The organism is Glaciecola sp. G7-5, from assembly GCF_055808975.1.
In genome coordinates, this window is record NZ_CM147892.1 from 2,479,875 (window position 1) to 2,595,217 (window position 115,343).

Genomic DNA, 115,343 nt, shown 5'->3' on the forward strand with positions numbered 1-115,343 from the left:
GTGCGGTGGCTAGGTTGGGTTTCTCAACAAATTCAGATACCTCAAAACCAGTTGCCGTTAATTCTTTCCCCGCTTTTATATAACCGTAACCGGTATGTGCTTCAGTAGGTACGACGCCAAACGTGACTAATTTCCCTGTAGAAGCGAGAGTTTGTGCGTTAGCAATGGCCTCAGCAAAGGCATGATGTTGACTAATTAAGTGATCAGCTGCAAGCACAAGCAATAGTGGGTCGTCGCCATTTTTGAGCGCAAGCATAGCAGCTACCGCTATGGCTGGAGCGGTATTTCGGCCAACAGGCTCAAGGACTATGCCCGAATGTTGGATGCCAACAGTACGTAATTGTTCTGCTGCTAAAAAACGATGATCTTCATTACATATCAGCATTGGGGCATTCATATCATCACTTGGTAAGCGCAATATAGTGTCTTGAAGCATGGTGTTTTCGCTAGTAAGCGATAAAAATTGTTTCGGTAATGCAGCTCTTGATTTTGGCCACAATCGGCTCCCTGTGCCACCTGCTAAAATAATGGGCGTTATCATAAAATCTTCTCTTTTTTTGATGGTAGTAACGACCTCATCCTTACATTTATTTGCCTGCACTTGGCTCCTGCATGTGTTAATAGGATGTGCGCTACCGTTGAAATTGAACGGTTCTTCGTTAAGTTTATCATCAAATTGTGCGAATGGGCGAGCAATGAAAATGCTTTTTGTGCGATCACGCGATACTCACCATGATGTTTAATGTTTATCGGAAAATGACATCAATTCTGTAGTACGGTTTTTTTCAAAGCATACTTAAAACACAGGTTGAACAAAAAATAGTCAACTAATGGCGTGGTTTGTCGATAGCCTTAAAGGGATTTCGATAAATACTTGTTAATATTGGACTCGCTCGAAAATCAAGAACCAACGCTTGCGAGCTTTACTGAGAAGTAAATAGTTGCGCTTACAAAACATATTGAACAAAGCTTGAATATAGAAGAAGCATTACGAGATATAGAAAAAATCAAAAAACTTCTAAATTCATAGGTTTAGCATAATATTGCTATTCATTTATGGCAATGTTACATTCCGGGCAGTACGTACTCCTGCAGTTTGTAAGAACGCGTGCGTGTGTCTTAATTACACATTGGCGTTTGGCAAAAAGAATGAATGACAGTATCAATATCCTATCACGTTGTGCAGGTCAGCTATTACGTATAAATAGAGCTCAGGCCTGTTTTGCGTATACGGTTTTTGACAGTGTCGTGAGCTTTTCGTGCGATTCAAGTACCTACGTAGAACATACAAAAGAAGAACTTCCACAATCTTTTGTTGATGAAATAGCTTCGCTACAACAACAAATCATTCAAGCCGAGTTCAATTCTCGGAACGATATTGTTATATATCCAGGTGAAGACAATCCCTTTGGTTTAGTCATCAATGGCCCTCATATCAATAATGTGCGCATAGTACCTATATCCGATCCGCTAACGGTTTACGCCATCGTTGTTGTGATTAATGCGCCAGAAAACAAACTTTCTGTTAATCGCGTTAACGTATCGCCCTTTATCACTGCTACTGCTAATTTATTTAGCATGAAACAAATACGTAACTTCTTACCCAAAACACGAGAAGAAATGACGTTAGATGGCAGTGGGGGACTAGTCAATACCTTACTATCGAATGTGTATCATCCGGTCATATTCTTTAGTCACGACATGTCTATAAATAAATATAACAAACACGGAATGTTGTTAGTGCAGCAGTCAAATATGGAGAAAGACGTCTCTATGCGAGGCTTGCTTGAGTACTTCGTGCCCTCTACTGCAGCCAACATTATTTCGCAACTCGAAAATTACAATTTTGTCGGAAAGCTGGTGACTAGCGAATGGAACGATGTTGTTTTGCAATTAAACGCCTTCCAAACCATCAATGTAGATTTAAAGATTATTCCTATTAGCCATCGTCGTACGACAGGCCACACATCTAATGCAGAGCTAGTGCAATTTGCCTTATTGATAAACGACAACAAGCGAAATGAGTTGCATAGTCTGCAGCGTTTTCAAGCGCTAACTAGTCTAATTCCTTTGGGCATATTGCAGCTAACAAGAGACTTTAAATGCACCTATGCTAATGACACTTGGTCGAGTATAAGCTCTTTAAATATAACGTCTTCATTAGTTGACGGATGGACAAAGTGCTTTGAATCTCGTGATTTGCATCGCGTATTGCCAGCAATGGAAAGCCTCAACAAACGAAACCGAGAGCATAGCGAAGAGCTACAATTAATCACTAACATGAAAACAAGTAAATGGGTCAGCCTCAAAAGTGTTGCCCTATTTAACGAACTTGGTTTATTAGATGGCTTTATCGTTACCGTTGATGACATTAGCCATGTACATGAACAAAAAGAAGCATTAGAAAATTTGGCAAATACCGACTCATTAACCGGCATAAGCAATAGAAATTGTTTTCATGACCGATTAAAAGTTGCGATTTCGCGGGTGGATAGACACGACAACGCGGCGGTTTTGTTCTTAGATTTGGACAAGTTTAAAGCGATTAACGATACTTATGGTCACAACGCGGGTGATGTTGTTATTCAAAAAACTGCGCAAAGATTGCATAAAGTTATTCGCGCCGAAGATACAATAGCGAGGCTGGGTGGCGACGAGTTTGCTATTATTGTAAGTGACGTAAGAAATCAATCTGATGTAGTTAATTTAGCAATTAAAATCATTATTGAGATTGCGCGCCCCATGCACATAGATAACAACGCATTAACCGTTCAGTGTAGTATTGGTATCGCGAATATAAGCAATAGCCGCACAACGATTAAAACGGTACTAAAACATGCTGATTTGGCCGTGTATAAAGCTAAGAGTTTAGGTCGCAACCAGTATTGTGTTTATACCGAGTCTTTAGAGCGCGAAACATTGCTCGCTAATTATCTTCGTGCAAGCCTTAAAGGTACACAAAACAACGGCTTCTTTATGGAGTATCAGCCCCAAGTTGATTCTAGTACCAACAAAATTATTGGTGTTGAAGCGTTGTCGCGTTGGCGTCACCCTAAAGACCTAGCGGTTAGCCCTCAAGAATTTATATTACAGCTTGAAACTCATGGTCTTATCAATGACTTTTTTGTTTGGCAATTAGAGGCGCTTTTACCTATTGCAAAACGATGGATTGAAGACGGTTTGATTTCAGCTGAAAGGCGTTTGTCTATAAACTTATCAGCGGTGCAACTGCATTTACCCAATTTTGCTAGGCAATTGCTCTCTACCTTCAATAAACATCAAGTAGATTGTCATTGTTTGGGCCTAGAAGTGACCGAAACAGCATTTATGCAAGACCCAATTAGTGCAGGTGAAAACCTGCGAAGTCTTCGTGCAGCAGGATTTGCTGTCGCCTTAGACGATTTTGGTACGGGTTTCTCGTCTTTAAGTTTATTGCGCAAAATGCCATTAGACAGCATAAAAATTGATAAAGAGTTTATTGCTGACATTCTTACTAATGTGACCGATGCTAAAATTGTGCAATCGATGATTACCTTGTCACGCGAACTCGATTTGACGGTAGTTGCAGAAGGCGTTGAAACCCAAGAAGTCAAAAAATGGTTAGACGACAATAAATGCCCTTTACAGCAAGGTTTTCATTTCTACAAGCCAATGGCCCATAGCCAACTTGAAAGCTGCCTATTAAAAGAAACACCGCTTCACTAAGTAATTTTATCAATCAGAAAATATCTAGCCACAAGGACTTTACGTCGGCTCAGTGAAGTCAAATAAGCTTTATTTAAATTCCTATCCAAATCATGTAGTTCTAATGTCAGCTTTCTTTACGTTTTATTAAATATTAACCATTTGTAAATCATAACAGTTTGTAAATAATCATGTTTGCCAGATTGGTAAGAAATATGCAGTACGCATTTATCGCACTTATTTGAAAGTAAGTTTGAAAGTAAGCGCTGTAAAAACGTAACACTACATTAACGCTTAATTGCCTACTTCTAGAGTGGCACTTATAGAGGATAATTCTAAGTAGTTAAATAGTTGTACACACACATAAAACCGTAGTTTTCTTAAGCAGTTAAAAAGGAAGTCTTTATGAAATTAGTTACTAGTCTTGTTTTCGCCCTTAGCGTTATGTTTGCCAATATGGCAAATGCTAATGTTATTTTATCTATCGACCCCAGTACACAAAATGCCAGCGTCGGCGATACTGTGGCCGTTACCTTATCGATAGGTGGTTTAGGGGATGGTGTGCCCTTATCATTGGCAGCATATGACATCGATGTTACTTTTGACAATAGCGTTTTGTCTTTTGCCAGCTATAGTTTATACGATGAATTAGGTGGTGCACTTGATGCTATAGATATTAGTTTTGGAGAATATAGTCCTGGTGTAGTCAATGTTGCCGAACTCAGCCTTCTTTTTGCCTTTGATCTTTGGGACTTCCAACCCGCTAGCTTCGCATTAGCCGAGCTACTATTTATGGTTGACTCTGCTGGTAGTAGTGCTCTAGATATAGTCTTCGCTGACCTCGACGATGTTAACGGGGATCTTATCAATATTGTTGGTGTAAATAGCGCTTCTGTTACAGCTACAGCTGTTTCTGCACCCGCTTCTTTGTCTATATTTGGCTTAGCATTGCTTGCTACATTTGCTAGACACAAACGTTTTTCAGTTGGAAGCAAAAAAGCATAATAAAAAAGATGGCTTAAGCTTTAATTTAAGCTTAAGCCCAATAAAAAATATATAGATCCTTAAAAATCTGTGGTGGTTGTTGAGAATATTTAGCGATTTATATATTTACATCTCAATACGAGGAAAGAAGCATGCATCATGTCAGTAAAATTACAGCAGTGTTGTGTTTGGCTTTAAATGTATCAGCGGTATACGCAGATAGCGCTAGAGGGTCTGAAAAACTCATCGTTGATACAAATGGCAGAGCACAAATAAGTGTAGATGAAAATACCGGGCTTGCTCGGTTTATTCGTATCCCCAATTCACAACTTAGCCCACTTCGATTAGGATCACCCGTTGGTAGAGTTAACACGCAGACAAGCGCAAGCCTTACTGCAGATGAACTTTCTACTACATTCTTGCGCGACTATGGTAGTGCATTCGGGATAAGTGATGTTGAAACCGAATTAACATTAGTCGGCAGCAATAAAGACAAACTAGGTTCGTCGCATAGCATATTTAAACAAAGTTATAAGGGCTTACCTGTTTTTGCTGGTGAAATAAGAACGCACTTTAATGCAAACGGACAAATGATTGCCGTAAACGGTAAATTTATCGCTGATATAAAAGTCGTTACAACGCCTGTTATTACACAAAACCAAGCCGCTGGAATAGCTTATCGTACAGTCGATAAAAACTTAGCTAAGGCTCTTACCGCCAATGGCGCTAATATTGGTAATCGCGAAGATAAAATAGGCACTCCTGAAGCCCTTTTCGCAAATGCCAGTACGTTAATGGTTTTTCGTTCAGGACTGTTACAAGGCGCCCCGGGCGTAGACCATTTGGTATATGAAATAGAAGTGTTGAATGGTTTAGGCAATGTACGTGAATTTGTCTACGTAGATGCAATAAATGGTGAAGTTGTTGAACAAATAACCGGTATACATGACGCACTTGACCGCAGAGCCTTTGACGGCGAAGGTGCAGCCCACCCGGGCCCTAATTATCCAAACTCACCATTCTGGGTTGAAGGAGATGCATTACCAACAGGCGATACTGAAGCAGATAATATGATATATGCGTCGGCTGAAACTTATGCATTTTTTGACAATGCATTTGGGCGTGATTCATTTGATGGTTTAGGTGCAACTATGGATGCCATTTTTAACCGTGGTGACAGTTGTCCAAATGCATCTTGGAATGGAACATACATTTCTTTTTGTCCAGGCTTAACTAGTGATGACGTTACCGCTCACGAATGGGCCCATGCTTATACTGAAAAGACCAATTCTTTGATATATGCATGGCAGTCAGGTGCGCTCAACGAATCTTACTCAGATATATGGGGAGAAACGCTCGATCTTATCAATAATCGTGATGATGTTAACTTCCCAGTTACCTTAAGAACAGATGGAAGTTGTTCAGTGCATGGCGCTGGTACACCAAGCCAAGACAATAGCGCCCGCTGGTTGATGGGTGAAGATACATCGGGCTTTGGTGGAGCTATCCGCGACATGTGGAATCCAACTTGTTATGGCGATCCAGGAAAAGTCTCTGATACTGAATACTTCTGCAGCTCCGCAGATCAAGGTGGCGTTCATTCTAATTCTGGTGTACCAAATCATGCTTTCGCATTAATGGTAGATGGCGGCACTTACAATGGCTTCTCAGACACCGGTTTAGGATTGACCAAGTCAGCGCATATTCACTGGGCTGCGCAAAATATGCTTACACCAGCTAGTAACTTTGCTGATCAGGCTGATGCACTTGAAACGGCATGTAGTGCATTAACGGGTCTTAATTTAAGTAGTTTGCTTGATGGTTCACCTTCAGGTGAGGTAATTAACGGAAGTGATTGCGACCAAGTTAGCGCAATTGTTGATGCTGTTGAATTTCGTACGCCACCAACGCAATGTGGCTTCGACGCGCTTCTTGCTAAAGATGCCCCAGCCCTTTGTGAAGGCAACGGCGCTGTTCAAACCTTCTTTAGTGAAAATTTTGAAGCTAATTCTTTGCCAGCAGGCTGGACAGTAAGCTCGCACGATGTAGTTAATCCTGCGACCTTCGATAGCCCTGGTTGGTCAATTAGTGATGACTTACCTGCAGGCGCAAGTGGCGCCTCCGCAGCATTTGCTCCTAACTTGGTTTTGGGTAATTGTGGAACGGATACTGAAGCCGGTGTTATTAATTTAGATAGCCCAGTAATTGCGCTACCAGCAACAGGAGCACCAAAATTAGCGTTTACTCACTGGGTCGCTACAGAAGCTGGCTGGGACGGTGGTAATCTTAAATTAAGCGTAAATGGTGGGCCGTTTGTTCTGGTACCTTCTGAAGCTTATTCATTTAACCCCTACAACAGTACTCTTAGTGTCAGCGACAATCCATTAGGCGGACAAGCTGCATTTACCGGTGGTGATGGCGGAAGCAATAGCGGAAGCTGGGGACAGTCTCAGGTCAATTTATATGGTTTAGCGTACCCTGGAGATGATGTTCAATTGCGTTTTGACTTTGGTACCGACGGCTGTAATGGCGTTATCGGTTGGTATGTCGATAGCGTAGAAGCGTATTCTTGCTCACTTGAAACATTGCCAGTTTGTGGTGATGGCCTGCTTGATATAGGTGAAATGTGTGATGATGCAAATAGTGCCGATGGCGACGGTTGTTCTAGTAGTTGTCAGGTAGAAAGTGGTTTTTCTTGTACTATCCCAACTGGACCTATAAGCAGTAGTAATATTGTTGCTGATTGGAGCTTTGAAGGTGGTGTTCCTAACGCTGATTGGTTGACGAGTTCGACGTTTACCGGTATTGAAGGCTTTCCACTTTGTGGCCCTGATAATGGCTGCCCAGCAGCAGGTTTATCAACCACTGGACAATGGCTTGTATGGATTGGTGGATTAAGTGAAGGTGTGACTAGCAGTGCGGCGCAGGATATTACCATTCCTGCTACAGCAACTGAGTTAACAGTAAATGTGTACCGTGGGCTATGTGACGCTGCAAGCGATTCTATCCAAGTCAGTATTGATGGGTCTGATATAGGAACTGTTACTTGTAATGCAACTGATAGTGACTATATTCCTTATACATTCTCTATCGCCCCCTTCAATGATGGACAGCTTCATACACTATCTATTGGAGGTACAGTAGGTGGAACGAATGGTACACACTCTAACTTTTTCGTAGATGACGTAGTTATTGAAGACAACTTAGCTAGACCCGCTATACCTAGCGTATGTACTGCATTTGCTGCCGATATAGCTTGTAATGTCCCGGCTGTTGGATTCGACAATGGCATTCCTGCTAGCTGGTCTGTTGTTGACAATGCTGGCCAAGGGATTGTTTGGTCAAGCGTAGCTGGGTCTGGAATTGGAGGAAACTTTACTGGTGGTCTAGGTGATGCGGCTTCTGTATCAAGTGATGTCACCCCTGGTGATTATGATACAGAGATACATTCTAATTCATTCAGTTTAGTCGATTGGACAGGGGCATCGTTAACGTTTCTTGCGGATTATCAGAATCTTGGATTTTTAGACTTCCTTAATTTGGATATAAGCACTGATGGCGGCAATACTTGGACCAATATGCTTAGCTGGAATGAAGATCATCCTGTTGGCGGTTTGTACACTAGTGACGGAGAGTCTGTGTCGGTTGATTTAACGCATTATGCTGGTGAAGCTGATGTTACTTTACGCTGGCATTACTTTGATCCTAACGCGTTTGACTGGAATTGGTATGCGCAAATTGATGATGTGGCTCTAACATGTGACAATGTGCCACAGGCGCTAAGATGCGACGTAAATCTAGATGGTTATGTTGACCGTGTTGATATAAGACTCATTGGCATGGCACGTGGTCAAGCGGCAGCACCAGGTGATCCTCGCGACAATGATGGAGATGGTATTATTAGCCCATCAGATGCGCGCCAATGTGTACAATTGTGTACCGAGCCTCGTTGCGCTACTCCACGATAGTAGTAAGTAACAAATAAAAACATATAAAGCTCGGTATTATCCGAGCTTTATTTTTGGGGAAGGATTATGTATAAACTAATTTTTATCTTATTGGTGTCTTTGACTGCTTGTAGCACTGAAAGCTCAGTTGAAACTAAAAAAGAAAATGCTCAAAAGGCGTCTAGCCAACTGCAAGCGCAGACACAATTACAAGAACAAAAGGTTACGGCACTTGCTAATGAAGAGTTAGGCACACTTGTAACAATAGACAGTGCACAAACCGTGGACTATCAAAACTTAACTTTGCGCTTAACCGGCGTTGAAGACTCGCGATGTGCAATTGGTGTTCAGTGCGTTTGGGCAGGCCAAATAATTGTGACACTGGATGTTTCAAATGAACGCGAAGAAAATCTAGAAGTAAAATTAATCCGCAAACGTGAGTCTAACGTCGTTAATGCTTTTGGCTATAATTTAAAGTTGATGGACGTCAGCCCGCATCCGAAAAAAGACAAAGTGATTTTACTAGAAGACCAAATCATTTCACTAAGCATTGTAAAAGCAAATTGAACAAAGCCAAAACCACTTCGTTCAAGGTAAACGCTTTTATATAGATTTTTGTATTTTTACATGCCTTAAATTAGACTTATGTATAGTTACGGAATTTTGTGCGAGAATCTTTTACGCGTTCTACTTTATAAAAAAGTGAGGGAATTTATGGCAAAGATATCAAAGCTTAGTTTGGCTGTTTTTAGCATTGTGTTTGGAAGTATTTCATATTCAGCCGCAGCGAATGACCTTCCCGATGGCGAAGGAAAAGAAGCAGTACAAGCAATCTGCTCAGCTTGTCATAACGTGAATCGCATATCGACAAGCCTTGGTTATAGTCGAGAGCACTGGTTGGATTTAACCGCGACAATGGTTGACCTTTCGGGAAGTAAATCCCAGCAAAATATGATTGCCGATTATTTAGCCACGCATTTCCCGCCTAACGATGAACGAGTTCCTACCCTTATTGATGGCGAAAATACGATTAAGTTTAAAGAGTGGGTGGTGCCAACGCTTGGTCAGCGCTCACGAGACCCAGTAGAAGCGCCAGACGGCTCCATATGGTGGGTTGGTCAATGGGGAAATTTAATGGGACGCATCGACCCTGAAACAGGAAATATGCAAGAATATCCATTACCTGCCGGCGCCATGCCGCACTCAGTCACTCCCGATAATGCTGGCTTTATGTGGTACATGGGCAATAAAAACGGCACCGTTGGACGTCTTGATCCGAAAGATGGGACAATAAAAGTATATGACATGCCAGACCCGAAAGCGCGAGATCCACATACTGGTGTGTTTGACGAAGATGGTATCCTTTGGTTTACGCTTCAGCATTCAAATAAAGTAGGGCGCTTGGACCCAAGTACTGGGAAAATTGATTTAATAACAGCGCCTACAAAAGGTTCACGACCCTATGGCATTAAGGTTGATGAATTGGGTGACATATGGGTGGCGTGCAATGGCAGTAACTGCTTATTAAAAGTTGATCATAAAAGCTTAAAAATTACAGAAATTAAATTGCCTCACCAACGCACTAAGGTGCGTCGATTAGATATCGCTGGCGACGGTATGATTTGGTACGTAAATTCAGGTCGTGGCCGCTTAGGGCAATATAATCCTAGCAACGGTGAAATTCGTGAGTGGGATTCTCCTAGTGGGCCTACGTCACACCCTTATGCGATTGAAGTGCTTGATGGGGTCGTTTGGTACAACGAATCAGGTATGCGACCTGATGCCCTCGTGCGCTTCGACCCAAAAGATGAAAGCTTCCAAAGCTGGGCAATACCCTCTGGTGATTTCTATGCGGGTATAATTCGTCATATGCGGCCTACCAGTGATGGGAATTTACTGATACACCAAAGCTCTACTAATCGCATTATTCACGTTGAAATTGGCAAGGAATGAGTGGGCTACCATTTAATGAAGGAGAAAATGGTCGTAGATAGTGGTCTTAGTGATAAGGTAAGGCTTCTTTCAAAGCAACAAGGATAGAGACAATGCAATATCTAGTATTTGGCATTTCAATTAGTGTCATATCGTGGATGGTTGGCATGATAGTCAATGCCCTAATACAAAACAGGCCTTTTTACAAAAGGCTTTCTCACTTTAATTTCATTAAAAGCCAACGTAAGAATAAGCTAATCGGTCTAGGTCCCTTTACTTGGTGCGTAAAAAACACTGTCTTTAGTTTGCTAAATCAAAAACTAAAATTAGATAGAAAACTAAGCCTCGATGAACTTTATGAATTAAGAAAAGAAATGACGATAGCAGAAATTAGCCATTTAATCGGCTTTGTATTTGTTATTTTCTTTGCGCTTTATAAAACCGCCAAATATGGTCTATTATTTGGGCTGGTCATTATGCTTTGTAATGTGTTGTTGAATCTTTACCCTTCGTTGCTGCAACAGTATAACAAGCGACGGCTCGATCGTTTGATTGCAAGAGCTGAAAGGTACTAATAATGCAGTTTCAAGCGTCCTCATCATTATCATCAAAGCCAAAGATATTTTTCTTTCAACAAAATTGCATAATACTCTAGAGTTTATGATGACGCTTTTGGATTCAGACTGATTATATTCATTGTTTTGCAAACTAGATGTAAAAATTAGTGTATTGAAAAAGTTTTGAATTCTTCAAAAGAGATTGTTTTTTAAAGGAAAAAAATGGAAAAGCTTATTTTCTATTGACATGAAAAGTTACATTCCGCGATTTAAACCACATAAACCATTGATGTTTTTAAGCGACTATATTAGTGCGACTTAACGCAATAACTTAAATCCCGGAGTTAATTATGAAAACAAACATCGTTAAAGCAGTGTTGATAACATCAATCATTAGTGCAGCTGGTTTTGCTTCTGCTAAATCTAGCCCAGTATATGTGGCGTCTGACAACGCCGTAGAATCGCAGTTGTGCGTAGTGGCGGCCACATCGAGCACTAAACGCATGAATGCGAAATTGGTAGCGTCTTTTTCTAATCAGAAATTAAGCAAAAAATACACCTTAATTGCAAATAATCTTAAATGTAATGGCGTGCCTATTGCCGACTTTGCTATGCAGGCAGGCAATGATGAAATTGCAAAAAAACTTGCATCCTACATGGACAAGAATGTGACTATTCATGATATTGCGAAGCTTGACGACGACCGTTCTGCTAGCTAGTCGCATATCAACAATTTTCGTATCTGCATTTTGGCCAAGGGCTGTAAAGATTGCCTTGGCCAATGACTTTCACCATTCACTACGACTATCTTGTTAATTTAAACGTCTGTTGCAGGCAGGAGTATATTTTAGTCTTGTTTTGTTAGCTAGATGTAAATCTTTGTGTATAGAAAAACCAGTGAAATTAACAAAAAAACCAATAAAATCAATCCGTGTTGCATAGACAAGTGATGTGTTTTATTCTTTGCGCATACCACCATACCTCATACAACTTAACTTTGGAAAACTACATGAAAAGCTATAGGCAAACCACTCTCGCGCTTGCTGTATCTTTGGCATGCGCCTTACCCGCATATGCACAAGACACTGCAAACGAAAATACCACGGCCAACGATGAAGATGGTTTAGAACGAATCGTTGTGACCGCACAAAAACGCTCTCAGAGCATTCAAGACGTTCCTATCTCTATTGCAACACTCAGTGGCGAGCAGTTTGAAAACTTGTTTTCTGGCGGCGGCGATATTCTAGAGCTAGCGGTGCGTGTGCCAGGTTTATACGCAGAGTCTTCAAATGGTCGTGTTGCACCTCGCTTTTATATGCGCGGCTTAGGCAATACTGATTTTGACCTTGCAGCATCGCAGCCAGTATCGGTCATTATGGACGACGTAGTGATGGAAAATGTGGTACTTAAGAGCTTTCCATTATTTGATATCCAACAAGTAGAGGTCATTCGTGGGCCACAAGGTACATTGTTTGGACGCAACACCACTGCCGGTATCATCAAATTTGATTCAGTCAAACCATCTGAGGACTTTGACGCATACGTAAAAGCCTCAATAGGAAGTTACAATACGCGCAATATTGAGGCCGCAGTTGGTGGCGGTTTAACTGACAACTTAGCGGGTCGTTTTTCTGTATTGTCACAAAAGCGTGATGACTACATTGACAATATCGCATCTGAAGAGGGCGATGCGATTGGTGGTTTTAACGAATTAGCTTGGCGTGCTCAACTTCTTTATACCCCTACAGATGAGTTGTCTATCCTTGCTAAAGTTCACGGTCGAGATTTAGAAGGCACAGCGTCTATCTTTAGAGCAAACGTGTTTACACCTGGTTCTAACAACTTAAATGAAAACTACCAACGCGACCAAGTTATTTACGATGGTAATTTAGAAGGGAATGGTTTTGATAACAACCCACAAGCCTATGACAGTCTTGGTGGCTCAGTAAAAATCGATTATGATTTTGGAGACTTTACCCTAACCTCAATAAGCGCTTATGAAGAGACTGAAGGCTTTAGTTTAGGCGATATTGACGGCGGCTTTGGAAGCTTAGCTCCCTTCACTCCAGACCCTCGACCAGGCATTATTCCGTTTGACGCCGTGACCAAAGATAATCTCGACAATTTAGAACAAGTCACTCAAGAACTGCGTTTTGCTAGCGACACAGATGACGCCTTGTCTTGGCAGTTAGGAGCTTTCTATTTTGATTCGTCGTTTGATGTTACCAGTACCGATGGATATTTCGGGGCTAGCACCGTATTTCATGAAAACACCACATGGGCAGTATTTGGGCAAGCCAGCTATGAAGTTTCTGATAAGCTAAGTATTACAGGCGGCGTACGTTATACTGAAGATGAAAAATCACTTGTAGTAGGCCAACAAAATGTAAACGGATTTGCCCTTGTTACCGGTGACGCTTCTATTCAAGACTATGATCCGGTTAATGTTGATGACGGACAAACCAGTTTTGAATTGAGCGCCAATTATAAATTAAGCGATGATGTATCTTTGTTTGCTCGTTTTGCCAATGGTTTTAGAGCCCAGTCGATTCAAGCAAGAGATGTTGCATTTGAAGGTAGCCCTTCAGTTGCTGAAGCTGAAACGATTAATTCAATCGAAGCCGGGGTTAAAGCAGACCTACTTAACAATAAACTAAGATTGAATGCCGCAGTATTTGCATACGAAGTTGACGATATTCAGTTGTCTGCTATTGGCGGTGCAAATAACGGTAACTCGTTGCTAAATGCTGACAAAGGCAGCGCTTACGGATTTGAAGTAGACGCTCAATACTTGGTGAACGACAATTTAGCCGTAACCGCAGGATATAGTTACAACAATACTGAACTTAAAGACGCTGATTTGTTAGTAGGCGCTTGTGGCGCAAACTGCACAGTAACTGATCCTTTACTAAATGGTTTGGCAGTGGCTGATGGAAACCCGTTTCCACAAGCTCCTGAAACCATCTTAACCTTTACTGCGCGCTATACTATACCGCTGGGCAATGACGGTGAGTTATTTGCTTACACTGATTGGTCATTCCAAGGTAAAACAAACTTGTTCTTGTATGAGTCAGTAGAGTTTCAAACAGATAATAACTTTGAAGGCGGTTTACGTATTGGTTACGAGAACTTTGCAGATGGATACTCGGTTGCCTTATTCGGTCGTAACATTACCAATGAAGACAACGTGAAAGGCGCTATCGACTTCAATAACTTAACCGGTATTGTTAACGAGCCTCGCATTTGGGGGATAGAAGGTAAGATTAGCTTCTACTAAGCGAAAGGTTAGTTAATATGACACAAGGCCGGTTTTTTAGACCGGCCTTTTTTTATTTTTACCGTCAATGCGATGGTCATCAGTAAGCCAACCAGAAAGTAAACATCAGTTCTGTTGGCTAGCTCATATTCTTGCTTTTTATCAACTTATGGACTAGCTTTAATAATATGATTTTGTAGCGAAGTTCAGACTATTGACGTAATCATCATCCCATTTTGCAAAGTTGTTTCATATGCTTTAAGAACACTACAATTTAAATTAAAGGGGTAAGTTATGGTTACGAAAATTATTGTAGGCGGAATCTTTATAATAGTGGTTGCAGGCGGAATATATTTTAGTCCAAGTTACGCTATCGCAGTAAGCCCTGCATCACTCAATCTAAAACAGTATCAAACGGGTAATGTTACCGTGAAGCTTATGTACAAGCCTTGGTTTGGAAGTTTTAAACCAATAAGCGGTACAATTAACGCAAAAATTGCCAATACAGGCGCGACGGTTTCTCCCTTAACTGCTAAAACAACTAGTGCTGGTGGTCGTACTACGGTCTTCACTGTTACGGGTATTACGCCTGATACCAAGTCAAAGCTTTTTTCAGTGGTAGCTCTCGTAAGGGAACGCATGAAGACAATCAAGTCTTGGTTATTGTAGCGCCAAATGGGTGATAGCTAGTTTTTGTGTTGAATATTAGCAAAATAAAAAAAGCAATCGGTTCGTTTGCAAAATACTCTAGCTCGATTGTTGTGATTTTTTACTAGTATCGTAATAGCATAAATAACGCTTTTCATTTAAAGGCGGGTGCGAGTCATTACTAATCGACACCGAAAGCCGGCAAAAGCCATGTAAGCTATTAGGAAAAAGCTTTTGAATTCAATATTGCGAGCGCTTTTTTTGGGTCGCCGCTTGAAGCTCTTTTTTGAAATTCATAATAAGCTTCTTGCTCACGAATCGCATTACCAACGATCACATCAATGGCTTTGTTTATGCTCATATTCTGCTTTTCAGCGAACTCTGAAAGTCTTTTTTTGTTTCATCATCTGTTCTATAGGTTATTGTTGCCATTTTTAAACCTCTCTCAAAAATTAATCTGGTGTCAAAAACACCATAAAAATTGAAGCCGGTTTGTCTTATCCCAAACAGTCTCTCACCGTTAACATCAAACAGTATATCTTCCGACGCTGCTATCTAGCCTCCCAACTCAATCCATAAAAGGTATAGTATGGTTATCTAGAATATCAGCGAATAGCGCATAATTGTACTATTCGCTGAGTGTATATTTTGAATCTTAGTCTATCGAAAACTCGTCGAATAATTGTACTTCTGAATTTAAATTTGTGGGATCAAACACATAACTTTGTACTGTGCCTGTTCCGGTATCTAAAATAGAAAATACTGACAAGGTATTGCTCGTTACAAATGGTAAATTTGGATATTCTTCGTTTTCTAAACTCATAGGACTAAACAAGTTGGGGAAACTCATAACGCGATTTTGAGGGTCGCCATTGGGTGGGTAGTCTTCAATAGACCATCGAGGATTTGCTGAATTCACATCAGCCCAAAAGTCCGCATAACTGGAACGAACATCTCTGGTATAAACACCGCTACTATCCACATAATAAGCACCGTAGGAATTACCTACGTTAGAGCTTTCTAAATAGTGCAAACCTTCAACCTGTGCACGATTCCATAAGTGTGAGTGCCCGATGTGAACTAAATCAACACCATTTTCCAAAAATAAAGGTTCAATGTCATTTAACCAGACATCTTGATCAAGTGGGTATTGATAACGCACCTCACTGACATTTGCTAGCATGGGTTCAACGTCATTGGTCCACGTATCCGCGCTCAAAGGAAAGGTGAGTTCAGTAATAGATTCATTCCCTTGGGTATCGGTTTCCACTAGTTGCATAACCGGTTGAGATAGTACTGGAACAGTATTGTCACCTAAGCCAAATACCCCTTGGTGGGCCATTACCACTTTGTATTTTGCATTTTTAAATGCATCCGTTTCCATAACTGATTCTAACCATGCATATTGGTCAGAATCTTTATCAAAGCGTTCAAATAAAAACTCACCAAACCCCCATTGAGAAGGGTCTTCTAAGGTACTTAAACCCTCAACAAATTTCGATTTACTGGCACCAGACACGCTCCATGAGCGCCATATTCTTGATACATTCATGGAAATAATAAATACGTCACCAAATGCTGTAGCGTAGTATTCTTCGCCGCCTTGACCATCATTTGGAAAAGAGAAAATATCTAAGAAGCTAGTTTGGTTATGTGATTGATCAGCAATCCATTGGGCTTTAATGTCTGCATCATCCGTTGGATTAACGTCGGCCTTAACTTTTTCGTAGGCTACCTCCGCATACCATACTGGTTGCGGATCATTGAAGCTTCCATTGAGAGAGTAATCATCTTCAGTAGGATTATATCGTCCCATAACTTCATGGTTGCCTATAGTGCCAAACAACGGTGAATGTTGTAGAATTTCACCTCCATTGTAAGGGAAGCCTGGTAAGTATTTTTGATAGTGGCCTTGCAGCGCGGGGAAGAAGCCAGGAGCGTTATTTTTGGCTTGGTCAAACCATTCTGAAGCGCGATCTGGTACATTTACAAAATCCCCAGCGAATAAAACCGCATCAGGGATTCCCACAGTTTCAACCACTTTTTGGTAATTAGCCACGACGTTCTTTTTAGACTGCAAATCAGACGTTAATAGGATTTTCAACGGTGCATCTTTTGCTGGCGCTGGCGCTAATGTAAAAGTATCACTAGCAAATACAAAACCATCTTCATCTGTACTCGATACTGAATAATCGAGCCGTACACCTTCGGTCAAGCCTTCAGCAGTCGCTTCGTGTCGATAAACCGAACGATAGCTCACTTCATCATAGGCTTTACCAAATTGTTGAGAGGAAACATCTTCCATCATGCGGCTTAACTGGGTAGTAGCAACATCAGAAGTAGCAGCGTCACCATAGGTCAATGTGTGTTCAGAACCTTCAAAATTAGTGAACCATACAACGTTGACTGAACTATCAGTTGGAATTTGTAGGAATGGGTCGGTTAACATTGCATGTTCTGCATTTACTAGTACCGGTACTTCAACTGGCACCTCAACTTCCACAGGTACTTCTACTTGTACGATTTTTTCGTCTTCACATGCACAAAGCACAGTAGTAAGGCAAATTAAGCCTAGTAAACGGGTATTTATGGATACAGCTTTCATTTTAGTTTTCCCTCACATATGAGTTTATTTTCTAAATTTAGCGCAAAGTGAATCGAGTCCAATTGGTGCTTAACCCACTTTGAGCTAACCGATACAAACCATTTAAAAACGATACAAATCATTCCTCGAAATATTGCATTTCGAGTAGAGGTTTTGTTGTTAACTTAAATGACGCGAGAAAAATTAGCAGTTCAAGAAGACATGAATGTTACAAATTAATCATGTTATAAAAAGTTCATAAAACCGAAATTGTAACTATCCCCTAAAATAATACAGAAAACGAAATGACTTCAACGGGTCGACTTCAACGGTTCAGGTTGCTTGAAATAATATTCGTGGGGATCACTCCGAACCTGACCCCTTGATTCGAAGAAAGTACTTGCCATGATTTAGCAAAAGAGTCTAATATTTATAGTGGCAATCAAAGAAGAAGGAGGCAGTAATCATGCAGTCTAAGCTTTTGGCGACGAATTTTCGATGTAAATAACGTTATGCTCAAACTGACTAAACTTCTATGCTTGTATATTGCGTTTGTTTGTTTGGCTTTTAGTCAAACTTCTTTCGCTCAGGAATATGAAACCGTTTGTGGCACGCGCCAGTGTATGAGCTGCAAAGGAACAGGCACCGCTACCTACAAAAATAGCTACCGAGACTATGAAAACCTTACCTACAAAGATACTGGCGGCTGGAATCAATCACGAGAATACTATTACACAAACTCTTCTATTAAGTCAGAGCAAGTAACTGAGACTTGCCATGTTTGTGGAGGGCACGGTCGATACAAACATTGCAGACAAGTATATCGACCGCCCGAAAACGCGCAAAGAGTGAAGCAAGCAAGTCCCAGAAACCAATCGTTTTATAAAGCACAAAGAGACTTTGCAAAAATCAAAAAAGATCTTCTAAACGGCTTTTTACTTGTAGGAGACACTAAAGGTAAATGGCATGTTATCGCGCTAGATAAAAATTCTGCTAACTATCGTTTCATTGAAAAAAACGTCATTTTCCATGATGGCGTAGTAAATAAACAAGGCACATATACTTCCCACAAGCTACATTCAAAAACAAAAGATGGCGCTAAAAAAACTAGTTTCTATGACAAAAACTTCAATTTAAAATATGTAATAAAGGGAAGTTACATAGCTCTTGGTCACAACGATCTGTTTTGGGTAGAGAGTGGAGGCTTTAATAACTATTACGCTTATGGCAAAACGCAAAAATTTCCCAAAGTAAAATTATACAATGCCAGAACCAAGACTTACTTAACGAAGAATACTTACGTTTTGGGTTTAGAACCACGAGACGATGAGCGTGTCATGATAAAAGATGGCTATATACCCGCGTTCGCAATGGTTAGAGGTATAGATGGTAAGTGGGTAAAACGGTTGGGTGTTATCGACCTAAACGATAGAGTGGTCGTACCCTTCGTAAATAAGGAAATAAGCGAATACGAATCAAGGTTGGGGTTGGTGTCGTTACTAAATGCCTTTGACACTATCGATTACTATTCTATTGAAAAGGGCCTAATAGAACCAGTTGGCGAAATAAAATACACCTGCCCAGATGGCTCGATTGTTCGAAAAGTAGAGCGCCAAGGTGTTGATCGCTTTTCCTCAAAGCTTAAAGACCGAATATTGTATAGCTTTATGGATGGCAAAACCAAAAAGTCCTTTCCTTACATATTTACATCTACGTCTTGTTATGAAGATGACAAATACCTCACAGTAAGCACCCTAGATGGTCACGAATATATGATAATGGGGAATGATAGATTTTACAAAAAAGCCAATAGTGGCTTTTTAGCAAACCACAAAAAAGAACCCATCTCAATGGAAGGCGCGAGTCCTTTTAAGCCGATTGACCTGCGATACAAAGGCAGAAGAACAATATTCAACCCTAACAACAATAAGGTTGGGCATGAATATTATCAAGATGGCGCAACTGTTTTTGATAAACTCACTCGACTAGCAGGTGGCATTTACAAAGCAGAACAAAATGGAAAAGAAGGTTTGTTAATCAAGCATGAATTCGAACGGAAAATGGTGCTATCTTTTCCAAAGGCTGAATTAGGTGATAGAGTCGTACGCAGATTAATTCCCTTCAAAGGTGACACTGGAAAGTGGGGTCTAATGGATACGCGATTAGATTTCTCGGAACAAGTTATTCTAGAGCCTAGCTATGATGAAATACGAATTTTTCTTCAATATGCGTTGGCATATAAAAACGGGCAAGAATTTTTATTTGAATTTGATTTTGATTGGCAGAAACCCTCGACAATTAAAGAAATTCAAATAGGCAATTATAAAGACAAGCGGCAAGAGTTACTCGTAGAGTATAGTAGGAAATTAAATAATATCGATTTTACCTTAAGAAACAAAGCCTACGGTCATTTGCGTGCTATGTTACCTGATGATTTTACTGTTACTGGGCAACAAGTAGTCGGGAGAGTACATCATTATCGAATAAAAGATGAAGGGTTGTTGGTGATATTTCCCGATAGCGAAGGCAATGTAGTTTCGGCATTGCTTGACGATAGAATAAAACTGTTATCTCTCCTAGAAGAAGACGCTAAGAGAGGCAATTATTTGTTACTAGCCGAATACCAATCGGGCATGAAAGGACTGTTACAAATTTCGAAAGGAAACAAGATACCAGATCAAATAGATGGGAAACCTAATGGGTTTATGGTGCAGACCTACAAATATACTGAAATTGTTGATGATACCTTTGGATTCCAGCATTACTACAATACTGCATTAAAACCTAAGCCAAGTTATATCTTTTCAAAAGCTGACAAGTTCTATGGTGTATCAAAAGATAAAGAAAAAGATATATACATTTACCACTTTACGCCATTTAAGGTACGAAGTTAGGTATTAACTAGAAAATCCCATGGGATCAAAGGGTCAGGTTCTGAGGGATCCCCTCGAATATTAAACTATGTTTGGACTTCAAGGGGGTGGGTTGCTTGAAGACTAACAACGAAAAGCACTAATTTACTAAATCCAATTTAAACGACGAACGCTGGTGCAAGTTAAACTTTTGACGGTAATAAAGTAACTATGTTGCTATGTTGCAGAAAAGATTGATGTCTTTTAAGGCAAAGCACAATACTTATTGTGCAAGCGGGTCAAAAAGGTAATTTTTCATGACTAATGTTCATCGAAAAAGTCTTTATCGCGAATATATTTGTGCATGTAATGATAGGAAATAGGCGATATTAGCCAGCGCGATATTACCCGATATAAGCGCCATAATGGTCTAGCATCTTCAAAAATACGCCCATCGTGGAGCCATAGCGAGCGACCCACATGAACAAATAGGCCTGGAAGGGGCGGCAGAAAAGTCACAATGTCTAAATCACAACACACCCGGAAGGTGCGTTTGTGTAGTAAATAGTACTTATGAAATATTCTAAAACTTGTTGAAGGCTGTCCAAAAGTGACGACCCGGCGAACGCTACGAGGAAATGACAGCTCTAAACGCTGCGCCGATAGTACTGCCATAGCACCACCTGAAGAATGACCTGTAAAGGTGATACGTTTGCCTGATGCGATAAGTGGTTCTAATATGTTTTCAATTTGCTGATATACGCTTTGACCAGCTCTTTCATACTGCGTTTGTCCACCACTTGCTGCGCAGATTGTACTTTCTTGATCGATTAAAAACTGATAACCAAAATGTACAAAGCCGTTACCCTTTCGCCCAGGTGCAAACTTTCCTTTAGCTTTTTTGGGGAAGATACAGAAATTTAGAAGCCAATCTTGCAAAGATTGCGTCCCTCTAAACAATACGATGACTTCTTTTTTCTGAGGGCGGATAAGTATTCGCGCAATGACTGCCCGATGTACGTTATAAACGGCATGATGCTGATGCTCTGAAAAACCAAGAGCCTCGTAGTCAAATTCTCTCGGATATGCCAATTTACACAATACGGCGTATCGCTCGTACTGGTAGCGCTTGAGCTTTTTCAAATGTTATCCAAAATCAAGAATCATGCAGCTTTTTTAGTGGCACCAATACGTTCAATGTCTAACTCCGATACGGTGGCTTCTTTAGTGTAGGCGACCCAATCGATGAGGTTAAGGCTGCCTTTACTGTCTTCTACCAAGGCAGAGCAATTTTCTATCCAATCGCCATCGTTAACGTAGTGGATGCCATTTACCGTGTCAGATTCTGGATGATGAATATGGCCGCAAATAACACCATCTAAGGATAAGTCTTGAGCGCGCTTTGTAGTTGCTTGTTTATAACGCTCTATCGCTTTGTTGGCTCCTTTAACTCGTTGCTTAATATAGCCAGCAAGGGACCAGTAGTGTCCATTTCGCCAACTGCGAACACGATTAAACCACCGGTTGGCAAACAGCAATACATCGTATGCTTTGTCACCTATCCATGCATGGAATTTACCTAAGGTAACGTCACCATCGCACTGATCGCCGTGTAACACTAAATAGCGTTTATTTGCGGCGGTGTGATGCACATACTGACGCTTAATCTCTATGTCGCCAAACTGCATGCCTGAATACTTTTGCAGGGGAGCATCATGATTTCCCGGCAAGAATATGACTTTGGTTTTGCCATGACTCAATGCGATAATTTTATGCATTACCTCGTTGTGAGCATCTGGCCAACGAAATTGTTTGCTCATTGACCACATATCAACAATATCACCTACAAGATAAAGTCGTTCGCAGCTCATGTTGTTCAAAAAGTGAAGCAAAAAGTCTGCTTTGCAGTCTTTGTTGCCAAGATGAGTGTCTGAAATGAATACGCTTCTAAAATGTGGGGCCTTGACCATTGTAGTTCCAAGTAAGAGCTTTACTTGGAGCGCTAGATTAATGGGGGTACTTGACGGTTAGTTGACATATTAATGAAGATACTGTGACAAATGGTGGCGTACCTAGTACTTTAATGGGTCGACTTCGAGGAAGTCGACTAGGGGGTCTATCAAGGGGTCGGTCTATCAAGGGGTCAGTTTGCTTGAGAACGACACTGGACTTCGCAGCTTTCCTTACTAAGCTTTTTGTTACAACCGAACGTTTGTGTTAATTAGCAAAGTAATTAAAGGAAAACGAATCGCACATAACAATATTTATATTGCTTCAAAGTTGCCACAATCACCATCCAGACCTAATATCCAAAATCGGCGGATTCTTAGTAATTCATCTACAAAGAATGAGAAAAATTGTGAGTAGACATAAATCAGTCTTTATTAAAGACGATATGTTGATGCGAACAATCTAGACAATTTAAAGTATAAATTTTTGCCTTTTTAGAAACTTTGGTATTTTTACTTTGGCAACATGGACAATTGCTCTTCATTGCGTTTGTTTTTTCACAGGTATTGCAAGTCACCTAATAGCCAAATCGTCCATAATGATCTACTAACTCATTTTTCTCACCACAATGTTTGCAAGTAATTACTCGTCATTAAATACATGCTTGCTACACATTATTACTTAACAAACATACTTGATATCCCAAGTTTTGACAAACTAAATGGATACACTTTGGTTTACAAAAAATAAAAATATATATAAAATGTAAACCAAATGGGAAAGGATATTATTATGTTTGCTGAACGATTAGGGCGAGCTCGAAAAGCCGCAGGGCTATCAATGAAAGCTTTGGGCTGCCAAATTGGCTTATCAGCCAATGCGATAAAAAAGTACGAGCATGGGGATGCTATGCCTTCTTCATCAAACCTATTAAAGCTTGCCAAGGCTCTTGATGTTCGCACAGAGTACTTCTTCCGTCCTACTAAGGTACAGCTCGAAGGCGTCGAGTATCGCAAACGAGCAAGCACGCCTAAGAAAACCTTAGATCGTATCAATGAAGATGTGATCGATCAGGCTGAACGTTGGCATGAGTTGTTAGATTTGTACCCTGATTCTGTCAAACCTATCCCTGCATTTTCTTTGCCTGAAGGGCTTACAAAAAAAATCGAAACTTTGGAAGAAGTAGAAGATCTTGCTATTCAGATGCGAGAACAGTGGGATCTTGGCTTAAACCCGATTCATGACATGATTGATACCCTGGAAGCCAAGGGAATCATGATCATTACGACTGACGTAGAGACGCGTAAAAAATTTGATGGTCTGGCAGGAAATATTGGTTCTACTCCGGTTGTAGTTATTTCTACAAGTCAAAGCGGAGATCGCCAGCGTTTTACTCTTGCTCATGAATTAGGTCATTTAGTCGTGCACAGCCGATTGGCCGATGATATAGATGAAGAAAAAGCGTGTAATCTTTTTGCTGGAGCATTCTTATTACCTAAACAAGCTTTAATCGAACATTTGGGTCAGAGCCGTCGCTACATTGAACCACGCGAATTATTTATGCTGAAGCACGAATATGGAATTAGCATGTTAGCTACCCTATACCGCGCAGGTCAATGCGGCATCATTTCTGAATCGGCTCAACGCGGTTTATTTATGTCTTTCAGTAAGAAAGGGTGGCGTGCTCAAGAACCTGGTCAACCATACGAACAAGAAACTACCTTTCTATTGAAACAATTGGTTTATCGAGCGCTAGGGGAAGAATACATTGGTGAATCTAAAGCTGCAGAGTTGTTAGGTGTTTCTTTATCCAGTTTTCACAAGGAACGGAAACTGGAGGTGCTAAGTGCAGCAGCTCCTAATTAGCGATGCCAATATCTTAATCGACATGGAAGAAGGCGGCCTACTAGAGGATATTTTTCAATTACCATATAATTTTGCAACACCTGATATTCTCTTTTACGAAGAGCTCGAAGATGAGCATGACTACTTGCTAGAGCTTGGTTTAACCTTAAAGGAAGTCTCATCTGACTCAATGGTATATGCAATGCAACTGACAGGGACCTATACAAAAGCGAGTCGAAATGACTGTTTTGCGTTGGCATTGGCTAAGCAAGAGCAATGCCCTTTGCTAACAGGCGATAAGGCGCTTAGAATTGCTGCTGAAAAAGAGGCGGCTATCGTACAAGGTACTATCTGGATCGTGAACCAATTAGTCATTCATCAAAGAATTAGCACGATACAAGCGCGATCCGCCTATACTAGAATGAAGGCTAATGGAAGAAGATTACCGTGGCGAGATGCCGAGGAAGCTTTGTTTCAATTTGATCAAGCAGAAAATAATTAATATGTTGTTTGGATGGGGCACATAATATCCAACTTACAAAATCCGTGATACTCCAACTAAAACAATGTATATCGAGGGGTTAGTTTGCTTGAAACGACACTGGACTTTGCAGCTTTCCTTAGTAAGCTTTTTGTTACAACCGTACGTTTGTGTTATCTAGCAAAGTAATTAACGTAAAACGAATCGCACATAACAATATTTATATTGCTTCAAAGTTGCCACAATCACCATCCAGACCCAATATCCCAAATCGGCTTCTTAGCAATTCATCTACAAAGAATGAAAAAAATAGTGAGTAGACATAAATCAGTCTTTATTAAAGACGATAGGTTGATGCGAACAATCTAGACAATTTAAAGTATAAATTTTTGCCTTTTTAGAAACTTTGGTATTTTTACTTTGGCAACATGGACAGTTGCTCTTCATTGCGGTTGTTTTTTCACAGGTATTGCAAGTCACGTAATAGCCAAATCGTCCGTAATTATCTACTAACTTATTTTTCTCACCACAATGTTTGCAAGTAAAACTATTGTTAAGTGGAATAACGACATTTAACGCTAATTTATCATCTTCAATAGTGTGCTGATCAGTTTCTATAACTTTTTTGTTTTCGCTAGCTTCAAGCAGAAATGAAGTAATCGAATTTAATTCATCTTTGCTGAAACTAGCGCGGCTATCGGTAACTGCATGAAGCATATTTTTTCGTAAATTCATCAGCGTATAGACTTCATCCTGAATAAACTCAGATTTTACTACCTTGCTAGATACTACCTCTGGCATCGTAGTTCTTTCAAGAACAGCATTGCTTGAAACAGCACACAATCCATGCCATTGCCGTCCATTCATTGTTTGTTGTATCCCCAAAAACTTTGGCAAGATTACTTCTCTATTGTGGTGTAAAAACTCTTTTAGAAGTTTTTCTTGTAGCTCAACTTGTTTAAGCGGAGACGAGATGCCTTGCCATCTATTGTTGACCGTTCTAGACCACTCACCCTTTTTATTCACTTTAACAATACCTGCAATACTTTTAGATTCAATAAGTATGAATCCGAAGGGATATATCACCAGATGGTCAATCTGTGCAGACTCGCCATTGTAACTAAAACGTAGGTCGTTAATTATATGAACCTGTTGGTTGTCTTTGAAAGCTCGCCTGAGGTAGAAAGCAACATTTAGCTCATGATTTTCTCCCGCAATGGCAGTACGCGAGACAGAATTTTGTTTTTCTTTAGTTTTCATGATCATATGAGAAAAGTATCCGATAATAGTTTGGTTAGTGCTAACTTTTATTTAAGATTACATTTTTCTTTGGTAGGTTTAAGTAGCTGCCTCATGTGTTAGATATTGTTTGTGATACGCTAACGAAGAGGCTATTAACATGGGGCGAGGGTCAATGTGGGCTAGCATTCGACTTCACACACATTCAAGAGTTTAAAGAAATTTCGATGAGGTCTATGCACTAAACAGATCACACCTGAACGGATATAAGAATAGTTAAAGCGATATACTGCCTTGGTCTTGAGAGTGTCTATGGGTTTAGAGAAAGCTCAGAGGGACTTTAAGGGTTCGGGTTCTGAGGGATCCCTACGAATATTTTAGACATTAAGTGGAGTGGCTCCTGCATCAACGATTTATCTACCAGAATATCTTTGAAAATACAAAAATTTAACTAATATTTGATCTGTTTGATGAGTCACGAATTTACCAGTGCTTTAGCACATTTTCAAAGCTCTGAGATAGTTTGGCTAAAAATCACTTTAAGTAAATCAAGGTTTAAATTGACACCTGCAATATTTGCATCAATCCAGTCTTGCTGAGAATTATTAGGCCATGTCACATCATAGCCAATGGTGTACAACATCTCTTCAAAAAAGAAACGTAATACCCTACCGTTTCCTTCACGAAACGGGTGAAGCAAATTAAGCTCACAAAATAGGTCTGCTACCTTTTCAATTAGCTCATCATGATCATGGCAATCTGCTAAGGCAGGAATAGTTCTAAATAACTTGTTTGCTTCAGGCTCGATTCGTGTCCAAGTACAAAAACGCGTGTCACCTTTGGAAATGTCTACATCCCGCGTTTTACCAGCCCATTCGTATAAATCTTGAAAAAGGTGATGATGAAGGTGCTTTAGATGTTCGAATGAAAAATCAGAAAGTGACAGTGGTGAAGATTCGTATGTTCTATAGCGTTCAGCAGTAAACTCAGCTTCCGCTTCGTCCAGTACATCTGAGTCTCGTATTTCTAAAAGGTTAATTAATACATCAGAATCAGGGTAGCAATATTTATCGTGAGCTACCCCGTATTTATCTCGCATACTTGCGCTTCAATTCATCAATACTCTTGCCTTCATTACTTTTTTTCAGTGAAAGACCTTCGTAGCTTAAACTGACCTTAAAGTTATCCATATTGGGTGTAAACTTAGTCTTGCGCTGATTGCTAGTCTTAGAAGTTGTGGTAACCATAAAGCCTCCTAGGTTACTAATTATTTTAACCTATTCAGCCATAAATTGCCATGAAACAGACTAACTGAAAATACACTTCTTGAGAATTAATTCGAGTTTAAAAGGCAACAAACTAGCTTAATGCCGATCAGTTAATAAATATTTAACGATCCATTGACCGATCTTCTGCTTAGTTTACAAAGGGCCAATTTACGCTACCGGTCTACACTGGGCGTCAAGAAGTAGCATACCAACGCAATGGTGACGGTGAAGTAAAAACCTTTAGCTACGACAGCCAAAGCAGAGTAAATAGTATTACTACGCAAATTGACGGTAACGCGTTTGTGCAGCAATTTGCATATCACGCCATATTAGGCACTGTAAAAGGGGAAAAGAGCCCCAGTGGTGAAGTGATTGGCTATACCTACAATGACTACGGTTACCTTACGAGCGAATTTCGTCATACATCGTCTGGCGATGAAGTGCTGCGGCAAATAACCGACATGGATGCACTGGGTAATATTACCAATCAACGCTTTGGCAGCAATATTTACCAAAAATTTATGCGTACCAGTACCGGCGCGGTTCAAGGGGTTTGTGCGGGCACCAACAGTAATTGTGCCAATGCGTATCAAGATATTGACTACGATTTTGATGATATGGGCAACCTACGTAAACAACACAACCTCATCACCGGCTTTGCTGAAGAATATGTCTACGATGAACTCATGCGGGTACAAGCGGCACGCGTTAAAATGGGTAACACCGTTGTGGCCAATTACGACTATGAATTTGATAGTGTGGGCAACATTACTAAAAAAAGTGATTATGCCAGTAACTTCACCTATAACACTACGCGTAGCCAAGGGGGTAACGCCGGTCCCAATGCGGTAAGGCGGATTACGCGTGGCAGTACCAACTACTATTTCACCTACGACGACAATGGAAATATGCTCACCGGTAACGGTTTAACGCAAACCGTTTACAACAAAGACAACAAGCCCACGACCCTCATTAAAAACGGCACTACATCTACGTTTAAATACGGTGCCGATGGCATGCGCTATAAACAAACGAAGACCACCGGTAACACAACCACCGTGACCTACTATGTAGGCAAAGGCTTTGAGCGCGAAGTGCAGCCGGGCAATCACATTGTCGATAAAACCTACATTGGCAACCACACCACCTTATACAAAACCGTAGCGGGAACACCCCAATATACCGCCAGCGTAGTACACAATTTAGTTGACCGCTTAGGCAGCCCCAGCACCCTAATTAAAGGCAGCACGAGCTCACCGATTGTAATACGCCACCGAGCCCATGGCATATTTGGTCGCCCTATTGACGCAGGCACCGGCTCCATCATGGCGTCGTTGAGTTCATGGGACGGCAATTACCGCGGCTATACAGGTCATGAGCAATTAGTAGAACAAGAGCTTGTGCATATGAATGGGAGAATCTATGATTATAACCTTGGGCGGTTTATGTCGGTCGACCCCTTTATTCAAATGCCTGAGAGTAGCCAGAGCATTAACCCCTATTCGTATATCATGAATAATCCGATGGCGGGGACGGATCCGACTGGGTATTTGGCCGAAGTTTCAGAATCCACCGAAGCACAAGTGGCTACTGATACGCAAAAAGCTCAGGAAGCAAATGTAACAGAAGAGCGAGAGGTAAATCGCTTTGATGGTCGGATAATGTCGAAAGAATCAGTGGTAGTTGGCACAGCGACCATAACTAACGGCGCGGTTACAAGTGTTAGGAATTTAAATGGAAAGACCATTGCAAATACTACAGGCACTCCAGAAATTGGTAAGCAAGATAGTGGTACCAATGTAGGTGGAACTGGTGATGCAGGTGGCACACCAAAACCAACAGACAGTGATGGCTGGGAATATATAGGCCAAACCAAGGGGGTTGACACCTACCAGACCACCTATACGCCCGACAATGGTGGTGATGGTGCATCAATAGGTGACGTTAATGACAATATCATCACACCAACCGGACTTGTCGCTGGTTACATTCAAAACAAGACCGAAAAAACAAAGCGGAGATGGTCAGACAAATATAAGAATCACGGAAAGGTTTGGGATAAGGCTAGGCTTATTGGGAATTATGCATTTTTAGTAGGGAGCTTAATTACGGCTGGCACCACAGTATCTGACATAGTAGACATGAGAAATAGAGGAAAATCCAATGAGGATATGGCGTTACGAGGCATTGATGGTATTGCTGATATTGCGGCAGGGGCAGCGGCTTTCGCAGGACCTATTGGCTGGGGTGTGGCCGCAGCCTATTATGGGGCGGATTACCTGTCAGGCGGTAACTTAACAAAATTCATTTATTACAAAGTTGTGGGTCGTCGTGAAGATGAGTTTCACACTCCTGTTGGGGGCAATCAATGATGAAGAGATTATTCTTTGGTTTATGTAAGTTATTTGGAAAAGAAGATAGATTGATTTGGGCTGAATCTGCTGCGATGATGGTTACCCTTTTTCTAGCAGTGGTTTTACACGCTATTTTTCTATTGTTTATTTTTGAATATGACATGACATTTTTAGTGGAAGAATACGGAACCCCGCTACTAATGGTGAGCCTTCTTGCTTTCTCTTGTTTGTATTTTTTACTTTCAAGTAAATTCAAAGCATACGCAAAAGATTAGTTCCTGATGGCGCCATTCTATTTTATAAAAGTTTGGCGCCTATCATCACCAGCCCCAGTACTAGCAATCTTCATCACCGTATAAATCTTTCTTGTTTTAGGCTATAATCTCGAAAGTTATGAAGAGCCAGATGAGTAATATCAGCAACTTAGAAGATTACAGAACCCCCACCCCAAACACCGAAAACTCGAAAGTTACCAATACCCGCAAATATAAAGATGTTCGTGAAAGCGAGTAGCTAACATCATCATAGATAGTCGCTACAAATCAGCCATAAGCACCATCCAGACCCAATATCCATAATCGGCGGGTCAGAATTAAATCATTGATTTGTATCGAAAAAATGGTGGCCCGACCCTGACTTGAACAGGGGACCTGCCGATTATGAGTCGGATGCTCTAACCAACTGAGCTATCGGGCCACATTTTGAAAGCTTGTGTTTGCTTGCTGCTTTATTTGTCGTTATGAGGAGCTTGCGCTATGCCTTAACGAACTGAGTAAGTTTGCCTTGCTCTAAAGCGGTGCGAAGTATAAATAGTTTTGAGACGAATGTCATTAGCATTTAGCCACTTTTTTACTTATTTATGGTTCAGCTTGTTGTTAGTACTAAAGTTTAGTGTAGATCTGCCGTCAAATAAGTGAATTGATTGAAAAAATTTGCTATTTTGAATAGGTGTTTGTGAATTCGGCACGCTATTCCGTAAAAGCAAAAAATTATTTATGTTAAGGGTAGCAACGAGTTATGAGAGAAGATCCGTATATTCTAAGTGGTCGCAATACAATAATACACAAAAAGCGCAAGGTTGACTTACTCATAGTGAACAGTCGCCAAGACCCTGTATTGCTTGTAATGCATAATGGACTAGAAGAATACAAAGGAAAAGTGCCAGAAAATAAGCTTGAAGCTAAGCGTATGGACGTCGCTAAGGTTGACATTTCTTCTTCTGAAAATTTCGGTGACTACAAAAACCTACTCTTTGTACAAACCCTAAATAACAAAGAATTTAAAATCGATTACTCGAAAAAAGGGACTAATTATTTCATCACCGTCCACCAAGAAAGCACCTTCTAAACTTCGCTTTGTTTCACACATAGGCCAATTTTTAGTTGGTCTTTTGTTTTTAAGTTCTTTATTCGCCAGCGCAAAATATCTGTTGACCAACCTTGGCATAAGCACGCCACCCGCCTTATTGGGCATCGCGGTGTTGTTTATAACTCTGCTTCTACTTAAATGTTTACCAACGGCAATTTCAATCGCCGCTACGCCATTACTCTCCCATATGTCATTGTTTTTTATTCCGGCCATTGTTGCGGTAGTTAACTTTATCGACCTTATTGTTGCCTATCCTTTGGCCTTATTGCTGTCTATCGTCGTCTCTACCTTACTTAGCTTGGCAATTACGGCATTAATCGCGCAGCGTCTAATGTATATGTTAAATCCACTACCCCCTGCTAATAACGAAGGGGAGAGCTAATGTATAACCTATTGTTCGACATTAATTGGGTGGCAACCATAATATGGCTTTGCGTCACTATTTTTATCTATTTTGCTGCCTTACATCTTTATAAAGTATCGTCGTCATTGTGGTTTATTCATCCTTTTCTTCATCCGCTAATTGTAAGTAGCTCGGCAATTATTTTATTGCAATACCTAAGCGATACCAGTGTTAGCGAGTATCAACGCTATACCCATTTGCTGTCGGCCTTATTAGGGCCTGCCACAGTTGCACTCGCTGTGCCTCTTTATAAGCAACTTGCGCTATTGATGAGAATGAGTTGGCGGGTATTGCTACCTATCATCATTGCCGGTACCATTGCACCTGTACTGTCGTGGACCAGCGTATATTTGCTCAATACTCCCTTAAATTTACAAATGTCTGTATTAGTAAAATCGATAACAACACCGTTGGCAATGGATGCAGCGAGCGCGATTGGGGGCATTCCTTCTTTGGCTGCAGTATTGGTTATTAGTACTGGCATTGTAGGCGCTATTTGTGGTCCGTCGCTTTTTGCACTTATAAAAGTAAACAATCATGCAGCCCAAGGCACCGCTTTAGGCGCTATATCGCACGCTATTGGCACTGCCCGAACAATTTCTATTAGTGAGCAATGTACTGCATTTGCTACGCTCGCCTTGTGCGTAAATGGCATTGTCACCTCCTTATTACTGCCTATACTGTTTGGCTAACAGCTTTTTTCTCAAGAAGAAACACACAAAGACTTAGCTCAAGTGACCTATGCTCTTGCCGATATCAATGTATCGATAAAATTTCATCACGGTTTACTATTTTATGCTCTCAGTGCTCATTTGCGACGACTCTTTAGTAGCGCGCAAACAGGTCGCCAAATGTCTCCCTCAAGATATGGAAGGAAGCGTGCATTTTGCGAAACACGGGGCAGAAGCGATAACCGCCATTCGTGATGGCAAAGGTGACTTACTCTTACTTGACTTGAACATGCCTGTGCTTGATGGTTATGGCACTTTACAGCAAATAAATGAGCTCCAGCTTGGAACCAAAACCATTGTTGTGTCGGGCGATATCCAGCCTGAAGCGAAAAAGCGAGTGGCTGACTTAGGCGCAATCGACTTTATTCAAAAACCCGTTAGTAGCGAAGAACTTTCTGCTGTGCTTACCAAGCATAAGTTTCTCCTTGCCGAAGAACCGACCAGTAAAAAGAACTTTGAATTAGACGAAGTCGTTCGCGACTGTTATCAAGAAGTGGTGAATGTGGCAATGGGGCAGGCGGGTGATCACCTTGCCAGAATAATGGGCGTGTTTGTTAAATTGCCCATTCCCAACGTTAACTTAATAGAAGTTTCTGAGCTGCATATGATGCTTAATGATGTTGAGCATGGTGAATCAACCTCAGGTGTTTGCCAAGGATTTCTGGGGGACGGTATTAGCGGTGAGGCCTTATTTATTTTAAGTGATTCTAGTTTTGGTGATGTCGCCAAAATCTTGAAAATTCCCGGTGAGATTGACGACCGACTTCAACTTGAGCTTCTTATGGATGCGGCTAGCTTGCTGATTGGCACTTGCTTATCGGGGATTGCCAAACAACTCGATATGCAATTTAGACAAGGCCACCCCGTGGTTTTAGGTCAGCACCAAAGTGTGCAAGAGCTCATTAGTGCAAATAAGAGTGCTTGGCGCAAAACCCTTGCCATAGAAGTAAGCTACGGGCTTGAAGGCTTCAATATCAATTGTGACCTTGTTCTATTGTTTACAGAAGAGTCAATGGAAATGATGAACGCTAAGCTGGCTCACCTAATTGAGGAATAATATGCACGCCATGAGTAATAATTCTGCCAGTAAAAACGAAGCCTTAGATGAGCTTCTTGAATTTCATTGGATGATGAATATGATTCAAACGGTCGATGTAGGCATTGTCGTTTTTAATCGTCAATTTGAAATTAAAGTTTGGAACGGTTTTATGGAAGCACACTCAGGGCTGTTGCCTTCGGACGTGCGTGACCAAAGCCTTTTCTCGTTGTTTCCTGATATCCAAGAAGTTTGGATGAAGTCAAAAACACGCCCTGTATTTGAGCTTAGAACGCGCGCTTTTATTACGTGGGAACAGCGCCCTTACTTATTTAAATTTAGAAATTATCGCCCCATTACTAGCAACGCTCCTTACATGTATCAAAACGTTGTGTTTTCTCCTTTGGTTTCTGCCACAGGCAGTGTAGATAATATCTGTATGATGATATATGACATGACTGATGCTGCGTCGGCTAAAAAGCAACTTTTAGCTTTGCAAGTGAGCCAAAACGAAATGTCTGAACGCACACAACAATAAACACTGCGAATTTTGCCAGCATAATTCTGGTATAGCTTTTGCTTTAACCTAATCAAGTTTAACAATGACGTGATTAAGGCATTTTGGCAAAGTGAACATTCCCTCTCGGTTTTTTACAGCATTACTTTTAGTATGTGTACTTGTTTTGAGTGCTTGCGGCGGTGGTAGTGATTCACAAACTACCGATACAGATACAACGGTAGATCCTATAAGAGTGAATGCGGGCGCTAGTTTTAGCCTAGATGAAAATCAGTCTGGCGAGTTACTTGGCGGCAGTAGTGGTGGCAACGGCGCTATTACTTATGCATGGCAAAGTGATGCGAGCGTTGTTATAACGCACCCTGATACCACTATTACCAACGCCACGGTACTTGCTCCAAATCTTACCCAGACAACTGTTTTCACGCTAACCCTAGTCGCAACCGATGCCGACGGTAGCCAACAATCAGACAGCATTGAGCTAACCGTTAACCCGGTAAATATCGCACCAACGGCGGTAATACAAGCAAACCAAATAGCAGGGTATAACGCCAATCAATTCCCGGTTAGTTCACAAATTACCTTAAATGGAAGCAGTAGTAGCGATTCCGATCCGCAAACCGCTGATGCCGCTATTGTTGCCTACAACTGGCAACAGATTGCCGGACCTGGCCTACTTGCTGGTATTGATTCGAGCCAATCTTCAATAAGCTTGATTGCACCTTTATTAGATACTGACCAACAAGCGACCTTCAGATTAACCGTTACTGACCAAGAGCAGGAAAATGCCAGCACCGATTACACCATCACACTTCTAAGCCAGCAGCAAACTATTCCAGAGCTAAGCGTTTCTGGCTTGCGCAATGTGTTTTCAGGAGAATTAGTGGCGCTGTCGGCAAGTGCATCGAGTATAGCGCCTGATGCATCGCCATTTGCAGCTAGTTGGACGCAAAATGCGAGTGGTCAAATTAGTGACGCAAGCGCGTTTGATACAGTCGCCACCAGCCCTTTAGTACTAACCGACACAACGGTTACGTATCAAATAAGCGCAACAGATAGTTTTAGAAATACCGTTAGCGCGCAAACTGCGGGCATCGTTTATGCTCCACTTACTCGACTGATTAACGACACCGGCATGACCTTATTTGCAAATGAAAGCCAGCTTAGCAACCAACATCAAAATGACTATCCGGGCCAAGATGCAAGCTATGGCGCTGATCGCCAAACGGCGTCTGGTCAAGTCATTAAAGTAGGGGAAGGTGAACAAGGTTTTGATTTTACCCGCTTAGATGACAATGGTGATGCGGTTGAAAACCCAAGCTTTGATTTTTCTTGTGTGCGTGACAACGTTAGCGGGTTAATCTGGCAAGTGAAAGAAAACCAAGACAGTAGCCAACTCAATTACGTTGAGCAAACCTTTACTTGGTACTTAGATGATGAAAACGGCAATTTCCCGGGTGAGCTGAACGCTAACGCCGGCACCTGCAACGTGCAATCTCAAAACTGTAATACACAGGCCTACATCGAGGCAATTAATAGCCAAGGCTTATGTGGCTTTTTTGATTGGCGGTTGCCAAGTCCCAACGAAATGCAGTCTATTGTCCATTACGGCAAAGCCACCCCGCCCATGGTCGACAGTACATTTTTCCCTTACTTAGGGGGAGTAACGCCACTCCCTTGTGGTATTGGACACGCCAAAGCAGTGCCGATGGTGTAAGTAACGATACGGCGAGAAACGCGTGGGCTTATGACATGAATACCGGCAATGATGGGTTTTTAGATAAAAGCAGCGCACGTTACGTTTTATTGGTGAGGGCAGGGCGATGAGTAGAATTAAAGGCACTTTTTTGCGCCAATCCAAAACAATTAAATCAATGGCTTTTATAAGCCTAGCGCTTATATCGTCATTAAGTATCGCGCAAGTTGAACAACAACAGCCTGACGCTACATGCCCTGGCGGTATTCCAGAAACCGCCAACGATGAAAGCTTTATATTGCTTACAGACGGAGAAGTGCTACATAGTGCATCTAATCTAATTTTTATGCGCTGCAGTATTGGTCAAGAATGGGACGGCACTACTTGTTTGAATGAGCCTATCGCGCTCAACTGGCAACAAGCCTTGAAGATTAGTGTTGAATCCGAGTTTAATGGCTCTAAAAACTGGCGCTTGCCCAATATTAAAGAGCTTAGTGTTATAACGGAACGAGCTTGTGTGCGCCCATCAATCAATGACGCTATATTTCCTAACACCTCACCCGATGATTATTGGACGAGCACACCTTCTATGCTTGATGCGCAAACTGCATGGTCGGTCACTTTCACAAACGCCAGTAATTCTCAGCGGTTAAAGTCGCGTAGTTTATTTGTGCGTTTAGTCAGAACGAAGTTAGCAAGCGAGTAAAGTAGGGCAGTTTTTTTTGGGGGGCTTAAACAAACTCTTCCAGTAGACTGTTTAGGTATCTTCTACCAAGTTCGGTAACTTGCCACATGCCTTTGTCAATATTCAGAAGGCCCTTATCACTGAGCTTGAGCATTATAGTTTGTTCACTTGCTAACAAGCTGCGGCCGGTGTGGCTTAAAAATGCCTCTTGTGGGCAGGCTTCAAGCAACCTAAACCTATTCATGAAAAACTCAAAGGCCAAGTCGTCATCTTCTACCTTGTGTTGCTTATATAAATAGGCTTTACTCAAATCCATATAACCTTTGGGATGTTTTACCTTCTCGGTGCGCACTATTGAATAGTCGCTTAAATTCGTTATTTTCCCATGCGCGCCGCAGCCAATTCCTAAATAATCACCAAAACGCCAGTAATTTAGGTTATGAGCACATTGGTGCCCTGGCTGAGCATAGGCCGAAATTTCATATTGCTCATAGCCTTTACTTTTGAGTAGGGCTTGGCCTTGTGTTTGTATGTCCCATAGCAAATCGTCGTTGGGTAAGGTTGGCGGCTTTGAATAAAAGAGGGTGTTGGGTTCAATTGTTAATTGATACCAAGACAAATGAAAAGGCTTGTGAGCAATGGCTTGATTAAGATCGTCTAGGGCATTTTCTAAGCTTTGCTCTGGTAAACCGTGCATTAAGTCTGTATTGAAAGATCGCAAAGGGAGCTCTTGTGCAAAACGAATTGCGTTATGTGATTGCTCGCTGTTATGAATACGACCAAGCACTTGCAAGTGCTGCTGTTGAAAGCTCTGTATACCAATGGATATGCGATTAACACCTGCTTGCGTGAAGCCTAAAAACTTGGCGGCTTCTGCCGTGCCTGGGTTTGCCTCCATGGTAATTTCAGCGTCGTCTTCAATATGAACCCTCTGCTTTACCCCTTGCAGAAGTTTTTGCATCCCTTCCACGCTAAGCAAACTAGGCGTGCCGCCACCTATAAATATACTGCTGACGCTTCGTTGCTTTTTGTTAGCAGTAATAAGCGGCAGGTCTTGGCTTAAATCATCAAGCAAATGCGCTATATATTCAGCCTCAGGAATACCGCCTTTTAGTTGATGAGAATTAAAGTCGCAGTACGGACATTTTTGAACGCACCACGGAATGTGAATATACAGAGCTAAAGGAATACTCATTTGTGTGCTTAAAGCAGCTCTTGAATTTGTAGCATGAGCTCATTTAAGGCTTTTGCTCGATGGCTTATTTCACTTTTTTCATCTTTTGATAACTGCGCTGCTGTATGTTTTAAGCTTGGCACATAAAAAAGAGGATCATAGCCAAAGCCTCCTTCACCAAACATAGAGGTCGCGATTTGTCCTTCCCATTCACCTTGGCAGATTAGGGGCGTTGGGTCTTTGGCATGGCGCATAAACACCAAAACGCATAAAAATCTAGCTTCACGATTTTGTTCACCCTCAAGCACTCGCAATAATTTTTCGCAATTGGCGCTGTCAGATTTTTCGCCGTTATTTTCATCGCTTGCATAGCGTGCTGAGTATATGCCTGGCGCGCCATTTAAGGCGTCTACAACAAGCCCACTATCGTCGGCAATAGCCGGCAAGCCTGTTATTTGGGCAGCGTGGCGAGCTTTAATTAGTGCATTTTCGACAAAGGTGGTTCCGGTTTCAGGAACATCAGGCACATCAAAGTCAGATTGAGGAACAACCTTAATACGATATTGCTGAAATAAATGAGAAAATTCGGCCACCTTACCTTTGTTGCCGGTAGCTAATACTATTTTGTTCATTGTTGTTCCTATGTGTGTCTTTAGAGCGCAACGCTCTGGGTTTAAAGCCCTGCGTTAAACGCCTTGCATTTAAAGCCCAGCAATCAAAACCCGCATTCAGCGTGCAAAGCTTCATCATGCTAAAATTACTACTGTTTAGGGCTAGCCGGGCGAGCGCCTTTGCGTTTCTTGTGTGATACTTTTTTACGCGCCGCTGCTTTTTTACTGCCTTTCTTCACTTTTGGCTTTTTCTTTTTGCTTAAAACGGGCGGTTTATTTTTAGGTTTTAGTTCGTCAATAACCCGGGGCTTAAAGGCATCTTGCGTATAGCGTGCGACTTTTCCTACCCAAATAAAATCATGGGCTTCAATTAGTGATATAGCGACACCTTTGGCACCGGCGCGTCCGGTCCTACCTATTCGATGTAAATATATATCTGCACCGCGGGGCATGTCGTAATTGATCACATGTGATACTTCTGGCACATCTAATCCGCGAGCCGCTACATCGGTTGCAATAAGAATCTTAACGTCACCATTTTTGAAGCTTGCCAGCGCCGCCATGCGCTTATCTTGAGGCATATCACCCTGCAAATAAGCAACGTTAAAATCTTTGGAAAATAACCTGTCTTTTAAAGCATGCAAGCGCTCGCGCGTCTTAACAAATACCACGCACGACTCTATTGTGTTACTTAAATGATAATCTAAGAGTGCGTCTTTGTGCGCTGGATCATCGCATAAATGATACCACTGCAAGGTTTTCGCTTTTTCTTTGCGTGAAGGGGATGCGTTGTGTTCTTTGGGTTTTTTAAGGATGTCGCGAGCAAAGTTGCGTACGCCTCTTCCCTCAAGGGTGGCTGAGAACAACATGGTTTGTTTGCGCCATCTGGCTTCTTCACAAATCTGGTTAACCACAGGGCCAAAGCCCATGTCTAGCATTCTGTCAGCTTCATCTAAAATGAGTGACTCTATGTCTCTGCAATCGAACGTTTCAGATTGAATATGTTCGAGTAAACGCCCCGGCGTAGCAACTAAAATATCGATGCGGTTTGACAGGGTGTTTTTGTCGGTACCGTAGTTAATGCCGCCGGTGATGACGCCAACCACAAGGTCAGTATTTTTACATATCAGTTCAGCATGCTCAGCAACCTGGTAGGCAAGTTCTCGCGTGGGGACGAGCACTAAAGCACGCGCAGAGTTATTATATTTGTTGGGGTAGTCGAGCAAAAATTGGCATACAGGCAATATGAAAGCGGCTGTTTTGCCGGTTCCTGTGGGCGCGCAGGCAAGAATATCAGCGCCGTCCATAGCATCTGGAATGACCGATGTTTGTATACTTGTGGGTTTGGTATATCCCATATCGTGAATGGCGCTGACTAATTCGTCGTCAAGCTCTAGGGATTCGAAGCTGCTCAATTTTGTAGACCTTTAAAATAAGATGGTAGATGACCTTGTTTGCTATACGCGTTGTTGTATAAGCACATGGGTATTGTGAAAGAACTACCTTCGCAATTCTCAATCCCATAACAACGTGCAATAATTGGCGCAAGTTTACCCTATTCTGTCGGCTTTTAATAATGCCAATATGCAATTTCGACTTTTGAAACAATGGCAAAGATAGATTATATGTGAAAAAGCCGAATCACAAATTTACCCGATACCTGAAACATGCTAATTTATAGGCATTCCTAAGCTTAACGGTATGCGTTACTTATCCTTACAATTAAGCTAATCGCTAAACAATAATTATAAGAAAAACACAGTGTATTTAAATTATTATGGATTAAACGATAATCCCTATTCAATCGCCCCAAACCCTGACTATCTGTTTATGAGCACTCGCCACAAACAAGCGCTGGCGCATTTGAGCTTTGGTTTAAATGAATCAGGCGGTTTTGTGATGCTTACTGGTGAGGTTGGGACAGGGAAAACTACGGTTTCACGCAAGCTAATGCAAGAGTTGGGTGATGATACACAAATGGCCGTTATTCTGAACCCAACGCTTTCTGCTTTAGAGTTGCTAGCAACAGTGTGCGACGAGTTAGGCATTAGCTATGATGAAAATAGCGCCACACTTAAAGTCTTTACCGACCAGATATTAGCGAAACTAGCAAGTAATCATGAGAATGGCATTAACACGGTGCTGCTTATTGATGAAGCGCAACATCTGTTACCAGAAGTACTGGAGCAATTGCGTTTGCTGACTAACCTTGAAACCAACCGAGAAAAGTTACTCAAGGTAGTGCTAATTGGGCAACCAGAACTACAACAACTGTTAAGACGAAACGAACTTCGCCAACTTGCTCAGCGCGTAACTGCTCGATATCACTTATTGCCGCTAACGCAAACTGAGGTAGGCCAATATGTTGAACACAGATGGTCAGTTGCCGGTGGCATGACGAGCTGTTTTACCAAAGCTGCATTGTTAGAGTTGTTCACAATCAGTGGCGGTATACCGCGGGTGATTAACTTGCTTTGTGACCGCGCTTTGAGTTTAGGCTACTCTTTGCAGCGTCCATTTATTGATCACCAAATAATGGTCTCGTCTAGCTTTCAAGTGTTGGGCGAGGATATTGTAATGCAGCGTCAACAAACGCATTGGAAACCGCTTTTTATTCGTGGATTCTTAATCGCACTCGTTGCTGGTTTACTAATTGGCGCAGGTTTAGGAGGCATTTATGCGTAAACCTGTAAAAGTAGCTGACTTAGTCCCCGGCATGATGGTCACGCAAGTTATTGAGCAACACGGGCCGGTTAAAATCCGTAAGGTCGGTTTTATTCGTTCAGCTGACATGATTCGTGGCCTTACCGAAATGGGAGTCACACTCGTAGAGGTAGATGTTGACCAAAGCTTAAATACCGAGCTTGATGAGGATTCTGAATCACCGGAAAATGATGCTAGTGCGTTGGCGGGTCTTAGCGAAGCAGAAATAAAACCTGCAGAAAAAAGCGCAGCAAGCCCGACAGCTACTCAGCGATTAGTTGCTTCTAACAAACAAATAGCGGATGTTGACAGACAACTTTCTCAGCAATTCCATCGCTCATTATTTTTGCCCGCGGTTGACCAAATGCCGTCTAAATGGGTGTTATATGGCAAACCTTATAGTTTACTGCTGGGCTTTATATTACTGGGCTTATGTCTGGGTATTTTTGCCAGTTACAGTATTGTATCTTGGATGAGCCCTGATAAAAGCCCACAACAAGAAGTAGCTATTCAAGAAACTGAGCCGAGTACTCAAGCACAAGAGCCTAAGACCGAACAAGCATCGAATTTACCTGGGGCTATTAAGCAAGACGCGCTAAGTTCAGATACCTCAAGTGCCGAGCCAGTCGCCTTAGCAAAAACGGCAACGCAAAACGATGCGCCAACTTCCGAAGAAGTGATCAACGCTACCGCGCAAAGCGAAAAAGAAGAGCTTAGTGAACGTTTGCCTGCTACTGCTACTGAAGCCAACTCAAGCACAACTTCACAAGCGAATTCAAACAGTGAAGTGGTAAATGGTATTCGCTTAGAAGAAGGGCAAAAAATACTTGGTTATAACAGTGGTGTTGACGATGATCCAGAGCCCGATATCCCGCTTGAGTCGACCACTAGTGAAGAAGATGCGAATAATCAGCAAGCAAGTAGACGTGACGCAGAAAATCAAAATTCGAATAATCAAACAGCGTCTACTCGAAGCTCACAAAATACTGTCAACCCTGACTTATTGCGCCGCATACAAGCGGCTGCTGAAGATGTTGATCAGCAGGCTAAAGAGCCTCCTGTCGACTTGGTAAAGGTGACTGACCTCAATGACTTACCTCGCATCGACCAGTTGTCTCCTGCCATCTTAACGCAAATGCCGGCGATGAGCTTTAGTGCACACATGTATGCCTCTAACCCTCGCGACAGGTGGGTGCGGGTCAATAGTCAGCGTTTAGGTGAAGGCGATATAATTGCCAATAACGTCATCCTCAAACGGATAGAATCAGAAAAAGTCGTATTGGAATATCAAGGTAAAGAATTTACCATGAATGCACTTTCTGATTGGTAGAATGTAGCATCAAAAAGTGTTACTGCATTTTTATTGCGTGTTTAGATTAGGAGCAAGGCACTTCGGAAAAAGCCAATAAACGCGTCACGATTGTATGCGGGTTTATTGGCTTGTGAGGCATATTTACAGCCAACTTTGCCGTTGCTTTTCGAAGTCTGTTATTTCTTTATCGAGTTCCAAGGTTTGTCCAATGGCGTCTAAGCCTTTCAGCAAATTTGTTTTGTGATGACTTGCAATTTCGAACTGAAATGTCAACTCTTCACAGCTCACGGTTTGTGATGTCAATTCCACTGTAATTTCTGTTTTTGGATTGTTTTTAACCTTGTCAAACAACTGATCTAGCTGGCTATTGTCTAGCGTTACTACCAATAGTTGGTTGTTAATACTGTTGCCATAAAATATGTCTGCAAAGCTAGTCGCAATAATACAGTCAAAACCGAAATCAGCCAGCGCCCAAGGTGCGTGTTCACGGCTAGAACCGCAACCAAAGTTTTCGCGTGTGAGCAAAATATTCGCGCCCGCATATTCTGCTTTATTAAGCGGGAAGTCAGGATCTACTTGGTCTTTTTGACCATTCACGTAGCGCCAATCATGGAAAAGATTTACACCATATCCTGCACGCGTGACCCCTGTTAAAAACTGTTTAGGGATGATTTGATCGGTATCTATATTTGCTTGATCAAGCGGTGCCGCTCTACCTGTTACTACATTGATACCCGTCATTATCTTTCTCCCATGCTGCGAACGTCTGTAAATTTACCTGTTATTGCGGCGGCTGCTGCCATTTCAGGGCTTACTAAATGTGTGCGAGCACCTCGGCCTTGACGCCCTTCAAAGTTTCTGTTGCTTGTTGAAGCGCAACGTTCTCCGGGTTGAAGAATGTCGTCGTTCATGCCCAAACACATTGAGCATCCTGGCAAACGCCATTCAAAACCACTTTGTTTAAATATTAAATCAAGTTGTTCGTTTTCAGCTTGTTGCTTCACTTGAACTGAGCCTGGCACCACAATAGCAGTAACACCTTGTGCAACGGTGCCAAGAGCCGCTACTTTTGCGGCAGCACGTAAATCTTCAATACGGCTATTAGTACAAGAACCAATAAATACGTGCGAAACGCTGATATCGCTAATCGCTTGGCCAGCTTCAAGACCCATATATTTCAGCGCTTTGTTTGCAGAATCACGGGTAACAGAGTCAGTATAACTTGTCGGTTCGGGGACATTTTGATTTATACCTACCACTTGGCCAGGGTTTGTTCCCCAAGTCACTTGTGGTTCAATGTCGTGGGCATTGAGTTCAACAATCGTGTCAAATTGTGCGTCGTCGTCACTATACAAGCTTTCCCAATAGGCAACAGCGTCTTGCCAATGTTCTTTACTGGGAGCAAATTCTCTACCTTTAATGTAGTCGATAGTTTTTTGATCCGGTGCAATTAAGCCTGCTTTTGCACCAGCCTCAATACTCATGTTACACACTGTCATGCGCTGTTCCATCGATAAATCGCTAATCGCTTCACCAGCGTATTCAATCACATGACCAGTTGCACCCGCATGACCAATTTTACCAATAATGGCAAGGATAATGTCTTTTGCTGTGACACCAAGACCCAGCTTTCCGTCTACTTTCACAAGCATACTTTTAGCGCGTGATTGCTTTAATGTTTGCGTCGCGAGTACATGTTCGACTTGGGATGTGCCAATACCAAAAGCGAGTGCGCCAAAAGCACCGTGAGTGGCAGTATGCGAATCACCACAAACAACCGTCATACCTGGTTGAATAAGGCCCAATTGCGGGCCAATAACGTGCACTATCCCTTGGTTTTTGTGTCCTACGGGATACAATTGAATACCGTGTTGAGCGCAGTTTGTTGCCAAGGTATTAAGTTGCAGGGCATTTTGAGGGCCGCAAGCGTCAAGTGCCAAAGAGCGAGTTGAGATACTGTGATCCATGGTGCCAAAGGTAAGGTCAGGGCGGCGCACTTTGCGATTCTTTTCAGTCAATCCTGCAAATGCCTGCGGGGTGGTGACTTCGTGAATTAAATGGCGGTCAATATATAGTAAAAGGTCTTCACCCATATCTTCAACAATATGCGTGCTGATAATTTTTTCGTACAAGGTAGCTGGCATGATTTGGTCCTTACAACTGACTAATTATATAGTCGCCCACTTCACTAGTAGACTTGGCTTTATGTTTGTTTTCTGATGAAAGTAGCTCAGCGGTTAGCACACCATCGCCTAATGTTTTGAGCACAGCGCGGTCAATATCGTCAGCGGCACTTTCAAGTCCTAGGCTGTAGCGAAGCATCATCGCGGCACTTAGAATTTGTGCGACTGGATTTGCGATACCTTTGTTGGCGATGTCGGGGGCTGAACCTCCGGCTGGCTCATACATGCCAAAACCATCTTGATTGATACTAGCTGAAGGTAGTAAGCCCATGGAACCGGTGATCATGGCGCACTCATCAGACAAAATATCACCAAACAAGTTTGAACATAACATGACATCAAACTGGCCGGGGTTAGCGACCAATTGCATTGTCGCATTGTCTATGTAGATGTGCTCTAAAGTTACGCTAGGATAGTCTGCTGCAACTTCTTCAACAACTTCTCGCCACAGACGGCTGGTAACCAACACGTTTGCTTTGTCTACCGATGTGACTTTGTTGCTACGTTTAGTCGCGGCCTCAAAAGCGGAAACGGCAATACGGCGGATTTCAGCTTTCGAATAACGCATGGTGTCAAACGCGGTGGTTTGTTCGCCTTCACCTTCAACGCCTTTTGGTTGGCCAAAATAAATACCAGAGGTGAGCTCGCGCACAACCAATACATCCACGTTATTTTTGGCGATATCAGGTCGAAGAGGAGATAAATGCGCTAAGCTTTCATAAATTTTTGCAGGGCGTAAATTACTAAAAAGGTCAAAACGGCTACGCAACGCAAGTAATGCGGCGCGCTCAGGGCGCTGTTCAAGTGGCAATGAGTCCCATTTAGGACCACCGATAGAGCCAAATAAAATCGCATCTGCTTGTTCACAGCCTTGCAAGGTGGCTGGGGGCAGGGCTTCGCCTTCGGTATCAATGGCATATCCGCCTACTGCATAATCTTCACACTTTAGCGTAAAGTTATGCTTTTTACTGACTACATCTAGCACTCTGCGCGCTTGGTGCATTACTTCTGGGCCGATACCGTCTCCGGCTAGCACTGCGATAGAAAAGGTTTTCATTTACACTCCTGCAATTTTAACTTGTTTTTGTTGGTCGATTTGGTCGGCCAAATAGGTGTTATTCAATACGAAAATAAGCGATTTTACACCCGCTTCTACGATGTCGGTGGCTAGACCAATGCCATTAAAGCGTCTGTCGTTATATTCAACAATCACGCTTACTTGAGCGAGGGCGTCTGCACCTTCACCTTTTGAGTCTAGTTTGAAGTCAACGATTTCTAAATCGTGACCATCAATTGCTTTAATGATGGCATTAAAAGCTGCGTCTACCGGTCCGTTACCTGTTGCCGCTTGGGTTATTTCTTTGTCACCGGCTAAAATACTGACCGTGGCTGTGGGCACAATGTTGTGGCCTGAGCTGGCATGTAAATAGAGCAATTTGTAGTGAGCTTGTTCGTGTTTTTGTTGATCAAAAAACAATAGGGCTTCTAAATCGTAGTCAAACACCTGTCCCTTTTTGTCAGCAAGGCGAACGAAAGAAGCGTAAATATTGTCCAAATCGTATTCATCGGGCCCGTAACCGAGTTCGCTTAAACGGTGCTTAATAACGTGGCGTCCAGAACGTGAGGTTAGGTTTAACACGTTTTTATTAATGCCTACGCTTTCTGGGGTCATTATCTCGTATGTGTTTTGGCCTTTTAATACGCCATCTTGGTGAATGCCCGAAGAATGGCTAAATGCGTTTGCACCAACAATCGCTTTATTAGCTTGTACAGGCATACTACAAAGTTGACTTACTAATTTTGAAGCTTTGTGAATTTCTTGGCTATTAATGTTGGTCTCAAGTCCAAGTTTTTGATAGCGCGTTTTTAGCGTCATCACTATTTCTTCTAAAGAACAGTTACCCGCACGTTCGCCTATGCCGTTAATTGTACATTCAACTTGGCGTGCGCCATTCTCAACAGCGGCGAGAGAATTGGCCACAGCGAGACCTAAATCGTTGTGACAATGTACTGAGATAATGGCTTTGTCGATGTTAGGTACGCGGTTAAATAGATTATCGATAATGCTACCAAATTCAGAAGGAATGGTATAACCCACTGTATCTGGGATATTTACCGTGGTAGCACCTGCATTTATGGCAGATTCGACCATTCGGCACAAATAATCAATGTGTGTTCGCCCGGCGTCTTCGCATGAAAATTCAATATCATCGGTGTATTTGCCGGCGTGCTTAATGGCTCTTACGGCCATCTCAACGACCTCGTCTTGAGACTTACGTAACTTAGTGTCTACGTGGATGTCAGAGGTCGCAATAAAGGTATGTATTCTAAATGCGTCGGCAACGCGTAGCGCTTCGCCGCAAGCATCAATATCTTTTTCTAAAGCGCGCGATAAGCCGCATACGCGTGCATTTTTTATTTCTTTGGCAATAAGTTGCACTGACTTAAAGTCACCAGGCGATGAGACCGGGAACCCTGCCTCAATAACATCAACCCCAAGACGCTCGAGCATAAGGGCAATCTGTAGTTTTTCTCTTACATTGAGACTCGCAGGCAAGGCCTGTTCGCCATCGCGTAAACTAGTATCGAAAATGATCACTTGATTGTTCATTGTTTCCCCCTAATGTGCTAGATATCAATAGCGCTAATGTATTTGTATTTTAACAAAAAAAGACATAAAAAAACCCGTGATTTACACGGGTTTAGAAAATAATATATAAAAAGCTACCCGTTCGCTTTAGTCTCTAGCAAAGTGAGTAGTAGGATAGAAATAGCGCGTAATTGCGAAAAACGTGATGAATATAATACCATTTCTTTTTCCTCGTTGATAATGTCATGGGAATGTAACCTTGTTTAGAATATTCGTCAACCTCAAATCAGGGATATTGCTGAAAATAGCGCAAAAGTTTCTGCTTTTGCTTGGCAGTAAACGCATAATTTTGTTGTATACTTGGGGCGATTTTGACTCTAAGGCCACTTAATCTTCTCATTTGGAATCTTCATGAAAAAACATCTTTTAACGTCAATGACTAAAATAGCGCTAGTAACGGTCTCATTATTTTCTTTAGCGAGCTGCATCATCGTAGATGTGGATTCTAAAAAACCTACAAACAAGCATGATGACAATCGAGCACACGCACATTATTCAGACGCTGCACCTAAAAATATTATTATGGTTGTCGCTGATGGGATGGGGCCGGCGTTTGTATCTGCATATCGCTATTATATGGATAACCCAGACACTGAGATTGTTGAAACCACTATTTTTGACGACATCTTAGTGGGTACTTCTCGTACTTATCCGCACAAAGAGTCGGGTGTTGTTACAGATTCTGCAGCAAGTGCCACGGCGATGGCGACGGGTGTGAAAAGTTACAATGGTGCCATAGGCGTAGACGTCAACAAACAAGCCCTTGAAACCGTCTTGCACCGAGCACATAAATTAGGCCTTAAAACCGGTTTAGCGGTGACTTCTCATATTGTCCATGCAACCCCCGCCGCTTACATGGTAGCGAACGAAGCGCGTTCCAATTATGCGCAAATTGCAGATAGCTTTTACGATGATAGAATCAACGGTGAACACTTAGCTGACATTATGCTAGGCGCAGGTTGGGGCCACTTTATACGTGAAGACCGAAACCTTGTTGAGCTATTTAAAGCGGATGGCTATCAATACATCGATGACTATAGTCAGTTATCGAGCATTAAGCCAAGTGTGCCAGTATTAGGTCTTTTTGGTGACAACAGTTTGCCTTGGGCATTGGATGATGTTGACCCACTGCGTTTGACAAGTCTCACAAAAGCAATTGTACCCTACTTGGACGCAGACACACTCGACTCAGGGTATTTTCTGTTACTCGAAGCCAGCCAGATTGATTGGGCAGGACATGGCAATGACATCGCATCGGCAATGGCCGAAATGCATGACCTTGCAAAAACAATCGAATATTTAGTTGCTCACGTTGCTAAAAACCCCGATACCTTAGTTGTGCTTACTGCTGACCATAGTACAGGTGGATTAACGATTGGTGCTAACGGCGATTACCGCTGGGACCCGTCATTTTTAAAAGGCTTTAAAAAATCGATTTCTAGTATGGCTGCTGAAATCAATGAGCAATCAAACAAAGGGGCTTATGTCTCAGATATGTTTGGCTTTGCGCTAACTCAAGCTGAAATTGAAAGCCTTGATGTGATTAACAAAGATATGAAATCACGAGCTATCCAAAGTGTATTAAAAGCAATTGTTGATGCCAGAACGAATACTGGTTGGACAACGTCTGGACACACCGGGGTTGATGTAGACGTGTTTGCCTTTGGCGCTAGCGCCAAGCGTTTTGAGGGAAATCAAAACAACACTGACTTAGCTGACAAAATCTTCGATTTACTCGAGCAAGCGCATTAGAAAAAACGAAAGCAAATCGTCCTTGCCTTCGCGAGCATGACGAGAGGCCATGCTATTGCTGCATGAAATCTTCGACTGGGTCGCCAGTTACGCTAGAGATTTGTTTGAACAAATAGACCAAGGCGGTAATTAATAGCACCATGCTAGGTATGACTATAACCGGATAACTTAGGGCCGTCATTCTGCCGATTTCTTCGGTGTAGGCCGTTGTACCGGGTTCAGATACTAAAATCCATTTTGCTAAGCCGTAGTTTAAAGATGATGATAAGAAAAACGAACCTGCGACAATATAAGAACTTATTGCTACCTTAGCGTTAAATTCATCAACCATCTGTTTTTCTTCTAAGCGTTTATTGAGTTTATCCCAATTAATGAGTTGATCATTGAGGATTAAGGCTTTAACCAGCGGCTTTTTCGTGAACTGGGTAATTAATACCGCTAAGCCAATGGCTGCTGGAATAGCGGCTTCTTTTATTGCCATATACTCTGCGGGTAACTTAAGTAAACTGATGCCACCGGTAAGTAACACGCTAACGATACCCAACACAGAAAACATATTTACTTTTTTGGTATTTTTAAGCTCTATTAGACCATAGGTAAGAGGAAAGGATAGGGCGACAACAATACTCCATGCAGGACCTAAGTAGTCTTCGCTGCTCGCGTAGGTCATAATCAGCACAGGAATGGCGATGTTGAAAATCAGATTACCGAAAAATCCTGACTGTTGTTTGGCTTTGTCGTTTTCGCTCACGTCTACTACTCTACAGCTCTAAAAGACCGTCATTTTAGTCAGAAATAGACGGGCTTGTCACCTTAAATCATCAGTTTTAAACACGAATATGTTACTAAAGACTATACCTATTAGTCGTACTTTTGTTAAAAACTTATACTAAATCAGCATCTTGGAACTTATGCCAGTCAATGTTATGAATACGGCTATCAGCAATATAGAATATTTTGTCACCAGACACTAATTCACTGTTAAGAGGCGGGTTAACCACAATTTTATGTATATTATGGTTAGCAGCTACGCCAATAAAAATAGCGTCATATTTGTGTTTTAATTGGTAAAACATATTTTTTACACTAATTATTTCAACGTGGTCAGGGATCGTGGCTGAAAACTGCGCTTGGCCTTCATATACGTCTAATAAATCGTGGTGAAGTAGGCTTGAACCTGGGTCAAAGGCCGATTTTGCAAGCATCTCTACGGCAACACTGGGCGTGCATTCTATTTCAGGGCAATGTGTTTGCAGTAGTTGAACTAAACTTTCGTCTTCGAAATAGGCTACCTTATGTGCTTCTTTATTGCGCTGCGAGCAATACAAAGCGGTAGTCATGGTCATATCATCATGAGGGTTGTCGATTAGAATCGTTGCCGCCTCATCTACGCAGGCTTTGTCCATGTCTTCATCTTTGTTAAAAGAATCGACTCGCACAAACTCAATTTCAGAGGGGAAAGGGTTGGTGATATCGGCCCGAACGCATAAGACAATTTCAGGTTTTTCTAAGGAACTTGCTTTTTCAATTAGTAAAAGCCTTATAAGTTGCTCGGTACGTTTCCCGTTCCAACCAATTACCAAAACGTGCTTACTCACATTTAACGCATTCAAACCTTTTGCTCCTTTTTGCCATTGTTGACTAACCCAAGCGGCGACTCTACCTAATACTAAGGCAAAAATTGAAAGCCCCATCGGGATAACGTAAATCGCTACTATCCATTTTCCTGCTTCAGTACTCGGCGACATATCGCCATAGCCTACTGTTGACCCCGTCACGATTAACCAATACACAAAATCAGTAGCATTAAGTAGGTCAGTTTCCCCCGCGAGTGATAGTAGGAAGTAACTGCTCAACGAATAAAATAGCAGCATGGTTGCCACAACATACCAACGCATAGCGGTAAAATATTGCGTCATAAGCTTTCTGACTTTAGTCCACGTTTGCCATTGTTGCATAGTTAATCTTTTATTTGGGGTTGTTAAGGGTGACTTAGTTTGAGAAATTTTTAATCTAAATACAAGCGCAATACGTTTATTTGTGCATAAAACAGTAGCGCTAAGATCATCGATAATGCTTGGTACTAATATAAAAAAACAAAACCCGGCGCTAGGCCGGGCAAAAAAGACATGGAGGGAGATGTCTGAAACTTTCGATAATCATAAAGCAATCGCGTATACTGCGCACGGATTTGCGGGTATGCAGTAACAACAGTCCGTATGCAAACTAATACCTATTCGCGACAATTCACTACAAGACCGATTAAAACTTATGAAACTGACAGACTTTGATTTTGAACTGCCTGAAAAACTGATTGCTAAATACCCAGCTAAAGAACGCACAGCGTCTCGTATGCTTAAATTAAATGGTCGTTCTGGTGCGGTTGAACATGGCCAATTTACAGATATTGTGGATATGATTGATGAGGGCGACTTGTTGGTCTTTAATAACACGCGGGTGATTCCAGCGCGCTTGTTTGGTCAAAAACAAAGTGGTGGCAAAGTAGAAGTTATGCTTGAACGCGTGCTTAGTGATAATACTGCGCTCGCCCATATTCGTGCTAGTAAATCGCCCAAAGAAGGCTCACAGTTAACACTTGAAGGTAATATCAAGGTTACCGTATTAGGGCGCAAAGACGCCTTGTTCCACATACAATTTGACGTTGATAGCGACAATGCACAAAGCATTTTTGATTTGCTTGACCAATATGGTCACATGCCACTACCACCGTATATTGACCGCCCCGACGAAGACGCAGACAAAGAACGTTATCAAACTGTGTATAACGAAAAGCCAGGCGCGGTTGCCGCACCCACTGCGGGTTTGCATTTCGACAACACTATTTTAAACAAACTTAAAGAAAAGGGCGTTAATACAGCCTTTGTTACGCTTCATGTAGGGGCGGGGACCTTCCAACCAGTCAGGGTAGACAACATTGAAGATCACCAAATGCACGCCGAATATGCGCAAGTAAGTTCAGAGGTTGTAGATTTAGTTAAGCAAACAAAAGCAAATGGTAAACGTGTAATAGCGGTAGGAACTACCTCGGTCAGGTCTCTTGAATCTGCTGCAAAGCAAGCAGACGACAGCCTAATTGAACCCTTAATGTCAGACACCAATATTTTTATCTATCCAGGCTTTCGATTTAAAGTGGTTGACTGCATGTTAACCAATTTCCATTTGCCTCAGTCTACTTTGATGATGTTGATCAGTGCTTTTGCGAGTCGCGAAGGCGTAATGAATGCTTATCAACAAGCTATCGATAACGAGTATCGCTTCTTTAGTTATGGAGATTCGATGTTTATAGAAGGTGCACAATAAGCCCTGCGCGCTTTAATTGAAGTGCTGCTTTAGATAGTCAAAGTAGCTTTGCTTGGGCGGGCTTGCTATGACTTCTTTATAACGCCAATTTAGTTTGTGTAACTTTGTGTTGCTAAGGATGTCGTCAAAGTCTTGTTGAATAAACGACTCGTTTAACTTACGTTGAAGTGCAGTTACTTTTGGATTATTCAAAGGTATATTATCAATCTCTGCTTTTATACTTGGAACATATTGGTAGGCAATATCAATAAAATGATCAAACAAAAAGTAATCGATTAATACGTCATATTTTCGAAAGTACTGTATAAAGGCATCAGCTACAAAGCGAAATAAAGCATGGTTTTTTTCTCCGCCTATGCAATACACCGCCCATCTGCCATCTGATACAAAATCGCTGTTATGGCCATGTTTTAGGCTAAACAGTGAGGCCAAGGGCTCCTCTTCAATGTCAGCACTCGCCAGCATAGTGGCATCGAGCCAAAGTCCTCCTTCTTGCTGTAACAGAAATATTCTTAATATATCAATGAATTGCTGTATTGGAATAACGCCAGTGTGGAATTTTTCAAGGATCAAGGGCGGCAAATTTAGGTGGTCTTGAAAGTTGTCTTTGCACAGTACAATGACCTTGTAACGCGCAGAGTGTTTTACTATAGATTTAATGCACATTTTTACGATGGGAGGCAGGGTATTTTCGCCATCCCACCAACACAACCAAATAATAGCCGTATCGGCTTTGGTGCTTTTGGGGACATGCTTGTAGTGAGTAAAATCAAAGTTCATGCTCTTTAGTAAACGCTCATTTACGCACTTGTGCTTATGTTTACAAATGACAATTTTATACCTAGGAAAGCGTTTTCGATAATGAAATAATAGTTGCCAAAACATGAGTTTGGGGCCAAAGTTTATTAGCTTTTGTACGATAGTAAACATATGCCCTCCCTCAGTATTAAGCACATACTCGCGTTTTCACTATAGCAAATTAGCGCAGCTTAGCTACATCAAAATCAACTATAGCGCTAGTAACTCATCGTTGTTGGTGGTAAAACGCGCGACTTCTTGATAGTTTGTAAACCGCCGCACGCATGATGACATTTTTTTTGAGGTTTATTGCGCTACATGATGAAGATTGCCTTTTATATTGACGAGTTCCCTCGCTATTCAGAAACCTTTGTTGTTGATCAAATAGTTGGTTTGATTTCGAGGGGTTTTGAGGTGTCTATTGTTACGACCAAAATTCGCCGCGACGTGCTATTAAACGCGGTGCAAGAATATAACTTACTTGAACGAGTTCAACTGGCATCAAATAATCACGGTAGTGGCCTTATTGCGAAACTCTTAACCGCAAGAGATACGCTTAAGTCACTCGCCAATAAACGCTTCAGACAATATTTTTACCATGATGTTTTGAAGGGCTCTGGTGGGGCGCATAAACTCGCAGTTTTGTTGCAAGCCAATACCCATTTTAAAGCTGACGCGATTATCGCGCACTTTGGCCCAAATGCAGTGAATGCCATGAGAATGAAAGAACTTGGCTTGTTGTCGGGTAAAATTTATGCCGTTTTCCATGGTTATGATATGTCTAAATACAAATTTATCGATAAGTATCTGAAAAGCTATCAACACTTGTTTAGCACTAACATGATGGCGCTGCCGGTGAGTCACTACTGGAAAAACAAACTCATTGAATTTGGTTGTCCTGAAGAGAAAATTAGGGTCAATAGAATGGGAGTCGATGTTGAGGAGTATGCCTTTGTGCCCAAAGACCGTATACAAGGCCCTTTAAATATTATTTCGGTAGCTCGCCATACGCATAAAAAGGGCTTGGCATATGCAATAGAAGCAATGGCAAAGCTTAAAGCAAAGGGGATCCCGTTTAACTATAGTATTGTTGGCGATGGTCCCTTATTTGAAACTCACAAAGCGTTGATTGAAAAACTAGGCCTACAAACACAAGTCACTCTGTTAGGCTATAAAGATCAAGGAGCTATTAAGGCGCTTTTGCATGCCTGTGATGTATTTTTATTGCCCAGCCTTAAATCCAGCGATGGTGACCAAGAAGGTGTGCCTGTTTCACTTATGGAGGCCATGGCGATGGGGGTAATTTGTTTGTCTACTTTTCATAGCGGCATACCAGAATTAATTGAAAACAATGAGTCCGGTTATCTTGTGCCCGAGAAAGATGCTCAAGCCATTAGTGATAAAATCGAATACTTGCTCACGCACAACAATCGCGACGTGCAACGCCAGGCGCGCGCGGTTGTAGAGGGCGAGTTTTCACAAAACGCTGCCTATCAAGAACTTAGTAATATATTAATGGCATCGATTCACGAAGACAACGGGAGCTAACAACAGAGATATGCAAGTATAAAAAAGGGCCTTATGAACGTAATACTACGCTCAATAGGCCCTTCGTAGACTATCTGCTTTTTTCTATAAACCGAGTACCTTTTTGCCTTGATTAAAGGTAATGTCAACCGGTATGCCAGCATCAGCAAGTTTTGCAAGGTCAGCGGCTAAGTTCGCTTTTATGATGCCGTAGTCAGCGACAAGCTTAGCAACCCCTTCATAGTCACCATCTCCTTGTAGCATTAGGATTTTCCTTGATAGGCTTGCGATGGCGGCTTCCATTTTTTCCATGTCAACGTAGTACAAGCCATCCTCATCCAATGCAAACGCGCCTTGCTCTTGAAAATAGTTAAAACGTATCATGTTGGCTTTACCATGAGCACTTGATGCACCAAAACGCACTGAACGAAATATACCAGCCATAAAGGTGACGTAATAATCTTTCAACACGCCTTCACTAATCTCGCCTTTTGCGAGTAGTTGCTGCACCATGTAAAGACCTAAAATATCAGCCTTACCTTCTTCAAGTGCACTGCCATGTTCTTTAAGAGCAGAACGAACGGTATCGTCACTGTTTAACACGGTTTTTACACCTAGACCGTGGGCGACCTCATGAAACATCGTATTGCCAAAAAAAGCATCAAAAGTGATGTGTTGTCTTTGTTGCGGACTAATTAGCATATCGGCGATAGGAACTAGGATATTGTCAAACTTCGCTCGCATTGCATTTTTAAGTTGTAGGCGGCGAGTACCTTTTGAAAGTTGTACTTCTTCATCATTTGGCAGGTTGATGGCAATGGTTTTACTGCCTGCGTTTGAGTGACCTGCATAGTAGATGACATCATAGGCATTAAGATCAGCATCGGTACCTGGCATTTGTGCTCTGTATTCTGGTGGAACAGGCAAACCTTGTTGAAGTGCGGGTAAAAAAGCCGCATATTTCGCTAAGCGTTCACTCCATGCCATATCTTTGAGCAAGACATAAGACTCAAAGGCCGCTCTGTAGCCAAACAATTGATCTTCATATACTTCGATTGGACCAATAACCACATCAATAGGATTATTTTTCATATCCATCCAGGCTAAGTCTGATGCCTGATAATTATTGGTCAACAATGCTTGTGCACGGAGGGTCAAATAGTTAGCAAAATCTTCATCTTCTGCGAGTGTCGCTGCTTTTGACAACAAAGTGGCCGCTTGGGTGAGTTCTTTTTTAAATTTAACGCTGTACTTTATCGCTTGTAAATTGCCACTGTCGTCGCGCACGACCATCGAGTATAAACCATCTTTATCTGCAAAATTAGCCTTGCTAAATTCCTCTTTGCTCATGTCGCTGGGGTAAAATTGTGCGCCAAGGGCTTTTTCGCCAAAACTCGACAAAAATGCTTTGTCACCATTTAGTCTGTCCCAAGGTCCATAGTTTATGTCAGCAAACTTACGCACCTTTGGATCTGAAATATTGGCTAAAAATTCGGCTTTATTTTGGCCGAAGGCTTGCTTCCAAAATAAGTCATCCATTATTTTTGATGCGTCTATCAGCAGGCCTAACATTTCTTTTTGTTTAACACTGTAGGCCGACAGATCAGCGCTCAAATCAACAGGGTGGTATATATCAAGTCGAGATTCGTCAATTAATAGCGATGGCCTTTGTGCTTGCGTTGAGGTTTCGGCAGAGGGCGCAGCCTCGGTATTGTTGGGCGCGGTTTGTTTTGAGCACGCAAATAATAATCCACAACTCAGTGCCAAAGCAGTAAGGGGAAATAAACGGGTGGTTGACAGCATAACTTTATCCTTGGAAGTATCTCTGTTCAAATAGAAATCATCACGATGGCGCGCCTTAATGCAAAGCAATTTCACCGCCAAAATTCGTTAACGTATTGTTACCAAGATTATGCAACTAAGCAAGCCCAATGTGTTAAGTCTTGTTGCCGACATTGGCAACAAGACTACTGTGATTTACTTTTGTAAATCTGGAAATATGCTTTGGCTTTGTGAAGGGCTCAATTGCCAATGCGCTGATGTGGCTTTAGCTAACCATTCGCGTACGTCGGTAGTGGGCATTAGGTCGCGTGCTTCAAATAACTGTTCATCGGCAAGGCCTGGCCAATTTCCATGAACTTTTCCTCCTGCTATTTGTGAGTTTTTGCTTAATGCGCCGCCAGCAAAGAACATCGCAGCACCTGTTCCGTGGTCGGTGCCTTGAGTGCCGTTAACTTTGACAGTGCGGCCAAACTCAGTGGTGATAACCACTAGCGTATCATTCCAAGTTTCTCCCAGTGCTTGGCGAAGCTGCATCATGCCTTGATCGAGTAGTTTATGCTGTCTTGCTAATCGACCCGGTTGATTGTTATGTGTATCCCACCCGCCTAGTTCTAACATCGCGCAATGGACCTTGGTATTTTTTGCAAGCAACTCACCACAGCGCTGCGCCAAATAGGGGAAGTTTGCGCGTTGCTTCTCCTGCATTTGCATGTTTGGATTTTCTTTTTGTGCGATTACTGTTTGCAGGTTGCTACTCAATGCATCGTCATTTTCATACATGCTTGCAAGCCGGCTCAGTAAATCTTCATCAGCTTCAGGGAAACTCGATGGATACCAAGTTTCTGCACGTACTTTTTGATTGCGCAGAGCAATAGGCACACTTCTCGCGATAGCGATGCCATTTCCTTGAATTTGTGCAGTCAGTCTACCCATCCAGCCATTTTCGTGTTCGGTGGTGTTTAAGCCCGATTCCATTTGATCTTGTGCGTCAAAATGAGAACGTTCGCGGTAGCCACTAGCAACGGCAACGACGGGCGACATTTGCTTGTTTTTGTATAACTCATGCATAAATTCAAGGCTAGGATGTAAGCCGTAACCTTTTTCAAGTGGCAGCAACTCATCCTTGATGGGTGTCAGTAATTGCGCACGATGGCGCATGAGATCAGGGTCAAATGTAGGGACAACGGTGTGCAAAGAATCTAGTGCTCCGCGCAAAAACACCCAAACGAGCTTATTTTTTCCGGCTTGATTTTTAGCCAACATTTGTAAAGGGTTTGCAGCAAGAGCCGCGCTACTTTGCATGAAAACCCAAGCTGCGGCACCTGCTTTAACAAATTGACGGCGAGCAATACTATTTGGGTATTTATCAGATGAAGCCATACTGTTTTTTTCATTATTTATCTCCGCTGAAAGTCTGGGCTCATGAGCAATAATGCTAGGGCTTGTTGTTTGCTTTCAGCTCGTTTTATATAAAGCAGCGTATCTGCATTGAGCAAGGGGCCTAGGGCTAATTTAGCTATCTCGCTAGGCTCACCTCTGCCATTGCTACGTTTTGTAATCACAGAGGCGAAATGATTGGCCCATTCAATACGGCTATTTAGTGCACTAGCACTTAACCAAGCGTTTTCTTTATCAGGGTAGCCCGCAGGAGAACCTGCATTAAAAAAGCCGTGGCCTAAAATTTCTAAGGTCATATACAAATTTGGTGAGGGTTTTTTCACGCCACATGCGCGGCATGCTGATATAACAAACTCTTTCGGTGTTTTTAGTTTTTCAGCATTTGTATGCCAACTGTCTGCGTGTTTAATGAGCGTTTTCATTACGCTGGGGATATGCCCTTTGGTATCAAGCCATGTTGTTTCCATCGCCTTAACCAGAGCCGGGCTTGGCTTGTCACTAATAAAATGCGTGGCAAGTTTGGTGCTCACATGTTTAGCTGTTGCTGGGTGATTGGCAAGATCATTAAGAATAGCCAAACCTTGGGCGTGATTTTTTTGCCCTTTAGGCATCGCCGCATATTTTTTGCCTAGTAAGGTGCGAGTACCGGGTTCGTTTGCATATTGTCTAAACTTAAACGTGGGGGCCTCGTCTTGCTTCATTGTACCGATACTCCAGCCAGTAATGGCTTTCGCCAGTTCAATGACGTCGGCTTGCGTATAACCTGAGCCAACACCAAGTGTGTGTAGCTCTAAAATTTCGCGGGCTAAATTTTCGTTTAAACCGCGTTTTCTCTTATTCTTTTTGCGCGGTTTTTTGCCTATCTTACTTGATGGACCAATAGATTTATCATTGTTTAAATACATCAGCATGGCAGGGTGTTGAGTAACGCTTTGCAACATGTCTGCAAATGAGCCATTAAGTTTTGGCGCAATGGCTTCTACTTCAAGGGTCGGTGCCAGTAAGGTCATTGGCATATTAGCCCGTGACACACTAAAATGATTTGAGAAAAAGTCTAATAAACGCCCTTGCAGTGGTTGTGAGTGATTAATGTTTGCGAGTGCCGTTTGTTGCGCTAAGGCTTTTGCTTCATCGACCATCGTTTTGCGCATGCCTTTTGTGCTTTGCATAGCCATACTGTTTTCGCCAGCCATATTATTTTCGCCTTCGCTTGGCGTCATCATTTTAGACTGTGCTTCTTCTTCGCGTTTTTCGGCTGCTTTATAATGATAATACCCACTAATCGCTTTTTCACTTGACCAGTTGGCCTTAGGCAGCTCAAAAGGCACGAGTTGCTTTATCAACCAAGCTTGGGCTTGTTCCATTGTGGTGCTACCGGCAAGCGCATCAACGCTTTTTTTGTCTGCACCTAAGGTGAATCGGTTCATGGCGATATAAGCATATTCATTGCGCATGAGAGAGTATCCAAACAAGTATAAATTTGTTTGAGTATAGGCTTAATGTTCTTACGAACAAGTATATTTACATTTCCTTTACATTTATTTGTTTATACCCTGTCTGGGCTTTATTATCTCGACTAATCGATGATGCTTGATTTAGGTGATTGGTCTTTTTTCTGAGTCGTGTAGTACCTTTAGCTAGGTATTTGAAAAATAGCAGTAGCGCAGAGCATGAACGCCTACTAAAAGAAAAACAGCAGACAGGCAATCACCATGAATAAAATAACTACCGTTCTCTTGTCCTTAGCGACTTCTGCAGCGCTCGCGCCTACGCTATTGGCTGAGGTCACAACACCCAGAGCAGACACTGCACCGCCAGATAGTGTAAGTGCTGCCGACTTTATTGACTTATTTGAAAAGTTGGGCGGCAAACACCCAGGCTTTCGAAAAGCGCATGCAAAAGGGACCTGTGCAAGTGGTGTGTTTAGGCCTAATCGCGACAATAAATACTTCAAAGACGCTGCGCTGTTCAGCCAAGACGCTTTGCCGCTAACAGTGCGCTATTCAGTGGGCAGCGCCAATCCATCTGCCGATGAGCGCTTGCCTGGTGCACGGGGTATGGGCGTGCAAATCAAATTGCCAAATGGCACTGCGCATACGATAACGGGTAATAGTGCCCCGGTATTTACAGGAAAAGATCCCGAAACCTTTTTTGGTTTTTTAACTCGCCTGTTGCCTGATGAAAATGGTCAAGTTGATTATGCACGCCTTGGTGCTTATATCGCTGCAAATCCAAGTGTTCAGGCAAGTGCTATGTGGTCTCGAACGACCCCTGCACCAGTATCATATGCCAATACGCCTTACTTTGGTCTGCATACCTTTTTCTTTGACAACCCAAACACGCAAGAAAAGACCAAATATAGATGGCATTTAACACCTAGCTTGGGTCATGTTGGCTTAACGAAAGAACAAATGACAACAATGCCAGCCGAGTTTTTAGATAACAAACTAAAAGCGCAAGTTGCTGATGAGGATATTAGCGTTTCGTATACCCTGTCCGCCACCATAGGTGAGGCGACAGACAGTGACATTGACCCTTCTGAAGTTTGGCCACAAGAGCGTGAACAAGTTGTGATGGGAACGATTAGTATCACTGAAGCCGGTTCAGCCGCCTGTGATAAAATGAATTTTGACCCCAATATTTTATCTGCAGGTTTTACGCCTAGCGCTGATCCGGTACTTAGATTACGCTCGCCCGCCTACGGTATTTCCTTTGGTAAACGCTTGAGTAATCAATAGGCTTAGAGCAGGAGTGAAAATGCGTCCATTTTTACTCCATTTCCCTTCTTAAGTTTGCTATAATCCGCGAAATTTTTTGAATCAGTTTGAAGCGCGTTTTTTTCGCTACTCATTTCAAACGACTAACGCAAGCGACAATGAATGAAGTTTACCCTAGTTAACACCGACGGCCTTGCGAGGCGTGGTCGAATAGAGTTTGACCGCGGTGTTATTGAGACACCCGCTTTTATGCCTGTGGGCACCTACGGAACCGTTAAGGGCATGACGCCTGAAGAACTTGCCGATACCGGTGCACATATTTGTTTGGGCAATACCTTTCACCTAATGCTACGCCCCGGTACCGCGATTATAAAAGATCACGGCGACCTGCATGATTTTATGCATTGGGATAAGCCAATTTTAACTGACTCTGGCGGTTTCCAAGTGTTTTCTTTAGGTGCAATGAGCAAAATTACCGAAGAAGGCGTGACCTTTAGGTCGCCAATCAATGGGGAAAAAATTCTTTTAACCCCTGAAAAGTCGATGGAAGTTCAGCGAGATTTAGGTTCAGACATCGTCATGATTTTCGATGAATGCACCCCTTTCCCGGCCACCGTTGAAGAGGCGCAGCGCTCCATGGAGTTGTCCCTTCGCTGGGCTAAACGCTCAAAAGAAGCGCATGGTGATAGTCCTGCAGCACTCTTTGGGATTATACAAGGTGGCATGTACGAGGGGCTTCGTGACGTTTCGCTGGCAGGACTTGAAGACATTGGTTTTGATGGCTACGCTATTGGTGGTCTTTCTGTAGGTGAACCAAAGCCAGACATGATGCGCATTGTTAAGCATACCGCGCCTCAAATTCCCGCCGACAAGCCAAGATATTTGATGGGTGTTGGTAAGCCTGAAGATATTGTTGAGTCGGTGCGCCGCGGCATTGATATGTTTGATTGCGTTATGCCAACACGAAATGCCCGCAATGGTCATTTGTTCGTGACCGATGGCGTGGTCAAAATAAGAAACGCCAAACACAAGACAGATACAGGGCCATTGGATGAAAAATGTGACTGTTACACTTGTAAAAATTATTCTCGGTCATATCTACATCACTTAGACAAATGCAATGAGATTTTGGGTGCACGTTTAAATACTATCCATAATCTGCGCTATTACCAATTGGTAATGGAAGCCCTGCGTGAGGCTATTAGCCAAAATGCGCTGGATGAGTATGTTGCGGTTTTTTATGCACAAAAAGGCATGGAAGTACCCGAGATATAATACGTGATGGCCGCATATAGTAGGTCCTGCACAATAAAATTAGTACACAACAAAAATATAAATTAACAAAAGGAAATTTAACATGAGTTTTTTCATTTCTAACGCACACGCACAAGCTGGCGGCGCTGCTGAAGGTCCAGGCTACGAAATGCTAATTATGCTAGCGGTGTTTGGTTTAATCTTTTACTTCTTACTTTATCGCCCGCAAGCGAAGCGTGTAAAAGAGCATAAAAATCTAATAGCTTCTATCAGTAAGGGTGACGAAATTCTTACTCAAGGCGGCATTGTTGGGAAAGTAACCAAAGTAGCTGATGATAAAGACTTTATTGAAATTGCTTTAAATGAAAGCAATCAAATCGTTGTGCAGAAGTCTGCTGTAAGTGCTGTATTGCCAAAAGGCACCATGAAATCAATTTAAATAAATACCGCAAACCATTGTCTTTTCAAAGGGGCAATGGTTTACCAGTATGTAGGAAGTTATTGTGTTAAACCAAACCCCTATTTGGAAGTACCTGTTAGTCTTGTTCGTACTAGGGATGTGTACCCTGTACGCTTTGCCTAATTTATACGGTGAAGACCATGCAGTACAAATCTCGTCAGGTAAAACAACAACCGTCACAAGCGACATGGTGTCGGCCGTTGAAACAAGTTTACAACAAGCCGAGATTGTTTATAAAGCGGTTGAATTTAAAGACGACAGACTGCTCGTTCGCTTAAATGATTCTGATACTCAGCTAGTAGCCCGCGAGCATTTGAATGATGCCTTTGGTGATAGCTATTTGGTCGCTATGAACTTAGCCCCAGACACACCGCCGTGGTTAGAGTCTTTGAATGCGGCCCCGATGAAACTTGGTCTTGATTTGCGTGGTGGCATACACTTTTTGATGGAAGTGGATATGAAAAGCGCGGTTAGCAAAGCCTTTGAAGATTCTATTGGCGATTTTCAAACTCAATTACGCGAAGAAGGTTTACGTTACCGGTCGGTTCGCCAAGTAGGGGATGTAATAGAAATTAGTTTCAGAGATCCTGATGTACTTGAAAGTGCTCAGTTTTATCTACGCCAAAATTACCGCAACATGGCGTTTACTGAAAGCGATGACCTTACCCTGCGCGCTAGTTTTACTGAAGCGCGTTTAGCGGAAATTAAAGACTACGCGGTGAAACAAAACATAACCATTATCCGCAGCCGTGTAAATCAGCTTGGTGTGGCCGAACCGTTAGTGCAAAAGCAAGGTGCAGAACGCATCGTTGTGCAATTACCAGGTATTCAAGATTCAACCTTAGCGCGTGAGATCCTAAACGCGACGGCGACACTAGATTTTAGATTAGTTGACCAAACTAATGACGTGCGCGATGCTGTAAGAGGCCGAGTGCCGGCTAGTTCACAGCTCAATTATGACCGCAATGGGCAACCCATTTTACTACGTAAAAAAGTCATGTTGACCGGCAGCCACATCATTGATGCAAACAGCAGTATTGACGAAAACGGCTTTCCTCAAGTGAATATTTCACTTGATTCGAAAGGCGGCAGTAAAATGTCAAATGCAACCAAAGATAATATTGGTAAACCTATGGCAACGGTATTTATAGAATACAAAGCCACTGACGAACGAGATGCACAAGGCAAGCTTATCTTTGAAAAGCATGAAGAAGTGATAAACGTGGCAACTATTCAAGCACGTTTAGGTAACTCATTCAGAATTACGGGTATAGATAGCCCTAAAGAAGCAAGAGATTTGAGTTTATTGCTGCGCGCGGGTGCCCTAATCGCGCCTATCCAAATTGTGGAAGAACGCACAGTGGGCCCAAGCCTTGGTGCTGAAAATATTAAAATGGGTATGCAGGCGATAGTATATGGTCTGATTGCCGTGCTCGCATTCATGCTTGTTTACTATAGAGCCTTTGGACTGGTAGCAAACATAGCCTTGGCAACCAACCTAATTATGATTATTGGTATTATGTCGATGATTCCGGGGGCGACGCTGACCCTACCTGGTATGGCTGGTATAGTATTAACCGTAGGTATGGCGGTTGACGCTAACGTCCTCATTTTTGAACGGATACGCGAAGAAATACGCGAAGGCAGAAGCCCTCAACAAGCCATCCATTTTGGCTATGATAATGCGTTTTCTACCATCTTAGATGCAAACATCACCACCTTCATTGCGGGTATGATTTTGTTCGCTGTCGGTACAGGCCCAATAAAAGGCTTCTCGATTACGTTGATGATAGGCATTGCGACGTCAATGTTTACCGCCATCGTTGTTACGCGTGTGTTAGTTAATTTGATTTGGGGCGGTAAACGCGTCAAATCATTGATGATATAAGGAGTTAGCAGATGAAATTTCAACTGTTGAAATTAAACGAGACGGTTAACTTCATGAAAGTAAGAGTGCCGGCGCTTATTTTCTCTATGATATTAATTATAGGGTCAATAACGTCGTTAGCCGTAAACCAATTAAATTGGGGCTTGGACTTTACCGGCGGCACTGAAATACAAGTGGCGTATCCCGATGGTGCTGATTTAAGTAAAGTAAGAAGTGACTTAGCGTCAGCCAATTTCCCTGATGCAATAGTGCAAAACTTTGGTAGCAGTCAAGACGTGCTAATAAGAATCGCCCCGCGTGACGATTTACCCAAGGATGAAGTTGGTTCAATTGTGGAAGCCGCTTTACAAAGCCAAGACCCTAACGTAGAGACTAAAAGTATTAGTTTTGTAGGGCCTAGTATAGGTGAAGAGCTTACTGAGCAGGGCGGATTAGCGATGCTCGTTGCGCTTATCTGTATTCTTATTTACGTGGCGATGCGCTTTGAGTACCGTTTTGCATTGGGTTCGGTTTCTGCGCTTTTGCATGATGTAATCATTACCTTAGGTTTGTTTTCGGTACTGCAGTTAGAGTTTGATCTAACAGTGCTTGCAGCATTGCTTGCGGTAATTGGTTATTCACTGAATGATACAATTGTTGTGTCTGACCGAATTCGTGAAAACTTTCGCAAAGTGAGAAAAGGTACGCCACTTGAGATTATCAACATTTCACTTACGCAAACCTTAAACCGTACAATTATTACATCATTAACGACTATCTTGGTATTGGTAGCGTTGTTTTATAAAGGCGGTGCGCTAATACATGGTTTTGCAACGGCTTTATTGTTTGGTGTATTCATTGGTACCTATTCTTCAGTCTACATTGCCAGCGCAGTCGCTTTGGCCTTGGGTATTAGTAAAGAAGACTTGATGCCAGTTGAAGTAGAAAAAGAAGGTGAAGATTTAGAGTCCTTTCAGTAAATCATCAACTCGTTGAACGAGCCCCAGCAACCTTGTGTTACTGGGGCTTTGTTTTATGAGAATGCCTATCAAATCTTAAGTTTTTAAGTTCAAAAGCAATCTTTAGCGCTAGTGCTACGTAACTACCTGCAAGCCTCCGGATTTTCAAACGTTTACTTAAAATGGAATACACGTGTTATGAATAAAATGAAATTGAGTTTAGCTATCGTAATTTTAACGATGGCAGGATGCATGTCGTGGGTCTTTGCAAAAACACCTTTTAACGATATGCCAGCAGGAAAATACAGTGTTGATTTGAGCCATGCGTCAATCGTTTGGAAGGTATCACATTTGGGCTTATCTAATTATGTCGCTCGTTTCGCTGACTTTGACGCCAGCATCGAGTACAACCCAAATGATGTTGAAGCCAGCAAAATTGTTGCTAGTATCAACCCTATGTCGATTCAAACGGCCTATCCTAATGCTGACGAAAAAGACTTTGATAAAATACTGGCAACAGACTCCGCATGGTTTAATGCGGGCAAATATGCAAGCATTGAATTTGTTTCTACATCTATAAAAATGACCAGCGATAAAAAGGCTGTTATGCAGGGTGAACTTAGCTTTTTAGGTGTCACTAAACCAGTTACCTTAGATGTCGTTTTTAATGGTGCTATGCCTCGTCAGCCTCTAAGTGGTAAACCTACAATGGGATTTTCTGCGACGACGACGATTAAAAGGTCATTGTGGGGAATGACAAAGTTTGTGCCTAATATTGGTGATGACGTAGAAGTCATGATTGAAGGCGAATTTGCAAAACTAGACTAATGTTTTTGGCGTTTATTAGGCAGCTTATCTATGCACAATGTTACTTCTGGTGTCACTAACCCACGCTATCATAGCCTGAGTATTTTATTGCACTGGCTAGTAGCATTAGGATTGTTATTTATGTTCGCAAGTGGCTTGTATATGGTAAATGCCGATATTAGTAAGGCCGAGCAATATAAGCTTTTCCAAATTCACAAAGCTTCTGGCGTGCTAATGCTGTGGGCGATCATTGCAAGAATAGCGGTGCGGGCTTTTACTCAGGCACCACCCATGATTAAGGGCCTAACAAAAACAGAAAATAAAGGCGCAAAGTTTGGTCATCTACTCTTGTATATAGGGCTTGTGGTAATGGTGTTGTCGGGTTGGTTAATGGTGTCGGCGAGTCCCTTTGGTCTGCCGACCTTGGTCTTTGTTGATTGGATAAACTGGCCCCACATCCCTTATGTTGCGCGAAACAAGAGCATCGAAGGCATTGCGAACAATATTCACTGGATTGCTGCCACAGCGCTAGCATGCTTAATTCTAGGGCATATAGGCGCGGTGATATGGCACAAAAAGAAACACAAGCTGAATCTCTTAACTAGAATGTGGTGGTCTAAAACATGATGGCAAAAAATAAATCAAAGCTTTCTTTCAAAAGCCAAGGCGCTTTTCTTCTTTGTTTCTTGATTGTGTTGAGCCTAGGAGCACATGCACTAGATGCATTTAACGCGAGCAATAAAGACAGCCACATCGCTTTTGCTGGCAAGCATGCGGGCATGAAATTCAGTGGTGTGTTTGAAAAATGGGAGGCAAGTTTGCTGTTGCCGCCGGCGAAAAATCCCAAAATCACGGCCAGTTTTGATCTGGCAACGGCAAAGACGGGCGATTTCACTTACGATTCAACCCTTAGCGAGGGTGATTGGTTTGATGTAAAAAATCATCCTATTGGCCGCTTTGAGAGTGACAGTATTGCGTATATTAACGGTCAATATGAAGTAAGCGGAAACCTCACTCTACGAGGTATATCAAAAGCACAACACTTTATACTGAAACCAGAAGGGGATAGCTTAAAGGCTAATTTTTCAATCAAGCGCTTAGATTATCGGATTGGACTAGACTCAGATCCTGACGCAGAGTGGGTAAGCAAAGATATTGTGATGTCGCTTAGTGTGAAGCTTCCTAAATAGAATATAAGCGGTGAACACATTTCACCGCTTCATTCCTCTAGAAAGGAGTAACTATTTTAGACGTTTTACAATGTTTTGTACGACACGAGGGTTACCAGCAACTAGGCCGTTCGCGCTACCTGGGGTTTTAAGTTCATCGTACAATGGGTCATTGTTGCCAGCATAATCGGTTACTAAGCCACCTGACTCCTTAACCAATAATTCACCCGCTGCCATGTCCCATGCTTTTAAACCTTTTTCCCAATAGCCGTCATAACGGCCAGCGGCGACATAAGCTAAATCAAGCGCTGCAGAACCTGAACGTCTTACATCACCACAGTCTTTGAACACTTTGGCGAATTTTTCAAGATCATCATTAAGGTTTGATTTATCTCTAAATGGCAACGCTGTGGCTAACAGGGTGTTAGATAGGTCTTTTGCTTTGGTACAACGCAGGCGATAGCCATTAAGCTGTGCACCACTACCTTTAGTTGCGGCAAATAGCTCGCCACGGATAGGATCAAATACGACTGCTTGATCAAGCTTACCTTTAAATATAAGTGCAATAGAAACGGCGAAATGTGGAATGCCGGCTATAAAGTTGCTAGTGCCATCGAGGGGGTCTATTACCCAAGTGAAGTCACTGTTCCCTTTAATAGAGCCACCTTCTTCACCAATAAAAGAGTGGTCAGGGAAAGACTGCTGAATTTTACTAATGATGGTTAGTTCAGCTTCTTTGTCAATTTTAGTGACAAAATCTTGCGCACCTTTTGATTGAATATCTAAATCATCACGATTTTCGTAACCGCGTGTAATCACATTTCCAGCCGCGCGCGCCGCGCGTACCGCTATATTAAGCATAGGATGCATACTAACCACCAAATTGTAAAAAGAACATTGTTGAAAACGGCGCGGATTGTAGCAGATAGTCCCGCGATCCTCAACAGCTCATACATAGTCACATTGCGCCCAAGCATGCGACTTGCTACACTATCTAACCGAGGTAGTTGTTCGCCCAACATCGGTGAACTATATGTATGCACTCAAGCGAAGGAAGTAGCACGCGCCCCCTATGAAAATGTTTACACTAACGTTGTTTTGTTTAGTCTCAATGTGCTTAAGCGCATGTGCCAAAAAAGAAGAACTTGTCATTCCTCCTGAAGACCTTATTGACATGACAAGTTATCAGCAAGAAGACTTATATCAAGCTATTCGTGATAACGATTTATCTCGCTTTAAAACAATACTTAGTTACGGCATAGATCCCAATTACTATTTTGCAGAAGAAACTTGGGATAAACGCCCAGGTGTAATGGAATTAGCGGTTTTGCATCGCCACGATGACTTTTTGGAGTTAGCACTAAGCCATCGCGGTAACCCCAATGCAATTACCGAAAACGGCGTTGAAACCCTCGCTTTTGTAGCGGTAGTCGATAACGATATAGACAAGCTAAAACTACTCATCAAACACGGTGCAGATATTGCGCTTAAAGGCGAAAACGATTACACCCTTTTTCACAAAGCAATCCTGATTAGGCGTTTTGAAATTGCTAGCTTTTTATATGATCAAGGCGCAGACACTACATCAACTGATCAATGGGGATATAGCCCTCTTGATACACTCAGAAAACACGAAGCACGGCAATTGTTAGACGATTCTGATCCGCTATATATAAGCCTAAAGCATAAATTAATTCGTGATGCATCTCTCAGCGCTAACTGAGCCTTTGTAAGTCAAATTGGTCTAAAAACATGCTTTAGTCATTGAAATAAAAATCAATTGTCATCCCAAAACCTAACATTTACGTTTTCATATGATACACTACGCGCCGTTAAAATTACTGGTCGCAAAACCTAGGTGCTTGATACACACCTTATCACTAGCTTGCTCAATTCGCTTGTAGGAATCAACATGCTCGACGCTATTAAAATTGTACTTGTGAATACATCGCACACCGGTAATATTGGCTCCGCTGCCCGTGCTATGAAAACAATGGGTTTAAAACAACTATACTTAGTAGATCCTGTCAGCGAACCTGATAGTAAAGCAAGTGCTTTAGCAGCCGGTGCGACCGATATTCTTGCTAATGCTATTATTGTTGATAGTTTAGAAGAAGCCATCGCAGATTGTGGCTTGGTCGTTGGAACATCTGCGCGCTCGCGTACTTTGTCATGGCCTATGTTAGATTCTCGCGAATGTGGTGAGAAGTTGATTAGCGAAGCAGCTAATTACCCGGTTGCCTTAGTATTTGGCCGAGAAAATAGCGGGCTAACAAATGAAGAATTACAACAGTGTAATTTCCATGTTTGTATAAATGCCAATCCTGAATACAGCTCCTTGAATTTAGCCGCTGCAGTGCAAACACTTTGCTATGAAATTAGAATGCACAGTATTGCGTTAGAAAGGGCGCCTTATAAAGAGCAAGAAGCGGTAGCAAGTCCGTATCCATTATCTAAAGAACTTGAAAACTTTTACACCCATTTTGAGTCAACTTTCGCCGAAGCCGGTTTTATCCGTACTAAACATCCAGGCGTAATTATGTCTAAGGTACGGCGCATGTTTAATCGTACCCGCTTAGAATCCCAAGAATTAGCCATACTGCGCGGGATGTTGTCGTCGGTTGATAAAACCATCGAAAAATCTAAATAAGAATCGCCATTATGTTCAGTCGAATATCAGAAGATATAAATAGTGTTTTTGCTCGTGACCCTGCAGCCCGTCATAAGTGGGAAGTGTTTTTTAACTACCCTGGTCTACATGCGGTCTGGTTACATCGAATTAGCTACAAATTATGGTCGTGGAATTTAAAAACAATCGCCCGTTTTTTATCGAATATCAGTCGTTTTGTCACTGGGATTGAAATACACCCAGCGGCGCAATTGGGTAGACGCGTATTTATCGATCATGGAATGGGTGTGGTTATTGGTGAAACGGCAATATTGGGTGATGATGTAACCCTATACCATGGTGTTACACTAGGTGGCACGAGCTGGAAAGCGGGTAAACGGCATCCAACCCTAGGCAACAATGTGGTGGTTGGTGCTGGCGCTAAAGTATTGGGCCCAATTGAAATTCATGAAAATGCGCGTATAGGCTCCAATTCAGTAGTGGTCAAAGATGTTCCTGCATCTGCAACCTGTATTGGCGTGCCAGGTCGTATTATTATGCCAGCAAAAGAATCTACGCAAACTAATGGTAAGCGCAAAGCAATTGCAAAAAAATATGGATTTGACGCGTATGCGATTGCCGACGACAATCCTGATCCAGTGGCAAATGCCTTGGGCATAATGCTTGAACACGTGCACCTGATGGACAACAAAGTTGAAGAAATGTGTAAGGTGATTCAGTCTTTAGGTGGTGATGTTTGTACTGATGCCATGCCTAAACTAAATGCCGCTGACTTTGCAGACACAGGCATATCACCAACCGTGAAAAAGGCAGCAGAAGACGCCTTTGATCCTCACATATAGCTAGGAAGAGCGCGTAGCAAAAAGCTAATTTCCATGCCGATAGTGCAGCGCTAATACCTGACTAAAACAGTCGGGTATATTCTTGACAAATTTAGTCAGGTATATACAATTTGGCGTATCGAAATTAACATGGGAAAAGTGCTATGAAGTTAACATCTAAGGGTAGGTATGCGGTTACTGCTATGCTTGATGTCGCTTTGCATTCTCATGCAGGCCCAGTGCCATTAGCCGACATTTCTGAGCGGCAAGCGATTTCATTGTCGTATTTAGAGCAATTGTTTTCTCGTTTACGCAAAGAAGCCTTAGTGACCAGTGTTCGTGGTCCAGGTGGTGGTTATTGTTTAGCTAAAGAAGCAAACAATATCGCGGTTGGTGATGTGATTCGAGCAGTTGATGAGAGTGTCGATGCAACAAGGTGCCAAGGCCAATCAGACTGCCAAGGCGGCGAACGCTGTTTGACTCATAGTTTATGGCAAGATTTGAGTGATCGTATTAGCACTTTTTTAAACAGTATTACCTTGGGCGAGCTTATGCAGCAACGCCAAGTGAAAGACGTCGCTGGCAGGCAGAATAGAACAGCCAAAAGTATTTTGCAGAATATTGAAATCAGTATGCAGTTATAAGCGGAGTAAAAGATGAGTAAATTGACCTTACCGATTTATCTGGACTATTCGTCTACTACACCGGTTGATCCGCGCGTTGCTGATGCAATGAAAGAGTGCTTAACGCTTGACGGGAACTTTGGCAATCCAGCATCACGTTCACATAAGTTTGGATGGGTAGCAGAAGAAGCGGTCGATATTGCTCGTAATAACATTGCCGACTTAGTGAATGCAGATCCTCGCGAGATCGTGTTCACGTCGGGCGCTACTGAGTCAAATAATCTAGCGATTAAAGGTGCGGCTAAATTCTACCAGAATCGCGGTAAGCACATCATCACTTTACAAACAGAACACAAAGCAGTGCTTGATACAACGGGTCAACTTGAGCGCGAGGGATTTGAAGTCACCTACATGTTACCAAAAGCCAATGGCTTGGTTGATTTAGGTGAGCTTAAAGCAGCAATGCGCGACGACACCGTACTTGTATCAATCATGCACGTGAATAACGAAATTGGCGTTATTCAAGATATTGCCGCGATTGGCGAGATGTGCCGCGAACGCAACATCATCTTCCATGTAGATGCTGCACAAAGTACAGGTAAAGTCCCCATCGATTTACAAAGCTTGAAAGTCGATTTGATGTCGTTTTCTGCACATAAAACCTATGGTCCAAAAGGGATTGGTGCCTTGTACGTTCGTCGTAAACCAAGAATCAGGCTCGAAGCACAAATCCATGGTGGCGGTCATGAGCGAGGTATGCGTTCAGGTACCTTGGCTACTCACCAAATAGTAGGCATGGGCGAAGCTTTTCGCATTGCTAAAGAAGAAATGGCGACTGAAAACGAACGCATCAAAATGCTTAGAGACAAGCTATATAACGGCATCAAAGATATAGAGGAAGTTTATCTCAATGGTGACGTGGACCAGCGCGTCGCGCACAACTTAAACGTCAGCTTCAATTATGTTGAAGGTGAATCGCTAATTATGGCACTTAAGGATATCGCAATATCTTCAGGATCCGCGTGTACATCAGCTAGCCTTGAACCGTCATACGTTTTACGCGCACTAGGTTTGAACGATGAACTAGCGCATAGCTCAATTCGGTTTAGCATAGGCCGCTTTACGACCGAAGAAGAAATAGATTACGTTATAAATGTGGTGGTAAATTCAATCGACAAGCTGCGTGAAATGTCGCCACTTTGGGAAATGTTCAAAGACGGCACCGATTTAAATGCTGTAGAACCCGCTCATCACTAATTGAAACTCTAAATAACGACGTTGAAGCTAAATATCAGCGCAATAAAATAATACCTTTAACTGAAGATGGTATGAAAGTAGCGGTTGATGGTTGCAAAAGTAAGCACATGTAAGCGCAGACTTGCTTAGTAACCTAGGTAGCCAGTAAAATATAAAATAACCGGCGAAGCAATGGTCGTCTTTACATCTTAATAAGCGTACAAAGCATGAATTATTTTTCACTTTTTGATATTGAACCTCAGTATCAGATTGACCTAGTCACACTCGAGCAACGATACAAAACACTCCAACGCTTGACACAAGCTGATCGTTTTGCAAATGCTAGCGATCAACAAAAGCGTATGCACATACAAAAGAATGCCCAAATCAGCGATGGCTATTATGTATTAAAAGATATGATCTTACGCGGTGAGCATTTGATTGAACTAAGAGGGGTTGAACTACCCAGCGAACAAGAGACGATAGGCGACACGGCATTTTTAATGGAGCAAATGGATTTACGCGAGGCACTTGCCAGTGCTAATGAACCGGCTAAACTCGAAGCCCTTAATCGCACCATTTCAGACTCTATAGCTGATTACATCGATAGAATTACTATGCATTTGCAAACAAGTGATGAGGCAAAAAATAAACTTGCAGGGCTTGAGCTAAGCAAACTTAAGTTTCTAAAAAAGTTAGCGAGCGAAGCGAAAGCACGTGAGCAAAATTTAAATAGATAAAAAGAACAGTAAGTAGATGCAAAACGGATGCGGCCAAAAAGACAATAAAATTAGCACTGGCAGGACAGCCAGTAGACGATACTTAGTTAGGCAGTTACAATATGAGTACAGCGGTATACTTTCTAGTAAAGGTAGCCAAATATTCAATTAATCAGTCTCGTGAACAGCATTACCAAAAATTAGATTAGTGTTTTGTGCTTAACTTGCATATAATCGCGCGCTACCAAAAGACTTCGTCGAGCATTATGTGGTTTATGCCTTATTAATAGGCAAATGAGAAGCAATAGACATAGCGCACAGGCAATAAACATATATAAAATACGATATATAGGAATTCAACATGGCTTTAGAACGTACATTTTCGATAATCAAACCTGACGCAGTTGCTAAAAACGCAATCGGCGCAATTTACAATCGCTTTGAATCAGCAGGCTTGCGCATTGTCGCTTCGAAAATGCTTCATTTAAGTAGAGATAAAGCAGAAGGTTTTTATGCTGAGCACAAAGAACGTCCATTTTTTGGTGCGTTAGTGGATTTCATGACTTCAGGTCCTGTTATGGTTCAAGTCTTAGAAGGTGATAATGCTGTAGTTAAAAATCGCGAAATTATGGGCGCAACTAACCCAAGCGACGCTGCTGCCGGCACACTACGTTCTGATTACGCGGCGTCAATTGACGAAAATGCAGTGCATGGTTCAGATGCGCCAGAATCTGCAGCACGCGAAATCGCGTTTTTCTTCTCTGACGAAGAAATTTGCCCACGTACACGCTAAGCAATACGTAATTGTCAAAAAAAGGGAGCGTTGGCTCCCTTTTTGCATTAGATTATATTTATTATTGCGAGTGTCAAAAACTAGTAATCAATTGGTTTATCTGTAGTTTAGCCAATTTGTACAAACAATATTATAGCGTTAACTAAAGGTGCTCAATGTCGGTCAATGTTCAAAATGCCTCAGAAACTAGCGATAGTAGCCAGGCAATACCTGCAAAAAAGGTAAATTTACTCAATTTCAATCGCAAAGGTTTACGAGAGTACTTTGCTAGTATTGGTGAAAAGCCTTTTCGAGCTGAACAAGTGATGAAGTGGATATATCAAGAAGGTAAATCTGACTTCAATGAAATGACCAATTTAAATAAAACCTTGCGCACAAAACTCATTAATCAATGTGAAGTGCGGGCTCCAGAAATTTCTGAACATCAGCAAGCCACTGACGGTACGATTAAATTTGCTATTATTTTAGATGGTGGACAAGAAGTTGAGACGGTTTGGATCCCCGAAACCGATCGCGCAACGCTATGTGTTTCTTCTCAGGTTGGCTGTGCACTTGAATGTACGTTTTGTTCAACCGCTCAACAAGGGTTTAATCGTAATCTCTCTGTGGCTGAGATCATCGGTCAAGTATGGCGAGTGGCTACCTTTATAGGTCTTTCAAAGGACACTTCGCAACGACCTATTACCAATGTGGTTATGATGGGAATGGGTGAGCCTCTTCTTAATTTAAAGAATGTTGTTCCGGCTATGGACATCATGCTCGATGATTTTGGCTTCGGCTTGTCAAAACGCAGGGTAACATTGTCGACCTCTGGTGTGGTGCCAGCACTTGATATGCTTGGTGACCAGATTGACGTCGCTTTAGCCATTTCATTGCATGCTGCTGACAATACTTTGCGTGATGAAATTGTACCAGTAAATAAAAAGTATCCTATTGAGGAGTTCTTAGCGGCGGTAAGACGCTACTTAGCTAAATCAAAGGCGAATCAAGGTCGTGTTACGGTTGAATATGTGATGCTCAACGGCATTAATGATAGTACCGACCAGGCTCACGAACTAGCACGAGTACTTAAAGATACACCGAGTAAAATAAACCTTATTCCTTTTAATCCATACCCCGGTTCGCCATATACCTGTTCGAGCAATTCAAGAATTGATAGATTTTCGAAAGTGTTAATGAGCTACGGGTTTACTACCGTTGTACGCAAAACCAGGGGTGATGATATTGATGCTGCTTGTGGTCAGTTAGTCGGTGATGTAGTCGATAGGACAAAACGATTATTGAAAAAGCAAATGCAAGGCAAACCTATTTCTGTAAGGGTGTCTGAATAAATCCATAAACGAGTCTGCACTTGTGCCGACGAATAAAGGTAAAATGTCTATGTTGAAGAAACTGTCTGTAATTATAGCAATAATAATGTTGGTGGCCTGTACATCACAGCCGGTAGAAAAGGGATTTACTGGGACCGGAGATTTTGACAGAGTCGAAGCGGCAAAAACGCGCGTAAGTTTAGGCTTAACCTATTTAAAAAACGGCAATTTTAGCCAAGCAAAATTCAACCTAGACAAGGCCTTAGAGTTTAATCCGCGTTCAGGTCAAGCAAATTATGCGATGGCGTTTTATTACCAACAAGTTGATGAGAATGAGCGTGCTCACGAGTACTTTAAAAAAGCTATTTCTTTGTCACAAGACGACCCTGACATTCTGAACAGTTATGGTGCGTTTTTATGTAAACAAGGTGATTACGATGAAGCCAAGCGATTGTTTTTAGAAGCTGTGGATGACAAAAGTTATGTATCTACGGCCGAAACTTATGAGAACTTAGCCATTTGTAGCGAAAGCCAAGGTAAAGTAGAAGAAGCAATTACCTACTTTAATAGTGCCCTAAATCATCAGCCTACGCGAGCGACTAGTTTGTTGTATTTATCGCAGCTCTACACCCAAACGGGTCAATGGGACTTAGCTAAGAAATCCTTATGGAAATATGAGCGTAACGCTAGTGTTAACGCGGATTCATTATGGTTGTCATTCCAAATCGCACAGGGGCAAGGAGACCTGCCTGCCTCTGCTGAATATGTAGCATTGCTAAAACGTTTGTACCCAGATAGTCCAAATACAGCAAAAGCAAAAGCGCTAGTAGGGACACTTGCCCCAGGCATGGCGGTAACTCAAAAAAATAGGAGCATTTCACAAACTCCTGTCAGCACAGTCGCTACAAGTGAACAAAAAAGTGAACCTGTAAACCCCGTTGATGTACAAAGCAGTGTTGAAGTAGAACAGCCAGCGAGCCGTGTAGAAGAAGTTGATGATACAAGCAGTGCGGTAAATCTTGATAGCACTGATGATATAGTAAATAATGCGGGTCGTCCGTTTCATATCGTAAAGCCGAAAGAAAACTTGTACCGTATTTCATTGAAATACAATGTAAAGGTGATAAAACTGCTAGAATGGAATGACATAGATGACGCTTCATCTATTTCAATTGGCACTAAGTTGTGGGTAGGGGATCCAAAAACAAATGAGTAAAGAAGAAAAACGATCAAGAAAGGCTCAAACACCGCAAGAAACAGCGTCACCAGAAGTTGCATTTGAAAACAGTCCAGGGAAGCAATTAGTTAAGGCAAGAGAAGCATTGGGTTTGACTAGTCAGCAAGTCGCTGACAGGCTGCATCTGCGTTTACCTAGCGTAAAAGCGGTAGAAGAGGATGCTTTAGAACAAGGCGTATCGGTGACCTTCAATAAGGGCTATGTTCGTTTGTACGCTAAGTTGGTTAATTTAGAAGTGCAGCCTTTGCTTGACGCATACGATATGCTGCATACACAAGACAATCAGCCAGCCAAATTGCAAAGCTTTTCTAGAAGAGTGTCAAGAGAAGCCGATGACCACAAGTGGAATATGGTGACTATCGTCATCGTATTGTTAGTTTTGGGTTCGGTTATTGGTTGGTGGTGGCAGCAGTCAGACTCACTGGCTGACTCACAAAGTTTTGTATCAAAGACATTTGATAGTCTATTTAGTGAATCAGAGCAACAAGCACAAAATGAAGGTGATGAAGCTGACGAGCAGGAAGCTGACTTAGATACTTTAAATTTGAATGAAGAATCTGGCCTTATGCGTCAAGATACAGGGCCAGCTATTCCTGAAGAAGTTGTCAATGCTATTGAAGATGCACAATCTAGCTTGAGTGAAGAAATTGATGAAGCACAAGAAGCCGGCGCGACACTTAGCGAAGATGGAGAAGAGATCATAGGCGACGCCAGTGATGCGCTTGAAGATGAGGCTAACAATCTTATTAATGACACTGCAGCGCTTGGCGAGGGTGCGAGCGGTGCAACAGAAACGGTCAATGGCGTTAGCATAAATTCAGACGGTACAGTTGACATGGTGTTTACCTTTGACGACGATTGTTGGGTTAGTATTAAAGACGTCAACGATGAAATCATTGCTGTAGGTGTGAAAGCAAAAGGCCGCGTGATGAGTATATCAGGTCTACCGCCTATCAGCGTTATTTTAGGAGCGCCGCAAAGCGTAGCAATCAACTTTGGTGGTAAAGAAGTTGATATGAGCGTACACCCGGCGACCAAAACCGCCAATTTCTTATTGTCTGTAGAGAGTGAGTAATGTTTGCAGAGTCACCTATAAAACGTCGTCAATCGACCAGAATTAATGTTGGTAATGTAGCTATTGGTGATGGTGCGCCAATAGCCGTACAATCGATGACCAATACTGAAACTACCGATGTTGCAGCGACCGTTGCGCAAATAAATCGCATCCAAGCGGTTGGCGCAGATATAGTGCGCGTGTCGGTACCTACCATGGACGCGGCTGAAGCATTTAAGCTGATTAAACAACAAGTCACTATTCCGCTTGTCGCTGACATTCATTTTGATTATCGAATTGCACTTAAAGTGGCTGAATACGGTGTCGATTGTTTACGTATTAACCCGGGAAACATTGGTAATATTGACCGCGTGAGAAGTGTTGTAGATTGTGCGCGCGATAATAACATTCCTATTCGAATAGGCGTAAATGGCGGTTCACTCGAACGTGATTTGCAAGAAAAGTATAAAGAGCCGACGCCTGAAGCCTTATTAGAATCAGCGATGCGTCACGTTGACATCCTTGACAAGCTTAATTTTGATCAATTCAAAGTATCGGTTAAAGCATCGGATGTGTTTTTAGCCGTTGGCGCATATAGACTGTTAGCAAAACAGATTGACCAACCATTACATTTGGGTATTACTGAAGCGGGTGGATTGCGCTCAGGTTCAGTAAAAAGCGCGGTCGGTTTAGGCATGCTACTAGCTGAAGGAATAGGTGATACCCTACGTGTATCACTAGCGGCCGATCCGGTAGAAGAAATTAAAGTTGCTTTTGATATTCTAAAGTCTTTACGAATTCGCTCGCGAGGGATTAACCTCATAGCGTGTCCTAGTTGTTCAAGACAAGAGTTTGACGTAATTAGCACTGTGAACGCGCTTGAACAAAGGTTAGAAGATATTATTATGCCACTTGATGTCTCAATCATTGGTTGTGTAGTTAATGGTCCAGGCGAAGCTGAAATCTCAGATATAGGCTTGACCGGTGCACGTAATATGAGTGGTTTTTATGAAGACGGTGTGCGCCAAAGAGAACGATTCGCCAATGACCAACTTGTTGATAAACTAGAGCAAAAAATACGCGCGAAAGTGAAAGCGAAATCAGCAATGCTAGATGAAAACAATCGAATTAATGTTGCTGTGTCAAATAGTGACTAATCAAAGCATCTGATAAGCGCGTTTAACGCGCTTATTTGCTTTACCCCACGTCTCAAAATCCTTATACTATCGCGCTTTATCAGAAACTTGAGTGACCCGTGGCAAAAACTATCCAAGCAATTCGCGGTATGAATGACTGCTTACCTTCGCAAACACCTGTATGGCAGTTTGTAGAGGCGCGTATTCGAGAGTTGGCTAACAGCTATCATTATCATGAAATTCGCACGCCTATAGTCGAAAGCACCGATTTATTTAAACGTTCTGTTGGTGAAGCCACCGACATTGTTGAAAAAGAAATGTACGTCTTTGAGGACCGCAATGGCGATAGTTTAGCGCTACGCCCAGAAGGCACCGCGTGTGCTGTACGCGCAGGTACACAACACGGCCTTCTATACAATCAACAGCAACGTCTTTGGTACATGGGGCCAATGTTTAGGCATGAACGCCCGCAAAAAGGTCGTTATCGCCAATTTCATCAACTAGGGATGGAAGCTTTTGGCTTTGAAGGGCCAGATATTGATGTTGAAATGATTTTGATGGGCGCTCGTTTATGGAAAGCCTTTGGGATAAGCGACAAAGTCGAATTACAAATTAATTCCTTAGGCAATACACAAGCACGAGCCGAATATCGTCAACTGTTGGTAGACTACTTAACACAACATAAAGATGCATTAGATGAAGACAGTAAGCGCAGGCTTGATAGTAATCCATTGCGCATTCTTGACTCAAAAGATAAAGCCACACAACGCATTGTGGCAAATGCGCCTAAGCTCATTGATCACTTAGATGATGAGTCGGGGCAACATTTTACAAAATTATGTGAACGTTTAGACGCTTTAGGCATCCAATATCGGGTAAATCCTGCATTGGTTCGTGGTTTAGATTATTATAATCGCACCGTTTTTGAATGGGTTACCGATGTACTGGGTGCACAAGGTACTATTTGTGCCGGTGGTCGTTATGACGGTTTAGTTGAGCAATTAGGTGCAAAAGCTACGCCAGCAGTGGGCTTTGCAATGGGCTTAGAGCGCTTGGTTTTGCTTGTTGAATCGACCCAAGAAGAAGCGCTAAGCAATCATGCCGATGTGTATGTATGCGCTATGGGCGATAAAGCTGAATTAGCTGCATTGATGTTGGTAGAACGCTTACGCGATCAGTTTTCATTTTTGAAAGTGCAAATGCATTGTGGCGGTTCAAACTTTAAAAAACAGATTAAGAAGGCTGATGCCAGCGGTGCACAGATAGCCATCGTTATTGGCGACAGCGAATTAGAGAATAAGGTGTTTGGCGTTAAATGGTTACGCAAAGACCAAGCACAAAAACAAGTAAGTGAACAAGCTTTGTTGGAAATTCTGGCGGATATCCATTAGTTTAGAGAATAGTTTGATGAATAACGCCAAACAATAGACAAACGAATAGTTGTATAAACCTAATATAAAGAAGTAGTTAAGCTTCAAGAAGTGATAAAAGGATAGCGTTGAGATGATAGGTTACGAAACCGAAGAACAACAAGTACAAGCCATTAAGCAATTCTGGAAAGACAACGGTGTAGCGATTATTGCAGGTGCAGTGATTGGCTTAGGTTTGTTGTGGGGTTGGCGTTACTATAACGATTCACAACTCCAAGCAAAAGAAAGCGCTTCTTCTGCCTATGGCGCTGGCTTAGAAACGCTAGTCAACGATGAAAGTAACGACAAGCTCACTGCTTTTGTAAATGAAGAAGACGGTAGTGGTTATGCACCATTGGCGTCGCTAATATTAGCGAATGACGCGGTTGACAAGGCAGACTTTGAAGGCGCCAAAACGCATTTGCAAAAAGTCATTAGCGGTGACACTGTGATAGCAGATGTGGCACGTTTACGCTTAGCTAATGTGCATTTACAACTTGACGAAACTGACCAAGCATTGAGTGTTTTAGATGCTGTAGCTTCAGAGTCATTTAAAGGCCAAGTAGAAGAACTTCGTGGTGATGCTTTGCTAGCAAAGGGCGATTTTGACGCTGCTAAAGATGCTTACATCCAAGCAATGGCGCTTACACCAAATAACAGCACCATTAAAATGAAGCGCGATAATATTGCCTTTGCCAAAACTAATGTAGCGGGTGACAGTGTTGAATAGTTCTGCCAAATCACTCCTAGTCGTTGCGTTTGCGCTTGGCTTAGGTGGCTGTGCGACCATCAGCGGCTGGTTTGAAGATGATGAAGAAAAAGAGATTAGGAAGCTACCCGACATTTCCATGGCCTTTCAGCCTGAAGTAGTCTGGACTAAGTCGGTTGGTGATGGCGTAGAGAATTACTTTTCAAGATTATCGCCAGCAGTAGCGTATGGAAAAATATTTGCCGCTGACCGAGAGGGCGAAATCGTTGCTTTGAATCCTGACGATGGTAAAGAAATTTGGTCTACTAACATTAGCCGCAAAAGCAAAGAGAGTTCGTTTACGAACGCTTATGGTTTATTTGCTGGCACAGTATCGGCAAAAATATCAGGTGGTTTAACTGCCACTAATAACGCGGTATTTTTTGGTACTGAAGACGGTGTTGTTTACTCACTAAATCAAGAAAATGGCGAAATTAATTGGCAAACTAAAGTGCCAAGTGAAGTAATTGCAGAGCCGGTGGTTGATTCAAATATTGTGGTTGTGAATACAGTTTCAGGTTCTTTACTTGGCCTTGACGCAGAAAGCGGCGAAATTAAGTGGCAAAATGACTCAGACGTTCCGCCACTGACCTTGCGCGGCATATCAGCACCTGCAGCGGTTTCAGGTGGTGCGATCGTTGGCCTTGCAAATGGTCGCGTTAGAGTCAATATTATTGATTCTGGTTTGACCGCGTGGGAAGCAATAGTAGCAAAGCCAACCGGCGCTACAGAGCTTGACCGCATCGTTGACATTGATTCTAAACCGCTGGTTTTTGGCGGCACCATATTCTTAGTGTCTTATGGCGGTTCACTAGCCGCGGTTGAACTTCGTTCTGGTAACGTTATTTGGAGTCGCGAATATGCGTCATATCGTAATGTCAGTATTTCAGGCAATCGTTTATTTGTTACCGACAATAACAGTAATATTTATGCAATCGATAGACGCAACGGTATTGAGTTGTGGTCAAACGGCGAGCTGCGCAGAAGAAACTTAACCACCGCAACACCCGTAGGCGATTACATTGCCATCGGCGATAAATTTGGTTACCTGCACTTTTTCACGCAGGATGAGGGCAAATATGTTTCGCGTATAGAAATTGGCGATGGTGAAGAAGACACCGCGCTTTACAATGCGCCAGTGTTTGTTGATGGAAAATTTGTAGTGCAAACACGCGATGGTGAAATCAGTTTGCTGAAAGTACCAGAATAAGCGCTAGAATCTAATTTGCGCTACATACTTAATGCGATTAAACTTCGCCAATGGTTATGCCATTGGCGTTTTTGTATTCGCCATTTACTATTTATCTAATTTGAGAAGAACATGTTACCTGTAATAGCCCTTGTTGGGCGTCCAAATGTTGGAAAATCTACCCTATTTAACCGCTTAACGAATACCAGAGACGCCTTAGTGGCAGACTTTCCTGGTCTCACCCGGGACCGCAAGTATGGTACTGCAAAATACGAAGAGCGGCAGTTTATCGTGGTAGATACCGGAGGGATTAGTGGGGATGAAGCCGGTATAGATGCAGAAATGGCTCAGCAGTCTTTGCTCGCCATCGAAGAAGCAGATGTTGTGTTGTTCTTAGTTGATGCAAGAGACGGTCTAACGGCTCCCGACATTGGTATTGCAGAGCACCTGCGTAAGCAAGAAAAACCGGTGCATGTCGTGGTTAACAAAGTCGACGGCTTAGACGGTGATAGCGAAAGTGCTGACTTTTATACTTTAGGCATGGCAAGCTTACTGCAAATTGCTGCGGCCCATGGTCGTGGTGTTTCTAAATTAATTGATGCGGTGTTATCGCCGCTTGATGAAAGTTTTGCAGACATGCATATCGCGCCGGTCTCCCTTGAAGAAGAAGAGACCAACGCAGAAGAACGGCTTAAACAGCTTCAAGCGCAACCAATTAAGTTGGCCATTGTCGGTAAACCCAATGTTGGTAAGTCTACGCTAACCAACCGGATACTAGGCGAAGAACGTGTTGTCGTTTATGATTTACCGGGCACCACACGCGATAGTATTTTCATTCCTATGCAGCGTGATGACCGTGAATACGTGTTGATTGATACCGCTGGCGTGCGTAAGCGCAAGAAAGTATCTGATGCGGTTGAAAAGTTTTCTATTGTAAAAACCTTACAAGCGATTGAAGAGTCAAACGTAGTCTTGCTAGTGGTAGATGCACGCGAAGGCATTACTGATCAAGATTTATCGTTGTTAGGCTTTATTCTTAATTCTGGGCGCTCGTTAGTGCTTGCGGTAAATAAATGGGATGGTCTTGAAAGCCATACAAAAGACGCGATAAAAAAAGAGCTTGACCGCCGCTTGGGCTTTGTTGATTTTGCACGCCTACATTTTATTTCTGCTTTACATGGTTCGGGTGTTGGGCATTTGTTTGAATCTGTACAAGAAGCCTATGAGTCTGCAACAAAACGCATAAACACCTCGATGCTTACTGATATCATGGAAATGGCACAAAGCGACCACCAGCCGCCGCTTGTGCGAGGGCGACGAGTTAAAATGAAATATGCGCATGCTGGAGGCTATAATCCACCCGTTATCGTTATCCACGGTAACCAGGTTAAAGATTTACCCGATTCCTATAAACGCTTTTTAACCAATTATTATCGTCGTTCGTTGTCGGTGATGGGCACGCCAATCAAGATAGAATTTAGAGAGGGCGCCAACCCATTTGAAGGTAAAAAGAATAAGCTTACTCTCACACAAGAGCGCAAACGCAAGCGTTTATTGTCTTTCCACAAGAAAAAATAAGCGATTATATGGACAACTTTATCTTTCAGGACTGGCTAATCCTTATCATCACCTTGGTGTTGACGGTTGCAATTGTCTTAGTATTTCGCTGGTTATTGATACTACGAACGCTGCAAAATAGTGCGGAAGAAAGATTACCTAAGCAACTGACAATGCTAGGAATCAGTATTGTTGCCATAATAATTATTGTATTAGCCTTACCTGTTAGTGAAAGCTCTCGCAATCAGTTGTTAGGCTTATTCGGCGTATTGTTGTCGGGTGTGATTGCTTTTTCGTCAACCACGATTGTGTCGAATTTAATGGCAGGGCTTGTCCTTAGGTTAAATAAGCCATTTCGAACCGGTGATTTCATTAGATGCGCTGGTTTTGAGGGGCGGGTCAGTGAGAAAGGCTTGCTGGATACTGAAATTCAGACTCGCCAGCGAGCACTGGTTCATATCGCAAATAGTTTTCTTATCAGTAACCCCGTAGAGGTGATTCGTAGTTCAGGCACAATCATTAGCGCTGAAGTGTCACTAGGTTATGATATCCATCATGGCCTCATAGAAAGGCACTTGCAAAAGGCCGCTGAAATTGCCGGTTTGAGTGACGCTTATGTTCATATTACTGAACTAGGTAACTTTTCAGTAAATTATAAAGTCTCGGGCATGCTGGAGGACACTAAGAGTATGCTGACCACGGAGTCAAAACTCTATGCGGCTATCTTAGATGAACTTCATGCAAATGATATTGAGATAATGTCTCCAAACATGATTGCTCCTCGCGCTGTCGACCCATCATACCACTTTGTAGCGAAAGCCAAAGTAAAGGCAACCCAAGAGACCGTAGGACAAGAAGCCTTGGTATTTGACAAAGCTGAAGAAGCGGAAAAAATTGAAACGCAGCGCGTGGATTTGCAAGCGAAGCTTGCTGACTACAAAGAACGCCTTGCAAACAACAGCACAGATGAAACAAAAAGTGAGGAGCAAAAGACCGCAGAAAAAGACAAGCTCGAAGCAAAGATTGCCTCTGCCGAGGCAAGCTTAGCGAAAATGACTACGAGCGCAGAATCCTCAAAAAGCACATAGTAAAAACAATTAGTTAGCTATAGCCCAAAGTAGAGATCTTAGTATAGTTGGTTAGCAGATATACCATCATTGCAACGGTTTGACCTTAAATGTGAATATTTATTGTGCGAAAGCGCATTACATCAAGATTTACTTTGTCATTGGAATTAACTATTATCAAGTTCAAATTGTTGGCAAGGGCAATAGAGTGAAGGAATATAAAAACAGCGTTTCCACTCGTTTAGGGAAAACATTATCAAGTCCTTTAAGCCAATTATTTGCAAACTCAATCACCGAAAATTTCACAAATACTTTTGAAGCTTATTGTTGTTTTTTGTTGGGCAAAGGCGCTGGCTCTGGATGGGCGATGGATACTGAGGTTAACGCCGCAAAATCTGTTATAAACTCACCCAACCCTGTCTTGTTTGATGTTGGCGCGAATATAGGCGACTGGTCACTTTTGTTTCAAAAAGCATACCCAAGTTCGACAATTTTCTTGTTTGAACCGCAACTGACTTGTCAAAAATTATTAAAAGAGTTGCCGTTATTAAACGCAACACTGATTCCAAACGCGGTCAGTTCAGAAAAGGGCTTAGTAACCGTCTATACATCTGGAGAAACGGCTGGCGTCGCGTCACTTCATCAAAGAACAGATACTTATTGTAAAAATAAAACGTTTAGCTCATTTGATATAGAGGCAATTACGATAGATAGCGTCATTGAGTCTTATAATATTGAGTTCATTGATTTCATGAAGATGGATATTGAAGGACATGAACTGGATGCGTTAAAGGGCGCAGAACAAAGCTTGAAAAAGAAAAAATTAAAGCGCTTTCTTTTGAATTTGGTTGCGCAAATCTTAATTCAAGAACCTTCTTTCGTGACTTCTGGAATTTGCTGTCTCCTCTAGGATACAAGATATATCGAATCCTTCCTTCTTCGCGCCTATTATATATTGAAAAATACTACGAAGACTGTGAGTATTTTAGAGGTAATAGCAATTATATAGCCGTGTTGGAAGAAGTCGACTAGAAGTGTGTATGAGCGCGCTGTCGCGCCCATACTAATGGGTAGGGTAGTGTTAACCGTCTTTGTTTATTTGTCTGATTAAATCGAGTTTGACTTCGTCACACGAACCGTTAGCCACTTGGCAAGTACCAGCAGCCATGTGACCGCCGCCACCAAACTGCAAGCAGAGGTCGCCAACGTTGGTTTTTGAGCTGCGATCGAGGATTGACTTACCAATGGCAAATACCGTGTTTTGTTTTTGAAAGCCCCACATCTGGTGCATTGAAATATTGCATTGTGGAAATAAAGCATAAATCATAAATCGGTTGCCCGCATAAATCGTTTCTTGGTCGCGCAGGTCTAGTACGACCAAGTTGTTATATACGGTTGCGCATTCATTGACTTGTTGTTTAAATTTCTCGGCGTGCTCTGTGTACAATTGTACGCGTTCTTGTACATCGGGTAGGGCGATGATGTCGTCAATGCTATGGTTGCGGCAAAAGTCGATTAAATCCATCATAAGCTGATAGTTTGAAATTCTGAAATCTCTAAAACGGCCCAAGCCAGTGCGGCTATCCATAAGATAATTAAGCAATACCCAACCTTCAGGGTTTAGGATTTCGTCACGACTAAACTGCGCTGAGTCTGCTTTATCTACCGCCTCCATCATGTCGTCCCAAGCCGCAGGAAATACGTCTTTGCCACCATAGTAGTCGTATACGACACGGGCTGCTGATGGAGCTTTTGCATCAATCACATGGTTGTGGCTTGGTTTGTCACCGCTGCGTTTAACTTCACTTAAGTGATGATCAAAAGCCAAATAGCAATCTTCGACATAAGGCAGGTTAGTGGTGATATCGCCAGCATTAATATCAATAATGCCATCTTGCATATCTTTTGGATGAACAAATTTTATTTCATCAACTAAATCAAGTTCTTTTAAAAGCACCGCGCATACCAAGCCGTCAAAATCGCTGCGCGTTACTAATCTATATTTACTTTCTGCTAATTTGGCCATGCTTGACAAGTGCGTACTCCTAGAATTTCGTTATATTTTCACTCTGAATCTCGTAGGTGCATTGTGCTTCATGCGTGCCTAAAATTGGGTATCGAATGATATACTTAGGAGTAGGGTGACATATTTAATTTATACACACGTGCATGCCTAACGCAGTTTGTAGAATAGATTCATATTTTATGAGCACCTAGTTACCGTTTAGGGGAGCTAAAATCGAATATTTGAAGAATAAAAAAATGCCAGTTAGCTGAGCTAACTGGCATTTATATCACTATGTATCTGAAGGTAAGCAAATACAGCCTAAGGTTTTGTTAGAGGTACCGCCGTAGAAGTGGAGTTTGTGGTTGAACCATTTGAACCCGCGCGATATAAGTCCTCATGAATGAATACTTTACCTTCTAGGATGTTGTTATCGTCTGCACTCTCAAATGTCTCACTGAATACTTCCGTTGTACCCGCAACATCAGAATAAAGCGTGAAGTCATCAATTATTACCGGAGAACCACCTTTCGTTTGCACATCGAAAAAGCCAGGGCCTTCATTCTGTAAACCTGCGCCTCTTGTCATTGATGTAAAACTACCATCTTCATTAAAGGTCATGGCATCAGACGTTACTAATGTACCATCGATAGCAAGTGATACTTGAGCCGGTGTACCCTGTGAGCTATCCCACGTAAACTCAACTAAAAACGGTACGCCTTTTTCAACGGTATTGTCGAGTGTATGGGTTCTACCATTTCCGGTTTCGTTGTTCAGTCGAAGCTCGCCATTTTGTCTAACGGTAAGTGCTAAATAAACCCTATGTAACTCCCTGCCTTTCCAAGTCCGGCCACTAAATACAAGTTTGGCATCTCTCGTAGAGCCATCAGGGAACACTGCAAGAAATGATGCTTTACCTTGGATATCTGTTTTATCTCTTATATCGATGGACCACTTAGCATCGTTACCATCAGAATCACCTAATTGAGCAGCTAAGTTTCCACCAACTAATGGGGTAATAGTTATTGGTATGATAGCTGATGTGCCATCGACAGCACTGATCATAACTTCGTCCAAAAGTGGATCCGGTAAAGTGACACCATCACCTTTATGGTTTTTTATTACGTCTAATTCTCCGTTAAGAGCGTAAGTCCACGCGCCTGACTCATCGATTGAGAATGTGCCGTATGTAGTGGTAAAGTCAGTTAGCACTTCAAACTTTTCTTGATCATAATTTGGATCGGTAATGGTTAGTGTACCTTCAACATCTCCAGCATTTATATTCACGAAAACATCAGGATTATAAACAGGCTCTTCACCTTCGGCAGGCTCAACATCAACGCCACCTGGTACTCCATCTATATCAGCATCGACTAATTGAGAACCTTTAATAGTAATCGTTACGATTTGTTCTGTGCCATCAAGTGAACGAACAATAAAAGTATCGTCTAATGTAGGCGGTTCGTTAGTCTCTTCAACATAGTTAAGCGCTGACACTTCGCTTATGCTGTGGTCGAGTTGGTAATTATAAAGACCCGTTTCGGAATTAAATGTCACACTGCCGTATGTGGCTGTTGGTGTTTGATCTGGTGCAAAGCCGGCTTCCGCAGGGTTGTCGTCACTTACGGTTACGGTTGACTCTACTTCTCCATCATCAAAAAATACAGAGAACAAGGTTGCCCCACCAAACTTCGCAGGTACATCAATGCCTTCAATCGTCACATTTACTTGTTGCGTTGTACCATCCGCGGTTGTGATGGTAAATGGTGATTCCGTTAAGGAAGGCACGGCAGAACTAACCAAAGCAATAACTTGCTCATTAGCTTGATTCAGCTCGTAGACCCATTCACCCGCTGCGTTTATTGAGAAAATACCGTATTGACCGGTAAAACTTTCTGGATAAACCAAGGATTCACCTGGATTCGCATCATTTACTTTTACCGTACCTGATGCGTCTGCTGCTTTTGTTGCTATGCCACTAAGATCACCTGAAATATCGGCTGGTGTGGGAGTGGTTTGCATATCGTCACTATCGCTGCCGCATGCGCTTAGTACGGCGACAACCGATAATGTTAGGAATTGTTTTTTCATTGTAGATTTCCTTAATTACGAACTTTTCGTGACGCCGAGTACTTTATGACACTCGACGTTTTCTGTTTGTTATGTTTGCTTAAAGGTCTCTGATAACTAAAATATTATCAGTAGTGACGTTTTGATAACGCGGCTCGCCTGAGGCCTTGACGGGATCACCATCTGAATTATTTGAAAAGCTTTCTTCAAAGTCAGGGGTGTCAAATCGTACGTCAGCATTTATATCAGTAAAGAATTTGATGTCATCGATTAGCAATGCGCCTGCGCCGCCATTGTCGGCGTCACTTCTGACATAAAACCTAGCTTCATCAAGACATTTGTAAAGTCTTGAACCTGCAACCGTTTGCGCGACAATTTCTTGTGTTGGATCATCCGGTATTGCGCCATGTGGTGAAGACGCTGCTTCGTCGTTAATGGATAAGGTTAAGTAGGTCAAACTTGTTGCATCGTTGAATCTCCAAGACATAACAAAGTCCATCCATTCACCTTTTATATGCATTTGGTCAAACACAACCTTTTCAGTAATAAACTGGTTGTTTTCATTTCTCGCATAGTCAGCAGCGCCATTTAGATAGCTTCCTCCAGGACTAATTTCAGCAGACCACATTTCAAAGGTGTCGTCAGGTTGCATGTAAAACTGAGCAACGCGGCGGTTATCACCACCACCGTTAACATTTCCATTCCATGCGGCACAGGTAAATCCTAAGTTGCCGTAAGTCAGCATATCTTCAGTCAATTTTGCTCTAAATGAGATTTTACCATCGCTCACATCGGATGGCGTAATGCCTCCATACAGAAAATCAATAGCAAACACGCTAGTTAAATCGGTTTCGCTTGGAATTTGAACCGCAAAGTTCAACGGCGCGCCCGTAACATTGACAGTAAACTCGACTTGTGTTCCGTCTGCTGTGTAAATTGTGAAGGTTTCTTGAGTAGAATCTTCCGGTGTAACAAGGGTCTGTAAATCAGGATGCCTTTTATCTACTTCGTATTGCCAACGGCCATCAGGTTGAATAGTAAAGGTACCAAATTGAGCAACAACCTCGAAGCCTGACTCATTAACATCTTTGAAAACAGACTGTTGGAAATTTTCATCATATACTTCAGCTTTACCAAAACCTAAGGTATCTGTTAACGAGACATTGGCAACCAAAGCGCCTCTTACCTGTGCTGGGCTATCTGCTGCAGTTCCATTTATGATGATGTTTAGGTCTGTCGTCGTGCCATCTAGCGAGGTGATAGTAAGGGTGTCGGTGAGTGATGAAGAAGGATTACCTTGCAATGCCATCACTTCTGATAAGCTTTCATCCAAGTCATAGGTCCATGCACCGTCATCAGCTTCGTTCATGGTAAACGTGCCGTAAGCAGCTTCGGGAACCAATGTGTAGTCAGGGTCTGCTTCGCCAAAATTAACGTCTGTAACGCCAATTACGCCTGACGCAGAACCGTGACCATAAGTGACAGTAACTTCAAATCCTTCGCCACTTGCGCCATCGAAACCTACTTGTGTAGCAAATTCATTATTAAAATCAGCGGGCACTTTTTTTGCTTCGCTATTGTCTAGATCACAACCAGAAAGGGCAACAATCACAGACAAAACTAGTATTTCTTTTTTCATTTCAATTGTCCTATAAATAATCTTTTCGTCTTATGTTTGCTTAAAAGCTGTAAGTAATATTTGCGGTATAAATGCGACCCGCGTAACGAATACGACTTATCGCTTTTTCATTGCCACCTATGTACTCATACTCTTGACGGTTATTAAGATTGAATGCTCTGACATTCACCCGTAATTTTTTGGTAATTCTATATGACGCAGCTAAATCTAAACGACCACCGGCGGTTTGAGTACGGGCGTCACTGCCCAAGAAGTTAGTGCTTCCACCAGCACTTAATAGTTTTTCATCTTGCCAATTGTAGGCTAAGCGAATACTAAATCCGTCGTTTTCGTAGTAGCCAATCAAGTTGCCTGAATAGGGCGCAATTCTCGTCATTGGCTGACCGCCGCCTTCATCTAAGTCAATTTTAGTGAAGTTAAATACGCCACCAAAACCGTTCCAAGGATAAGGCAAAAAGTCTAGTTTTTGCTGTATTGCTAATTCGTAACCGGTGACTTTAATCGGGATATCACTGTTGAAGGTTTCTCTAATAGTCACCCTACGATTCGAAATAATGTCACCTTGGTCAGTTTCAAACTCACCGATTTCTTGACACAAACCATCTGAAGAACCATCGTCGATTAGTTCAAGTGCACCAACCTCCCATTTTGCCTCGTCGCCAATTGGACATATCGTTTGAGTTTGAATTTGTCCTTCAATGTCTTTAACAAAAGCGCCAATAGAAATGGCTGAGCCTTCGCGGTTATACCAAGCTAGTGACAAATCATAGTTTTGAGAGGTGTAAGGTAGTACTTCTGCTTTCGCATTTTCTAGCCTTACGGTCGCTCTACCATTATCGTTTCTTGGGCTAGGGGTTTGAGATAAAAGATTAGGACGCACAAGCGCTTTTGAATACGCGGTTCTAAGCACAATATCATCGGTTAATTCAAATGCGGCGTTAAATGATGGCAAAGTATTGTCGTAGTCAGTTTCTACCAATACCGCGATACCTTTACCTTGATCATCAAAACCTTGACCAATAACATCGTTGGTTGTTTCGATGTAACGAAGGCCAGCATTACCAGAGTATGATATATCGCCTATTTCACCTTCAAATTTACCCATTATATACACAGCATTAATGGCTTGGTCTGCGGAAAAGTTGTTACGATAGAATTGATTTAAGCCAAACGCCGGTGATGTAGTGGCGTTTTCTAATTTAACAGGGAAGCCCGTTGGTGTCGCAATATCGTAATCTTCAACTGGTTCACCTGTTTCAGGGTCTAAAGGTTGCATACCATCTTGAACTAGAGGTGCGAGATTTCTTGAATCTAATACCGCCCAGCCTTCGCCTGTGCCGTAGTGGCCGTTATAGTCGCCGTTAAAATAAACAGTTTGATCGTCTGAAGATAATCTGTCTTTAAATATTACCTCTTTACTGAGCTGTGATAAATTAGCACCGCCACCACCTACACGTAAATCTTCAACTACCAAAGTCTCGCGAGAATGGCGCCCACCAAACTTAACACTGGTTAATAGGAATTTGTCGTTACCGATATCTACAAAACGTTTAAAATTAAGCTCAGCAGATTCAAATTCACGCGTTGGACGCACCACTCGGCCGTTTACATAATAATCTAAGGACTTACCGCCTATCTGAGCAATTTCACTGGCTCTTTGCTCACTTTGTTCTTGTCTTGCTGCAATCTCTTCTGGGGTGAGCAAGGCCAATTGCTCTGCTGTTAACACTTCAGGCTCAGCCGTGAAATAGCCCTCTGGGAAATCGTTTAAATCACCAGGGTTGATTTTTGGGTCTAAACGGCTACTAAAAGCAGTAAGCGGTATAGCTGACCAGCCATTTGCAAAACGTTTCCAAGAGTTGTCACCTAAATCGTATATAAGCTCTCCCGTTTCTGGGTCTAGTTGACTCAAAATACCATTCACATCGGAGTACAGATAGTCTTCAAAACCGCTGAGACTGGCTGATGCATTACTTAAGTTACCATTGCCTGTATTTATGACACCATTAATGCCAGTCGGTGCGAAGTTCAGTCTTTCTCCATTGTCTAAATCGGTATAATATTGATTTCTTCTTTTTCCGAGTGACGTACATCTAAACCAGTATTAATACCTTCACTGTCAGCCTCAGAAACACTCACGGTGCCATCGATTTGCCAATTGTCGGTTAGGTAGTCAGCATAGAGGAAAACACCTTTCGCTTCTTCTTTTGCTTGATGATAAACGGTTAGCAGGCGACCACGATACATTAGTAAATTCTGCATGAGTAATGGCATAAACAGGAATAGTTGCTAAATCTGGATGATGAATAGCTGCGTCATACTCGGGGTTTGCATTGTTAGTTAATTGAATCGGAGCGCCCAATGGAGTCACGCGTTGGGTGTCTAGGTTCCCATTATTATCGTCTCTGCCAATCGAAAATTGCACATCTTCCATATTACTTTCACCAAGATCACGTTTGGTAAAAAGAAAGTTAGCGCCTATTTTTAATGCGTCGAAGGGTCTGTATTCAATATTACCGGTAGCCGATATTCGATCGCCGCGAGAGTTTTCAGTTACTTGGCCTGCTTTACCTACGACTTTTATTATCGCAAGTGGGTCGTTTATACCGTACTGAGCTTTATAGGCATTTAAATCTTCGGCGCTGATAAAAGTCGTATTATTTACCGCGTTATTTTCGATTGTGTTTAACGCCGTATACTGCGTAAAGTTAGCTGTATCACGACGAAAGTTTTGTTCAGACGCTGCTACCTTAAATGCAATCCCTAATTTGTCTTTTATCAAGTGTTTTGATGCTGAAAGTTTAAACGTATTGTCAAAGTTATCAGCTAATTCTTCGTAACGGGTGCCCAAACTAACCGAATATCGACCATCTTTTTTGCTTAAGGCGCGTTGTAGCTTTTTGTCTATTACGCCACCTATTCCACCTTCTTGTATATCTGCAGTTGGTGCTTTGATGACTGTAACACCGTCAAATACACCGGCTTCAAATGCACCAAATGGATTTGAGTTACCCACAACACCCATACTACGGCTAGGAGTAGAGAATGATTGACCTTCGGCCGTGACTTTCGCATAGCCACCAGGAAGACCGCGCAAATTAATTTCGGAGTTTCTGGACCCATCTTCAGTATTTAGTTGGATGCCTGGAATAGCTTGCAAGGCTTCTCCTAAATCTAGAGCTGGTAAACTATCGATATCTTCTGCTGAAATGGCATCGACTATCGAGTCTGCTTCACGTTTTATGTTCAAGGCATTTTCTAAAGCACCGCGTACACCAGTTACTTCAATGACTTCTAGAGCATTTTCCTCATCAGTACTTGCTTGTGTACTTACTTCTTTATTACTTTCAATGGCAGTCTGGACTTCTTGGGCGATTAATGACGGTGCAAATAGCGTCATTAATATACCCGTTGAATAGCCGAGCAATTTCGACGGATGACTAATATTTAGTTTACTTCTTTTGATTTTTCCCATGAGCGACTCGCTTTTGAATAATAGTTACTGACTTTGTTATCTTGTAAACGATACGTTAACGCAATGAGCATCATATTGCAATAGCAGTCATTTTATTGCATCATTGTTAATAATAAGTGCAAAAAGACTCATATTGTTTGTGTTAAACGAGCTAAAACTGCCTTATTATATGGTTGAGATTTAAAATGATTGTTAATGACGTATGTAGTTTGGGTGGGTAAATAAAGAACTTTTGTAAAGGTCAACATATATTCTCTATCTCATTACTGAGCTAATTCATTTAGTTAGAACAATTTTTACTTGATCACAAATTTCGACACAAGGTTTAGGGCTTTCTACTAATCCTTTGGCAACTAAAATTAATATTAAATTGAATGAGGCATAAAAATGAACAAGCGAACGCAATGGCATGGCGCTGAAGGTTATAAATGGCAGGCGCATACTTTGGACATTTTTTGTCGCATTGCCGCATCTCATAATCTAACTAGAATACTACTGCAAGGGCTAATCAACACTTTTCAAAAAAAGGTATTGGTAGTCAGCAAAGTTTCCTCAAAGTGCACTTATAGGTTGTTTGTGTACTTGCTTACTGGGCTTTCACTGGCTTCGCTAAACCTTAACGCGCAAGTGAATTTAGAATCTCAAGTTAAAATTGCCGATAATGGATTATATTTTGATGGTGCTGATTTGGATTACGGAAATGTAGATGAGGCCGATACTGGAGAAAAATACGACTATTTCTTTGGACGGAGTATTTCAGCACATGGAGATTCTGTAAAAACATATAAGCACTTTGTTTTTATGACTTGGTATCGCGGCGGTAAAGATGACCGACACGTGATGCTAACCCGTTTAAATACTCTCACAGGGTCAACGGTAGATATTGAGTTTCCTCATCGTCATACCGGTTTCAGAGGTAACCCTTTAATTGGAGAGTCGCACAATACCATTGGGCTAGCTGTTAGCCCACTCAATGGCACTATTCATATGGTTTATGATATGCATGCCTATGACGATAATAACCACGATGGAAATTTTAAAGACGACTTTTTCCGCTATTCCTTCAGTATTGCTGGTGCTGCTGACTTAGCAGACGAAGAGTTTACGTTGGATAAATTTGTGAAAGACACAAGCGCTGTCAGTCAAGGAGATGATGATTATAAACACTTAACAATGACTGGCGATTTAGCCGATAAGGGTAATTTTGCTCGCTTAACCTATCCTAAGTTTTTTAAAACAAGCGATGGTACCTTGCTCCTTTATATGCGCTTAGGCGGTAATAATAATGGTGCTTATTTATTTAACCGCTATAACGCTGAAACACAAACATGGTCTACATTTACTAAATTTAATGAGAACAATCAAAAGACAAAAGGTAATGAGTACAACTGGGGCCTATATGGCAACATGAAATACCTGAATGGTAAGTTACGTGTTGGTTTCCAACAACGTAGCAGTGACAATGATGACAAATATAAGTACCAAAATGGTGTTTATTATGCGTATTCGGATCATCCAGAAGGTTTTGGCGAATGGTTTAACCATAAAGGTGAACAAATGACTTGGCCACTGGTTAACTCTGACGAAATAAAAGTATTTGAGCCAGGTGACTACATTAGTCATGAACAACCCAATTCAGTATATATTGTTCAGGATTTTGATTGGACGGTAACAGCACGCGGTGATATCCATATTATAAGCCTCGTACAAACCAACAGATCGTCATCTGAAGCGCAAGAATATGGCTTCGCAGATGTAACACCTGAAAAAGTATATATCCATTCGTATAAACCAGCAGGAGCTGATGAGTTTATCATCGATACTGAGTTTGTTGGTGCGACATCTATATATACCGCGGGTAATAACATTTATGTTATTGGCCTAAATAACGGCAAGCCATACGTTGAAGTAGCAAAAGGTGGTACAAATTCGTTTAGCCGAGTTTATGAACAGACCGATGGGCCATTATTTGCTCACGGTACCATTTATATTGACGACGGTAAGGTTTACTACTATCTAATGGAACGAGGCGAGGGCAATGCGTTGCCACTGTACCTACAAATTATTGACCTGGATATTCCAAAAGTCGAAGTGGCCTTTGAACAATCTGAAATGACCTTAGTAGAAGGTTATACAAGCTTATCGATTTCTGCACAAGCTTCTGTTCAAGATGATGATCGCAGCGTTGATAGCGTCGCTTTGTATATAGAGGATGAGCTTGTTTCAAGCCTTGATACCGCCCCTTTTTTTGGACTCAAAGTGAAACGGCTTTGCAAACATTAGCCATAGGTAGCTACGTTATAAAGGCGCTTGTTACTGATGATATTGGTGAAACATCAGAAGCGACTATGACAATCAACATAGTGGATGGATCACCAAACGTTGACTTTGTGGAGTCAAACATCACTTTGCTAGTTGGCTACGATACTGTAAATATAGAAGTAGATGCGAATACGCCTGATGACCTACGAACAATTTCAGAGCTCAGCCTTTATATAGACGACGTGCTTGTTGCTGCAGATAGCATTGCACCTTATAGTTGGTCAAATGAGAATGTTGGCTTGCAAAGTTTAGATGAAGGGGTTTATACCCTAAAAGCGACAGTCGTGGATAGTCAGGGGGACACCGCAGAGGCTTCAGCTACATTGTCAATTATCGACCCGATGCCAAACGTTGCATTCTCTCAAGATGGCTACCAAGTTATGGAAGACTACAGCAATTTTTCGTTGAGTGTTGATGCATCTACCCCCGTCGCTGACCGAACTATTGCGCAAGTTGAGTTGTATATAAATGACAACCTCATCCGCGTCGAGTCTGTTGCCCCATATCAATGGGGGCATACCAACGAATTGAGTAATGAATTACTCAATTTTCCAACGGGTAATCATACTATCAAAGCAATTGTAACCGACAGTGCGGGCTTATCTGTCGAAGCCCTCGCCGACTTTATCGTCCAAGAAACTATTTTGCCTCCAGTCGTTAATTTTAGTGCAGGAGCACAAACGATTGAAGAAGATTATGCTGAACTAACCATTGCCGTCAATGCATCTTCGCCAATGAATTCTCGTACGATTAAACATGTGACTTTGTTTATTAATAATACTGAAGTAGCGCAGCTTTCTGCTGGGCCTTACCAGTGGACAAAAGCAATGGCAGGTTTATCTTCTTTAGCAGTCGGTACGCATGACGTAAAAGTAATTGCAACTGACAGTCAGGACTTACAAGCCGAAGCGACAACTCAAATTATTGTTACTGCTAAAGCGACAACGCCTACTCCTGCGCCACCTAGTCCCGCAACACCATCAGCTTCATCGGGTGGCTCGCTTCCACCATTGTTGCTCGTAATGCTAGCATTGCTAGTAGTTATAAGAAGGTCACGCTAAAATCTAAGCGTAAATAGGATAAGCATCATTGGTCTTTTCTTTGATGCTTATCAATCCATGATTCAAGAGTCGCAATCGCTGGCTGGTGCCATATTTTATGGTTTTACTTAGCCAGCTCTTAGGCTGCGCATAAATGATGACTCACTAGGAACTTTTATTTTCGGTAAGGATTCAGTCACTAGCGCATTCATCATAAATTCAGGTAAATTGCCCGTGAGCTTGATGATTTTATCGTTTTGTTGGAAGAGGTATTGCGTGCTGTAAATGGGGTCGGTATCGGAGTGCATCAGCACTTCAAGCCGCAAACCTTCAATCTTAACGTTATTAACATTTATAACGGCTTCGCTAATAGATGAGATTTTAAAATCATTGATATTGGCTTGCGTGATTAATTGCTTTATTTGATTTAGTTCATTTGCCATCTCTAACTGCAAAGGGCTATCGCTCTCAACATCGGCTAATTTCGAGGTCAGAAACGGAGAGAACGGGTAAACCGAGATATCGACTACCGCAGTGTCGAAACGAGGATGTGTGTAACGCGTGATACTGCCAAGTAATGGGTCACGATAAACCGCTGACTGCAATTTAACAAAATCACCGATGCTATCAGGCACCTGTAGTTCGCTGCCATAATCGCTTGCACCAAGTACTTGGTATATTTGGTCCGCTTCCAAAATATAATTTTTTTCGATATGTTCAGCCCAATGGCTTAATATCGTCTTTGCCGTTTCATCAGCATGCTTTAGGCTAGTGGGTAAGCGCAGATTAAAGTCATCTATAGGAACTTGGCGCCAGCTCGTAGTGATTTCTAGTACAAGCTCGCCTTTTTGTGTGTCTTGGTCAATGTTAACAATTCCATTGCCTATGAGCACTTCATACTCAGAAACGCTAAGTGCATCTTCAATTAAAAGACTGCTAGGAAGGGAACTTACTAAAGACGAAAGTGCATCACCATCAAAGGTATTTAACTGACATTTAGCTTGTTTTGAATCTTGGCATTCACTTGCAAGCTCGTCACTAACATAAGCCGCATAAATAGGTATCTCAGATTTGGCATAAGCAGAGGTGATCCCAATAAGGAAACACAAACTGCCCGCAAGCAAGTAAGGCATAAGTTTTACATCCAGTGCATATAACCTCAAGGAGGTTAATTATTTTTCTTAAACTGTGGTTTTGCTGTCAATATTTTTAAAATATTCACACGAAACCTACGACAACATCAGTACTTCATAAGATATTCACTGAAGACAAAATGACAGATATTAGGGAGGGTGTCAATAAATTGACGCTTTTGTTAAAACACAAAAAAGGGCTGTTGAAGCAGAATATAAGCAACAATAGTGCTTTATTCTGCCCAAGATATAAGTTTTAAGAAGCTTCGCGCTTTATCTTTGTCACGGTCGACTGTATTTCACCATCAGCAAACTTAGAGGTAATTAATTGATTTTCTTCAACATCATCTACCGACTTGAGCAACTTATTGTCGCTTAGCGTAATGCTATAACCTCTAGACAGCGTTGCTAGTGGACTTACAGTATCGAGGAGTGCGCTCGTTTTACTTAAACTTTGTTTTTTTATTGCTAAGGACTGCTTCATCGCATTGAACAAGTCTTGGCTGCGTTCTGAATTAGTTAGTTGTGCGCGCTTAATACCTTCGAGCGGCGACACATATTGCATGTTTTTTGCGCTACTTTCAGCCTTGCTTGTTGCCTTAGCTAGGTGTATTTGCATCGCTTGTGCAAGGCGCTGTCTTAAGCTTTCTAATGTTGCTTTATGCTCTTTTAGCAACAATTGAGGGTGTTGTGATAGCAAACGTTGACGCAGATACAGCAAAGATTCTTGCTTTATTTTTATTTGCTTAGCAGGGTGTTGCTGCATCAGCCTCGCGTGTAAGTAATCAAACTGTTGATTGTTTTGATTCAATCTTTTACTAGGATGCTGAGTATGCAAGCGTTGGGTCAATGCCAGTGAATCACTGCGTTTTTGTTCCAAGGTGTCGTTGAGTGCGCGCATCAACATCCGCTTGCGTTCATTAAGGTTTTTTTCGAGTACTTGCTTGTCATCACTTAATAATTCGGCTGCCGCTGAGGGGGTTGCTGCGCGCACATCGGCAACAAAGTCAGCGATAGTGACGTCAACTTCATGCCCTACCGCAGATATTACAAGCAAATCAGAGGCGAAAATAGCCCGTGCAACAACTTCTTCATTAAACGACCATAAGTCTTCTAATGAGCCACCGCCGCGGCCTACCAGTAAAACATCAACTTCGGCGCGAGCATTAGCACGCTCTATTTGTTTGACTATACTTGCTGCTGCACCTTCGCCTTGCACCATACTGGGATATATAATGACTTCTATACTTGGGTTACGCCGCTGCAATACATGCAGAATATCATGTATTGCAGCACCCGTTGGTGACGTGACTACACCAATTTTATTGATTTGTGTTGGTAGGGCTTTTTTAACTTCGTGTGCAAACAAACCCTCAGCTAATAATTTTTGCTTGAGCGCTTCAAAGGCTTGTTTTAATTGTCCTATGCCCTCGGGCTCCATCGATACGGCAATCAGCTGATAATCGCCGCGGGCCTCATACAAACTAATGTTGGCTTTTACAATAACCTTGTCACCATGCTTCGGGATAAAGCCTAAACCTTGGTTAGCTCCTCTAAACATGGCCGTGCGCACCTGAGCCTTGTCATCCTTTAAGGTAAAATACCAATGCCCAGAGGCCGCTCTAGTAAAGTTTGATATTTCGCCGCTTACCCACACTTGCCCAATTTCGCTCTCGAGTACTTGTTTGGCGAATCGATTTAGCTTAGTTACACTGATGATTTTTATTTCTTGGGGAACGGCAAACATGCGTTTATTTATTACCTTTTCAGGGTTGGGTGAGCGAATAATCACATTATTAAACATTTTTATGAAACAATGCGCAAATGTAGTTTACCTGCATATGAAAAAATACTACAATCGCACCGCAATTAAGCCACTAGTATATAGGTAAAGTTGCATGTTACGTATCGATAAAGAAGCACTTACTTTTGACGATGTACTTTTAGTACCTGGTCATTCCGAAGTTCTGCCACACATGGCAAATCTCCAAACACGTCTTACCCGCGGCATCACCTTAAATATGCCCCTTATGTCTGCTGCTATGGACACGGTCACCGAAGCGCCACTTGCAATTGCCTTAGCTCAAGAAGGTGGCATTGGTTTTGTGCATAAAAACATGACCCCTGAAGCACAAGCTGAACACGTTCTACGGGTAAAAAAATACGAAAGCGGTGTGGTCATTGACCCTGTTACCGTGAGTGCCAGCGATACCATAGGCGCGACTATCGCCTTGAGCAAGCAAATGGGTTATTCGGGCTTCCCGGTTGTTGATGGTGAAAACAACCTTATTGGTATCGTCACCGGTCGTGATCTTCGCTTTGAAAACCGTTTAGAAGAGCCTGTTAGCAAAGTAATGACGAGTAAAGAAAAACTGGTCACGGTTACCGCCAATACAAGCCCAGATAAAGTCATGGATTTAATGCACCAATATCGCATAGAAAAGATTTTGGTGGTTGATGACAACTTCAAACTTTGTGGTCTTATCACCGTTAAAGATTTTCAAAAAGCCAAAAATAAACCAAATGCATGTAAAGACGCACAAGGCCGGTTTAGAGTAGGCGCTGCGGTAAGCGTAGGGCCGGGTACTGAAGAACGTATTAAAGGCTTAGTTGATGCCGGCGTAGATGTCTTGCTTATTGATACTTCGCATGGACATTCGCAAGGTGTTATCGAGCGCGTAAAGCAAGTACGTAAACAATATCCAAATTTGCAAATTATTGCAGGTAATGTTGCCACAGCAGAAGGTGCGTTAGCATTAGCTGAAGCAGGCGTAGACGCGGTCAAAGTAGGTATAGGCCCCGGTTCAATTTGTACAACGCGCATTGTTACAGGTTGCGGCGTACCCCAAATTACAGCAATTAGCGACGCGGTATCCGCGATTGATAAACTAGGGATACCGGTGATTGCTGATGGCGGTATACGTTTCTCAGGTGATATTGCAAAGGCACTCGCCGCTGGCGCAAGTTCTGTAATGGTTGGAAGCATGCTTGCAGGAACAGAGGAAGCACCGGGCGAAGTAGAGTTGTATCAAGGGCGTTACTATAAGTCATATAGAGGTATGGGCTCCTTAGGTGCCATGAATCAAAGCCATGGCTCATCAGATCGTTATTTTCAAACCATCAGCAATGCAGAGAAACTAGTGCCAGAAGGTATAGAGGGGCGTGTTGCTTATAAAGGTCCAATCTCTACTATCATTCATCAGCAGTTAGGTGGCTTGCGTTCTGCGATGGGCTTAACGGGGTGCGCGACGATAGATGAACTGCGCACCAAACCAAAATTTGTGAAAGTAACGGCAGCAGGCATGGGTGAGTCACATGTGCATGATGTCAGCATTACCAAGGAAGCGCCAAATTACCGATTAGGTTAGTGCTAATATTTCACTAGCTTACAACGAATTTTCTTAGCGTAATTTTTATTCCCTTTGTGCCTTTTAAGCACAAAGGTACTTTATTTTTAGGACACTTAATGTCGATTAATATTCATAGTCAAAAAATTCTAATTCTTGATTTCGGTTCGCAGTACACGCAATTAATAGCAAGGCGTGTGCGTGAAATAGGGGTGTATTGTGAACTATGGGCATGGGATGTTGACGAAAAATATATCCGAGAGTTTGCGCCCGATGGCATTATTTTATCTGGCGGTCCTGAGTCGGTAACCGAAGCTAATTCTCCAAGGGCCCCTCAGTACGTCTTTAATGCGGGTGTCCCAGTACTTGGTATTTGCTATGGTATGCAAACAATGGCGCATCAATTGGGTGGCAAAGTGCAAGGCTCAAGCTTACGAGAGTTTGGATATGCGCAAGTAGAGTTACCTCAAGTTAGCATAAGTCGTGCGACCTACTTATTTGACAAAATAGAAGATGAAATTAATCCTCAGGGAAATGCTTTGTTGGATGTTTGGATGAGTCACGGCGATAAAGTAATTGAAGTGCCAGATGGTTTTGAAACAATCGCTAAAACATCAAGTTGTCCTCACGCTGGAATGGTTAATCATGCCAAACGATTTTATGGGGTTCAGTTTCATCCAGAGGTAACACATACCAAGCAAGGCTTACGCATATTACAACAATTTGTGATGAAAATTTGCGCATGTGAAGCATTGTGGACGCCAGCGTCAATCATTGAAGATGCAATCGTTAGAATTAAACAGCAAGTAGGAGACGACGAAGTTATTCTCGGTTTGTCTGGCGGCGTCGATTCGTCGGTTACCGCGATGTTACTGCATCAGGCGATTGGCGATAAGTTGACCTGTGTATTTGTTGATAACGGCCTACTTCGTTTACACGAAGGCCAACAAGTAATGGACATGTTTGGCGACCACTTTGGCTTAAACATAATTAAGATAGAAGCTGAAAAACGCTTTTTAGATGCCCTTGAAGGGGAAACGGATCCTGAGAAAAAGCGCAAAATCATAGGTAATCAGTTTGTCTATGTATTTGATGAAGAAGCTAGCAAACTAAGTAATGCAAAATGGCTAGCGCAAGGCACCATTTACCCGGATGTTATCGAATCGGCCGGTTCAAAAACAGGCAAAGCTCATGTAATTAAGTCGCATCATAACGTGGGTGGCTTACCTGAACACATGAAAATGGGCTTAGTTGAGCCACTACGAGAACTATTTAAAGATGAAGTACGTAAAATTGGGCTTGAGTTAGGACTTCCTTACGACATGCTATACCGCCACCCATTCCCAGGACCTGGTTTAGGTGTGCGCGTGTTAGGCGAAATCAAAAAAGAGTATTGTGACTTACTCCGTAAAGCCGATGCCATTTTTATCGAAGAACTGCATAGTCATGAGCTTTACCATGGCGTAAGCCAAGCTTTACCGTGTTTTTACCCGTGCGTTCGGTTGGCGTAATGGGGGATATGCGTAAATATGATTGGGTGGTGTCTTTGCGAGCAGTTGAAACCATAGACTTCATGACCGCTCGTTGGGCACATCTACCGTATGAGTTTTTAGGCAAGGTGTCTAACCGAATCATTAACGAAGTTGATGGTATTTCTAGGGTGGTTTACGACATTTCAGGAAAACCACCTGCGACCATTGAATGGGAATAGTAAATAAAGCGTTTATAAAATAAATACTTTCCTAACAAAAACCATTGAATGTAATGCCAATAGCCAACCCTATTGGCATTTTTTATGGGAAATATTTATGTACTCATTCTTAAACTTGACTGTTTATGGGAGAGTTGGCTTGACGTGATCGAGCATTTTGTGAATACTTTGTTTTTTGTTGTAAGGCGTGAACATTTATTTCGTAGTACACGTAATTTAAAAGCACGTCATTAATGGATAAGCTCTACAAGGACTCAATAATATGCGGTTTTCCAAAATTCTTTTTATATCAATCATACTCCTATTAACTGGATGTAAATCCAGCCCTAAGTATATGAATACTAATGAGTTGGTACAAAAGGCTCCTAGCCTGGGTGTAATCACACTTGCTGCGCGTGATGGCTTAGATAGTCATCAGGAAACTCTCGAATCTTTTTATCAAGCGCGTGTTGAAAATGCCTTAAGAGATAAAGGGTTTTCGGTCGTTAATGCGGACCGCATATATGAAATCAAAGACACCTTAGTTGAAAACACTCAAGGACTCTACAATGAAAACACGGGGCAGTTAAACGAGGAGCTAGATACTAAACTATTTACTCAGGCCCTTAGTTCCTTTAGCGAAGAGGCTGGTGTTGATGCCTTTGTTTTTATCGGTGTTGACGTGGTTAGAGCAAACTTCGACAATAACTTTTTAACCGGGTATAAAGCCAAATGGTGGGGACAAGAAGAAGATTATCTTGAAGACGGTGTTGGTGCATCAGATGTGTTGGGGTCTCTTTTTGTCAACAAAACAGGGTATTTGCCTGGCGCCAGGTTTTATATTCGTTTCAGAGATAAAGAAAACACGCTATTATCATTAGGGGCCGGTGGTATCGAGTTGTTAGCAAGGTTTGACGAGAACGGTGAAGCCAAATACAAAGAGCCTAGTAAATTATTTGAGAATGAAGAAGAATTGCAAGAAGCATTAATTATTGCGCTTGACGATCTGGCCAGTCACAAGGCGAGTAAAAAATGAGGCTGTTGATTTGTATGCTGATGCTACTAAGTATCAGCGCCTGCAAAATGACCCCTGGAATACCGATTGACCCAAGAATTGATGATAAAACTAAGGTCTATGCTAATGAGGCAAAACTTTACAATAATCATGTCATTTATGTTTGGTTGCCACCCGCGAAAGCAGACAAATTTCTTCCGTATACTGAATCTTTTGACTTAGATGTGCAAAATTATGCGACGCAAAATGGGCTTAATAATTTACATTCGATGGCACAAGCGCACTTTAATGAAAGTGCAGGGGAAGTTGGCGGCTTATTCGAGAAGCGCAGCGGCCGTTTAAATGCTAAAAATTTAAACGCAGCACTTAATCTAACGATTGACAAAATACGAGCTGAGAAGGGTAGCGACAATGTCGTGGTTTTCTTAACTCCTTATGAAGAGTTAGTTAAGGTTATTGATGGTGCGCATATTTGGCATAATACCTATCAAAGCACTTGGGATCATTCGAGTAACTCACAAAAGAATCTACAGGCCATAAGTTTATTGGTCAACTACCATGCGTCTGAATCGTCTGCTGAAGGTTTAAGATTAGGATTAGATTTAGAAGACCCTCGATTTATTTCCGAGGGTAAGTATCGCTACTTAGTGGCACATATTTTTGACCCAATAACCAAGGCAAAAGTGACACAATAGAACGAAACAATGGGGTATAGCAGGCTAGCTTTAAGGTTTAGCCTGCTATATAAACCTGATTTGCATTCCTATACTAATGCGTTGTTGATGCCGATTATAGTCAATTAGAGAGTCGCCGTAGCCACTAAATAATTGTATCAACAAGTCATAGCGGGTATTAAAAGGGTAGGTCATGTTTACTTCAATGCCGCTGCGATTATCTTTTAAAGACAAGTTATTGCGCAGCCTGCTAAAAAATTCGAAATCCCCCAATTGCAAGCCAAAGCCCAGTTCAACTCTGCCATAATAATCATTAATATCAGGGTTATCGTCACCTAGAGGATCTAGTTCAGATGTTTTTGCATCTTCAGGTAAACGATACCAGGTGCGTAAATAATATGCAGTGTTCTCATCGCTAAACAAAGCTGTTGCCGTAATGCGGTTCCAACTGCGCGATTTAAGCCCTGATTGACCGTTGGACATATGGTTTAGCCCCACACGCAACAAATTAAATTTGTAACCAAGCAATGAAAGGTCACTATTGAATTGATAAAACACTTCAGGCTCATAGTTGGTTTCTCTAAATGGCTTGGATGTTTCATCGTTATACAATTGCCAAAATGAAACGGCAGTAAAGGCGAAATATACCCCCGAAACGTCATCTTTTTGCAACCATAGCGGTGTTTTTACGCTAATTTGGTACTTTGCTTCAAAGTCATCAATTTGTTCTGCACCAATGCCATCGAGGGTTACTGGATTTGGCTCTGAAGAAAAACTAAATGGCAGTAAATAATTTTGGCGATGTTGCACGAGTGAAAATAAATTCCGGTTAGCATCGCGTTCATTCTCAATTTTGATTGCTAACATCGATGCCTTGCTCACTTCCTTTACGACGGGTAGTGGCAGCAAACTATCTTGGTCGTAGCTTTCGGTGACAAGCGTTGTATCCTTATCATCTGGGTTTACTTGCGCGCTTTTGGGGGGTGTCAGCGCTTGTTTCATTATTTTGCGCATTTGCAAAAGATAAGGGAATACATAGTGCACTTAATACTATTGAAAATGCAAAACGAGGTAACAATCTTATCAAGGTACTGTCCTTGTGTATTAATTGAAAGTAGCCGCTTAGAAATACTGAAGAGCGACTAGAAAATACTTAGAATGATACCTGAAATAGCAAGGGAAGAATATCTTAAGTTAACGCTTTGCGTGGTAGTGGAATGAGCTTAAAAAGTCGCTTGCCTAATCAAAGCTCAACAACAAGCCCTTCACTCGCTCCCATAACCTGCGTAGTGCCACCACCCATTTCTATAATTAAATTGGCATGCTCTACAATGTCATCAACCATTGTGTCGCTGCGCTCTGGATCATGACTGTACAGTGCAAGTTGCTTTACATCAGCAGCTAAAGCTAATTTTATAGCCTCTTCAGCGACGGAATGTCCCCAGCCCGATTTTGCCGGCATGTCTTGAACAACATATTGAGCATCGTGTATTAAAAGATCGGCACCTTTTACAAAGGAAACAAAATCTAAAAAGTCAGTACTTTTTTTATACGGAGGGTAGAGTTCATTATCGGTAACATAGGCTACCTTTTTAGTACCCTCGGTAATGGTGTAGCAACTGCCGCCGCCTGGATGATTAATGGGCAAACGAGCAATTTTCGCAGAGCCGATGAGCCATTCGTTTTGTACATATTCTTCAATGACAATATCAGCCGAAATGGCCTCTTTCGGTACCGGAAAATAAGAACCAGTCATTTGCTGTAAGAAAGCATCTGTCTGCTTCATTTCAGTTAATCCGGGGTAACCGATATTTTTCTGCCAAGCATGTATATAGGCACAAAAAAGGGAAGCCTTGAATATGGTCCCAATGGTTGTGAGACAATAGAATATGAATGGGCGAATCAGTTTTTGCTAAGACTTTACCTAAGGAACGAATACCTGTTCCAGCATCTAATATAATATTGGTATCATCTGACAGCGCAACGTGCACACACGCAGTGTTACCCCCATAGCGCAGTGTGTCTGCGCCAGGGGTTGGGATAGAGCCGCGCACTCCATAAAAGTTTATGCGCACCAAATTGCCTTAACTGTTTGCACTATTTACTCGTGTCGAAAATATGTCTTAGTTATTTTTCGGCCATAAACGCAACAACATTATCAATTGGCAAGATTATTTTTTCTCCAGAAGCTCTATTTTTGTATTCGAGCGCTTTTTCATCGAGGTTTCGTTCCCCAATTATGATGCTGTGAGGAACGCCAATTAGCTCCATATCCGCAAACATGACACCAGGTCTTTCTTTGCGATCGTCAAACAATACCTCGATACCTGCGTCACACAAATCTTTATAAACTTTCTCAGCTACTTCTTTGACGCGGTGGGATTTGTGCATATTCATCGGGACTATGACCACTTTAAATGGGGCAATTGCCTCTGGCCAAATAATACCGTATTTATCGTTATTTTGCTCAATTGCGGCTGCCACAATACGCGAGACCCCAATACCGTAGCATCCCATTTGCAATACCTGATGCTTTCCTGTTTCGGTTAGCACGCCGCAATTCATTGCTTTTGAATACTTGTCACCAAGTTGGAAAATATGGCCAACTTCTATGCCTTTACGAATGACGATGGTACCACTGCCGCAAGGTGAGGGATCGCCCGCAACGACTTTGCGCAAATCGGCAATCGTGATTTCACCTAAGTCGCGTTGCCAATTGACACCAGTAAAGTGCGTGTTAGCTTCATTTGCACCACATACAAAATCGCTACAAACCGCAGCGCTTCTGTCTACCAATACTGGCATAGGGAGGTTTAAAGGCCCTAAGGTACCAAAACCACAGCCCACTAACTTAAGGACCTCACTTTCTTCTGCCATTTCCAATGGACTGGCAATCCAAGCGTGTTTTTCTGCTTTGATTTCATTTAGCTGATGATCGCCTCGAAGTATAATTGCAATAAATTCAGCTTCTACTTCTTCACTTGCTTTTACAATCAGCGTTTTTACGGTTTGTGTTGCGTCAATACTCAGAAGTTCAGACACTGCAGTAATTGTTTTCGCGTCGCCAGTATCTACTTTCTCAAGTGCTTGAGTGGCGTCACTTAGGCTCGATGTGCTTATTGCTTCAGCTAGTTCAACGTTAGCGGCATAGTTTGAAGCGTCACTAAAGGCGATATCGTCTTCGCCTGATTCTGCTAAGACATGAAACTCATGCGATACCGCACCGCCAATAGAACCAGAATCAGCGATAACGGGACGATATTCCAAGCCAATGCGGTCAAACACATTACAGTAAGCTTGATGCATCGTTTGATAAGTTGTATCGAGGCATTCGGGTGTTAAGTGAAAAGAGTAGGCGTCTTTCATAATAAACTCGCGTGAGCGCATAATACCAAAGCGCGGCCTTACTTCATCACGAAATTTGGTTTGTACCTGATATAGGTTTAACGGAAGTTGCTTGTAACTACTCACATCATTGCTTACTAAGCTGGTGATTACCTCTTCGTGAGTCGGGCCTAAAACGAAATCACGTTTGTGGCGGTCTTGGATGCGTAATAATTCAGGACCATACTCTTCCCAGCGGCCTGATTGCTGCCAAAGGTCTGCAGGCTGCACAACCGGCATGTTAATTTCTATTGAGCCCGCGCGTACCATTTCTTCATGTACAATTTTACTGACTTTATTTAACACTCTTAAGCCCGTAGGAAGCCAACTATAAAGCCCCGAAGCAAGTTTTCGCACCATGCCGGCACGCAACATAAGTTGGTGAGATATAACTTCAGCTTCGCTGGGAACTTCTTTTTGAGTCGCTAATAAATATTGAGTAGTACGCATAATGTAATGAATATAAGCCGTCTGTGATTAATGCGCAGAATATTAGCAGTGTGCAGGCGCAGACAAAAGCGAAAATGTGCACTTATATGATTTTTCCCCGGCTTTTATGCCTTTGCCGCAGAATAAATGTCGAGAAGCTCTATATAATTTTCGATGACTCGCCATTTTACTTCTATATCCCAAAGCTGGATAAAATAAATTTTGTCATCTACTTTATTTTTCTTGTAGGCAGGTCGAGGGTCTTGCGAGAGCAAGTTTTCAACGAGCTCAGGTAAGTCAGGATATTGCTTTTCGAAATAGCCAAGGGCTTGCTTTGCTTCCTTTGAATAGCTTATTTCTAGCAATGCGACTGGCTTATTTTGGGCATAGGCTGCCGAGGCATCGGGCACGCTATCCGCGTAGGGGATGTAGGGTTTTATATCGATGATCGGAGTGTTTGTGAGCAAATCAACACCACCTACTAACAGTTTGTTATTTTGTATACCTAGGTTTTTTACCACAGACATACCAATTGCGTTGGGGCGAAAGCTACTACGTGTAGCGAAAACACCAAGCTTTTTATTCCCTCCTAAACGTGGCGGTCTGACTTTAGCGCTATAACCTTTCGCCAAATTTTCATGAAATACAAACAGTAGCCAAAGATGAGAAAAGTCTTCAATGCCTTGTAAGGCTTGCGTTATATCTATTTCACCACTAAATACGATTTCACCTTTAGCGGGACTAAGAGATATTCCTTGCCGTGGAATTGAAAACTTTTGTGAGAAAGGTGTTAATATATGGCCAATTGATGTTAATGCATGGTTCATGTAATCACTCTTAATAAGGTCGGGTATGGGTAAGCTGCATAGTTCGCATTTCCTGATTTTTAATGGGCGCTTGTAAAATTATAGCCTATTAAGTATTCGCTTATTACTTGATATATTGATTTGTAGCCCCAAAAACAACATCTCGATACAAAGCTAATCTTGTGTAAGCAAGCGCACCTAACATATACTTGATAGGTGCAAACAACAATCATCTATAAATAAATGTGTAGTGTCCGTGACCTGTCGCAGCATATACATGGGCTAGATTTATAAAGGAAGTGTATGATTTCGGTGAAAAACCTGAGCAAGGTATTTGGTAAGCATCGCGCCGTGGATGATTTATCATTTGAAATATTGCCAGGAGATGTAGTGGGATTTTTAGGCCCCAATGGTGCTGGTAAATCGACAACCATGAAAATGTTGACAGGATTTTTAGCTCCTTCATCAGGTTCAGTTGAAGTAAATGGCTTAGCTTACACTAAAGCAAAAAGCGAAGCGGTAAACGCTAAACAGCAAATTGGCTATTTGCCCGAAGGCGCACCTGCCTATGGTGACATGACGGTCTATCAGTTTTTATATTTTATTGCCAAAGTAAGAAGAATCCCGCGAGCCGAGCGTAAACAAGCCATCGCAAAGGTCTGTACTGAGCTTGCCTTAGACGCTGTCATGAACAAAGCAATCGACATGCTTTCCAAAGGCTTTAAGCGCAGAGTTGGGATAGCTCAAGCGATTATCCACGATCCCAAAATCCTTATTCTAGATGAACCTACCGACGGTCTTGATCCAAATCAAAAGCATCAAGTTCGCGAGCTGATCCGTAAATTATCAGCCGACAAAATAGTTATCGTATCAACTCATATCCTTGAAGAAGTATCGGCAGTTTGTAATCGTGTCATCATTATTGCGGAAGGAAAAAAGCGTTTTGACGATACGCCAGAAGTCTTAAAGGCGCAATCTCCTTTGCACAATGCGGTAAGCTTAAAATTAAGCTACTTAAGTGACATCTCAGGATTGCTTGAGTTAGATGGCGTTGCTGACATGAAACACGACAGAAAGACCAACCTAGTGACCGTGTTTGCTGAGCCAGGACGACACATTCTTGAGCAAGTGACGGCGCATATTCAATCTCAGCATATGCCGGTTGATATGGTGTACCCAGAGCAAGTGCAACTTGACGAAGTGTTCAGAGAAATCACCACTGTTGAGCGTGCGGAGGCTACACAATGAGTGCTACCTTGACTATTTTTAAACGCGAGTTCGCAAGCTTTTTTGCCACGCCGGTCGCCTATATTTTTATCCTTATATTTTTGATTATGTCTGGTGTGTTTACCTTTATGTTTGGCGGTTTTTACGAACGTTCGCAAGCGGACTTACTCAGTTTTTTTGACTTTCACCCCTGGTTATATTTGTTTCTTGTGCCAGCAATTGCGATGCGCGCGTGGTCCGAAGAGCGAAATACCGGAAGTATTGAGTTACTCATGACCCTACCTATTACAACGATGCAAATCATGTTGGGTAAGTTTTTTGCAGCATGGACAATGCTAGGTCTATGTTTGTTGTTTACTTTCCCATTGTGGTTGACGGTCAATTATTTAGGAAATCCCGACAACGGCATTATTGCGGCGGCTTACCTTGGAAGCTGGTTAATGTCGGGGGCGTATTTAGCGGTCGGTATTTGCATGTCGGCTACCACGCGCAGTCAAATCGTCGCATTTATTTTAGCGATTGTTATTTGCTTTGTTTTTGTATTGGCAGGCTCGCCGGTGGTGATTGCTTTATTCCAATCTTGGGCGCCAAACAGTGTTATTGATGCCATTGCAGCGCTCAGCTTTTTAAGTCATTTTCAAAATATGGCAAAAGGGGTCGTGGTATTAAGTGATGTAGTATTTTATTGCGTGAGCATTACCGTATGGCTTTTTGCTGGTTACGTCATTATTGAAAAGAAGAAGGCTAATTGAGTATGAAGAATACTTTTTCTACCCTCGTATTATTAAGCCTCCTAATTGGCATTTTTTTAAGCGCGATGGTACTAAATAATCGTTATCTAAAAGATATCAGCGTTGATTTGACTGAGAATCAAATCTACTCGCTTTCACAAGGCAGCCAGCGCATTGCAAGTGAGCTAAAGCAAGACATAAACTTATATTTGTTTTTTTCACAAGACAATTCAAAAGGCATGACAGCCCTTCGTGACTATAAAATCCGTGTTGAGGCCTTGTTGCGTGAATACGTAAGATTAGCTGACGGTAAGATTACCCTCGAAGTCATAGATACCGAAGCTTTCTCTGAGGCTGAAGACCAAGCGGCTAGCTTTGGCTTAACGCCCGCTTCAGCTGGGGTCGGTGGCAGCACCGTTTATTTTGGGCTTGCCGGCACTAATGCCCTTGAAGATACCATGATTATCAGCTTCTTTGACCCAAGCAAAGAGACCTTCCTAGAATATGATATTAGTAGCTTATTGCATAAATTAAGCAGCCCTGAGCCGGTTAAGTTAACTATCGTCAGTGATTTGGAAATTGCTGGTGGACAAAACCCTTTGACTGGGGAAGTTACTGCCCCATATGCGTTGTATCAACAATTTCAAGAGATCTTTGACGTATCATTATTGAGTAGTTCTGATGAAGCCCTACCCGATGAAACACAAGTTTTAATGTTATGGCATCCGCAAAACATTAACGACGCCCTGCTTAGGCAAATTGATCAATATATCATGCAAGGTGGCAAATCCTTAGTGTTGATGGACGCCCATTACGAATCTGATCCAATGGCTCAGATGGGCTCGGTTGGTAGTAATAGCTCGGTATTGCCCTTGTTAGCCACTTATGGTGTTAGTTTTAATAGTGCTGAGGTTGTTTTAGACGCCCTCACGGGACTAGAAGTACGCGATGCAGAAGGCGGAATAGTTCGGCACATGGGCTTTTTGGGTCTTGGTAAAGAACAAATAAATAATGACGACATTGCTAGTGCAGATTTAGACAGTATCAATGGTGCATCATTCGGTAGCCTATCGTTAGCATCTAATAGTCAACTAACGCAAACTGCCTTACTCAGTTCTTCAGCAACTGCAGACCTGATTGAAACCCAAAAATATATGGCTACCCGAAATCCTGAAATATTGGCTGCAGATTTTGTTAGTGTAGATAAGCCATTTACGCTAGCGGCTAGGTACTCTGGGCCGGCCTCTTCACATTTCGCCGATAGTCCAGAGAATTCCAATTCCACATTAGTGAAAAATACCGATAATTTAAATATTGTTGTTATTGGGGATGCTGATATCGCAGCAAACCGCTTTTGGGTTCAACAAAGCAGTTTCTTTGGTCAAACTGTGTTCGATCAATTCGCAAATAATGGCGATTTTATACTCAACATCCTAGAAAATTTGAGTGGTAACGAAAATCTAATAGGCATAAGAGGGCGAGGTACCTTTACGCGTCCCTTTACTAAAAGTACAAGCGATACAAGTTGTCGCTGAAGAAAAGTTTAGAGAACAAGAAAAACGCTTAAAAGCACAGCTTGATGAAACAGAAGCCTTACTTGTTCAGCTACAAAGCCAATTAGACAGTGAGAGCGCAACGCAGGAACAAGAGGCCGCAATCGCGGCGTTTACCAAACAACGTGGCGAAATTAGAAAGTCTCTGCGCGAAGTCCAGTTTCAGCTGCAAAGAGATATTGATGAATTAGGTAACATACTTAAGTTAGTCAACATTGTGCTAATGCCTTTGCTAATTGTGCTCCTTCTGTTTTTACTTGCTAAACTTTTCAAAAAGAAAGCAAGTCAAAGCTTTTTCATTGACTATCAGTACTCAAGTGAGGAAGAGCCTTTACAGCAGTCAACGTCGACGCCTGCGCCAAAACCTAGATTGAGAGTTAGCCCTAAAGTACTAAACATAAGCAGCGATGCCAAACAAAATGTAGACGTGAGCGAAACTAAAGAACCACAAGACTCTGTGCAAGAGACGCTTAAATCGCCAGAGCCAGAGAGCTTAAGCGACAAAAGTGACGCTAATGAGAAACCCAAAGGCAAGAACAAAGACGCAGGTAAAGCAAAACCCGAAAGCAGTAAAAAGGATGACGTTGAGCATGTGATTCGTATTGAAGATCTTGGAATTGGAACTAAAGATTCTGATACCGATAATAGCGAAAGCGAAACGCCGTCCTCTGATAAAGAGGAAAAAAGTAAAGCTCCTAAAAGTAAAGCTCCTAAAGAAAGCGTTTGAAAAAGGCGACGCCTAAACTATTAGCGTGTTCGATATTTCTAAGTGGGATAGCCTCAGGATCTGGGACAAAGCGCAGCATCTTGGTAATGCTTGCCTCTCTAATAAGGTGAAACAAAGGATAAGGGGCGCGATTCGTATAATGACTGGTGGAGTTTGGCGCTTCGCCTTCAAACAGATACTCTGGATGAAAACTCGCCAATTGAAATTTACCTTCATATCCAAGATCTTCAAGCAGTGCCTGTGCAATATCCAAGGCATCTAAATAGTCGTAAAAATCAGCTAGGCCTTTACTCAGGGCAAGTATGCTAGTTTCGGTACTTGGGTTACTGTCTAAAAATTTACATTCATCAGCAAGCATCTTCAAAATTTCTTCGGTATCGCTATGTTCTGATACCACTAATCTAACTTTATCTTGTTGCCTTGGTACTTTGGCGAAAGGACAAAAGTTTTCAGCGATAACTACAGCATCTAACCACGCCCAGATTTTTGCTTCGACCAGTGAGCTAGGACTTTTCGTTTCTGAACTCATTATACTTTTGCATCACTTATGGTCTTATCTGCGCCGCTTTGATTACTTGATGAGTTAAATTCAACATAAGCCTCTAGCGTGTTTTCAATCAAGCTAGCCACCGTCATAGGACCAACGCCACCGGGCACAGGGGTTATCCAATCTGCTCGGTCTTTGGCTACGTCAAAATCTACATCACCTGTTAAACTGCCATCTTCTAATCGGTTAATGCCAACATCAATCACAATAGCACCAGGCTTAACCCATTCGCCAGGAATAAAGTTTGGTTTGCCGACGGCTACGACTAATAAATCTGCTCGGCGTACATGAGATGACAAATCTTTGGTAAATTTATGACAGGTAGTCACAGTACAACCAGCCAAAAGCAACTCAAGACCCATAGGGCGCCCTACAATATTAGACGCCCCTACAATAACAGCGTCTAACCCTTTTATTTTGCGTTTTGTGGCCTCAATCATAGTCATGATGCCTTTGGGTGTGCACGGACGCAAAGATGGCATACGCTGGGCCAAACGGCCAATGTTGTAGGGATGAAAGCCATCGACGTCTTTGCTTGGATGGATGCGCTCAAGTACTTCATCAGCGTTTAATCCTGCAGGTAAGGGCAGTTGTACCAAAATACCATCAATTTGCGGGTCAGAATTTAGCTTGTCGACTAATGCTAACAGTGTTTCTTGACTCGTTGTGGCGGGCAAGGTGAACTCCTTAGACACCAAGCCAACCTCGCTACAGGCCCGTGTTTTATTTGCTACGTATACTTGTGACGCTGGGTTAAGACCCACTAGTACAACAGCCAAGCCGGGTATTCTTTTATTTGCTTCTTTTAATATTTCTACGTGTGCAGCAACGTTGTTGCGTACTTGTTTTGCTATTTTCTTGCCATCGATGAGCTGGGCTGTCATTTATTTCTTCGCCAAAGGAGTCTAGTAACTAGGCATATAGTTTAAGTAAAAACCGAAGAGAAAACCAGAAATTGAGCTAATCTCATTCAATATAATGGGCGAATCGACAAGAACGCAGTTTGGGTTTATTTTGAACTTAGCCTGTCTAGATGCTGAAAAAAACATCAAGCAGTAAAAAATCACGTATTTATGCGAAAAAATGTTTGACCACAATGGGCATAGTCGGTAACATGCGCCCCCCGTAGAGATGAGCAATTTAGTTCGTTTTTACACTGTCGGTGAGTGGCGCAGCTTGGTAGCGCACTTGGTTTGGGTCCAAGGGGTCGTAGGTTCGAATCCTATCTCACCGACCATTCGCTTTTTGATTCGACGAGCGTCCGTAGCTCAGCTGGATAGAGCACCCGCCTTCTAAGCGGGTGGTCGCAGGTTCGAATCCTGCCGGACGCGCCATTTCATTGGCTCAAAAGGCAAATAAAAGTGACTTGCTAGACAAAAGTGAAAAAGAAACAGTGGTGGGCGTAGCTCAGTTGGTAGAGCTCTGGATTGTGATTCCAGCGGTCGTGGGTTCAAACCCCATCGTCCACCCCACTTTTTCTGCCTTATATTTGCGGCCTTTTGCCACAAACCTTCGGTGTAGTATTCAGTAGCACAGCAAC

97 protein-coding genes, 4 tRNA genes and 1 pseudogene (1 of these 102 only partly in view) are annotated in these 115,343 nt (G+C 42.2%); 64 read left to right on the top strand and 38 right to left on the bottom strand.

Going from position 1 to position 115,343, the window contains the following annotated elements:
• Window positions 1–538, bottom strand: partial view of a mannose-1-phosphate guanylyltransferase/mannose-6-phosphate isomerase gene (locus AC0L6H_RS10925; protein ID WP_473394515.1) — the beginning only. Its footprint begins 872 nt before the window's first position; the window shows 538 of its 1,410 coding nt (coding positions 1–538); the start codon lies at window positions 536–538; its stop codon lies off the left edge, out of view.
• Window positions 539–1,149: 611 nt separating this feature from the next.
• Here AC0L6H_RS10925 and AC0L6H_RS10930 point away from each other — a divergent pair.
• The 9 genes from AC0L6H_RS10930 to AC0L6H_RS10970 all read left to right on the top strand — a co-directional run bounded on the left by AC0L6H_RS10930 (window position 1,150) and on the right by AC0L6H_RS10970 (window position 15,029).
• Entirely contained in the window at window positions 1,150–3,705 is a 2,556-nt protein-coding gene (locus AC0L6H_RS10930) for a putative bifunctional diguanylate cyclase/phosphodiesterase (RefSeq protein WP_473394327.1), read from the top strand.
• Between the two features lie 384 nt (window positions 3,706–4,089).
• The gene (locus AC0L6H_RS10935; RefSeq protein WP_473394328.1) at window positions 4,090–4,689 is read left to right on the top strand and encodes a cohesin domain-containing protein; all 600 of its coding nucleotides are present in this window, start codon (window positions 4,090–4,092) and stop codon (window positions 4,687–4,689) included.
• Between the two features lie 131 nt (window positions 4,690–4,820).
• A complete protein-coding gene (locus tag AC0L6H_RS10940) occupies window positions 4,821–8,636 on the top strand; it encodes a M4 family metallopeptidase (protein WP_473394330.1) in 3,816 nt (1,271 codons plus the stop codon).
• 66 nt (window positions 8,637–8,702) lie between these two features.
• Window positions 8,703–9,182 carry a hypothetical protein gene (locus tag AC0L6H_RS10945; RefSeq protein WP_473394331.1) on the top strand — a complete coding sequence of 160 codons (480 nt, stop codon included), beginning with the start codon at window positions 8,703–8,705 and terminating at the stop codon, window positions 9,180–9,182.
• A gap of 147 nt (window positions 9,183–9,329) precedes the next feature.
• Window positions 9,330–10,568: a Vgb family protein gene (locus AC0L6H_RS10950; protein WP_473394332.1), complete on the top strand. Its 1,239-nt coding sequence runs from the start codon at window positions 9,330–9,332 to the stop codon at window positions 10,566–10,568.
• Window positions 10,569–10,660: 92 nt separating this feature from the next.
• Complete coding sequence (locus AC0L6H_RS10955; RefSeq protein ID WP_473394334.1) at window positions 10,661–11,122, top strand: glycosyl-4,4'-diaponeurosporenoate acyltransferase CrtO family protein; 462 nt, start codon at window positions 10,661–10,663, stop codon at window positions 11,120–11,122.
• A gap of 332 nt (window positions 11,123–11,454) precedes the next feature.
• Window positions 11,455–11,823 (top strand): DUF3718 domain-containing protein, encoded by a 369-nt coding sequence (locus AC0L6H_RS10960; RefSeq protein ID WP_473394336.1) that lies wholly within the window; start codon window positions 11,455–11,457, stop codon window positions 11,821–11,823.
• A gap of 290 nt (window positions 11,824–12,113) precedes the next feature.
• The gene (locus tag AC0L6H_RS10965; RefSeq protein ID WP_473394337.1) at window positions 12,114–14,381 is read left to right on the top strand and encodes a TonB-dependent receptor; all 2,268 of its coding nucleotides are present in this window, start codon (window positions 12,114–12,116) and stop codon (window positions 14,379–14,381) included.
• A 273-nt stretch (window positions 14,382–14,654) separates the two neighbouring features.
• Entirely contained in the window at window positions 14,655–15,029 is a 375-nt protein-coding gene (locus AC0L6H_RS10970) for a hypothetical protein (protein ID WP_473394338.1), read from the top strand.
• Between the two features lie 199 nt (window positions 15,030–15,228).
• On the opposite strand, the gene AC0L6H_RS10975 is transcribed toward AC0L6H_RS10970, so the two are convergent.
• Both AC0L6H_RS10975 and AC0L6H_RS10980 read right to left on the bottom strand, forming a co-directional pair.
• On the bottom strand, window positions 15,229–15,369 hold the full coding sequence (locus tag AC0L6H_RS10975) for a hypothetical protein (protein ID WP_473394339.1): 141 nt from the start codon (window positions 15,367–15,369) through the stop codon (window positions 15,229–15,231).
• Window positions 15,370–15,663: 294 nt separating this feature from the next.
• On the bottom strand, window positions 15,664–17,613 hold the full coding sequence (locus tag AC0L6H_RS10980) for a metallophosphoesterase (RefSeq protein ID WP_473394340.1): 1,950 nt from the start codon (window positions 17,611–17,613) through the stop codon (window positions 15,664–15,666).
• 602 nt (window positions 17,614–18,215) lie between these two features.
• Here AC0L6H_RS10980 and AC0L6H_RS10985 point away from each other — a divergent pair.
• Window positions 18,216–20,486: a hypothetical protein gene (locus AC0L6H_RS10985; protein ID WP_473394342.1), complete on the top strand. Its 2,271-nt coding sequence runs from the start codon at window positions 18,216–18,218 to the stop codon at window positions 20,484–20,486.
• 279 nt (window positions 20,487–20,765) lie between these two features.
• On the opposite strand, the gene AC0L6H_RS10990 is transcribed toward AC0L6H_RS10985, so the two are convergent.
• Window positions 20,766–21,587 (bottom strand): lipase family protein, encoded by an 822-nt coding sequence (locus tag AC0L6H_RS10990; protein WP_473394343.1) that lies wholly within the window; start codon window positions 21,585–21,587, stop codon window positions 20,766–20,768.
• A 20-nt stretch (window positions 21,588–21,607) separates the two neighbouring features.
• Window positions 21,608–22,414 (bottom strand): UDP-2,3-diacylglucosamine diphosphatase, encoded by an 807-nt coding sequence (locus AC0L6H_RS10995; RefSeq protein ID WP_473394344.1) that lies wholly within the window; start codon window positions 22,412–22,414, stop codon window positions 21,608–21,610.
• Between the two features lie 772 nt (window positions 22,415–23,186).
• Here AC0L6H_RS10995 and AC0L6H_RS11000 point away from each other — a divergent pair.
• Both AC0L6H_RS11000 and AC0L6H_RS11005 read left to right on the top strand, forming a co-directional pair.
• Window positions 23,187–24,260, top strand: a complete 1,074-nt coding sequence (locus AC0L6H_RS11000; RefSeq protein WP_473394346.1) for a helix-turn-helix domain-containing protein — start codon at window positions 23,187–23,189, stop codon at window positions 24,258–24,260.
• Window positions 24,241–24,741, top strand: a complete 501-nt coding sequence (locus AC0L6H_RS11005) for a PIN domain-containing protein (RefSeq protein ID WP_473394347.1) — start codon at window positions 24,241–24,243, stop codon at window positions 24,739–24,741. Before AC0L6H_RS11000 ends, AC0L6H_RS11005 begins: the two co-directional genes overlap by 20 nt.
• Window positions 24,742–25,047: 306 nt before the next feature.
• Here the strand turns inward: AC0L6H_RS11005 and AC0L6H_RS11010 are convergent, their stop codons facing one another.
• The 3 genes from AC0L6H_RS11010 to AC0L6H_RS11020 form a co-directional block, all read right to left on the bottom strand.
• Window positions 25,048–25,986, bottom strand: coding sequence for a nuclease-related domain-containing protein (locus tag AC0L6H_RS11010; RefSeq protein ID WP_473394348.1), 939 nt, complete (start codon window positions 25,984–25,986; stop codon window positions 25,048–25,050).
• Between the two features lie 478 nt (window positions 25,987–26,464).
• A complete protein-coding gene (locus AC0L6H_RS11015; protein ID WP_473394350.1) occupies window positions 26,465–27,058 on the bottom strand; it encodes a Fic/DOC family protein in 594 nt (197 codons plus the stop codon).
• On the bottom strand, window positions 27,048–27,206 hold the full coding sequence (locus tag AC0L6H_RS11020) for a hypothetical protein (RefSeq protein ID WP_473394351.1): 159 nt from the start codon (window positions 27,204–27,206) through the stop codon (window positions 27,048–27,050). Before AC0L6H_RS11020 ends, AC0L6H_RS11015 begins: the two co-directional genes overlap by 11 nt.
• A gap of 323 nt (window positions 27,207–27,529) precedes the next feature.
• Here AC0L6H_RS11020 and AC0L6H_RS11025 point away from each other — a divergent pair, with 323 nt between their 5' ends.
• Both AC0L6H_RS11025 and AC0L6H_RS11030 read left to right on the top strand, forming a co-directional pair.
• Entirely contained in the window at window positions 27,530–29,599 is a 2,070-nt protein-coding gene (locus AC0L6H_RS11025) for an RHS repeat protein (RefSeq protein WP_473394353.1), read from the top strand.
• On the top strand, window positions 29,596–29,856 hold the full coding sequence (locus AC0L6H_RS11030; RefSeq protein WP_473394354.1) for a hypothetical protein: 261 nt from the start codon (window positions 29,596–29,598) through the stop codon (window positions 29,854–29,856). The genes AC0L6H_RS11025 and AC0L6H_RS11030 overlap by 4 nt, the downstream gene beginning before the upstream one ends.
• A 344-nt stretch (window positions 29,857–30,200) precedes the next feature.
• On the opposite strand, the gene AC0L6H_RS11035 is transcribed toward AC0L6H_RS11030, so the two are convergent.
• Window positions 30,201–30,277, bottom strand: a tRNA-Ile gene (locus tag AC0L6H_RS11035).
• 321 nt (window positions 30,278–30,598) lie between these two features.
• Here AC0L6H_RS11035 and AC0L6H_RS11040 point away from each other — a divergent pair.
• The 7 genes from AC0L6H_RS11040 to AC0L6H_RS11070 all read left to right on the top strand — a co-directional run bounded on the left by AC0L6H_RS11040 (window position 30,599) and on the right by AC0L6H_RS11070 (window position 36,038).
• Entirely contained in the window at window positions 30,599–30,928 is a 330-nt protein-coding gene (locus AC0L6H_RS11040) for a hypothetical protein (RefSeq protein WP_473394355.1), read from the top strand.
• A gap of 43 nt (window positions 30,929–30,971) precedes the next feature.
• Complete coding sequence (locus AC0L6H_RS11045) at window positions 30,972–31,331, top strand: CidA/LrgA family protein (protein ID WP_473394357.1); 360 nt, start codon at window positions 30,972–30,974, stop codon at window positions 31,329–31,331.
• The gene (locus AC0L6H_RS11050) at window positions 31,331–32,044 is read left to right on the top strand and encodes an LrgB family protein (protein ID WP_473394358.1); all 714 of its coding nucleotides are present in this window, start codon (window positions 31,331–31,333) and stop codon (window positions 32,042–32,044) included. The genes AC0L6H_RS11045 and AC0L6H_RS11050 overlap by 1 nt, the downstream gene beginning before the upstream one ends.
• A 103-nt stretch (window positions 32,045–32,147) precedes the next feature.
• Window positions 32,148–33,140 carry a response regulator gene (locus AC0L6H_RS11055; protein WP_473394359.1) on the top strand — a complete coding sequence of 331 codons (993 nt, stop codon included), beginning with the start codon at window positions 32,148–32,150 and terminating at the stop codon, window positions 33,138–33,140.
• Between the two features lie 10 nt (window positions 33,141–33,150).
• Window positions 33,151–33,657, top strand: coding sequence for a PAS domain-containing protein (locus tag AC0L6H_RS11060; protein ID WP_473394361.1), 507 nt, complete (start codon window positions 33,151–33,153; stop codon window positions 33,655–33,657).
• A gap of 91 nt (window positions 33,658–33,748) precedes the next feature.
• Window positions 33,749–35,353 (top strand): Lcl C-terminal domain-containing protein, encoded by a 1,605-nt coding sequence (locus AC0L6H_RS11065; RefSeq protein WP_473394362.1) that lies wholly within the window; start codon window positions 33,749–33,751, stop codon window positions 35,351–35,353.
• A gap of 106 nt (window positions 35,354–35,459) precedes the next feature.
• Window positions 35,460–36,038: an Lcl C-terminal domain-containing protein gene (locus AC0L6H_RS11070; RefSeq protein WP_473394364.1), complete on the top strand. Its 579-nt coding sequence runs from the start codon at window positions 35,460–35,462 to the stop codon at window positions 36,036–36,038.
• Between the two features lie 25 nt (window positions 36,039–36,063).
• Here AC0L6H_RS11070 and hemW read toward each other — a convergent pair whose 3' ends face one another.
• The 3 genes from hemW to srmB form a co-directional block, all read right to left on the bottom strand.
• Window positions 36,064–37,212 carry a radical SAM family heme chaperone HemW gene (gene hemW / locus AC0L6H_RS11075; RefSeq protein WP_473394365.1) on the bottom strand — a complete coding sequence of 383 codons (1,149 nt, stop codon included), beginning with the start codon at window positions 37,210–37,212 and terminating at the stop codon, window positions 36,064–36,066.
• A gap of 8 nt (window positions 37,213–37,220) precedes the next feature.
• On the bottom strand, window positions 37,221–37,823 hold the full coding sequence (locus AC0L6H_RS11080) for an XTP/dITP diphosphatase (RefSeq protein WP_473394366.1): 603 nt from the start codon (window positions 37,821–37,823) through the stop codon (window positions 37,221–37,223).
• A gap of 128 nt (window positions 37,824–37,951) precedes the next feature.
• On the bottom strand, window positions 37,952–39,217 hold the full coding sequence (gene srmB / locus AC0L6H_RS11085) for an ATP-dependent RNA helicase SrmB (protein ID WP_473394367.1): 1,266 nt from the start codon (window positions 39,215–39,217) through the stop codon (window positions 37,952–37,954).
• Window positions 39,218–39,563: 346 nt separating this feature from the next.
• Here srmB and AC0L6H_RS11090 point away from each other — a divergent pair, with 346 nt between their 5' ends.
• Window positions 39,564–40,487, top strand: coding sequence for an ExeA family protein (locus AC0L6H_RS11090; protein ID WP_473394368.1), 924 nt, complete (start codon window positions 39,564–39,566; stop codon window positions 40,485–40,487).
• Window positions 40,480–41,835, top strand: a complete 1,356-nt coding sequence (locus AC0L6H_RS11095) for a general secretion pathway protein GspB (RefSeq protein WP_473394369.1) — start codon at window positions 40,480–40,482, stop codon at window positions 41,833–41,835. The genes AC0L6H_RS11090 and AC0L6H_RS11095 overlap by 8 nt, the downstream gene beginning before the upstream one ends.
• A gap of 123 nt (window positions 41,836–41,958) precedes the next feature.
• Here AC0L6H_RS11095 and leuD read toward each other — a convergent pair whose 3' ends face one another.
• The 4 genes from leuD to leuA are packed head-to-tail and all read right to left on the bottom strand — an operon-like array spanning window position 41,959 to window position 46,611.
• Window positions 41,959–42,558, bottom strand: a complete 600-nt coding sequence (gene leuD / locus AC0L6H_RS11100) for a 3-isopropylmalate dehydratase small subunit (protein WP_473394371.1) — start codon at window positions 42,556–42,558, stop codon at window positions 41,959–41,961.
• The gene (gene leuC / locus AC0L6H_RS11105; RefSeq protein WP_473394372.1) at window positions 42,558–43,961 is read right to left on the bottom strand and encodes a 3-isopropylmalate dehydratase large subunit; all 1,404 of its coding nucleotides are present in this window, start codon (window positions 43,959–43,961) and stop codon (window positions 42,558–42,560) included. The genes leuD and leuC overlap by 1 nt, the downstream gene beginning before the upstream one ends.
• Window positions 43,962–43,971: 10 nt before the next feature.
• On the bottom strand, window positions 43,972–45,057 hold the full coding sequence (gene leuB, locus AC0L6H_RS11110) for a 3-isopropylmalate dehydrogenase (protein WP_473394373.1): 1,086 nt from the start codon (window positions 45,055–45,057) through the stop codon (window positions 43,972–43,974).
• Window positions 45,058–46,611 (bottom strand): 2-isopropylmalate synthase, encoded by a 1,554-nt coding sequence (leuA, locus tag AC0L6H_RS11115; RefSeq protein ID WP_473394375.1) that lies wholly within the window; start codon window positions 46,609–46,611, stop codon window positions 45,058–45,060. It abuts the gene before it with no gap.
• A gap of 390 nt (window positions 46,612–47,001) precedes the next feature.
• On the opposite strand from leuA, the gene AC0L6H_RS11120 reads away from it, so the two are divergent.
• Window positions 47,002–48,402 carry an alkaline phosphatase gene (locus AC0L6H_RS11120; protein WP_473394376.1) on the top strand — a complete coding sequence of 467 codons (1,401 nt, stop codon included), beginning with the start codon at window positions 47,002–47,004 and terminating at the stop codon, window positions 48,400–48,402.
• Between the two features lie 52 nt (window positions 48,403–48,454).
• Here the strand turns inward: AC0L6H_RS11120 and AC0L6H_RS11125 are convergent, their stop codons facing one another.
• Window positions 48,455–49,153 carry a VC0807 family protein gene (locus AC0L6H_RS11125; protein ID WP_473394378.1) on the bottom strand — a complete coding sequence of 233 codons (699 nt, stop codon included), beginning with the start codon at window positions 49,151–49,153 and terminating at the stop codon, window positions 48,455–48,457.
• A gap of 133 nt (window positions 49,154–49,286) precedes the next feature.
• On the bottom strand, window positions 49,287–50,360 hold the full coding sequence (locus tag AC0L6H_RS11130; protein ID WP_473394379.1) for a potassium channel family protein: 1,074 nt from the start codon (window positions 50,358–50,360) through the stop codon (window positions 49,287–49,289).
• Window positions 50,361–50,673: 313 nt separating this feature from the next.
• Between AC0L6H_RS11130 and queA the strand changes: the two genes are divergently transcribed.
• A complete protein-coding gene (gene queA, locus AC0L6H_RS11135) occupies window positions 50,674–51,723 on the top strand; it encodes a tRNA preQ1(34) S-adenosylmethionine ribosyltransferase-isomerase QueA (RefSeq protein WP_473394381.1) in 1,050 nt (349 codons plus the stop codon).
• 12 nt (window positions 51,724–51,735) lie between these two features.
• Here the strand turns inward: queA and AC0L6H_RS11140 are convergent, their stop codons facing one another.
• A complete protein-coding gene (locus AC0L6H_RS11140; protein ID WP_473394382.1) occupies window positions 51,736–52,653 on the bottom strand; it encodes a capsular polysaccharide synthesis protein in 918 nt (305 codons plus the stop codon).
• Window positions 52,654–52,839: 186 nt separating this feature from the next.
• Between AC0L6H_RS11140 and AC0L6H_RS11145 the strand changes: the two genes are divergently transcribed.
• Window positions 52,840–54,069: a glycosyltransferase gene (locus tag AC0L6H_RS11145; RefSeq protein WP_473394383.1), complete on the top strand. Its 1,230-nt coding sequence runs from the start codon at window positions 52,840–52,842 to the stop codon at window positions 54,067–54,069.
• Window positions 54,070–54,153: 84 nt separating this feature from the next.
• On the opposite strand, the gene AC0L6H_RS11150 is transcribed toward AC0L6H_RS11145, so the two are convergent.
• From AC0L6H_RS11150 to AC0L6H_RS11160, 3 genes are all read right to left on the bottom strand, one after another.
• Entirely contained in the window at window positions 54,154–55,851 is a 1,698-nt protein-coding gene (locus tag AC0L6H_RS11150) for a dipeptidyl-peptidase 3 family protein (RefSeq protein WP_473394385.1), read from the bottom strand.
• A gap of 174 nt (window positions 55,852–56,025) precedes the next feature.
• Window positions 56,026–57,210 carry a DUF1501 domain-containing protein gene (locus AC0L6H_RS11155; RefSeq protein ID WP_473394386.1) on the bottom strand — a complete coding sequence of 395 codons (1,185 nt, stop codon included), beginning with the start codon at window positions 57,208–57,210 and terminating at the stop codon, window positions 56,026–56,028.
• Between the two features lie 17 nt (window positions 57,211–57,227).
• Window positions 57,228–58,682 carry a DUF1800 domain-containing protein gene (locus AC0L6H_RS11160; protein ID WP_473394388.1) on the bottom strand — a complete coding sequence of 485 codons (1,455 nt, stop codon included), beginning with the start codon at window positions 58,680–58,682 and terminating at the stop codon, window positions 57,228–57,230.
• A 258-nt stretch (window positions 58,683–58,940) separates the two neighbouring features.
• Here AC0L6H_RS11160 and AC0L6H_RS11165 point away from each other — a divergent pair, with 258 nt between their 5' ends.
• The 8 genes from AC0L6H_RS11165 to AC0L6H_RS11200 all read left to right on the top strand — a co-directional run bounded on the left by AC0L6H_RS11165 (window position 58,941) and on the right by AC0L6H_RS11200 (window position 66,482).
• On the top strand, window positions 58,941–59,966 hold the full coding sequence (locus AC0L6H_RS11165) for a catalase family peroxidase (RefSeq protein ID WP_473394389.1): 1,026 nt from the start codon (window positions 58,941–58,943) through the stop codon (window positions 59,964–59,966).
• 141 nt (window positions 59,967–60,107) lie between these two features.
• Window positions 60,108–61,220 (top strand): tRNA guanosine(34) transglycosylase Tgt, encoded by a 1,113-nt coding sequence (gene tgt, locus AC0L6H_RS11170; protein ID WP_473394390.1) that lies wholly within the window; start codon window positions 60,108–60,110, stop codon window positions 61,218–61,220.
• 82 nt (window positions 61,221–61,302) lie between these two features.
• Window positions 61,303–61,638, top strand: a complete 336-nt coding sequence (yajC, locus tag AC0L6H_RS11175) for a preprotein translocase subunit YajC (protein WP_473394391.1) — start codon at window positions 61,303–61,305, stop codon at window positions 61,636–61,638.
• A gap of 64 nt (window positions 61,639–61,702) precedes the next feature.
• Window positions 61,703–63,547: a protein translocase subunit SecD gene (gene secD, locus AC0L6H_RS11180; RefSeq protein WP_473394393.1), complete on the top strand. Its 1,845-nt coding sequence runs from the start codon at window positions 61,703–61,705 to the stop codon at window positions 63,545–63,547.
• Window positions 63,548–63,558: 11 nt separating this feature from the next.
• Window positions 63,559–64,506, top strand: a complete 948-nt coding sequence (gene secF, locus AC0L6H_RS11185) for a protein translocase subunit SecF (protein ID WP_473394394.1) — start codon at window positions 63,559–63,561, stop codon at window positions 64,504–64,506.
• Between the two features lie 177 nt (window positions 64,507–64,683).
• The gene (locus AC0L6H_RS11190; RefSeq protein WP_473394395.1) at window positions 64,684–65,313 is read left to right on the top strand and encodes a YceI family protein; all 630 of its coding nucleotides are present in this window, start codon (window positions 64,684–64,686) and stop codon (window positions 65,311–65,313) included.
• A gap of 30 nt (window positions 65,314–65,343) precedes the next feature.
• On the top strand, window positions 65,344–65,919 hold the full coding sequence (locus AC0L6H_RS11195; RefSeq protein WP_473394396.1) for a cytochrome b: 576 nt from the start codon (window positions 65,344–65,346) through the stop codon (window positions 65,917–65,919).
• Complete coding sequence (locus AC0L6H_RS11200; protein ID WP_473394397.1) at window positions 65,916–66,482, top strand: YceI family protein; 567 nt, start codon at window positions 65,916–65,918, stop codon at window positions 66,480–66,482. Before AC0L6H_RS11195 ends, AC0L6H_RS11200 begins: the two co-directional genes overlap by 4 nt.
• Window positions 66,483–66,533: 51 nt before the next feature.
• Here the strand turns inward: AC0L6H_RS11200 and suhB are convergent, their stop codons facing one another.
• On the bottom strand, window positions 66,534–67,331 hold the full coding sequence (suhB, locus tag AC0L6H_RS11205; RefSeq protein ID WP_473394398.1) for an inositol-1-monophosphatase: 798 nt from the start codon (window positions 67,329–67,331) through the stop codon (window positions 66,534–66,536).
• Between the two features lie 202 nt (window positions 67,332–67,533).
• Between suhB and AC0L6H_RS11210 the strand changes: the two genes are divergently transcribed.
• The 17 genes from AC0L6H_RS11210 (at window position 67,534) to AC0L6H_RS11290 (ending at window position 84,899) form a co-directional block, all read left to right on the top strand.
• Window positions 67,534–68,184: an ankyrin repeat domain-containing protein gene (locus AC0L6H_RS11210; RefSeq protein WP_473394399.1), complete on the top strand. Its 651-nt coding sequence runs from the start codon at window positions 67,534–67,536 to the stop codon at window positions 68,182–68,184.
• Window positions 68,185–68,373: 189 nt separating this feature from the next.
• A complete protein-coding gene (trmJ, locus tag AC0L6H_RS11215) occupies window positions 68,374–69,111 on the top strand; it encodes a tRNA (cytosine(32)/uridine(32)-2'-O)-methyltransferase TrmJ (RefSeq protein WP_473394400.1) in 738 nt (245 codons plus the stop codon).
• An 11-nt stretch (window positions 69,112–69,122) separates the two neighbouring features.
• Window positions 69,123–69,932, top strand: a complete 810-nt coding sequence (gene cysE, locus AC0L6H_RS11220) for a serine O-acetyltransferase (RefSeq protein ID WP_473394402.1) — start codon at window positions 69,123–69,125, stop codon at window positions 69,930–69,932.
• Between the two features lie 143 nt (window positions 69,933–70,075).
• The gene (iscR, locus tag AC0L6H_RS11225; protein WP_473394403.1) at window positions 70,076–70,555 is read left to right on the top strand and encodes a Fe-S cluster assembly transcriptional regulator IscR; all 480 of its coding nucleotides are present in this window, start codon (window positions 70,076–70,078) and stop codon (window positions 70,553–70,555) included.
• A gap of 21 nt (window positions 70,556–70,576) precedes the next feature.
• On the top strand, window positions 70,577–71,791 hold the full coding sequence (locus AC0L6H_RS11230) for an IscS subfamily cysteine desulfurase (protein ID WP_473394516.1): 1,215 nt from the start codon (window positions 70,577–70,579) through the stop codon (window positions 71,789–71,791).
• A 206-nt stretch (window positions 71,792–71,997) separates the two neighbouring features.
• Complete coding sequence (hscB, locus tag AC0L6H_RS11235; RefSeq protein ID WP_473394404.1) at window positions 71,998–72,510, top strand: Fe-S protein assembly co-chaperone HscB; 513 nt, start codon at window positions 71,998–72,000, stop codon at window positions 72,508–72,510.
• Window positions 72,511–72,850: 340 nt separating this feature from the next.
• Window positions 72,851–73,282, top strand: a complete 432-nt coding sequence (gene ndk, locus AC0L6H_RS11240) for a nucleoside-diphosphate kinase (RefSeq protein WP_473394405.1) — start codon at window positions 72,851–72,853, stop codon at window positions 73,280–73,282.
• Between the two features lie 155 nt (window positions 73,283–73,437).
• Window positions 73,438–74,613, top strand: a complete 1,176-nt coding sequence (gene rlmN / locus AC0L6H_RS11245) for a dual-specificity RNA methyltransferase RlmN (protein ID WP_473394406.1) — start codon at window positions 73,438–73,440, stop codon at window positions 74,611–74,613.
• 49 nt (window positions 74,614–74,662) lie between these two features.
• Entirely contained in the window at window positions 74,663–75,808 is a 1,146-nt protein-coding gene (gene pilW / locus AC0L6H_RS11250) for a type IV pilus biogenesis/stability protein PilW (RefSeq protein WP_473394407.1), read from the top strand.
• Entirely contained in the window at window positions 75,801–76,904 is a 1,104-nt protein-coding gene (locus tag AC0L6H_RS11255) for a RodZ domain-containing protein (protein WP_473394408.1), read from the top strand. The genes pilW and AC0L6H_RS11255 overlap by 8 nt, the downstream gene beginning before the upstream one ends.
• On the top strand, window positions 76,904–78,040 hold the full coding sequence (gene ispG, locus AC0L6H_RS11260) for a flavodoxin-dependent (E)-4-hydroxy-3-methylbut-2-enyl-diphosphate synthase (RefSeq protein WP_473394409.1): 1,137 nt from the start codon (window positions 76,904–76,906) through the stop codon (window positions 78,038–78,040). Before AC0L6H_RS11255 ends, ispG begins: the two co-directional genes overlap by 1 nt.
• A gap of 98 nt (window positions 78,041–78,138) precedes the next feature.
• Entirely contained in the window at window positions 78,139–79,410 is a 1,272-nt protein-coding gene (gene hisS / locus AC0L6H_RS11265; protein ID WP_473394411.1) for a histidine--tRNA ligase, read from the top strand.
• A 112-nt stretch (window positions 79,411–79,522) separates the two neighbouring features.
• Complete coding sequence (locus tag AC0L6H_RS11270; RefSeq protein WP_473394413.1) at window positions 79,523–80,158, top strand: YfgM family protein; 636 nt, start codon at window positions 79,523–79,525, stop codon at window positions 80,156–80,158.
• Window positions 80,151–81,386 (top strand): outer membrane protein assembly factor BamB, encoded by a 1,236-nt coding sequence (gene bamB / locus AC0L6H_RS11275; RefSeq protein WP_473394517.1) that lies wholly within the window; start codon window positions 80,151–80,153, stop codon window positions 81,384–81,386. The genes AC0L6H_RS11270 and bamB overlap by 8 nt, the downstream gene beginning before the upstream one ends.
• A 111-nt stretch (window positions 81,387–81,497) precedes the next feature.
• Entirely contained in the window at window positions 81,498–82,943 is a 1,446-nt protein-coding gene (gene der / locus AC0L6H_RS11280; protein ID WP_473394414.1) for a ribosome biogenesis GTPase Der, read from the top strand.
• A gap of 8 nt (window positions 82,944–82,951) precedes the next feature.
• Window positions 82,952–84,010 (top strand): mechanosensitive ion channel family protein, encoded by a 1,059-nt coding sequence (locus AC0L6H_RS11285; protein WP_473394416.1) that lies wholly within the window; start codon window positions 82,952–82,954, stop codon window positions 84,008–84,010.
• A 187-nt stretch (window positions 84,011–84,197) separates the two neighbouring features.
• Window positions 84,198–84,899, top strand: a complete 702-nt coding sequence (locus AC0L6H_RS11290; protein WP_473394417.1) for an FkbM family methyltransferase — start codon at window positions 84,198–84,200, stop codon at window positions 84,897–84,899.
• Window positions 84,900–85,070: 171 nt separating this feature from the next.
• Here AC0L6H_RS11290 and AC0L6H_RS11295 read toward each other — a convergent pair whose 3' ends face one another.
• The 6 genes from AC0L6H_RS11295 to AC0L6H_RS11320 form a co-directional block, all read right to left on the bottom strand.
• Window positions 85,071–86,015 (bottom strand): exopolyphosphatase, encoded by a 945-nt coding sequence (locus tag AC0L6H_RS11295; protein WP_473394519.1) that lies wholly within the window; start codon window positions 86,013–86,015, stop codon window positions 85,071–85,073.
• 300 nt (window positions 86,016–86,315) lie between these two features.
• Window positions 86,316–88,085, bottom strand: a complete 1,770-nt coding sequence (locus tag AC0L6H_RS11300) for a VCBS domain-containing protein (protein ID WP_473394419.1) — start codon at window positions 88,083–88,085, stop codon at window positions 86,316–86,318.
• A gap of 79 nt (window positions 88,086–88,164) precedes the next feature.
• Window positions 88,165–89,703, bottom strand: a complete 1,539-nt coding sequence (locus AC0L6H_RS11305) for a VCBS domain-containing protein (RefSeq protein WP_473394420.1) — start codon at window positions 89,701–89,703, stop codon at window positions 88,165–88,167.
• 40 nt (window positions 89,704–89,743) lie between these two features.
• Window positions 89,744–91,615: a TonB-dependent receptor domain-containing protein gene (locus AC0L6H_RS11310; RefSeq protein ID WP_473394421.1), complete on the bottom strand. Its 1,872-nt coding sequence runs from the start codon at window positions 91,613–91,615 to the stop codon at window positions 89,744–89,746.
• Window positions 91,616–91,749: 134 nt separating this feature from the next.
• Window positions 91,750–91,950, bottom strand: a complete 201-nt coding sequence (locus AC0L6H_RS11315) for a hypothetical protein (RefSeq protein ID WP_473394423.1) — start codon at window positions 91,948–91,950, stop codon at window positions 91,750–91,752.
• Window positions 91,877–93,178 (bottom strand): TonB-dependent receptor plug domain-containing protein, encoded by a 1,302-nt coding sequence (locus AC0L6H_RS11320; protein WP_473394424.1) that lies wholly within the window; start codon window positions 93,176–93,178, stop codon window positions 91,877–91,879. The genes AC0L6H_RS11315 and AC0L6H_RS11320 overlap by 74 nt, the downstream gene beginning before the upstream one ends.
• Window positions 93,179–93,565: 387 nt before the next feature.
• Between AC0L6H_RS11320 and AC0L6H_RS11325 the strand changes: the two genes are divergently transcribed.
• Together AC0L6H_RS11325 and AC0L6H_RS11330 are read left to right on the top strand one after the other, a co-directional pair.
• Entirely contained in the window at window positions 93,566–95,461 is a 1,896-nt protein-coding gene (locus tag AC0L6H_RS11325) for a BNR-4 repeat-containing protein (RefSeq protein WP_473394426.1), read from the top strand.
• Window positions 95,449–96,561 (top strand): Ig-like domain-containing protein, encoded by a 1,113-nt coding sequence (locus AC0L6H_RS11330; protein WP_473394427.1) that lies wholly within the window; start codon window positions 95,449–95,451, stop codon window positions 96,559–96,561. The genes AC0L6H_RS11325 and AC0L6H_RS11330 overlap by 13 nt, the downstream gene beginning before the upstream one ends.
• Window positions 96,562–96,668: 107 nt before the next feature.
• Here the strand turns inward: AC0L6H_RS11330 and AC0L6H_RS11335 are convergent, their stop codons facing one another.
• Together AC0L6H_RS11335 and xseA are read right to left on the bottom strand one after the other, a co-directional pair.
• Window positions 96,669–97,673, bottom strand: a complete 1,005-nt coding sequence (locus AC0L6H_RS11335; RefSeq protein WP_473394429.1) for a hypothetical protein — start codon at window positions 97,671–97,673, stop codon at window positions 96,669–96,671.
• Window positions 97,674–97,929: 256 nt separating this feature from the next.
• Window positions 97,930–99,420 (bottom strand): exodeoxyribonuclease VII large subunit, encoded by a 1,491-nt coding sequence (gene xseA, locus AC0L6H_RS11340; protein WP_473394520.1) that lies wholly within the window; start codon window positions 99,418–99,420, stop codon window positions 97,930–97,932.
• A 151-nt stretch (window positions 99,421–99,571) separates the two neighbouring features.
• Here xseA and guaB point away from each other — a divergent pair, with 151 nt between their 5' ends.
• The 4 genes and pseudogenes from guaB to AC0L6H_RS11360 all read left to right on the top strand — a co-directional run bounded on the left by guaB (window position 99,572) and on the right by AC0L6H_RS11360 (window position 104,420).
• Window positions 99,572–101,041 carry an IMP dehydrogenase gene (gene guaB / locus AC0L6H_RS11345; RefSeq protein ID WP_473394430.1) on the top strand — a complete coding sequence of 490 codons (1,470 nt, stop codon included), beginning with the start codon at window positions 99,572–99,574 and terminating at the stop codon, window positions 101,039–101,041.
• Between the two features lie 98 nt (window positions 101,042–101,139).
• A pseudogene (guaA, locus tag AC0L6H_RS11350) lies at window positions 101,140–102,731 on the top strand (glutamine-hydrolyzing GMP synthase).
• 334 nt (window positions 102,732–103,065) lie between these two features.
• Window positions 103,066–103,746 carry a hypothetical protein gene (locus AC0L6H_RS11355; RefSeq protein WP_473394431.1) on the top strand — a complete coding sequence of 227 codons (681 nt, stop codon included), beginning with the start codon at window positions 103,066–103,068 and terminating at the stop codon, window positions 103,744–103,746.
• The gene (locus AC0L6H_RS11360; protein WP_473394433.1) at window positions 103,743–104,420 is read left to right on the top strand and encodes a hypothetical protein; all 678 of its coding nucleotides are present in this window, start codon (window positions 103,743–103,745) and stop codon (window positions 104,418–104,420) included. The genes AC0L6H_RS11355 and AC0L6H_RS11360 overlap by 4 nt, the downstream gene beginning before the upstream one ends.
• A 45-nt stretch (window positions 104,421–104,465) precedes the next feature.
• On the opposite strand, the gene AC0L6H_RS11365 is transcribed toward AC0L6H_RS11360, so the two are convergent.
• The 5 genes from AC0L6H_RS11365 to tsaA form a co-directional block, all read right to left on the bottom strand.
• On the bottom strand, window positions 104,466–105,401 hold the full coding sequence (locus AC0L6H_RS11365; RefSeq protein ID WP_473394434.1) for a phospholipase A: 936 nt from the start codon (window positions 105,399–105,401) through the stop codon (window positions 104,466–104,468).
• A 241-nt stretch (window positions 105,402–105,642) separates the two neighbouring features.
• The gene (locus AC0L6H_RS11370) at window positions 105,643–106,185 is read right to left on the bottom strand and encodes an MBL fold metallo-hydrolase (protein WP_473394435.1); all 543 of its coding nucleotides are present in this window, start codon (window positions 106,183–106,185) and stop codon (window positions 105,643–105,645) included.
• A gap of 1 nt (window position 106,186) precedes the next feature.
• Window positions 106,187–106,474: an MBL fold metallo-hydrolase gene (locus tag AC0L6H_RS11375; RefSeq protein ID WP_473394437.1), complete on the bottom strand. Its 288-nt coding sequence runs from the start codon at window positions 106,472–106,474 to the stop codon at window positions 106,187–106,189.
• 52 nt (window positions 106,475–106,526) lie between these two features.
• Window positions 106,527–108,233: a proline--tRNA ligase gene (locus AC0L6H_RS11380; RefSeq protein WP_473389066.1), complete on the bottom strand. Its 1,707-nt coding sequence runs from the start codon at window positions 108,231–108,233 to the stop codon at window positions 106,527–106,529.
• 104 nt (window positions 108,234–108,337) lie between these two features.
• On the bottom strand, window positions 108,338–109,039 hold the full coding sequence (gene tsaA, locus AC0L6H_RS11385) for a tRNA (N6-threonylcarbamoyladenosine(37)-N6)-methyltransferase TrmO (protein WP_473389067.1): 702 nt from the start codon (window positions 109,037–109,039) through the stop codon (window positions 108,338–108,340).
• A 282-nt stretch (window positions 109,040–109,321) separates the two neighbouring features.
• Here tsaA and AC0L6H_RS11390 point away from each other — a divergent pair, with 282 nt between their 5' ends.
• The 4 genes from AC0L6H_RS11390 to AC0L6H_RS11405 all read left to right on the top strand — a co-directional run bounded on the left by AC0L6H_RS11390 (window position 109,322) and on the right by AC0L6H_RS11405 (window position 113,256).
• Entirely contained in the window at window positions 109,322–110,266 is a 945-nt protein-coding gene (locus AC0L6H_RS11390) for an ABC transporter ATP-binding protein (RefSeq protein ID WP_473389069.1), read from the top strand.
• Window positions 110,263–110,997 (top strand): ABC transporter permease subunit, encoded by a 735-nt coding sequence (locus AC0L6H_RS11395; RefSeq protein ID WP_473389070.1) that lies wholly within the window; start codon window positions 110,263–110,265, stop codon window positions 110,995–110,997. Before AC0L6H_RS11390 ends, AC0L6H_RS11395 begins: the two co-directional genes overlap by 4 nt.
• A gap of 2 nt (window positions 110,998–110,999) precedes the next feature.
• Complete coding sequence (locus AC0L6H_RS11400) at window positions 111,000–112,511, top strand: Gldg family protein (RefSeq protein ID WP_473389071.1); 1,512 nt, start codon at window positions 111,000–111,002, stop codon at window positions 112,509–112,511.
• Window positions 112,512–112,752: 241 nt separating this feature from the next.
• Entirely contained in the window at window positions 112,753–113,256 is a 504-nt protein-coding gene (locus tag AC0L6H_RS11405) for a hypothetical protein (protein ID WP_473389073.1), read from the top strand.
• Here the strand turns inward: AC0L6H_RS11405 and AC0L6H_RS11410 are convergent.
• Window positions 113,240–113,785, bottom strand: a complete 546-nt coding sequence (locus AC0L6H_RS11410; protein ID WP_473389074.1) for a DUF1415 domain-containing protein — start codon at window positions 113,783–113,785, stop codon at window positions 113,240–113,242. The two genes, AC0L6H_RS11405 and AC0L6H_RS11410, sit on opposite strands and share 17 nt — an antisense overlap.
• Window positions 113,785–114,687, bottom strand: coding sequence for a bifunctional methylenetetrahydrofolate dehydrogenase/methenyltetrahydrofolate cyclohydrolase FolD (gene folD / locus AC0L6H_RS11415; protein ID WP_473389075.1), 903 nt, complete (start codon window positions 114,685–114,687; stop codon window positions 113,785–113,787). The genes AC0L6H_RS11410 and folD overlap by 1 nt, the downstream gene beginning before the upstream one ends.
• Window positions 114,688–114,963: 276 nt before the next feature.
• Between folD and AC0L6H_RS11420 the strand changes: the two genes are divergently transcribed.
• The 3 genes from AC0L6H_RS11420 to AC0L6H_RS11430 all read left to right on the top strand — a co-directional run bounded on the left by AC0L6H_RS11420 (window position 114,964) and on the right by AC0L6H_RS11430 (window position 115,275).
• Window positions 114,964–115,040: transfer RNA gene (locus AC0L6H_RS11420), tRNA-Pro, on the top strand.
• Window positions 115,041–115,060: 20 nt separating this feature from the next.
• A tRNA-Arg gene (locus AC0L6H_RS11425) sits at window positions 115,061–115,137 on the top strand.
• A 62-nt stretch (window positions 115,138–115,199) separates the two neighbouring features.
• Window positions 115,200–115,275: transfer RNA gene (locus AC0L6H_RS11430), tRNA-His, on the top strand.
• The last annotated feature ends 68 nt before the right edge of the window (window positions 115,276–115,343 follow it).

Coding starts and splice junctions, on each gene's coding strand:
- AC0L6H_RS11305 (WP_473394420.1), bottom strand. CDS start 89,703: ATGAAAAAAGAAATACTAGTTTTGTCTGTGATTGTTGCCCTTTCTGGT.
- AC0L6H_RS11285 (WP_473394416.1), top strand. CDS start 82,952: ATGGACAACTTTATCTTTCAGGACTGGCTAATCCTTATCATCACCTTG.
- AC0L6H_RS11000 (WP_473394346.1), top strand. CDS start 23,187: ATGTTTGCTGAACGATTAGGGCGAGCTCGAAAAGCCGCAGGGCTATCA.
- AC0L6H_RS10940 (WP_473394330.1), top strand. CDS start 4,821: ATGCATCATGTCAGTAAAATTACAGCAGTGTTGTGTTTGGCTTTAAAT.
- AC0L6H_RS10945 (WP_473394331.1), top strand. CDS start 8,703: ATGTATAAACTAATTTTTATCTTATTGGTGTCTTTGACTGCTTGTAGC.
- AC0L6H_RS11400 (WP_473389071.1), top strand. CDS start 111,000: ATGAAGAATACTTTTTCTACCCTCGTATTATTAAGCCTCCTAATTGGC.
- AC0L6H_RS11335 (WP_473394429.1), bottom strand. CDS start 97,673: ATGCCTTACTTGCTTGCGGGCAGTTTGTGTTTCCTTATTGGGATCACC.
- der (WP_473394414.1), top strand. CDS start 81,498: ATGTTACCTGTAATAGCCCTTGTTGGGCGTCCAAATGTTGGAAAATCT.
- AC0L6H_RS11190 (WP_473394395.1), top strand. CDS start 64,684: ATGAATAAAATGAAATTGAGTTTAGCTATCGTAATTTTAACGATGGCA.
- hemW (WP_473394365.1), bottom strand. CDS start 37,212: ATGAGTATTCCTTTAGCTCTGTATATTCACATTCCGTGGTGCGTTCAA.
- AC0L6H_RS11055 (WP_473394359.1), top strand. CDS start 32,148: ATGCTCTCAGTGCTCATTTGCGACGACTCTTTAGTAGCGCGCAAACAG.
- AC0L6H_RS11080 (WP_473394366.1), bottom strand. CDS start 37,823: ATGAACAAAATAGTATTAGCTACCGGCAACAAAGGTAAGGTGGCCGAA.
- AC0L6H_RS10980 (WP_473394340.1), bottom strand. CDS start 17,613: ATGAAAGCTGTATCCATAAATACCCGTTTACTAGGCTTAATTTGCCTT.
- AC0L6H_RS10960 (WP_473394336.1), top strand. CDS start 11,455: ATGAAAACAAACATCGTTAAAGCAGTGTTGATAACATCAATCATTAGT.
- AC0L6H_RS11360 (WP_473394433.1), top strand. CDS start 103,743: ATGAGGCTGTTGATTTGTATGCTGATGCTACTAAGTATCAGCGCCTGC.
- leuC (WP_473394372.1), bottom strand. CDS start 43,961: ATGCCAGCTACCTTGTACGAAAAAATTATCAGCACGCATATTGTTGAA.
- ndk (WP_473394405.1), top strand. CDS start 72,851: ATGGCTTTAGAACGTACATTTTCGATAATCAAACCTGACGCAGTTGCT.
- leuD (WP_473394371.1), bottom strand. CDS start 42,558: ATGACGGGTATCAATGTAGTAACAGGTAGAGCGGCACCGCTTGATCAA.
- AC0L6H_RS11145 (WP_473394383.1), top strand. CDS start 52,840: ATGATGAAGATTGCCTTTTATATTGACGAGTTCCCTCGCTATTCAGAA.
- xseA (WP_473394520.1), bottom strand. CDS start 99,420: ATGTTTGCCGTTCCCCAAGAAATAAAAATCATCAGTGTAACTAAGCTA.
- AC0L6H_RS11050 (WP_473394358.1), top strand. CDS start 31,331: ATGTATAACCTATTGTTCGACATTAATTGGGTGGCAACCATAATATGG.
- AC0L6H_RS11210 (WP_473394399.1), top strand. CDS start 67,534: ATGAAAATGTTTACACTAACGTTGTTTTGTTTAGTCTCAATGTGCTTA.
- AC0L6H_RS11095 (WP_473394369.1), top strand. CDS start 40,480: ATGCGTAAACCTGTAAAAGTAGCTGACTTAGTCCCCGGCATGATGGTC.
- cysE (WP_473394402.1), top strand. CDS start 69,123: ATGTTCAGTCGAATATCAGAAGATATAAATAGTGTTTTTGCTCGTGAC.
- AC0L6H_RS11060 (WP_473394361.1), top strand. CDS start 33,151: ATGAGTAATAATTCTGCCAGTAAAAACGAAGCCTTAGATGAGCTTCTT.
- AC0L6H_RS11315 (WP_473394423.1), bottom strand. CDS start 91,950: ATGTATCGTGGTCGCCTGCTAACCGTTTATCATCAAGCAAAAGAAGAA.
- AC0L6H_RS11370 (WP_473394435.1), bottom strand. CDS start 106,185: ATGAAGCAGACAGATGCTTTCTTACAGCAAATGACTGGTTCTTATTTT.
- AC0L6H_RS11140 (WP_473394382.1), bottom strand. CDS start 52,653: ATGTTTACTATCGTACAAAAGCTAATAAACTTTGGCCCCAAACTCATG.
- AC0L6H_RS10975 (WP_473394339.1), bottom strand. CDS start 15,369: ATGAGCATAAACAAAGCCATTGATGTGATCGTTGGTAATGCGATTCGT.
- AC0L6H_RS11015 (WP_473394350.1), bottom strand. CDS start 27,058: ATGCGAGATAAATACGGGGTAGCTCACGATAAATATTGCTACCCTGAT.
- AC0L6H_RS10965 (WP_473394337.1), top strand. CDS start 12,114: ATGAAAAGCTATAGGCAAACCACTCTCGCGCTTGCTGTATCTTTGGCA.
- queA (WP_473394381.1), top strand. CDS start 50,674: ATGAAACTGACAGACTTTGATTTTGAACTGCCTGAAAAACTGATTGCT.
- AC0L6H_RS11155 (WP_473394386.1), bottom strand. CDS start 57,210: ATGGCTTCATCTGATAAATACCCAAATAGTATTGCTCGCCGTCAATTT.
- AC0L6H_RS11270 (WP_473394413.1), top strand. CDS start 79,523: ATGATAGGTTACGAAACCGAAGAACAACAAGTACAAGCCATTAAGCAA.
- AC0L6H_RS11030 (WP_473394354.1), top strand. CDS start 29,596: ATGATGAAGAGATTATTCTTTGGTTTATGTAAGTTATTTGGAAAAGAA.
- AC0L6H_RS11010 (WP_473394348.1), bottom strand. CDS start 25,986: ATGATCATGAAAACTAAAGAAAAACAAAATTCTGTCTCGCGTACTGCC.
- ispG (WP_473394409.1), top strand. CDS start 76,904: ATGTTTGCAGAGTCACCTATAAAACGTCGTCAATCGACCAGAATTAAT.
- AC0L6H_RS10985 (WP_473394342.1), top strand. CDS start 18,216: ATGAGCTGCAAAGGAACAGGCACCGCTACCTACAAAAATAGCTACCGA.
- AC0L6H_RS10955 (WP_473394334.1), top strand. CDS start 10,661: ATGCAATATCTAGTATTTGGCATTTCAATTAGTGTCATATCGTGGATG.
- guaB (WP_473394430.1), top strand. CDS start 99,572: ATGTTACGTATCGATAAAGAAGCACTTACTTTTGACGATGTACTTTTA.
- AC0L6H_RS11120 (WP_473394376.1), top strand. CDS start 47,002: ATGAAAAAACATCTTTTAACGTCAATGACTAAAATAGCGCTAGTAACG.
- AC0L6H_RS11040 (WP_473394355.1), top strand. CDS start 30,599: ATGAGAGAAGATCCGTATATTCTAAGTGGTCGCAATACAATAATACAC.
- AC0L6H_RS11410 (WP_473389074.1), bottom strand. CDS start 113,785: ATGAGTTCAGAAACGAAAAGTCCTAGCTCACTGGTCGAAGCAAAAATC.
- AC0L6H_RS10950 (WP_473394332.1), top strand. CDS start 9,330: ATGGCAAAGATATCAAAGCTTAGTTTGGCTGTTTTTAGCATTGTGTTT.
- AC0L6H_RS11325 (WP_473394426.1), top strand. CDS start 93,566: ATGAACAAGCGAACGCAATGGCATGGCGCTGAAGGTTATAAATGGCAG.
- folD (WP_473389075.1), bottom strand. CDS start 114,687: ATGACAGCCCAGCTCATCGATGGCAAGAAAATAGCAAAACAAGTACGC.
- iscR (WP_473394403.1), top strand. CDS start 70,076: ATGAAGTTAACATCTAAGGGTAGGTATGCGGTTACTGCTATGCTTGAT.
- AC0L6H_RS11130 (WP_473394379.1), bottom strand. CDS start 50,360: ATGCAACAATGGCAAACGTGGACTAAAGTCAGAAAGCTTATGACGCAA.
- AC0L6H_RS11390 (WP_473389069.1), top strand. CDS start 109,322: ATGATTTCGGTGAAAAACCTGAGCAAGGTATTTGGTAAGCATCGCGCC.
- suhB (WP_473394398.1), bottom strand. CDS start 67,331: ATGCATCCTATGCTTAATATAGCGGTACGCGCGGCGCGCGCGGCTGGA.
- pilW (WP_473394407.1), top strand. CDS start 74,663: ATGTTGAAGAAACTGTCTGTAATTATAGCAATAATAATGTTGGTGGCC.
- AC0L6H_RS11020 (WP_473394351.1), bottom strand. CDS start 27,206: ATGGTTACCACAACTTCTAAGACTAGCAATCAGCGCAAGACTAAGTTT.
- tgt (WP_473394390.1), top strand. CDS start 60,108: ATGAAGTTTACCCTAGTTAACACCGACGGCCTTGCGAGGCGTGGTCGA.
- AC0L6H_RS10995 (WP_473394344.1), bottom strand. CDS start 22,414: ATGGTCAAGGCCCCACATTTTAGAAGCGTATTCATTTCAGACACTCAT.
- AC0L6H_RS11355 (WP_473394431.1), top strand. CDS start 103,066: ATGAATACTAATGAGTTGGTACAAAAGGCTCCTAGCCTGGGTGTAATC.
- AC0L6H_RS11195 (WP_473394396.1), top strand. CDS start 65,344: ATGCACAATGTTACTTCTGGTGTCACTAACCCACGCTATCATAGCCTG.
- AC0L6H_RS11150 (WP_473394385.1), bottom strand. CDS start 55,851: ATGCTGTCAACCACCCGTTTATTTCCCCTTACTGCTTTGGCACTGAGT.
- AC0L6H_RS11070 (WP_473394364.1), top strand. CDS start 35,460: ATGAGTAGAATTAAAGGCACTTTTTTGCGCCAATCCAAAACAATTAAA.
- AC0L6H_RS11405 (WP_473389073.1), top strand. CDS start 112,753: ATGCCTTTGCTAATTGTGCTCCTTCTGTTTTTACTTGCTAAACTTTTC.
- AC0L6H_RS11395 (WP_473389070.1), top strand. CDS start 110,263: ATGAGTGCTACCTTGACTATTTTTAAACGCGAGTTCGCAAGCTTTTTT.
- tsaA (WP_473389067.1), bottom strand. CDS start 109,039: ATGAACCATGCATTAACATCAATTGGCCATATATTAACACCTTTCTCA.
- AC0L6H_RS11160 (WP_473394388.1), bottom strand. CDS start 58,682: ATGCGCAATGAATATGCTTATATCGCCATGAACCGATTCACCTTAGGT.
- AC0L6H_RS11165 (WP_473394389.1), top strand. CDS start 58,941: ATGAATAAAATAACTACCGTTCTCTTGTCCTTAGCGACTTCTGCAGCG.
- AC0L6H_RS11200 (WP_473394397.1), top strand. CDS start 65,916: ATGATGGCAAAAAATAAATCAAAGCTTTCTTTCAAAAGCCAAGGCGCT.
- AC0L6H_RS10935 (WP_473394328.1), top strand. CDS start 4,090: ATGAAATTAGTTACTAGTCTTGTTTTCGCCCTTAGCGTTATGTTTGCC.
- leuB (WP_473394373.1), bottom strand. CDS start 45,057: ATGAAAACCTTTTCTATCGCAGTGCTAGCCGGAGACGGTATCGGCCCA.
- AC0L6H_RS11295 (WP_473394519.1), bottom strand. CDS start 86,015: ATGGCCAAATTAGCAGAAAGTAAATATAGATTAGTAACGCGCAGCGAT.
- AC0L6H_RS11255 (WP_473394408.1), top strand. CDS start 75,801: ATGAGTAAAGAAGAAAAACGATCAAGAAAGGCTCAAACACCGCAAGAA.
- leuA (WP_473394375.1), bottom strand. CDS start 46,611: ATGAACAATCAAGTGATCATTTTCGATACTAGTTTACGCGATGGCGAA.
- yajC (WP_473394391.1), top strand. CDS start 61,303: ATGAGTTTTTTCATTTCTAACGCACACGCACAAGCTGGCGGCGCTGCT.
- trmJ (WP_473394400.1), top strand. CDS start 68,374: ATGCTCGACGCTATTAAAATTGTACTTGTGAATACATCGCACACCGGT.
- hscB (WP_473394404.1), top strand. CDS start 71,998: ATGAATTATTTTTCACTTTTTGATATTGAACCTCAGTATCAGATTGAC.
- AC0L6H_RS10970 (WP_473394338.1), top strand. CDS start 14,655: ATGGTTACGAAAATTATTGTAGGCGGAATCTTTATAATAGTGGTTGCA.
- rlmN (WP_473394406.1), top strand. CDS start 73,438: ATGTCGGTCAATGTTCAAAATGCCTCAGAAACTAGCGATAGTAGCCAG.
- secF (WP_473394394.1), top strand. CDS start 63,559: ATGAAATTTCAACTGTTGAAATTAAACGAGACGGTTAACTTCATGAAA.
- AC0L6H_RS10930 (WP_473394327.1), top strand. CDS start 1,150: ATGAATGACAGTATCAATATCCTATCACGTTGTGCAGGTCAGCTATTA.
- AC0L6H_RS11380 (WP_473389066.1), bottom strand. CDS start 108,233: ATGCGTACTACTCAATATTTATTAGCGACTCAAAAAGAAGTTCCCAGC.
- AC0L6H_RS11365 (WP_473394434.1), bottom strand. CDS start 105,401: ATGAAACAAGCGCTGACACCCCCCAAAAGCGCGCAAGTAAACCCAGAT.
- AC0L6H_RS11300 (WP_473394419.1), bottom strand. CDS start 88,085: ATGAAAAAACAATTCCTAACATTATCGGTTGTCGCCGTACTAAGCGCA.
- AC0L6H_RS11320 (WP_473394424.1), bottom strand. CDS start 93,178: ATGGGAAAAATCAAAAGAAGTAAACTAAATATTAGTCATCCGTCGAAA.